General features: G+C 62.0%; 100 protein-coding genes, 1 pseudogene and 2 riboswitches (1 of these 103 running past the window's edge). Of the genes and pseudogenes, 44 read left to right on the top strand and 57 right to left on the bottom strand.

Features of this window, described 5'->3' with window-relative positions:
- From EX00_RS01780 to EX00_RS01765, 4 genes are all read right to left on the bottom strand, one after another.
- Positions 1 to 242, bottom strand: partial view of a thiamine ABC transporter ATP-binding protein gene (locus tag EX00_RS01780; RefSeq protein ID WP_047453535.1) — the 5' end (the start) only. 487 nt of this gene lie to the left of the window's left edge; only the first 242 of its 729 coding nucleotides appear in the window; it begins with the start codon at positions 240 to 242; its stop codon lies off the left edge, out of view.
- A complete protein-coding gene (thiP, locus tag EX00_RS01775) occupies positions 235 to 1,875 on the bottom strand; it encodes a thiamine/thiamine pyrophosphate ABC transporter permease ThiP (RefSeq protein WP_047453533.1) in 1,641 nt (546 codons plus the stop codon). Before thiP ends, EX00_RS01780 begins: the two co-directional genes overlap by 8 nt.
- A 7-nt stretch (positions 1,876 to 1,882) precedes the next feature.
- Positions 1,883 to 2,911 carry a thiamine ABC transporter substrate binding subunit gene (gene thiB / locus EX00_RS01770; RefSeq protein ID WP_047453532.1) on the bottom strand — a complete coding sequence of 343 codons (1,029 nt, stop codon included), beginning with the start codon at positions 2,909 to 2,911 and terminating at the stop codon, positions 1,883 to 1,885.
- 49 nt (positions 2,912 to 2,960) lie between these two features.
- Positions 2,961 to 3,078: riboswitch (TPP riboswitch) on the bottom strand.
- Positions 3,079 to 3,148: 70 nt separating this feature from the next.
- Entirely contained in the window at positions 3,149 to 4,684 is a 1,536-nt protein-coding gene (locus EX00_RS01765) for an MDR family MFS transporter (RefSeq protein ID WP_047453530.1), read from the bottom strand.
- 217 nt (positions 4,685 to 4,901) lie between these two features.
- Here EX00_RS01765 and EX00_RS01760 point away from each other — a divergent pair, with 217 nt between their 5' ends.
- The 5 genes from EX00_RS01760 to EX00_RS01740 all read left to right on the top strand — a co-directional run bounded on the left by EX00_RS01760 (position 4,902) and on the right by EX00_RS01740 (position 12,707).
- Positions 4,902 to 5,429 carry a MarR family winged helix-turn-helix transcriptional regulator gene (locus EX00_RS01760; RefSeq protein ID WP_052210625.1) on the top strand — a complete coding sequence of 176 codons (528 nt, stop codon included), beginning with the start codon at positions 4,902 to 4,904 and terminating at the stop codon, positions 5,427 to 5,429.
- Between the two features lie 65 nt (positions 5,430 to 5,494).
- Positions 5,495 to 6,148, top strand: a complete 654-nt coding sequence (locus EX00_RS01755; RefSeq protein ID WP_047453527.1) for a thiamine diphosphokinase — start codon at positions 5,495 to 5,497, stop codon at positions 6,146 to 6,148.
- A 2-nt stretch (positions 6,149 to 6,150) separates the two neighbouring features.
- Positions 6,151 to 7,980, top strand: coding sequence for an ABC-F family ATP-binding cassette domain-containing protein (locus EX00_RS01750; protein WP_047453525.1), 1,830 nt, complete (start codon positions 6,151 to 6,153; stop codon positions 7,978 to 7,980).
- Positions 7,981 to 8,340: 360 nt separating this feature from the next.
- The gene (locus EX00_RS01745) at positions 8,341 to 9,531 is read left to right on the top strand and encodes an efflux RND transporter periplasmic adaptor subunit (protein WP_047453523.1); all 1,191 of its coding nucleotides are present in this window, start codon (positions 8,341 to 8,343) and stop codon (positions 9,529 to 9,531) included.
- Entirely contained in the window at positions 9,528 to 12,707 is a 3,180-nt protein-coding gene (locus tag EX00_RS01740) for an efflux RND transporter permease subunit (RefSeq protein ID WP_047453521.1), read from the top strand. The genes EX00_RS01745 and EX00_RS01740 overlap by 4 nt, the downstream gene beginning before the upstream one ends.
- A 6-nt stretch (positions 12,708 to 12,713) precedes the next feature.
- On the opposite strand, the gene EX00_RS01735 is transcribed toward EX00_RS01740, so the two are convergent.
- The 6 genes and pseudogenes from EX00_RS01735 to EX00_RS01710 form a co-directional block, all read right to left on the bottom strand.
- Positions 12,714 to 13,442, bottom strand: a complete 729-nt coding sequence (locus EX00_RS01735) for an SIS domain-containing protein (RefSeq protein ID WP_047453519.1) — start codon at positions 13,440 to 13,442, stop codon at positions 12,714 to 12,716.
- 22 nt (positions 13,443 to 13,464) lie between these two features.
- Complete coding sequence (nagA, locus tag EX00_RS01730) at positions 13,465 to 14,622, bottom strand: N-acetylglucosamine-6-phosphate deacetylase (RefSeq protein ID WP_047453517.1); 1,158 nt, start codon at positions 14,620 to 14,622, stop codon at positions 13,465 to 13,467.
- Positions 14,622 to 15,653, bottom strand: a complete 1,032-nt coding sequence (locus EX00_RS01725) for an SIS domain-containing protein (RefSeq protein WP_047453515.1) — start codon at positions 15,651 to 15,653, stop codon at positions 14,622 to 14,624. The genes nagA and EX00_RS01725 overlap by 1 nt, the downstream gene beginning before the upstream one ends.
- Positions 15,650 to 16,423, bottom strand: coding sequence for a GntR family transcriptional regulator (locus tag EX00_RS01720; protein ID WP_047453513.1), 774 nt, complete (start codon positions 16,421 to 16,423; stop codon positions 15,650 to 15,652). The genes EX00_RS01725 and EX00_RS01720 overlap by 4 nt, the downstream gene beginning before the upstream one ends.
- 122 nt (positions 16,424 to 16,545) lie before the next feature.
- Complete coding sequence (locus EX00_RS01715; protein ID WP_047453511.1) at positions 16,546 to 17,571, bottom strand: aldose epimerase family protein; 1,026 nt, start codon at positions 17,569 to 17,571, stop codon at positions 16,546 to 16,548.
- A gap of 137 nt (positions 17,572 to 17,708) precedes the next feature.
- A pseudogene (locus EX00_RS01710) lies at positions 17,709 to 18,261 on the bottom strand (TetR/AcrR family transcriptional regulator).
- Positions 18,262 to 18,513: 252 nt separating this feature from the next.
- Here EX00_RS01710 and EX00_RS01705 point away from each other — a divergent pair.
- On the top strand, positions 18,514 to 19,071 hold the full coding sequence (locus tag EX00_RS01705; RefSeq protein WP_047453510.1) for a DUF308 domain-containing protein: 558 nt from the start codon (positions 18,514 to 18,516) through the stop codon (positions 19,069 to 19,071).
- Positions 19,072 to 19,314: 243 nt separating this feature from the next.
- On the opposite strand, the gene EX00_RS01700 is transcribed toward EX00_RS01705, so the two are convergent.
- The 3 genes from EX00_RS01700 to EX00_RS01690 form a co-directional block, all read right to left on the bottom strand.
- Entirely contained in the window at positions 19,315 to 20,502 is a 1,188-nt protein-coding gene (locus EX00_RS01700; protein WP_047453508.1) for a vWA domain-containing protein, read from the bottom strand.
- Positions 20,503 to 20,505: 3 nt separating this feature from the next.
- Positions 20,506 to 21,432: a homoserine O-acetyltransferase MetA gene (gene metA / locus EX00_RS01695; protein ID WP_047453506.1), complete on the bottom strand. Its 927-nt coding sequence runs from the start codon at positions 21,430 to 21,432 to the stop codon at positions 20,506 to 20,508.
- Between the two features lie 49 nt (positions 21,433 to 21,481).
- A riboswitch (SAM riboswitch) is annotated at positions 21,482 to 21,559 on the bottom strand.
- A 322-nt stretch (positions 21,560 to 21,881) separates the two neighbouring features.
- Positions 21,882 to 22,724, bottom strand: coding sequence for an AAA family ATPase (locus EX00_RS01690; protein WP_037219148.1), 843 nt, complete (start codon positions 22,722 to 22,724; stop codon positions 21,882 to 21,884).
- 167 nt (positions 22,725 to 22,891) lie between these two features.
- On the opposite strand from EX00_RS01690, the gene EX00_RS01685 reads away from it, so the two are divergent.
- Entirely contained in the window at positions 22,892 to 24,751 is a 1,860-nt protein-coding gene (locus EX00_RS01685; RefSeq protein ID WP_047453502.1) for an ABC transporter ATP-binding protein/permease, read from the top strand.
- Positions 24,752 to 24,761: 10 nt separating this feature from the next.
- On the opposite strand, the gene EX00_RS01680 is transcribed toward EX00_RS01685, so the two are convergent.
- The 3 genes from EX00_RS01680 to efp form a co-directional block, all read right to left on the bottom strand.
- A complete protein-coding gene (locus tag EX00_RS01680; RefSeq protein WP_047453500.1) occupies positions 24,762 to 25,175 on the bottom strand; it encodes a DUF2442 domain-containing protein in 414 nt (137 codons plus the stop codon).
- On the bottom strand, positions 25,168 to 25,395 hold the full coding sequence (locus EX00_RS01675; RefSeq protein WP_047453497.1) for a DUF4160 domain-containing protein: 228 nt from the start codon (positions 25,393 to 25,395) through the stop codon (positions 25,168 to 25,170). The genes EX00_RS01680 and EX00_RS01675 overlap by 8 nt, the downstream gene beginning before the upstream one ends.
- A 128-nt stretch (positions 25,396 to 25,523) precedes the next feature.
- Positions 25,524 to 26,093 carry an elongation factor P gene (efp, locus tag EX00_RS01670; protein ID WP_012652845.1) on the bottom strand — a complete coding sequence of 190 codons (570 nt, stop codon included), beginning with the start codon at positions 26,091 to 26,093 and terminating at the stop codon, positions 25,524 to 25,526.
- A gap of 150 nt (positions 26,094 to 26,243) precedes the next feature.
- Here efp and epmA point away from each other — a divergent pair, with 150 nt between their 5' ends.
- From epmA to EX00_RS01635, 7 genes are all read left to right on the top strand, one after another.
- Positions 26,244 to 27,308, top strand: coding sequence for an EF-P lysine aminoacylase EpmA (gene epmA / locus EX00_RS01665; protein WP_047453492.1), 1,065 nt, complete (start codon positions 26,244 to 26,246; stop codon positions 27,306 to 27,308).
- Positions 27,305 to 28,357, top strand: coding sequence for a lysine-2,3-aminomutase-like protein (locus tag EX00_RS01660; RefSeq protein ID WP_047453490.1), 1,053 nt, complete (start codon positions 27,305 to 27,307; stop codon positions 28,355 to 28,357). The genes epmA and EX00_RS01660 overlap by 4 nt, the downstream gene beginning before the upstream one ends.
- A gap of 355 nt (positions 28,358 to 28,712) precedes the next feature.
- Positions 28,713 to 28,964 carry an acyl carrier protein gene (locus EX00_RS01655; RefSeq protein ID WP_047453488.1) on the top strand — a complete coding sequence of 84 codons (252 nt, stop codon included), beginning with the start codon at positions 28,713 to 28,715 and terminating at the stop codon, positions 28,962 to 28,964.
- Positions 28,964 to 30,151 (top strand): acyl-CoA dehydrogenase family protein, encoded by a 1,188-nt coding sequence (locus tag EX00_RS01650; protein WP_047453486.1) that lies wholly within the window; start codon positions 28,964 to 28,966, stop codon positions 30,149 to 30,151. Before EX00_RS01655 ends, EX00_RS01650 begins: the two co-directional genes overlap by 1 nt.
- Before the next feature lie 5 nt (positions 30,152 to 30,156).
- Positions 30,157 to 31,065 carry an amino acid--[acyl-carrier-protein] ligase gene (locus tag EX00_RS01645; RefSeq protein WP_047453484.1) on the top strand — a complete coding sequence of 303 codons (909 nt, stop codon included), beginning with the start codon at positions 30,157 to 30,159 and terminating at the stop codon, positions 31,063 to 31,065.
- A 2-nt stretch (positions 31,066 to 31,067) separates the two neighbouring features.
- A complete protein-coding gene (locus EX00_RS01640) occupies positions 31,068 to 32,027 on the top strand; it encodes a DUF1839 family protein (protein WP_047453702.1) in 960 nt (319 codons plus the stop codon).
- A gap of 7 nt (positions 32,028 to 32,034) precedes the next feature.
- Positions 32,035 to 34,506, top strand: coding sequence for a glycoside hydrolase family 2 protein (locus EX00_RS01635; RefSeq protein ID WP_047453482.1), 2,472 nt, complete (start codon positions 32,035 to 32,037; stop codon positions 34,504 to 34,506).
- 206 nt (positions 34,507 to 34,712) lie between these two features.
- Here EX00_RS01635 and EX00_RS01630 read toward each other — a convergent pair whose 3' ends face one another.
- The 6 genes from EX00_RS01630 to EX00_RS01605 all read right to left on the bottom strand — a co-directional run bounded on the left by EX00_RS01630 (position 34,713) and on the right by EX00_RS01605 (position 41,147).
- On the bottom strand, positions 34,713 to 35,792 hold the full coding sequence (locus tag EX00_RS01630) for an ABC transporter ATP-binding protein (RefSeq protein ID WP_047453700.1): 1,080 nt from the start codon (positions 35,790 to 35,792) through the stop codon (positions 34,713 to 34,715).
- A gap of 44 nt (positions 35,793 to 35,836) precedes the next feature.
- A complete protein-coding gene (locus EX00_RS01625; protein ID WP_047453480.1) occupies positions 35,837 to 36,907 on the bottom strand; it encodes a Gfo/Idh/MocA family protein in 1,071 nt (356 codons plus the stop codon).
- Positions 36,908 to 36,914: 7 nt separating this feature from the next.
- Positions 36,915 to 37,940, bottom strand: coding sequence for a Gfo/Idh/MocA family protein (locus EX00_RS01620; RefSeq protein WP_047453478.1), 1,026 nt, complete (start codon positions 37,938 to 37,940; stop codon positions 36,915 to 36,917).
- Positions 37,941 to 38,013: 73 nt separating this feature from the next.
- Positions 38,014 to 38,898, bottom strand: a complete 885-nt coding sequence (locus EX00_RS01615; RefSeq protein WP_047453476.1) for a carbohydrate ABC transporter permease — start codon at positions 38,896 to 38,898, stop codon at positions 38,014 to 38,016.
- Positions 38,891 to 39,826, bottom strand: coding sequence for a carbohydrate ABC transporter permease (locus EX00_RS01610; protein WP_404944002.1), 936 nt, complete (start codon positions 39,824 to 39,826; stop codon positions 38,891 to 38,893). Before EX00_RS01610 ends, EX00_RS01615 begins: the two co-directional genes overlap by 8 nt.
- A 37-nt stretch (positions 39,827 to 39,863) precedes the next feature.
- Positions 39,864 to 41,147 (bottom strand): ABC transporter substrate-binding protein, encoded by a 1,284-nt coding sequence (locus EX00_RS01605; RefSeq protein WP_047453472.1) that lies wholly within the window; start codon positions 41,145 to 41,147, stop codon positions 39,864 to 39,866.
- A gap of 182 nt (positions 41,148 to 41,329) precedes the next feature.
- Between EX00_RS01605 and EX00_RS01600 the strand changes: the two genes are divergently transcribed.
- The 4 genes from EX00_RS01600 (at position 41,330) to EX00_RS01585 (ending at position 46,370) form a co-directional block, all read left to right on the top strand.
- Entirely contained in the window at positions 41,330 to 42,025 is a 696-nt protein-coding gene (locus EX00_RS01600) for a TetR/AcrR family transcriptional regulator (protein ID WP_047453470.1), read from the top strand.
- A gap of 136 nt (positions 42,026 to 42,161) precedes the next feature.
- Positions 42,162 to 43,307: a Gfo/Idh/MocA family protein gene (locus EX00_RS01595; protein WP_047453468.1), complete on the top strand. Its 1,146-nt coding sequence runs from the start codon at positions 42,162 to 42,164 to the stop codon at positions 43,305 to 43,307.
- Positions 43,308 to 43,423: 116 nt separating this feature from the next.
- A complete protein-coding gene (locus tag EX00_RS01590) occupies positions 43,424 to 44,845 on the top strand; it encodes an enolase-like domain-containing protein (protein ID WP_047453466.1) in 1,422 nt (473 codons plus the stop codon).
- A 259-nt stretch (positions 44,846 to 45,104) separates the two neighbouring features.
- Complete coding sequence (locus tag EX00_RS01585) at positions 45,105 to 46,370, top strand: Gfo/Idh/MocA family protein (protein ID WP_047453463.1); 1,266 nt, start codon at positions 45,105 to 45,107, stop codon at positions 46,368 to 46,370.
- Between the two features lie 128 nt (positions 46,371 to 46,498).
- Here the strand turns inward: EX00_RS01585 and EX00_RS01580 are convergent, their stop codons facing one another.
- The 4 genes from EX00_RS01580 to EX00_RS01565 form a co-directional block, all read right to left on the bottom strand.
- Complete coding sequence (locus EX00_RS01580) at positions 46,499 to 47,086, bottom strand: transglycosylase SLT domain-containing protein (protein ID WP_047453461.1); 588 nt, start codon at positions 47,084 to 47,086, stop codon at positions 46,499 to 46,501.
- Positions 47,087 to 47,200: 114 nt separating this feature from the next.
- Complete coding sequence (locus EX00_RS01575) at positions 47,201 to 48,223, bottom strand: hydroxyacid dehydrogenase (protein WP_047453459.1); 1,023 nt, start codon at positions 48,221 to 48,223, stop codon at positions 47,201 to 47,203.
- Positions 48,220 to 50,076, bottom strand: a complete 1,857-nt coding sequence (locus EX00_RS01570; RefSeq protein WP_047453457.1) for a DUF2264 domain-containing protein — start codon at positions 50,074 to 50,076, stop codon at positions 48,220 to 48,222. Before EX00_RS01570 ends, EX00_RS01575 begins: the two co-directional genes overlap by 4 nt.
- Before the next feature lie 41 nt (positions 50,077 to 50,117).
- Complete coding sequence (locus EX00_RS01565; RefSeq protein WP_047453455.1) at positions 50,118 to 51,140, bottom strand: LacI family DNA-binding transcriptional regulator; 1,023 nt, start codon at positions 51,138 to 51,140, stop codon at positions 50,118 to 50,120.
- Between the two features lie 150 nt (positions 51,141 to 51,290).
- On the opposite strand from EX00_RS01565, the gene EX00_RS01560 reads away from it, so the two are divergent.
- Positions 51,291 to 52,580 (top strand): ABC transporter substrate-binding protein, encoded by a 1,290-nt coding sequence (locus EX00_RS01560; protein WP_047453452.1) that lies wholly within the window; start codon positions 51,291 to 51,293, stop codon positions 52,578 to 52,580.
- Between the two features lie 263 nt (positions 52,581 to 52,843).
- Here EX00_RS01560 and EX00_RS01555 read toward each other — a convergent pair whose 3' ends face one another.
- From EX00_RS01555 to EX00_RS01500, 12 genes are all read right to left on the bottom strand, one after another.
- Positions 52,844 to 53,704: a 5'-nucleotidase, lipoprotein e(P4) family gene (locus EX00_RS01555; protein ID WP_047453450.1), complete on the bottom strand. Its 861-nt coding sequence runs from the start codon at positions 53,702 to 53,704 to the stop codon at positions 52,844 to 52,846.
- A 231-nt stretch (positions 53,705 to 53,935) separates the two neighbouring features.
- The gene (locus EX00_RS01550) at positions 53,936 to 55,666 is read right to left on the bottom strand and encodes an ABC transporter substrate-binding protein (protein ID WP_047453449.1); all 1,731 of its coding nucleotides are present in this window, start codon (positions 55,664 to 55,666) and stop codon (positions 53,936 to 53,938) included.
- A 128-nt stretch (positions 55,667 to 55,794) separates the two neighbouring features.
- Entirely contained in the window at positions 55,795 to 56,082 is a 288-nt protein-coding gene (locus EX00_RS01545) for a DUF2160 domain-containing protein (protein ID WP_047453447.1), read from the bottom strand.
- A 12-nt stretch (positions 56,083 to 56,094) separates the two neighbouring features.
- A complete protein-coding gene (locus EX00_RS01540; protein ID WP_080761182.1) occupies positions 56,095 to 57,018 on the bottom strand; it encodes a carbohydrate ABC transporter permease in 924 nt (307 codons plus the stop codon).
- Positions 57,015 to 57,887: a carbohydrate ABC transporter permease gene (locus EX00_RS01535; protein ID WP_047453445.1), complete on the bottom strand. Its 873-nt coding sequence runs from the start codon at positions 57,885 to 57,887 to the stop codon at positions 57,015 to 57,017. Before EX00_RS01535 ends, EX00_RS01540 begins: the two co-directional genes overlap by 4 nt.
- A 2-nt stretch (positions 57,888 to 57,889) precedes the next feature.
- Complete coding sequence (locus tag EX00_RS01530; RefSeq protein WP_047453443.1) at positions 57,890 to 58,960, bottom strand: ABC transporter ATP-binding protein; 1,071 nt, start codon at positions 58,958 to 58,960, stop codon at positions 57,890 to 57,892.
- A 15-nt stretch (positions 58,961 to 58,975) separates the two neighbouring features.
- Positions 58,976 to 60,058, bottom strand: a complete 1,083-nt coding sequence (locus EX00_RS01525) for an ABC transporter ATP-binding protein (RefSeq protein WP_047453441.1) — start codon at positions 60,056 to 60,058, stop codon at positions 58,976 to 58,978.
- 117 nt (positions 60,059 to 60,175) lie between these two features.
- The gene (locus EX00_RS31385) at positions 60,176 to 60,445 is read right to left on the bottom strand and encodes a hypothetical protein (RefSeq protein ID WP_155294000.1); all 270 of its coding nucleotides are present in this window, start codon (positions 60,443 to 60,445) and stop codon (positions 60,176 to 60,178) included.
- Between the two features lie 295 nt (positions 60,446 to 60,740).
- Positions 60,741 to 61,769, bottom strand: a complete 1,029-nt coding sequence (locus EX00_RS01515) for a zinc transporter ZntB (RefSeq protein WP_047453437.1) — start codon at positions 61,767 to 61,769, stop codon at positions 60,741 to 60,743.
- A gap of 316 nt (positions 61,770 to 62,085) precedes the next feature.
- A complete protein-coding gene (locus EX00_RS01510) occupies positions 62,086 to 62,727 on the bottom strand; it encodes a ThuA domain-containing protein (RefSeq protein WP_047453435.1) in 642 nt (213 codons plus the stop codon).
- A gap of 23 nt (positions 62,728 to 62,750) precedes the next feature.
- Positions 62,751 to 63,851 carry a Gfo/Idh/MocA family protein gene (locus EX00_RS01505; RefSeq protein WP_047453433.1) on the bottom strand — a complete coding sequence of 367 codons (1,101 nt, stop codon included), beginning with the start codon at positions 63,849 to 63,851 and terminating at the stop codon, positions 62,751 to 62,753.
- A 40-nt stretch (positions 63,852 to 63,891) separates the two neighbouring features.
- Positions 63,892 to 65,094, bottom strand: a complete 1,203-nt coding sequence (locus tag EX00_RS01500) for an ROK family transcriptional regulator (protein ID WP_047453431.1) — start codon at positions 65,092 to 65,094, stop codon at positions 63,892 to 63,894.
- 219 nt (positions 65,095 to 65,313) lie between these two features.
- Here EX00_RS01500 and EX00_RS01495 point away from each other — a divergent pair, with 219 nt between their 5' ends.
- The 4 genes from EX00_RS01495 (at position 65,314) to EX00_RS01480 (ending at position 69,669) form a co-directional block, all read left to right on the top strand.
- Positions 65,314 to 66,624, top strand: coding sequence for an ABC transporter substrate-binding protein (locus EX00_RS01495; protein WP_047453429.1), 1,311 nt, complete (start codon positions 65,314 to 65,316; stop codon positions 66,622 to 66,624).
- A 72-nt stretch (positions 66,625 to 66,696) separates the two neighbouring features.
- Positions 66,697 to 67,635, top strand: a complete 939-nt coding sequence (locus tag EX00_RS01490; protein WP_047453428.1) for a carbohydrate ABC transporter permease — start codon at positions 66,697 to 66,699, stop codon at positions 67,633 to 67,635.
- Positions 67,628 to 68,476: a carbohydrate ABC transporter permease gene (locus EX00_RS01485; protein ID WP_047453426.1), complete on the top strand. Its 849-nt coding sequence runs from the start codon at positions 67,628 to 67,630 to the stop codon at positions 68,474 to 68,476. Before EX00_RS01490 ends, EX00_RS01485 begins: the two co-directional genes overlap by 8 nt.
- Before the next feature lie 122 nt (positions 68,477 to 68,598).
- On the top strand, positions 68,599 to 69,669 hold the full coding sequence (locus EX00_RS01480; protein ID WP_047453425.1) for an ABC transporter ATP-binding protein: 1,071 nt from the start codon (positions 68,599 to 68,601) through the stop codon (positions 69,667 to 69,669).
- On the opposite strand, the gene EX00_RS01475 is transcribed toward EX00_RS01480, so the two are convergent.
- Positions 69,666 to 70,043: a DUF427 domain-containing protein gene (locus EX00_RS01475; protein ID WP_047453697.1), complete on the bottom strand. Its 378-nt coding sequence runs from the start codon at positions 70,041 to 70,043 to the stop codon at positions 69,666 to 69,668. The genes EX00_RS01480 and EX00_RS01475 overlap by 4 nt on opposite strands.
- Before the next feature lie 64 nt (positions 70,044 to 70,107).
- Positions 70,108 to 70,722: a TetR/AcrR family transcriptional regulator gene (locus EX00_RS01470; RefSeq protein WP_047453424.1), complete on the bottom strand. Its 615-nt coding sequence runs from the start codon at positions 70,720 to 70,722 to the stop codon at positions 70,108 to 70,110.
- Positions 70,723 to 71,043: 321 nt separating this feature from the next.
- Between EX00_RS01470 and EX00_RS01465 the strand changes: the two genes are divergently transcribed.
- From EX00_RS01465 to EX00_RS01455, 3 genes are read left to right on the top strand one after another with little or no spacing between them, the layout of a single operon-like run.
- Positions 71,044 to 71,511, top strand: a complete 468-nt coding sequence (locus EX00_RS01465; RefSeq protein ID WP_162184536.1) for a (2Fe-2S)-binding protein — start codon at positions 71,044 to 71,046, stop codon at positions 71,509 to 71,511.
- The gene (locus tag EX00_RS01460) at positions 71,508 to 72,491 is read left to right on the top strand and encodes an FAD binding domain-containing protein (protein WP_047453423.1); all 984 of its coding nucleotides are present in this window, start codon (positions 71,508 to 71,510) and stop codon (positions 72,489 to 72,491) included. Before EX00_RS01465 ends, EX00_RS01460 begins: the two co-directional genes overlap by 4 nt.
- On the top strand, positions 72,488 to 74,776 hold the full coding sequence (locus EX00_RS01455) for a xanthine dehydrogenase family protein molybdopterin-binding subunit (RefSeq protein WP_047453421.1): 2,289 nt from the start codon (positions 72,488 to 72,490) through the stop codon (positions 74,774 to 74,776). Before EX00_RS01460 ends, EX00_RS01455 begins: the two co-directional genes overlap by 4 nt.
- Positions 74,777 to 74,873: 97 nt before the next feature.
- On the opposite strand, the gene EX00_RS01450 is transcribed toward EX00_RS01455, so the two are convergent.
- The 4 genes from EX00_RS01450 to EX00_RS01435 form a co-directional block, all read right to left on the bottom strand.
- On the bottom strand, positions 74,874 to 75,341 hold the full coding sequence (locus tag EX00_RS01450) for a type II toxin-antitoxin system VapC family toxin (protein ID WP_047453420.1): 468 nt from the start codon (positions 75,339 to 75,341) through the stop codon (positions 74,874 to 74,876).
- A complete protein-coding gene (locus EX00_RS01445; RefSeq protein WP_047453418.1) occupies positions 75,338 to 75,640 on the bottom strand; it encodes a type II toxin-antitoxin system Phd/YefM family antitoxin in 303 nt (100 codons plus the stop codon). The genes EX00_RS01450 and EX00_RS01445 overlap by 4 nt, the downstream gene beginning before the upstream one ends.
- A 68-nt stretch (positions 75,641 to 75,708) precedes the next feature.
- The gene (locus EX00_RS01440) at positions 75,709 to 77,535 is read right to left on the bottom strand and encodes a M23 family metallopeptidase (protein ID WP_047453416.1); all 1,827 of its coding nucleotides are present in this window, start codon (positions 77,533 to 77,535) and stop codon (positions 75,709 to 75,711) included.
- A gap of 132 nt (positions 77,536 to 77,667) precedes the next feature.
- Positions 77,668 to 79,023: an Nramp family divalent metal transporter gene (locus EX00_RS01435; protein WP_047453414.1), complete on the bottom strand. Its 1,356-nt coding sequence runs from the start codon at positions 79,021 to 79,023 to the stop codon at positions 77,668 to 77,670.
- Between the two features lie 398 nt (positions 79,024 to 79,421).
- Here EX00_RS01435 and mntR point away from each other — a divergent pair, with 398 nt between their 5' ends.
- The gene (mntR, locus tag EX00_RS01430; RefSeq protein WP_047453413.1) at positions 79,422 to 79,877 is read left to right on the top strand and encodes a manganese-binding transcriptional regulator MntR; all 456 of its coding nucleotides are present in this window, start codon (positions 79,422 to 79,424) and stop codon (positions 79,875 to 79,877) included.
- Positions 79,878 to 79,894: 17 nt separating this feature from the next.
- On the opposite strand, the gene EX00_RS01425 is transcribed toward mntR, so the two are convergent.
- Positions 79,895 to 80,644: a tryptophan 2,3-dioxygenase family protein gene (locus EX00_RS01425; protein ID WP_047453693.1), complete on the bottom strand. Its 750-nt coding sequence runs from the start codon at positions 80,642 to 80,644 to the stop codon at positions 79,895 to 79,897.
- Between the two features lie 149 nt (positions 80,645 to 80,793).
- On the opposite strand from EX00_RS01425, the gene EX00_RS01420 reads away from it, so the two are divergent.
- Positions 80,794 to 81,303, top strand: coding sequence for an Lrp/AsnC family transcriptional regulator (locus EX00_RS01420; RefSeq protein ID WP_052210621.1), 510 nt, complete (start codon positions 80,794 to 80,796; stop codon positions 81,301 to 81,303).
- Positions 81,304 to 81,322: 19 nt separating this feature from the next.
- A complete protein-coding gene (locus EX00_RS01415) occupies positions 81,323 to 81,709 on the top strand; it encodes an ester cyclase (RefSeq protein WP_047453411.1) in 387 nt (128 codons plus the stop codon).
- A gap of 38 nt (positions 81,710 to 81,747) precedes the next feature.
- Here the strand turns inward: EX00_RS01415 and EX00_RS01410 are convergent, their stop codons facing one another.
- Positions 81,748 to 82,368 carry a TetR family transcriptional regulator gene (locus EX00_RS01410; protein ID WP_047453409.1) on the bottom strand — a complete coding sequence of 207 codons (621 nt, stop codon included), beginning with the start codon at positions 82,366 to 82,368 and terminating at the stop codon, positions 81,748 to 81,750.
- A gap of 202 nt (positions 82,369 to 82,570) precedes the next feature.
- Between EX00_RS01410 and EX00_RS01405 the strand changes: the two genes are divergently transcribed.
- Both EX00_RS01405 and EX00_RS01400 read left to right on the top strand, forming a co-directional pair.
- Positions 82,571 to 83,740, top strand: coding sequence for an efflux RND transporter periplasmic adaptor subunit (locus EX00_RS01405; RefSeq protein ID WP_047453407.1), 1,170 nt, complete (start codon positions 82,571 to 82,573; stop codon positions 83,738 to 83,740).
- Complete coding sequence (locus EX00_RS01400) at positions 83,740 to 86,898, top strand: efflux RND transporter permease subunit (RefSeq protein WP_047453406.1); 3,159 nt, start codon at positions 83,740 to 83,742, stop codon at positions 86,896 to 86,898. Before EX00_RS01405 ends, EX00_RS01400 begins: the two co-directional genes overlap by 1 nt.
- A gap of 57 nt (positions 86,899 to 86,955) precedes the next feature.
- Here the strand turns inward: EX00_RS01400 and EX00_RS01395 are convergent, their stop codons facing one another.
- Together EX00_RS01395 and EX00_RS01390 are read right to left on the bottom strand one after the other, a co-directional pair.
- A complete protein-coding gene (locus tag EX00_RS01395) occupies positions 86,956 to 87,579 on the bottom strand; it encodes a hypothetical protein (RefSeq protein WP_047453404.1) in 624 nt (207 codons plus the stop codon).
- Positions 87,580 to 87,765: 186 nt separating this feature from the next.
- On the bottom strand, positions 87,766 to 89,256 hold the full coding sequence (locus EX00_RS01390; RefSeq protein ID WP_047453402.1) for an HAL/PAL/TAL family ammonia-lyase: 1,491 nt from the start codon (positions 89,254 to 89,256) through the stop codon (positions 87,766 to 87,768).
- Between the two features lie 153 nt (positions 89,257 to 89,409).
- Between EX00_RS01390 and EX00_RS01385 the strand changes: the two genes are divergently transcribed.
- Positions 89,410 to 89,613 carry a hypothetical protein gene (locus tag EX00_RS01385; protein WP_047453400.1) on the top strand — a complete coding sequence of 68 codons (204 nt, stop codon included), beginning with the start codon at positions 89,410 to 89,412 and terminating at the stop codon, positions 89,611 to 89,613.
- Here EX00_RS01385 and hutC read toward each other — a convergent pair.
- Positions 89,577 to 90,296: a histidine utilization repressor gene (hutC, locus tag EX00_RS01380; protein ID WP_047453689.1), complete on the bottom strand. Its 720-nt coding sequence runs from the start codon at positions 90,294 to 90,296 to the stop codon at positions 89,577 to 89,579. The genes EX00_RS01385 and hutC overlap by 37 nt on opposite strands.
- A gap of 82 nt (positions 90,297 to 90,378) precedes the next feature.
- Entirely contained in the window at positions 90,379 to 91,722 is a 1,344-nt protein-coding gene (locus EX00_RS01375) for a formimidoylglutamate deiminase (protein WP_047453398.1), read from the bottom strand.
- 101 nt (positions 91,723 to 91,823) lie between these two features.
- Between EX00_RS01375 and hutI the strand changes: the two genes are divergently transcribed.
- Genes hutI through hutU form a run of 3 tightly spaced genes read left to right on the top strand, consistent with a single transcriptional unit; the run spans position 91,824 to position 96,314 of the window.
- Positions 91,824 to 93,095 (top strand): imidazolonepropionase, encoded by a 1,272-nt coding sequence (hutI, locus tag EX00_RS01370; RefSeq protein ID WP_047453397.1) that lies wholly within the window; start codon positions 91,824 to 91,826, stop codon positions 93,093 to 93,095.
- A complete protein-coding gene (gene hutH / locus EX00_RS01365) occupies positions 93,092 to 94,627 on the top strand; it encodes a histidine ammonia-lyase (protein WP_047453394.1) in 1,536 nt (511 codons plus the stop codon). The genes hutI and hutH overlap by 4 nt, the downstream gene beginning before the upstream one ends.
- Position 94,628: 1 nt before the next feature.
- Complete coding sequence (gene hutU / locus EX00_RS01360) at positions 94,629 to 96,314, top strand: urocanate hydratase (protein WP_047453393.1); 1,686 nt, start codon at positions 94,629 to 94,631, stop codon at positions 96,312 to 96,314.
- Between the two features lie 17 nt (positions 96,315 to 96,331).
- Here the strand turns inward: hutU and EX00_RS01355 are convergent, their stop codons facing one another.
- Both EX00_RS01355 and EX00_RS01350 read right to left on the bottom strand, forming a co-directional pair.
- Positions 96,332 to 96,718: a type II toxin-antitoxin system VapC family toxin gene (locus EX00_RS01355; protein ID WP_047453391.1), complete on the bottom strand. Its 387-nt coding sequence runs from the start codon at positions 96,716 to 96,718 to the stop codon at positions 96,332 to 96,334.
- Positions 96,715 to 96,978, bottom strand: coding sequence for a type II toxin-antitoxin system Phd/YefM family antitoxin (locus EX00_RS01350; RefSeq protein WP_047453389.1), 264 nt, complete (start codon positions 96,976 to 96,978; stop codon positions 96,715 to 96,717). Before EX00_RS01350 ends, EX00_RS01355 begins: the two co-directional genes overlap by 4 nt.
- Positions 96,979 to 97,053: 75 nt before the next feature.
- Between EX00_RS01350 and EX00_RS01345 the strand changes: the two genes are divergently transcribed.
- The 4 genes from EX00_RS01345 (at position 97,054) to EX00_RS01330 (ending at position 100,391) form a co-directional block, all read left to right on the top strand.
- Positions 97,054 to 97,632 (top strand): HutD/Ves family protein, encoded by a 579-nt coding sequence (locus tag EX00_RS01345; RefSeq protein ID WP_047453387.1) that lies wholly within the window; start codon positions 97,054 to 97,056, stop codon positions 97,630 to 97,632.
- 81 nt (positions 97,633 to 97,713) lie between these two features.
- The gene (locus tag EX00_RS01340) at positions 97,714 to 98,376 is read left to right on the top strand and encodes a sulfite oxidase-like oxidoreductase (protein WP_047453385.1); all 663 of its coding nucleotides are present in this window, start codon (positions 97,714 to 97,716) and stop codon (positions 98,374 to 98,376) included.
- A gap of 166 nt (positions 98,377 to 98,542) precedes the next feature.
- Positions 98,543 to 99,982: an MFS transporter gene (locus EX00_RS01335; RefSeq protein ID WP_047453383.1), complete on the top strand. Its 1,440-nt coding sequence runs from the start codon at positions 98,543 to 98,545 to the stop codon at positions 99,980 to 99,982.
- Positions 99,983 to 100,085: 103 nt separating this feature from the next.
- Complete coding sequence (locus tag EX00_RS01330) at positions 100,086 to 100,391, top strand: hypothetical protein (RefSeq protein WP_047453382.1); 306 nt, start codon at positions 100,086 to 100,088, stop codon at positions 100,389 to 100,391.
- Positions 100,392 to 100,515: 124 nt separating this feature from the next.
- On the opposite strand, the gene EX00_RS01325 is transcribed toward EX00_RS01330, so the two are convergent.
- Together EX00_RS01325 and EX00_RS01320 are read right to left on the bottom strand one after the other, a co-directional pair.
- Positions 100,516 to 100,911, bottom strand: coding sequence for a type II toxin-antitoxin system VapC family toxin (locus EX00_RS01325; RefSeq protein ID WP_047453380.1), 396 nt, complete (start codon positions 100,909 to 100,911; stop codon positions 100,516 to 100,518).
- The gene (locus EX00_RS01320) at positions 100,911 to 101,138 is read right to left on the bottom strand and encodes a type II toxin-antitoxin system VapB family antitoxin (RefSeq protein WP_047453378.1); all 228 of its coding nucleotides are present in this window, start codon (positions 101,136 to 101,138) and stop codon (positions 100,911 to 100,913) included. Before EX00_RS01320 ends, EX00_RS01325 begins: the two co-directional genes overlap by 1 nt.
- A 197-nt stretch (positions 101,139 to 101,335) precedes the next feature.
- Between EX00_RS01320 and EX00_RS01315 the strand changes: the two genes are divergently transcribed.
- Positions 101,336 to 102,526 carry an acetyl-CoA C-acyltransferase gene (locus EX00_RS01315; protein ID WP_047453376.1) on the top strand — a complete coding sequence of 397 codons (1,191 nt, stop codon included), beginning with the start codon at positions 101,336 to 101,338 and terminating at the stop codon, positions 102,524 to 102,526.
- Between the two features lie 256 nt (positions 102,527 to 102,782).
- Here EX00_RS01315 and cueR read toward each other — a convergent pair whose 3' ends face one another.
- Together cueR and EX00_RS01305 are read right to left on the bottom strand one after the other, a co-directional pair.
- Positions 102,783 to 103,169 carry a Cu(I)-responsive transcriptional regulator gene (gene cueR, locus EX00_RS01310; RefSeq protein WP_047453374.1) on the bottom strand — a complete coding sequence of 129 codons (387 nt, stop codon included), beginning with the start codon at positions 103,167 to 103,169 and terminating at the stop codon, positions 102,783 to 102,785.
- Between the two features lie 10 nt (positions 103,170 to 103,179).
- Positions 103,180 to 105,681, bottom strand: coding sequence for a heavy metal translocating P-type ATPase (locus EX00_RS01305; RefSeq protein ID WP_047453372.1), 2,502 nt, complete (start codon positions 105,679 to 105,681; stop codon positions 103,180 to 103,182).
- 173 nt (positions 105,682 to 105,854) lie between these two features.
- On the opposite strand from EX00_RS01305, the gene EX00_RS01300 reads away from it, so the two are divergent.
- The 4 genes from EX00_RS01300 to EX00_RS01285 all read left to right on the top strand — a co-directional run bounded on the left by EX00_RS01300 (position 105,855) and on the right by EX00_RS01285 (position 114,906).
- Positions 105,855 to 106,964, top strand: coding sequence for an RHE_PE00001 family protein (locus EX00_RS01300; protein ID WP_047453370.1), 1,110 nt, complete (start codon positions 105,855 to 105,857; stop codon positions 106,962 to 106,964).
- A gap of 237 nt (positions 106,965 to 107,201) precedes the next feature.
- Positions 107,202 to 108,686, top strand: coding sequence for an efflux RND transporter periplasmic adaptor subunit (locus EX00_RS01295; protein WP_047453369.1), 1,485 nt, complete (start codon positions 107,202 to 107,204; stop codon positions 108,684 to 108,686).
- Positions 108,683 to 111,802, top strand: coding sequence for an efflux RND transporter permease subunit (locus tag EX00_RS01290; RefSeq protein WP_047453367.1), 3,120 nt, complete (start codon positions 108,683 to 108,685; stop codon positions 111,800 to 111,802). The genes EX00_RS01295 and EX00_RS01290 overlap by 4 nt, the downstream gene beginning before the upstream one ends.
- Positions 111,799 to 114,906 (top strand): efflux RND transporter permease subunit, encoded by a 3,108-nt coding sequence (locus EX00_RS01285; RefSeq protein WP_047453366.1) that lies wholly within the window; start codon positions 111,799 to 111,801, stop codon positions 114,904 to 114,906. The genes EX00_RS01290 and EX00_RS01285 overlap by 4 nt, the downstream gene beginning before the upstream one ends.
- Before the next feature lie 176 nt (positions 114,907 to 115,082).
- On the opposite strand, the gene EX00_RS01280 is transcribed toward EX00_RS01285, so the two are convergent.
- Positions 115,083 to 115,343 (bottom strand): efflux RND transporter permease subunit (locus tag EX00_RS01280; protein WP_047453363.1); only part of this gene is annotated, 261 nt, incomplete at its 5' end.

Genomic DNA, 115,343 nt, shown 5'->3' with positions numbered 1-115,343 from the left:
CGCTCGGAAGGATGCAGACCCGTGGCATCCTGTCCGGCAAGCAGGATGCGGCCACGATCGGGTGTCTCGAAGCCGGCGAGCAGGTTCAGGAAGGTCGATTTGCCCGATCCGGATGGGCCGGTGATGGCGATGATCTTGCCTTGTGGCAGATCGCAGTCGAAGCGGAAATCATGGGTGCCGAGCCGCAGCCCGACATCCGTCATCGCGATGCTCCGTTCCGCCATGTCTTGCTCGTCAGCCATTCCGCCTGCCTTCATCTTCGTGTCTGCCCTGTCCGGCGGTGCCGGCGATGGTCAGCAGAAGACATACCAGCCCCAGGATGAAAGCAAGCCCGTCGGCATCGTTGGTGCGGTAGCTGCCGAGCTTGCTGTAGACCAACCAGGGCAGGGTCATCAGGCTATCGGAGCCGAAAAGAGCGACGGCGCCGAGATCGCCGAGCGACAGCGCCATGGCGAAGGAGAGGGCGGTGAAGAAGGGCTTGCGCAGGCCAGGCCAGTCGACCAGCCGCAGCCGTGCAAGGCCGGCAAGCCCGAGACTGGCGGCGAGGCGCTCGGTGCGGCGGCGGTGAACGATATAGGCCGGTTCGATGACGCGGATGACGAAGGGCAGCGCCATCAGGGCGTTGATGAGGATGATCAAGAGGGCGGCGAAGCGGGCGGGATCGCCGAGAGGCCGCAGTGCCAGGAACCATCCGGTCGCCAGCACGATCGGCGGCACCAGCAGAACCAGCGAGGAGGTGCCACCCAAGCCGATGGCCAGCCCGCGCAGGCCGGGTGCTTTCCGGCGCTCAGCCGATATGGTCGCGCGGGCGCGGACAATGGTGAAGGAGGTGAGCACCGCCAGAAGGCCGGCGGCGAGAGCGATGGTGAGGCTGGTCAGGGTCGCCTGCAGGAAAATCGTCTGGCTGACGAGCTTGAGAAGATCGGCCTTGAGACCGGTGACGACCACCGAGGCGAGCGGCAAGCCGACGAATAGGGTGGCAAGCAGCAGCAATACACCGTCGGTCCATCGCGCGGCACGCAATGTTCCATCGATGCGCCGCGTCGCGCGTCCGCTCGTCAGCCCGTGATCGTCCGGTGCCGGCAGCAGTGCCATCACGCCGAGAATGGCGGCGGTGATGATGATTTGCAGCAGCGACAGCAGGACGGCGCGGCCGGGGTCGAAATCGAAGCGCAGCGCCTGATAGATCGCCACCTCGATCGTGGTCGCGGCCGGGCCGCCGCCGAGGATCAGCACCAGCGTGAAGCTGGTGGCGCAGAGCATGAAGATCAGGCCGGCGATACCGGGAATGAGGCCGCGCAGCACCGGCCATTCGATGAAGCGGAAGACGGAGGCGGGACGCATGCCGAGGCCGCCGGCCATCAGCCAATATTCCGCCGGCACGCGTTCCAGCCCGGCCAGCATCAAACGGGCCGCCAGCGGCAGGTTGAAGAAGACATGAGCAAGCAATATGCCCGTCAGCCCATAGATGCTGACCGGCTGCGACAGGCCGAGCCCGGTCAGTGCCTGGTTGAGAATGCCTTGGCGTCCCCATATTCCGAGCAGGCCGAGCGCGCCGATCAATACCGGCAGACCCATGGGGACAGCCATCAGCCGGATCAGCCAGAGCCGGCCGGGGAAACGCGGCTGTCGGGCCAAGGCGCGGGCAACCGGGATCGCAAGGAGGATGGAGAGCAGGGTGGAGAGCGTCGCCTGCAGCAGGGTGAAGCGTAGGACGCGCAGCAGATAGGGGTCGGCGAGCGGGTCGCCGCCACTGGATCCGATGCCGGCGGCAAGCAGGGTGAGGACAGCGACACCGATGAAGACGGCGATGCCGGCGAGGCTGAATGCCCCGCCGGCAATGGCATGTCGTCTCTCGGGTGCCGTCAGGATCATGTCGGCGTCAGTTGGTGCTGGTGGCCGCCAGCCATTCGTCGATCCAGGCCTTGCGGTTCTTTTCGACGACATCCGGGCTCATCAGGAAGGTCTTGGTGGGAACGACCAGCTTGCCGAAGGCATCCGGCAGCGGCTCGGAGGTTGCCGAGACCGGCATCATCCAGTTGTTGGTCGGGATCGTGTCCTGGAAGCCGGGCGAGACCATGAACTTCAGGAAGTCGCGAGCAAGCTCCTTGTTCGGCGACGACTTGATCAGGCCGGCCACTTCGATCTGGATGTAATGACCCTCGGAGAAGGAGGCGGCCTGATAACGGTCGGTCTTCTCCTCGATCATGTGATAGGCGGGCGAGGTCGTATAGGAGAGCACCATCGGCGCTTCGCCCTTGGTGAAGAGGCCATAGGCTTCCGACCAGCCGGGCGTCACCGTCAGGATGCGACCCTTGAGTTTCGTCCAGGCGTCGGCCGCCTTGTCGCCATAGACCGACTTGACCCAAAGCAGCAGGCCGAGGCCCGGCGTCGAGGTGCGCGGGTCCTCGATGACGATCTTCTGCTGGGGATCACCCTCGACCAGCTCCTTCAGGCTCTTCGGCGGGTTCTTGATCGTCTGGGTGTCGTAGATCACGGCGAAATGGCCGTAATCGTAGGGGACGAAGACGTCATCCTTGAAATCGCCGGGAACTTTCAGGGGCGATGTATCGACACCGCTTGCGTCGAACAGGCCGGTGTCCTTTGCTTCATCGACAAGATTGGTGTCGAGGCCGAGTACGACGTCGGCCTTGGTGCCCGCGCCCTCCAGCTTCAGCCGGGAGAGCAGCGCCACGCCGTCGGTGACGCTGACGTAGTTGACCGTGCAGCCGCAGGTCTTCTCGAAGGCGGCCTTGACCTTGGCGCCCGGTCCCCACTCGGCGGTAAAGCTTTCATAGGTGTAGATAGTGAGCGTCTTGTCGGCGGCCTCTGCGGTCTGCGCGGCAGGAAGCGTGGTGCTGGCGGCAAAGGCCAGCCCGGCAAAGAATGTCATCAGCGATCGGTTGAGCATGGCAGCGCCTCCTCTTGGTTTCGTCTTGAACGGGAAAAGGGCGCTATGATTTCGTCACGCGTCTAATCCCTCCGCCGGTGTTAGCCGGATCAGGTTCCGCGGGTTGGCCAGTGAAGGCCTCTCAGCCAGATGTCTTTGAAAGACATAAGGCACCCCGTTAGAGCGTTGGCAGATTTAGCCCCGTGACGAGGGGATGACAAGGGGGATGATTCCCTTGTCGATTGCGGGATACGCAACTTACTCGGCGGCGTGGGCGGCGGCCTGGCTGTCGAGCTTCTTGGTGGCGCTGGGGAGTTGGACGTTCTTCAGCGTGATCGAGGTCAATAGGCCGACGAAGCAGATGGCGGCGGCCGTCATGAACAGGGGGCTGAAGGCGCTGGCATAGGCGCTGGCGACCGCTTCACGCGTGGCGTCCGGCAGGGCGGCCATCATCTTCGGCGTCAGCTCCTTGATGTTGATGACGCCGGGAATAGAGACGCCGACATTTCCGAGCTTGGCGGCGATGATGGCGCCGTAGATGGAAATGGCGATCGAAGCACCACCCATGCGCGACAGCGTCACGGCGCCGGTGGCGGCTCCGACGTCACGGCTGGCGGCGGTGTTCTGGATGCCGATGACAGGCACCTGCTGGGCAAGGCCGATGCCGATGCCATGCAGCAGCATCAGGGCGCCGATGAAGGCAATGGGCGTGCCGGCATGCACCTGTGCCAGTGTTGCGAAGGCGATGGTGCTGCAGGCGGCGCTGGCAATGGCAAAAGGCTTGTAGCGGCCCGTGGACGAGATCAGCCGGCCGGCGGAAAGCGAGCCGCAGACGATGCCGCCGGTCAAGAGGATGAAGAGCAGGCCGGCCACCGACGGCGACAGGCCAGTCGTCGTTTGCAGGAAGAGCGCGAAATAGTTGACCATGCCGATCGCGACTGCGCCGCTGGTGATCGAGATGATCAAGAGCAGGCCGAAGGTCGGGTTGCGGAATAGCGTCAGCGGCACGATCGGCTCAGGAGCGCGGCGCTCAACAAAGACCCAGGCGACCGCACAGAGTGCGCCGAAGGCGATGATCCCGAGGCATTGCGGCGACAGCAGCGAGCCGAAGAGTTCCGTGCCGTCGGCGGCAAGCACGATGCTGGTGGTGGTGAGCGCCAGCAGGATCGCACCGGCATAGTCGATCTTCGGCTTACGGGCCGGCTTGCGGTAGGGCAGCATGACGGCAAGGCCGGCAAGGACGATGAAGCCGATCGGCACGTTGACGAGGAAGATCGAGCGCCAGCCGAAGAGGTCGCTCATCGTGCCGCCGAGAACCGGGCCGATGGCGCCTGACGCCATCAGGACCAGGCTGGAATAGCTCTGGTAGCGGGCGCGCTCGCGCGGCTCGAAGAGATCGGCATTAACGGCGAAGATCGACACCAGAATGCCGCCGCCGCCAAGGCCCTGCAATACGCGGGCGGCGATCAACGTATCCATGGACACCGCAAGACCGCAGACGGCGGAGCCGACGGTGAAGATCGCGATCGCGGTCATCATCACATATTTGCGGCCGAAGAGGTCGCCGAGCTTGCCGTAGACCGGCATGACGGCGGAAAGCGACAGCAGATAGGCCGAGCCGATCCAGCCGAAGCGTTCCAGATGCCCGAATTCGCCGACAATGGTCGGCAGCGCCGTCGATACGATCTGGTTGTCGAGCGTTGCCATGAACATGGCGGTCATCAGGAAGAAGAAGAGGATGAGCCGGCGGCGGTGATCCGCAACGAGCGGCGCGGGTGTGGTCTGCATGTCCATGGAACGAGAAATCCGAGCTTGCCTGGAGTGCCGCGCGTTCGACCGAACGGGCATGGGTCGCTCCAGTTCCTGAATCCGCAGCATCTTGCTTTCGGGTGGGCTATTCGAGGGCAACATGTTGCAGAGCAATATATGTGCTATTGGCATATAATTGTCAATGGCAGATGAATGCCGTTTGCATATTTTAATATCTGCCTATCTTTGATATGCTGGCGGGATGACATCAGCAACGACCACACGAGAAATTGAAGCGACGCCACTGCCGGAAGACGAGAATCTGCTGCGCATCGGCCAGGTGATGACGCGTATGCGCCTGATGACGGGCCGCCGCATGATCGGGCGGCTGGCGATCCAGAACGTTGCGCCCGGGCTGGAGCTTTCGCATCTCGACGTCATCGATGCCGTCAGGCGGGCGGAAGGGTCCGGCGAGGTCACGGTCGGGACGATCGCTGAGATCCTGCGCATCGATCCCTCGCGGGCAAGCCGCATCGTTGCCGAGATGGTGACACGCGGCGTGCTGCGCCGCAAGGCATCGCAGGCGGATGCGCGGCGCATCGTCGTGGTGCTGACCACGCTCGGCCAAAGGCTGCTTTCCGAAATCCAGGCGCAGAAATTCGCCCTTATCGAAGAGATCCTTGCCGATTGGCCGGCAGAGGATATCGAGGTTTTTTCTCGCCTGTTCGACCGCTTTATCGGCGGCTATGAACATGCTTTTCAGACGCGCCTCAAGGAAGCCAGCGATTGAATGCCGGCTTGGCTTCAAACAGCGCTCTTCCCTAGGGACATGTCTTTGCGCTATGGGCTTGGCACATGAGCCAATCCACGACCTTCACCATCCTCCTCGGCGGCGAGCTTCGCCTGACGGAACGGCTGCGCGCGGCGACGGCCGGCAGCCGCTTCATCGCGGCGGATGGCGGCATGCGCCATGCCGTGGCACTGAATGCGACGCCCGAACTCTGGGTCGGCGATTTCGACTCGACGCCGCCGGAGTTGCGCGGCGCCTTTCTCGACGTGCCGAAGCAACCCTATCCGGCGGCCAAGGCCGCGACGGACGGCGAGATCGCCATCACGGAAGCGATCGATCGCGGCGCCAGACGGCTGATCCTTGCCGGCGCCATGGGCGGAGAGCGGTCGGATCATGCGATCCAGCACCTGCTCTACGGCATCCAGCTTGCGGAAAAAGGCTTCGACGTGCTGCTGACCTCAGGCGATGAAGAGGCCGTGCCACTGCTGCCGGGCGACATGGAGCTGGCGCTGCCTGTGGGCTCGCTGTTTTCCGTTCTCGGCTTCAGCGACCTGACGGGACTGTTCATCCACAATGCCCGCTATCCCTTGCGTGATTTCCATCTGCCCTTCGGGGCGTCGCGCACCATTTCCAATGTCGCGGAAGGCCCCGTGCGCCTTTCGCTCGGCAGTGGCAGGGCTGTTGTCCTTGCCCGCCCTTATGACCTTACCGGAGTCTGATCTTGGCCCCTCCTATTTTGAAACTCGATGACATCTTCCTGAGCTTCGGCGGCGCGCCGCTTCTGGCTGGAGCCGGGCTGCAGGTGGAGCCGGGTGACAAGATCTGCCTGGTCGGCCGCAACGGCTCGGGCAAGTCGACGCTTCTGAAGATCGCCGCCGGCATGGTCGAGGCGCAGTCCGGCGAAGTGTTCCGTCATCCGTCGTCGACCGTGCGCTATCTCGAACAGGCGCCGGATTTCGGCGATTACAAGACGGTGGCCGCCTATGCCGAAGCCGGGCTCGGGCCGGGCGACGATCCCTATCGCGTCACCTATCTGCTCTCGCATCTCGGCCTGACCGGCGAGGAAGATCCGATGACGCTTTCGGGCGGTGAAGCGCGTCGTGCGGCGCTTGCCCGCGTCATGGCACCGGAGCCGGATATCCTCCTGCTCGACGAGCCGACCAACCATCTGGACCTGCCGACCATCGAATGGCTGGAAGGCGAGTTGCAGAAGACCCGCAGTGCGCTGGTATTGATTTCGCACGACCGTCGTTTCCTCGAAAAAGTCTCGACTGCGACGGTCTGGCTCGATCGCGGCACCTCGCGGCGGCTGGACAGGGGCTTTGCCCATTTCGAAGCCTGGCGCGACCAGGTGCTGGAAGCCGAAGAGCTGGAGCAGCACAAGCTCGGCAAGGCGATCGAGCGCGAGGAACATTGGCTGCGCTACGGCGTCACCGCTCGGCGCAAGCGCAACATGCGCCGCCTTGGCGAACTGCACGACATGCGCTCGCGCCATCGCGGCCATAGGGGCGCTTTGGGTTCCGTGCAGGCGGCCGCGGCCGATGCTCAGGAGAGCGGCAAGCTGGTGATCGAAGCGCATAAGATCACCAAGGACTATGATGAGCGCGTCATCGTTGCGCCGTTTTCGATCCGCGTGCATCGCGGCGATTGCATCGGCCTTGTCGGCCCGAACGGCGCCGGCAAGACGACGTTGCTGAAGATGCTGACGGGCCAGTTGAAGCCGGACAGCGGCAAGGTGAAGCTCGGCACCAATCTGGAGATTGCCACGCTCGACCAGAAGCGCGAGGAGCTCAATCCGGAGGACACGCTCGCCAATTATCTGACCGACGGGCGCGGCGAAAATCTGCTGGTCAATGGCGAGCAGCGGCATGTGACCGGCTATATGAAGGAATTCCTGTTCCAGCCGGAACAGGCACGGACGCCGATCAAGAACTTGTCGGGTGGCGAGCGCGCCCGGCTGATGCTGGCACGTATCCTGTCGCGGCCGACCAATCTTCTCATCCTCGACGAGCCGACCAACGATCTCGACATCGAGACGCTGGACCTGCTGCAGGAAATCGTCGCTGGCTTCAACGGCACCGTCATCCTCGTTAGCCATGACCGCGATTTTCTCGACCGCACCGTGACCTCGACCATCGCCCCCGCCAATCCTGATGATCCCGACGGCCGCTGGATCGAATATGCCGGTGGCTATTCCGACATGCTCACACAGCGCAAGGGCGCTCTCGAGGAGCGCAAGCGGGCTGAAAAGGCCGCTGAGAAGCCGAAGGCGGCCGGGACGGCGGCGTCTGCCAGTGAGGCTTCGAAGGGTAAGGGCAAGCTCTCCTTCAAGCAGAAATTCGCCCTGGAAAATCTGCCGAAGGAGATGGCCAAGGCCGAGGCGGAGATCGCCGCCCGCGAAAAGAGGATGGCCGATCCTAACCTCTTCACCAAGGACCCGGCGAGCTTCAATCGGCTGGCAGCCGAGATGGAAAAGCTGCGTGACAGCGTGCTGAAGATGGAAGAGGAATGGCTGGAGCTGGAGATGCTGCGCGAGGAGCTGGAAGGCTGAAGAGCGGCTGAGACAACGCTCACTTTGCATCTGGCGGGCGAAAATTTCTGCCCGCAGACCCCACGTCATCTCGTGTGCGTCCTTCTATATTAGAAAAAACAAATGGTTGCGCAGGGCCGCACACGCTAATCTCTGTTGTCGAATTCGATAAACCGTTTATACATTGTGCTGAAAATACCAGCTCTCGGGCCGGGTTATACGTAGGTCATCGCGACCTGCGACGTGGTGGGGAAGTCCGAAGGACTTGATTGGATTTCGCCGTCGGTGGCGACAGGCCCTTCGTGGAAGATTGCAGTCAGACATGACCAACGCTTGACGCGGCTTGTTGCCGTGGGTGGCTTGTTGTTTTAGGGGGCCTTCATGCCGAAGACGCTGGCGCGTATCGCTATATTCAGCTTCACAATTGCTATTCTTGCGGGAAACCCTGTCACAGGGGCGCTGGCGCAGAGCGCCCCTCCCGCGGCACCGGTCACGGTCGCCAAGCCTGTGGTCCGCGATGTCATCGATAGCGACGAATTCATCGGGCGCTTCCAGGCGGTCGACGAGGTCTCCGTCCGCTCGCGTGTCGGCGGCTATCTCCAGGAGGTGCATTTCGAGGACGGCACCATCGTCAAGCAGGGCGACCTGCTCTTCGTCATCGACCAGCGGCCGTTTATCACGACGCTCAACGAGGCGACGGCATCGCTGGAAGTGGCGAATTCGTCCCTGACGCTCGCCGATGCGCAGTTCAAGCGCGCGCAATCGCTGTCGACGACGGGCAGCCAATCGGCCTCGACGCTGGATGACCGCCGCCGTGATCTTATCTCCGCGCAAGCGAATGTCCGTGGCGCGCAGGCCTCCGTCGACCGCGCCAATCTCGACATGGATTTCACCAAAATCACCGCGCCGCTTAGCGGCCGCATCGATCGCCGCCTGATTTCGGTCGGCAATCTCGTTCAGGCCGACCAGACGGTGCTGACGACCATCGTCTCACTTGACCCGATCGATTTCTATTTCGACGTCGATGAACGCCGGCTGCTGTCCTATGCCGACGAGGCGCGCAAGCATGGCAGCGCCCTGCAGCAGGGCGGCGGCGGCCTCGATGTCACCGTGACGATTGCCGATGCCAGTCAGAAGGCGTTCAAGGGCAAGCTTGATTTCGCGGAAAACCGGGTGGACAATCAAACCGGCACGATACGCGTGCGCGCCCGCTTCCCCAATCCGGATTTCGTATTGCAGCCCGGCCTTTTTGGCCGCGTTCAGGTTGAGGGCTCCAACAGCTACAAGGCGATCCTCGTTCCCGACGAAGCCATCGGTTCCGACCAGAACCAGCGTGTCGTCTATACCGTCGGGGCCGACGGCAACGTGACGCCGAAGGCCGTCCGGCTCGGGCCGAAGCTTTATGGCTACCGCGTCATCCGCGAAGGCATGACCGGCGACGAGACCATCGTCGTCAACGGGCTGATACGCATCCGGCCCGGCGTCAAGGTCGCGCCGCAATTGGTCGAGCTGCCCCAGGAGGCAGCGAATCCCGAAGCGCCAGCCCAGGCAGGCCAGGGGACGGACCAATGAGGTTTTCCCATTTCTTCGTCGACCGGCCGATTTTCGCGTCGGTCCTGTCCATCGTGCTGCTGATCGTCGGCGGTATCGCCTATTTCCAGCTTCCGGTCGCGCAATATCCCGAAGTTGCGCCACCGACCATCGTTATTCGAACATCCTATCCGGGGGCTGATTCCCAGACGATCGCCGATACGGTGGCGACGCCGATCGAGCAGGAGGTCAATGGTGTCGAGGACATGCTCTACATGTCCTCCTATTCCAGTGCCGACGGCTCGATGTCGCTCACCATCACCTTCAAGCTCGGCACGGATCTCGACAAGGCGCAGGTCCTGGTCCAGAACCGTGTCGCCATCGCCGAGCCGCGTCTGCCGGAAGAGGTTCGCCGCATCGGCATCACCACGGTCAAGAGCTCGCCCGACCTAATGATGGTCGTGCACCTGCTGTCGCCGAGCAATCGCTACGACCAGCTCTATATTTCCAATTATGCCCGCTCGCGCATCCGCGACCTTCTTGTCCGGCTCGACGGCGTCGGCGACGTGCAGCTCTTCGGCGAGCGGCAATATTCGCTGCGTATCTGGCTCGACCCGGAAAAGCTCGCTTCCTATGGCATGACCGCCGGCGACATCGTCCAGGCGTTGCGGGACCAGAACGTGCAGGTTTCGGGCGGCTCGATCGGCGGCCCGCCGGTTTCGGGCACCAACGCCTTCCAATATACGGTGACGACCCAGGGGCGGTTTTCCGATGCGCGGCAATTCCGCTATGTCATCGTCAAGGCGACGGATAGCGGCCGGCTGGTGCAGCTGCAGGACGTGGCGCGCATCGAGCTTGGTGCGCAGGATTACGTCACCAACAGCTATCTGAACGGTAGCCCCGCCGTTGCGCTCGGCGTCTTTGCCCGGCCCGGCACCAACGCTCTCGATGCCGCCGCCGACATCGAGAAGACGATGAAGAACCTGGCGCAGGATTTCCCCCAGGGCCTCGAATATCGCATCATCTACAATCCGACGGAATTCATCGCGGAATCGATCTACGAGGTCTACAAGACGATCTTCGAGGCGGCGATCCTGGTTGCCATCGTCGTGCTGGTCTTCCTGCAATCCTGGCGAACGGCGATCATTCCGATCATCGCCATCCCGGTATCGTTGATCGGCACCTTTGCCTTCCTGCTCGCCTTCGGCTTCTCGCTGAACATGCTGACGCTGTTCGGTCTGGTGCTTGCCATCGGCATCGTCGTCGACGACGCGATCGTCGTCGTCGAAAATGTCGAGCGCAATCTGGCGCTTGGGATGACGCCGAAGGAGGCGTCGCATGTGACGATGAACGAGGTCGGCACCGCTGTGCTGGCGATTTCACTCGTCCTGATCGCCGTCTTTCTGCCGACCGCTTTCATTCCCGGCATAACGGGACAGTTCTACCGGCAGTTCGCGGTGACCATCTCCATCGCGACGGCGATTTCCTGTCTGAATTCGCTGACGCTGTCGCCGGCGATCGCCGCAATCGTGCTGCGTCCGCACGACCACAAGAAATCCAACAACATCTTCTCGCGCTTCGGCCGCGCTCTTGGCGACGGCTTCAACCGGGGCTTCGAGGCGATGAGCCGGGGCTATTCCTGGATCATCCGCCATCTCGTCACCACCTGGGTCGCGCTTGGCTGCGCCCTTCTCGTCTTCGTCGGGCTGCTCGGCGCGACGTGGTACATGGGCAGGATCGTGCCGCAGGGCTTCGTGCCCACCATGGATCAGGGCTATGCCATCGTCGTCGTGCAATTGCCCGATGGCGCGTCATTGGCGCGCACCAATGCGGTCATCGAGAAGGCGACCGCGATCATCAACAAGACGCCTGGCGTTGAAAACGCCGTCGCCTTTGCCGGCTTCAACGGCGCGACCTTCACCAATGCCTCGAATTCGGGCGTCATCTTCACGCCCTTCAAGCCGTTCGAGGAGAGATTGAAGAGCGGCGAGACGGCCACAAAGATCATCGGCGAGCTCTACGGCAGCCTGCAGGGCATTCAGGAGGCCTTCATCATCGCTATTCCGCCGCCATCGATCCGCGGCGTCGGCAATTCCGGCGGCTTCAAGATGCAGATCATGGACCGCGAAAATCCCGATATGCGCCGGATCCTGCCGCTTGCCTATCAGCTGATGGGCGCGGCCGCGCAGAACAAGGGTGTCAGCGGCGTCTTCACCACATTTTCGGCCAATAGCCCGCAATATTTCCTGGCGGTCGACCGCGACAAGGCGCGGGCGCTGAACGTGCCGATCCCCAATATCTTCGAGACGCTGTCGATCAACCTCGGCACGTCCTATGTCAACGACTTCAACGCTTTCGGCCGCGTCTACCAGGTGCGGGCGCAGGCCGACCAGCAATATCGCATGGATCGCGAGGATATTCTGGCGCTGAAGGTGCGTTCGGCCACCGGCGCGCTGGTGCCGCTCGGCACCCTCGTCGATATCAGGGACACGACCGGCCCGACGCTCGTGCAGCGCTACAACATGTATGTTTCGGTTCCCCTCCAGGGCAATCCCGGACCGGGCGTATCGACCGGCAGCGCGCTCGATACGATGGAGGGGCTGGCGAAGAACCTCTTGCCGACCGGAACGACCTTCGAATGGACGGAGCTTGCCTATCAGGAAAAGAATACCGGCAATACGGCGGTCTATATCTTCGCCCTGTCGGTCATCTTCGTTTTCCTGGCACTTGCCGCCCAGTATGAAAGCTGGACATTGCCGCTCGCCATCATCCTGATCGTGCCGCTGGCGGTGCTGGCCGCGTTGATCGGCGTGCATTTAAGGGGCATGGACAACAACATCCTGACGCAGATCGGCCTGATCGTGCTGATCGGCCTGGCGGCCAAGAACGCGATCCTGATCGTGGAATTTGCCCGTCAGGCGCAATTGGAGGGCAAGAGCGCCGTGGAGGCGGCGATCGAGGCCAGCCATCTGCGCCTGCGGCCGATCCTGATGACCGCCTTCGCCTTCATCTTCGGCGTCGTGCCGCTGATGATCGCCACCGGCCCCGGCGCGGAAATGCGCCAGTCGCTCGGCACGGCGGTCTTCTCCGGCATGCTTGGCGTCACGCTGTTCGGCCTGTTCCTGACCCCGGTCTTCTATGTCGTGCTGCGCAGAGGGCGCAAGCAGCCGGAGGCTCCGGCGGCGGAGGCAGAAGTTTCGGATGCCGCCGTCCACTGATGCCGGTTAAAGGTGAGGATTGCGCGGCCGGTATTTCTTCACCAGCCGCTGGTTGGTTTCCTTGGCGCCGGGCATGTTGGCGCTGAGGTAGACCGGCGGGTCGCCGTCCTTGGAAAGTTCGGCGGCGACTTCGGCGAAGATGGCGTTGAGCAGGGAGGCGCCGATCGCGGTCGATGCCGGCCCCACCTTCAGTTCGCTCCCCGGCAGGTCGATGATGGCGTCGCCCGGCGGCAAGCCGTTGTCGAGCACGATGTCGGCGATATCGGCGAGCCGGCGGCGGCCATTGGCGATGGCGGCGGAATAGGCAAGCGAGGTGATGGCGATGACGCTCGCGCCGATCTCGCGGCCATAATCGGCGGCCTCGACCGGGGCAGCGTTGACGCCGGAATTGGAGGCGATGATCAGCACATCGCCGGGCTGCATACCATAACGCTCGAAAATCGGCCGGATCAGCCCCTCGGTGCGCTCATAGACAGAGCTGATGACCGCGCCTTCGTGCAGCATGGCCGATCCGACCAGCACGGGGATGGTGAAGGCGAGGCCACCGGCGCGGTAATGCACCTCTTCCGCCAGCATATGCGAATGGCCGGTGCCGAAGACATAGACGCGGCGGTCGGCGCGCGCCGCCGTGCTGATAACGTTGGCCGCTTTCGCCATCGGCTCGGCGAGCGCCTCGCGCAAGGTTTCCAGCCGGCTGATCAAGGCGGAGAAATAGCTGTCCGTGACTGCGGTCATGCCGAGCTTCTTTCGTTGTAGCTTAGGCCGATGGCTGGCCCGAAATCCATGTCTGGGTCACGTCGATGCCGTCGGTAATATGGACGAGATCGGCGCGGGCGCCGGGCGTCAGATAGCCACGATCTTCAAGCCGCAGGAAGCGGGCGGGATAGGAGGTCGCCATGCGCAGCGCTTCCGCCAGCGGCAATTCGAGAACATTGACGCCATAGCGGATCGTCGAGGCCATATCGACGTCGGAGCCGGCAAGCGTGCCGTCGTCCAGGATCAGCTTGGAGCAGTAGCCGCCCCTGACGCGATAGACGGTGCGGCCGTTCAGCGTGAAGCTATCGAGGGCCGTGCCGACCAGCGACATGGCGTCGGTGACGAAGAATAGCCGGCCTTCGCCGCGTTTTGCACGCAAGGCAATTCGCAGCGCGCGCGGATCGACATGGTGGCCGTCGGCGATGATGCCGCACCAGGGAGCGGGGTGGTCGATGGCCGCGCCCACGAGGCCGGGCGCGCGATGGCCCATCTGGCTCATGGCGTTGAAGAGATGGGTGACGCCGCGTGCGCCGGCGTCGAAGCGGGCATCCGCCGCGTCCGCCGTGCAATCGCTATGGCCGATGCTGACGATGACGCCGCCTTCGCTCAGTGCCTGCACCTGGCGTTCGGTTACCTGCTCCGCTGCCATGGTGATCAGCAACGTGCCGATTGCCTCGCGGGCGCGGATGAAGGCCTTGACGTCGCTGTCCTCGACCGGGCGCATCAGTTCGGCCAGATGCGCGCCCTTGCGGGCCGGCGCCAGATGCGGGCCTTCGAGATGCAGGCCGGCGACGCCGCGATTGGCCTTGACGGCCTCGATCGCCGCTTCGATCGCCGCCGTGGTCGCGGCCGCGACATCGGTGATCAGCGTCGGCAGCAGCGCCGTGGTGCCAAAGGGGCGGTGTCCCTCGGCGATCATGTACATGGATTCGGGCGACGGATCGTCGTTCAGCATGCGGCCGCCGCCGCCATTCACCTGTGCGTCGATGAAGCCGGGGGACAGCACGCCGCCGGCAAGGCGGACCACCTCGGCATTGTCGGGCACATCATTGGCGGCGGTGATTGCCTGCACCCGGCCGTTGCCGGTCACCAGCGCGCTATCCTCGTGAAACCGGTCGCCGTCGAAGATGCGCGCGCCGGTAAAGACCTGATACTCCATCACATGGTCTCCGTCACCTTGAGAAGATTGGCCGGCTTATCGGGGTCGAAGCCCTTGCGCCGCGTTACCGCTTCGATGAGGCGATAGTAGCAGAGCAGCGACACCAGCGGGTCGATCAGGCCGTTGCCGGTGGTCGGCATGCGCAGGTTGATGCCGGGAAGCGGCGCTGTGGAGAAGGAGACGGCGGTGGCTCCGAGCTTCTGCAGGCGCTCCAATGCCTGGGCATTGTTGGCGAAGGCCGCGTCGTCGGGCGAGAAGGCGACGATCGGGAAGCCCGGCTGCACCAGCCGCATCGGTCCATGCATCAGTTCGGCAAGCGAGAAGGCTTCGGCATGCAGGCCGGCGGTTTCCTTGGCCTTGAGTGCTGCTTCCAGCGCGATGGCGAAGGCCGGGCCGCGGCCGCCGGTGTAGAGCGAGGTGGCGTTAAAGAGTACGTCCTCGGCAGGTTTGCCGTCGATCCCCGATGTCGCCGCCAGCGTTTCCGGCAGTCGGGCGAGGCCGGTGGCAAGTGCCTGGTCGCCCGAGATGGCTGCCGTGACGCCGGTCAGCGCCGCGACGGCGGCGATGAAGGATTTGGTGGCGGCAACGCTCTTTTCCGGGCCGGCATTGAGGCCGAGCACGATATCGGCTTCCCTGGCGAGCGTGCTGTCGGTGACGTTGACGACGGCGATGGTCGTGGCGCCGCCGAGCTTGGCGGCCGCCTGCAGCGCGATGATATCGGGACTGCCGCCGGATTGCGACACGGTGAAGTGGATGCCGCCTTTCAGGTGCAGGGGCGTGCCATAGACGGAGGCGATCGACGGGCCGATCGAGGCGACGGGCACGCCGCAGGAGATTTCGAAGAGATATTTGAAGAAGGTGGCGGCATGGTCGGAGGAGCCGCGCGCCGCCGTGGTGATCAAGGAGGGGTGAGTGGAGGAGAAGAGCTTTGCAATTTCGGCAAAGACGGGCTTTTCCTTCTCAAGCAGGGTCGCGACCACGTCCGGCGACTGGCCGGCCTCGGTCAGCATCAGGGATTGGGTCTCGCTCATAAGTCTTCTCCGATTCTCAATTCTGCAACGAAATCATAGGCATCGCCACGATAGTGCGAGCGGGTATATTCAACGACGCGCTGGTCTTCCAGCCGCGAAATACGTTCGATCAAAAGCGCGGGCGCGCCGGATTTGACATTCAGGATCGACGCGGAGGACGGATCGAGCGTCACCGCCGTCAGTCGCTGCAACGCGCGGACCGGCTTGAAGCCGTTCCCCGCCAGCGCATCATAGAGCGAACCTTCGGAAACCGCATCCTCGCCCAGAAATTTGATCGGAACGACAGCGCGCTCGATGGCGAGCGGCTGGCCGTCTGCCAGGCGCAATCGGTCGAGCCGCAACACTGGTTCATCGAGGCGAAGGCCGAGCAGGAAGGATTCTTCCGGGGCAGGGGCGCTGACGGTGCGCGACAGGATCCTTGCCGCCGGCTCGCGGCCGCGCGAGCGCATATCGGCGGAGAAGGAGGAAAGGCGCCAGAGCGATTGCTCGATGCGCTCGACATGCTGCGACACGAAGGTGCCGCTGCCATGGCGGGATTCAATCGCACCGGAGGCAAGCAGGTCGCGATAGGCGGTGCGGACCGTGACGCGGCCGACCTGCAAGGCTTCAGCGAGATCGCGCTCGCCCGGCAGCGCCGCTCCGGCTTTCAGCAGGCCTTCCTGAATGAGGCCGGCGAGCGCCTGCGCCAGGCGCTTGTACAGCGGCCCGGTTCCCGCTTCGTCGCGCAGGCCACGGCTATTCAGCTCAGCGATTAGACTGGTTCTATCCATGGGAAATATATAGAACCTATTTAGAACCAGTCTGCAAGATGATTCTGGCGTGCGGGCTGAAAATGAATCGGCCGGGCGTGATGAGCGCCCGGCCGATGCCAACGGGATCAAGCGTTGTCGGCTCAGCTCTTCGTGAAGATATAGTCGGTTTCCTGCCGCAACACCTCGCCGGGGCGAAGGACGGCATTCGGGAAGCCTTCGTGGTTGATGGCATCCGGCCAGACCTGGGTTTCAAGGCAGAAGCCGGCGAAGGGGCCGATCTTCTGGCCGTCATGGCCGGGAACGGGCACGTCGAGCTTGAAGCCGGCATAGAACTGCACGCCAGGCTCGGTCGTGCGCACTTCCAGCGAGACGCCGGAATTGACGCTGCGCGCCAGCACCACGGAGCGCTTGGCGGTACGCTCAGGCGACAGGCAGAAATTATGGTCGTAGAGCGCCTGTTCGGCGCCGTCGAAGCGCTTCATCGACGCCATTTCGCGGAAATCGAAGACGGTGCCTTCGACGGAGCGCACTTCGCCGGTCGGCACCTGCTTCTCATCCGTCGGGGTATAGTGATCGGCGGCGATCATGATGTCGTGGCCGAGCGCGTCGTCGCGGCCGTCGAGGTTGAAATAGGCGTGCTGGCAGACATTGGCGAGCGTCGGCTGGTCGCTGGTCGATTCATAGGTGATCGAGAATTCGCCGTTGCCATGCACCCGATAGGTCGCCTGGATCGTGCAATTGCCGGGATAGCCGGCGCGGCCGTCGGGATCGACGATCTTCAAGACGACCCGGTCGACCGCGTGCTCGACGATCGTCCAGTTGCGCTTGGCGGTGTTGTCCTTGCCGCCGTGCAGATGGGTGACGCCCTTCTCGTTGAGTTCGAGCTGGTATTGCTTGTCATCCAGCGTGAAGCGGCCGGCGCCGATGCGGTTGGCGCAGCGGCCGGGCGTGGCGCCGAAATAGGAGGAGTGGGCCGGATAGTCGGCGAAATTGTCGAAGCCGAGCAGCAGGGCGGGGCTATGGCCTTCGAGCCGCAGGTCCTGGATAACGGCGCCCCAGCTGATGATATGCGCCGTCAGGCCACCGCCGACGATCTTGACGCGATAGACCGTTTCTCCGGTTGGCGTCGTTCCGAAAACTTCCCGTTGCAAACTGTTTTCCGTCATATCGACTTATCCATCCCTATCATAAATTCGAGGCCAGACCCTGCCCCCATTCGCGCCGATCCGCAACCAGTTCGAATGCGAAATTTAGGCGCGATGGAATGCCGATCAAGGCTTGGTTCGGGTTTCTCTCATCTCCCTTAGAGCGGTGTCAGTGGCTGGGCGATCTGGGTGGTAACGATTGTAGTGAACAGTCCGGGATCGCCGAAAGCCCTTGCGGAGAGCATTGCGCCGTGAACCGCTGCCATCAGCATTTGGGCCTCCTGTTCCGGCTGGCTGGCCAATCGGAACAGATTTTGCTCCGCTCCGGCCTGCAGCATGGGCACGGACGTGGGATGCAACCTCTTGCGGCAGCATCTGCATCTCGCTAGCGAGCATCGCACAGACGCAGAAGGGCAGCGAGGCATCGCGAATGCATGTCTGCCAGAAATTCAGGTAGGACTGCAATTGTTCGGCAGGGCTTGCGGACTGGGCACGAAGAGAATCTAAACCTGCTTCCGCCTGCTGCTTGTAGCGATCCACCAGCACCGCGACCAGTTCGGCCTTCGTCGGAAAATGATGGTGGATGCTCGCCTTCCTGATGCCGATTGCAGCCGAGATGTCGGCATAGCTGAACCCGTTGTAGCCTCCCGCGACGATGAGAGATTGCGCGGCGTCGAAAATTTTATCCGAAGTGGAAGTTATTGATTTCAGTCGCCGCCTACCTTCTGGTAGGTAATTTGTCAAGATAGAGCATGATGCCGAAAAGTGTTAAGCGGTTTTCGGACGACATCATGCTCTACTTATTTGATTGTAGAGCGGATTCAGATTTTAGGTCGAGTCGACCTAAAATCATCCGACTCTAATTGCGGCGCTTCCGCTTCTCACGAAGACGTGTTCGAGTGCCGGGTTGACGCAAAAATTGTGTCTCCCTACTAATAGGTAGATTACAACTGGAGTCTACCGATGCAAAGCCAATCTTCAATCCAGTCCGGCTGGCTACGATCCTATTATTTCGTCCGCGCTATATTCTCTATCGCCTGGATAGCTGCCGCCATTCTCTTCGGCGGGCAATCTGGTCCCATTGCCTTTCTGCTTGTGATCTACCCGGCATGGGATGCTCTCGCCAATCTGATTGACGCGCAGGTAAATGGCGGTCTGCAAGCCAACCCGTCCCAGGCATTGAATGTCGTGGTCAGCACGATAACCGCGCTCGCCGTGATCGTGGCGGTCAGCAACAGTACCTATGCCGTTCTGGCCGTGTTTGGGGTTTGGGCAATCCTCTCGGGTCTTCTGCAACTGTACACGGCGGTACGGCGTTGGCGTCTCTATGGCGCACAATGGGTGATGATCCTGAGTGGTGCCCAGTCGGCGCTGGCCGGTGGTTTCATGATCAGTCGATCCCTTGGTGCGGTGGCGCCGACGATTCTGGACATCGCCCCTTATGTCGGGTTCGGCGCATTTTACTTCCTGCTCTCGGCAATCTGGCTGGTCGTCACGGCCTACCGTAAGGCAGCCGCATAGGCCCTGCCCATTTTCGTCGATCAAGCTCTGCGCGCGGCCCCTCACCCCAGCCCTCTCCCCGCTTATGCGGGGAGAGGGGGCTCTACAATGCCCAACGCCGCTTCTGTTCGTGTGGTGAGGCTGATTGTTTTGCGCCGTCGTCCCCTCGTCCCGCTTGCGGGGAGAGGGCTAGGGTGAGGGGCCAGGCACAAGGACGCGGCATCGGCGGAACTGCCTGACCCTCACCAAGCCAGGAAATATCAATCACCGCGACAATTCCCGCGTCGCCTTTTCCAGCCCACCCAGCGTCAGCGGATACATCCGGTCGGAAAACAGGCGGCGGACGATCGAGATCGAGGTGGTGTGGCTCCAATAGTCCTCGGGCACGGGGTTGAGCCAGACGCATTTGCGGAAATGGCCGGTCATGCGGTTGAGCCAGACCTCGCCGGCTTCCTTGTTCCAGTGTTCGACCGAGCCGCCGCCTTGAGTGATTTCGTAGGGGCTCATCGAGGCGTCGCCGACGAAGACGATGCGGTAGTCGGGGCCGAAGGTGCGGATCAGGTCTGATGTCGCGGTGATGTCGACGCGCCGGCGGCGATTGTCCTTCCAAACACCTTCATAGAGGCAATTGTGGAAGTAGAAATATTCCATGTGGCGGAATTCGGCGCGGGCGGCGGAGAAGAGTTCCTCGACCACGCGGATGTGATCGTCCATCGAGCCGCCAATATCGAAGAACATCAGTAGCTTGACGGCGTTGCGCCGCTCCGGCCGTGTCTGGACGTCGAGATAGCCGTGTTCGGCGGTGGAGCGGATCGTGCCGGAGAGGTCGAGTTCGTCGGCGGCGCCTTCGCGCACCCAGCGGCGCAGCCGTTTCAGCGCCAGCTTGATGTTGCGGGTGCCGAGCTCGACGCCGTCGTCGAGATTTTGGAACTCGCGCCGGTCCCAGACCTTCACCGCTTTGCGGTGATTGGAGGTCTCCTGGCCGATGCGGACGCCTTCGGGATTGTAGCCATGCGCGCCAAAGGGCGAGGTGCCCGCCGTGCCGATCCATTTCGAGCCGCCCTGATGCCGGCCCTTCTGTTCGTCGAGGCGCTGGCGTAGCGTCTCCATCAGTTTTTCGAAGCCGCCGAGCGCCTCGACCAGCTTCCTTTCCTCTTCCGTCAGATGTTTCTCAGCGAGCCTGCGCAGCCATTCCTCGGGAATGGTGGCCGCCTCGACTGTCTCCGGGCCGCCGCCGATCGCCTCGACGCCACGGAAATAATCGGCGAAGACCTGGTCGAAACGGTCGATGAAGCGCTCGTCCTTGATCAGCGTCGTGCGGGCCAGATAGTAAAAGGCTTCGACGTCATAGTCGGCGATCCCTTCCTCCATTCCCTCCAGAAGCGACAGGAATTCCCGGAGCGTTACCGGAACCTTCGCTTCCTTCAGTTTCAGGAAGAAGGGAATGAACAAGGGTCAGGACCTCTCGTTGCCGATCTCCTCCAGATCGTAAGACGTGGTCTGGTAGAGTTCGTTGATCCAGTTGCCGAAGAACAGATGCGCATGGCTGCGCCAGCGGTTCTGCGGCGCGATTTCCGGGTCGTTATGCGGGAAATAATTATGCGGCATCTTGATCGGAACGCCGGCATTCACATCCCGGAAATACTCGTCCGCCAGCGACGTGGAATCATACTCCACATGATTGAACATGTAGAGCCGGTTGCAGGCCCGTTCATGCACGAGACAGACGCCCATTTCGCTCGACTCCATCAGGATCTCGAGGTTCGGCACCTTCTCGATGTCGGCGCGGCGCACTTCCGTCCAGCGTGATACCGGCACGGCGAAGTCATCGGAGAAGCCGTTGAGATAGACCGAGGACGGCTTCAGGTTCTGGTGGCGATAGACGCCGAAGGCTTTCTCCTTCAGCGTATACTTCGGCACCTTGTGGAAGTGGTAGGCCGCCGCCATGGCGCCCCAGCAGACGTTCAGCGTCGAATGGACATTGGTCGCCGTCCAGTCGAAGATCTGCTTCATCTCATCCCAGTAGGTGACCTCTTCGTACTCCAGGAGCTCGATCGGCGCGCCGGTAATGATGAAGCCATCGAACTTACGGTGCTTCACCTCTTCCCAGGTCTGGTAGAAGGAGAGCAGATGTTCCTCGGAGGTGTTCTTGGCCTTGTGGCCGCCGACGCGCACCAGCGAGAACTCGACCTGCAGCGGCGAAGCGCCGACCAGGCGCGCCATCTGCACCTCGGTCTTGATCTTGTTCGGCATGAGGTTGAGAAGCCCGATCTGCAGGGGACGGATATCCTGACGGATCGCCATCGTCTCAGTCATCACCCGCACACCCTCGTTTTGAAGGGCTTCGAACGCGGGCAGCGTGTCGGGAATCTTGATGGGCATCGTTACCACTCGACCAAAAAACAAAAACCGGCCGCGATCATGAATCGCTACCGGTCCGCACGCGGCCCTTTAGCGACTTATTTAACGTGGCTGCAAGCCGGCCGGCCAAATCACCACAAGGGAAATTCAATAAACCCGCGGCCTCTGTCGGTCAATGGGGAAGCTCTAGGGTGGTTGGCTGCCATCGTCAGATGTCGGTTGCAGCTTACAGGTGATCAAGAAGTGCTTGTGTGCAATCCTGTCCGGAGGCCACCTCGCCCTTCGAGGCCTTGGTGTTCGCGCTGACGCTTAAACCCCAAGGCACCTCAGGGTGAGGTGGAGAGAGTTTCGCCGCCGGAGATGGGGAGATCAGTCCTCACCCTGAGGTGCGGAGGCTGAAAGCCGGAGCCTCGAAGGGCGGGGACGGGTGGTTGCAATCACTCCATTCGCGGAAAATGCGGTCAGTGGTACTACTTCCCCTGACCCCGCGCCATGAAGGCGAGGCGTTCGAAGAGATGGACATCCTGCTCGTTCTTCAACAGCGCGCCGTGCAACTTCGGCAGGACGGTTTTTGCATCGCTGCGCAAGGTCACTGGGTCGACATCGTCGGCGACAAGGAGGCGGATCCAGTCGAGTGCCTCGGAGGTGGACGGCTTCTTTTTCAGGCCCGGCACATCGCGGATCTCGAAGAATTGCGTGAGTGCCGCCCGCACCAGCGTTTGCTTGATGCCGGGATAATGTACTTCGACGATGCGCGTCAGTGTCTCGACGTCGGGAAAGCGGATGTAATGGAAGAAGCAGCGGCGCAGGAAGGCATCCGGCAGCTCCTTTTCGTTGTTGGAGGTGATGATGACGATCGGCCTGATGGCGGCGCGGATGGTTTCGCCCGTTTCGTAGACGTGGAACTCCATGCGGTCGAGTTCCTGCAGCAGGTCGTTCGGGAATTCGATATCGGCCTTGTCGATCTCGTCGATCAGCAGCACGCATTTCTTCTGCGCCGTAAAGGCCTGCCAGAGCTTGCCTTGCCGAATGTAATTGCGGACGTCATGGACGCGCTCGTCGCCCAGCTGGCTATCGCGCAGGCGCGAGACGGCATCATATTCGTAGAGGCCCTGCTGCGCCTTGGTGGTCGATTTGATGTTCCATTCAATGAGGTCGAGACCGAGGGCGGTTGCCACCTGGCGGGCCAGTTCCGTCTTGCCGGTGCCCGGCTCGCCCTTGACCAGAAGCGGACGCTCCAGCCGGATCGCGGCATTGACGGCCACCATCAAATCCTTGTCGGCAATATAGTCCGCAGTTCCCTGAAATTGCATCGGAAGGCTTTCATCAATATTTGAGGCGCAAGCTAATCCCTGGCCTTATTCGGTTCAAGGCATGAGACGGTGTATATATTGAACGTGATCGCCCTGATGAATTGCATGGATGGACATGTGGGCAGGTGATGGTTAACTGACAATACGTGCGTCGCAGGGAAGTGTTGATGGCAGTTGAAACGCAAGCCGCGCCGAATATTCAGGGAAACGACCGGGTCGGATACGATTTCAGTGTTCTCTATCGGCTGCGGATGATGTTTTCCGCCTTTTGGGGTTCGGCGGTCCGCATCAGGATCATTTCGCTCACGGTCGCGTTGTTCGTGATCATTCTGGTCACGGCCTATGTCCAGGTCCTGCTCAACAGCTGGAATGCGCCTTTCTATGATTCGCTGGCGCGGCGCGATACCGGCGCATTCTTCCACCAGCTCGGCGTTTTCGGCATCATTGCCGGCTCGCTTCTGATCCTTAATGTCATCCAGGCCTGGTTCAACCAGATGACCGCGCTCTATATGCGCGAGGGCCTGGCGCGCGATCTCGTCGATCAATGGCTGAAGGCCAAGCGCGCCCTTCGGCTTGCCTCCTCCGGCCTGATCGGCGTCAATCCCGACCAGCGACTGCACGAGGATGCCCGCAATCTCGCTGAGAGCACGACCGGCCTGGCGATCGGCCTGGTGCAGGCGACCATCCTGCTCCTGAGCTTTATCGGCGTGCTCTGGGAGCTGTCGAGCGGCATGGTCTTCCATTATAACGACATGAGCTTCTCGATCCCCGGCTACATGGTCTGGGCGGCGATCATCTATGCTGGTTCGGCGTCGTTTCTCAGTCAGTTCGTCGGCCGCCGGCTGGTGCGGCTGAATGCCGACCGCTATTCCAAGGAAGCCGAGCTGCGCTTCGCGCTGATGCATGCCAACGAACATATGCCGGCAATCACCATTGCCGGCGGTCAGGAGAATGAGCGCCGGCGGATCAATCTCGATATTTCCGCCGTGCTTGCCGTTATCCGCCAGCTTGCCATCGCCAATACCAATCTCACCTGGGTTTCGGCCGGTTATGGCTGGCTGGTGCTGATCATCCCGATCCTGGTGGCCGCACCTGCCTATTTCTCCGGCGGGCTGACCTTCGGCCAGCTGATGGTCGCGGTCGGCGCCTTCAATCAGGTCAATACGGCCTTGCGCTGGTATGTCGCCAATTTCGGGCCGATCGCCGAATGGCGCGCGACGCTGATGCGCGTCACCGATTTCCGCCAGGCGTTGATGGAAATGGATGATACGACGCCGATGCCGCACACCATCACCTTCGACCAGGCGCCTCCTGGCACGATGGTGTGGACCGACATGGAGATTTCCACCAAGACCAGCGAGGATGCCATGGAAAATGGCTTCCGCATCCGCGAGGGCTCGGTCACGATTGTCACCGGCGAGCATATCATGGTCAATGGCGATCATGGCGTGAACCGCAGGCTGCTGTTCCAGTCGCTGGCGCATCAATGGAATTGCGGATCCGGCACGATCAGCATGCCGCCGATGGAAGACATGCTGTTCATGCCGCACACGCCCTATGTGCCGGGCGGCACGCTCAGGGAAGCGATCTGCTTTCCCGAGGATCGGGATGCCTATGATGATGCGGCCGTCGAAGCCGCGATGGACAAGGTCGGCCTTGGCCGCCTGAAGGCCCGGCTCGACACGCAGGCGCGCTGGGACCGACTGCTGGACAATGACGAGCAAAAGGCCATCGCCTTTGCACATCTGCTGTTGTCGAAGCCGAAATGGATCATCCTCGACGAAGTGATGGAAGGACTGGAGCCGGATATTCAGGCCAAGTTCTCGGCGCTGCTGACAGAATTTGCTGATGCGACCGTGATCTATATCGGCCGCTCCGACGCCTATCTCCAGGCGATGTCGCCGCGCGTCCTGCATCTGCAGGCGCTGGTGCCGCACGAGGAGGAGGTCATTGCCGCAACCGCGCCGCCGGCACCGGACGAGGAACCGGAGGTTGATACCAAGAAGGCGAATGCGCCGTCTCGGTAATAGGCCTCGATCAGGAGCGCTCCGCAGATTTCTTGGGACGGCCGCCTTTGGCGCCGTTTGCGCGACTTGCCGCAATTTTCGCGGGCGAGCGGGATTGGCCGCCGCGGCGCTGGACTTCCATGAATGCCTTTGTGCCGAAGATTCCGCTCATGAGACCGGCAATCGTGTAGTCGGCGTCCAGACTCTCCCAATGCAGCCCCGTCTCGCCCAGGAGCTCGACTTCAGCCAATTGCACGGCACTTGCTTCTTCCAGGCCTTCTAAAGAGCGGGCCGGGAACATGAAAGCTGCCCCGTTTGTAAATTCAACAATGATGCGTTCCGATTGATCATCGAAGCGCACTGAGGCTGGAATGGGCCTCTCGGCGCGTTCGGCCTCCCAGCGTTGCTTTGCCTGGGCCAGTTCCGCATCAGTGATTTCAACCATGATACTTTCTCCAGGTGTCGAGGAACAATTGCTGGTTCGCTTCTATGACTTCCACCGCTCGACGAACGTCTCTGTCAGACATCCCGCCTTGAGTGATGACCGATAGATTGACGATATCGATACGCGCTTCACCTTCACCGACAACATGCGCATGGGGAGGCTCGTGGTCGGCGGTATAGATGACGAAGCGCATCCCATGCTGACGAAGAATCGTGACCATGAGAGAAAATAACCTAACAACTTAGGTATTTCAAGCATTCGTCTCGCCATCGTCATACCAGGACCCCAAAAGCAAAAACGCCCCGTCGTAAGACAGGGCGTTTTTCATAAAACCACAAGGCCGATCGCTCAGTCCTTGGCGCGCTCGACGTAGGAAACGTCTTCCGTGGCGATGACGACGCGGGTGCCGGCGTTGATGTGCGGCGGCACCAGGGTGCGCACGCCGTTCGACAGGATAGCAGGTTTGTAGGAAGACGATGCCGTCTGACCCTTGACGACCGGTTCCGTCTCGGCAATTTCCAGCGTGACGTGGCGCGGCAGCTGAAGCGCCAGCGCAATGCCTTCATGCATCGACAGGACGCAGGTCATGCCTTCCTGCAGGAAGGCCTTCTGGTCGCCCATGGTTTCGACATCGACGACGACCTGATCGTAGGAGACCGGGTTCATGAAGTGGAAGCCTTCGCCGTCTTCATAGAGATACTGGAAGTTCACGTCTTCGACGAAAGCGCGCTCGACCTGCTCGGTGGTGCGCCAGCGTTCGGACACCTTAACGCCGTCGACGATGCGGCGCATGTCGACCTGCGTGACCGGCGTACCCTTGCCCGGATGAAAGTTCGCGGCGGTGAGAACGACGTAGAGCTTGCCGTCGACGTCGAGAACGTTGCCCTTGCGGACCGAAGAGGCGATGACCTTGACCATAAGACTTCCTTGTAACGCTGCGTTTTGCGTCGTAGAGGACTGTCAAAGTGCACCTCGAGACGCAGCTATTGTTTGCTTGGGGGCGCAACTACCCTAAATCAGCGGAAATAGCTACCCCCACCCCCGGTGGTCCGGAGAAGAAAGCGAGTGATGGAGCCAACGAGCAGCAGAGCGTCCCCTTGGTGGACCCGCGGCGTTCATGCGGACCGGCGGCCGTTCCTTCTTGGCCGCAACGCCATCCAGGCGGCGCTGCGCGGTTTCTTCGCGCGTAACGACTTCATCGAGGTCGATACGGCGACGCTGCAGGTGTCACCGGGCAATGAGGCGCATCTACATGCCTTCGTCACCGAGGCGCTGACGACGGACGGCCAGGCGGCGCCCTTCTATCTGCATACCTCGCCGGAGTTCGCCTGCAAGAAGCTGCTTGCCGCCGGCGAGGAACGCATCGCCTGTTTTGCTCATGTCTATCGCAATCGCGAGCGCGGGCCGCTGCACCATCCGGAATTCACCATGCTGGAATGGTATCGGGCCGGCGAAACTTATGAGACGCTGATGAATGATTGCGCCCAGTTGCTGGCGCTGGCGGCGGAGACGGTCGGGGCGCAAAAGCTGACCTATCGCGGTGCCGAAACCGATCCGTTCCTCGCGCCGGAGCGTGTCAGCGTTGCCGCCGCCTTCGAGCGTCATGCCGGGATCGATCTGCTCGGGTCGGTCGGCCGCGACGGGTCGACGGATCGCGAGCATCTGGCGGCCGAGATGCGGCGTGTCGGCATGCGGGTTGCCGATGACGACCATTGGCCCGACCTTTTCAGCCGCGTGCTGGTCGAGAAGGTTGAGCCCTACCTCGGGTTTGGCCGGGCGACGATCCTCGATGAGTATCCGGTTTCGGAGGCGGCGCTTGCCCGGCCTTCGGCTCGGGATCATCGTGTCGCCGAGCGTTTCGAGCTCTATGCCTGCGGCGTCGAGCTTGCCAATGCGTTCGGCGAGCTCACCAATGCTGCGGAGCAGCGGCGGCGGTTCGAGATCGAGATGGCGGAGAAGGCGCGCATCTATGGCGAGACCTATCCGCTGGACGAGGATTTTCTGCAGGCGCTGGCCGTCATGCCGGAGGCGAGCGGCATTGCGCTGGGCTTCGACCGACTGGTAATGTTGGCAACCGGGGCTTCCAGGATCGAGCAGGTGCTCTGGGCGCCAGTATCGGAGTTTGGTTCATGAATGTGATGCGCCCAATCAGAACTGTCGATGACCTTGAGCAGGCCGGACTGATCGATAGCGCCGAGGCGCTTTCGCTCGAGGCGGTGGCGGAGCGTTATGCCATCGCCCTGACGCCGACGATTGCCCGGTTGATCGACAAGGCCGACCCCGCCGACCCGATCGCCCGGCAATTCGTGCCGGATATGGCCGAACTCGTCGTCACGCCGGAGGAGCGAGCCGATCCGATCAGCGATCATGCCTATAGTCCGGTCGAGGGCATCGTCCATCGCTATCCCGACCGCGTTTTGCTGAAGGCCGTGCATGTCTGCCCGGTCTATTGCCGTTTCTGTTTCCGCCGCGAGATGGTCGGGCCGCAAGGGCTCGGGACGCTGGATGGCGCGGCGTTGGATGCCGCCTTTTCCTATATCCGCGATCATCAGGAGATCTGGGAGGTCATCCTCACCGGCGGCGATCCGCTGGTGCTGTCACCACGCCGGCTGGAGGAGATGCTGCGGCAGCTTGCCGATATCGAGCATGTGAAAATCGTCCGCTTCCATACCCGCGTGCCCGTCGTCGATCCGCTGAAGATCGACGCAGCGCTGATTGCGGCACTAAAGGCAAGCGGCAAGACCGTCTATCTGGCGCTGCATGCCAACCATCCGCGCGAACTGACGGCGGAGGCGCGCGCCGCCTGCGCCCAGCTGGTGGATGCAGGCATCGTTCTGGTCAGCCAGTCCGTACTGCTGAAGGGCGTCAATGACGATCCGGACGTGCTGGCTTCATTGATGAAGGCTTTCGTCGAAACTCGGATCAAGCCCTATTATTTGCACCACCCTGATCTTGCCCCCGGCACCAGCCATTTCCGGCTGACGATCGCGGAGGGCCAGGCAATCGTCGCGGCGTTGCGCGGCCGTATCTCCGGCCTTTGCCAGCCAACCTATATTCTCGACATTCCCGGTGGCCACGGCAAGGCGGATATCGGCAAGAGCGCGGTTCGTGACGTCGGCGAAGGCTGCTATTCCATCTCGGACTATCGCGGCGGCGAGCATGTCTATCCGCCGAAGGAGTAGGGCGGCTATATTGTGTTTCTTCTTACGTCACGGCGGTCGCTACATGGCTTTTTCTGAGTGAAAAGCCTTTCACAAATCGGCACATTAACCTTGCCGACAAGTGCCATTTTTTCGCAAGCAATCCCCTGTAAATTTTAGAATTCCAAGATATTGCCTCATAAACGATAGGTTGTATGGCTTAAATATCGTAAACTTCATTTAGGTTTCGCTTAAATATCAGATTTTCTTGCCAAGTATATCCTGGTTATATTTACCACGTCGCTTAGCGGAATGTTCTATTTTACCTGTTACTTCCTGGCTCAAGATTAAGGCGGTGTTGTCGCCGTCATGTTGCGATTGCCTGGAGGGACTACGGATGAATGAGACGATTCGCGATTTGCTGGCCAAGTTCGGCGCGCTTCCCGTGACCATGGATCAGATTGCCGATGATGCCGATCTCTATGTGGCGGGGCTGTCTTCCTTTGCGTCGGTGCAATTGATGCTCGGTATCGAGGATGCCTTCGATATCGAATTTCCCGACAATCTGCTCAACCGCAAGTCCTTTGCCAGCATCGTTGCCATCGAAAAGACGGTCGGCATGATCCTGGACAGCCGAAAGGTCGCCTGATGAACGTGGCGGTCGCTTTGGTCGGGGCAGACGACACGATGACGGCGCGGGCCGCGCGTGTCGCGGCGATTGCCGGCAAGTATGCCGATGCGGTCGACGTCGAAGGCCGCTTCCCACGCGAGGCAGTCGAGGCGATGCGGGCCGAGAAGCTGCTGTCGATCCAGATTCCCGCCGATCTCGGCGGCGAGGGCGCGTCGATCACCGAGATCGCCGAGCTTTGCTCCATCCTCGGGCAGGCTTGTGCCGCCAGTGCCATGGTTTTCGCCATGCATCAGATCAAGCTGTCGAGCCTGGTCGAACACGGCGCCGGCAGCGATTGGCACCGTGATTTCATGCGCCGCATCGCCAAGGAACAGCTTCTGCTGGCCTCGGCGACCACGGAAGGTGGGATCGGCGGCAATCTGCGCAACAGCATTTGCGCCATCAAGGTCGAGGGCGAGACCTGTTTTCTGGAGAAAGACGCGACCGTCATCTCCTATGGCGCCCATGCCGATGCGATCCTGATCACCTCGCGCAGCCATGCCGAAGCGGCTTCGTCCGATCAGGTACTGACCGTTTTTCTGAGAAATCAATATACGCTTGAACGCTCCGTCGAGTGGAACACGCTCGGCATGCGCGGCACCTGTTCCGACGGCTTCCTCTTCAAGGGCGAAGCGCCGGCCGTGCAGATCCTGCCGAAACCCTTTGCCGAGATTGCCGCGCAGTCGATGCTGGCAAGCTCGCATCTGCTCTGGAGTGGTGTCTGGTACGGCATCGCCGCCGATGCCGTTGCCCGCGCCCAGGCTTTCGTACGCGCCGCCGCCCGCAAATCGCCCGGCTCGTCACCGCCCGGCGCGCTGCGGCTGGCGGAAGTCTCCGGCCTGCTGCAGATGGTGAAATCCAATGTCGTCGCCGGGCTGAGAACCTACGAAGAGGCGAAGGCCGATGCCGATCGGTTGTCCTCGATGGCCTTTGCCGTGGCGATGAACAACGTCAAGATTGCGTCGTCGGAGATGATCCTGCCGATTATCAACCACGCCATGCTGATCTGCGGCATCATGGGCTACAAGAACGGCACGCCCTATAGCCTCGGACGCCATCTGCGTGACGCCCATTCCGCTCAATTGATGATCTCGAATGACCGCATTCTCGGCAATACGTCGACCATGCTGCTCGTCCACAAACAAGATACCAGCCTGTTGGGGTAATCGTCATGGATATGCAAACATCGTTTCTCGACCGCCTTTTCGAATCCGGTCTTCTGATCGACACCGGCGTTGACGGTCTTTATGGCCGCAGCGGCCAGTTCGAAGATGTCATCGCCGCCTTCGAGCGGCTGATCGACAAGTTCGGCGGTGCCGATGGCGCCGAAGCCATTCGCTTTCCGCCGGGCATGAACCGCGCCTTCTTCGAGACCAGCGGCTACATGAAGAGTTTTCCGCAGCTCGCCGGTACGGTGCACAGCTTCTGCGGCAGCGAGCTCGACCATATGAGCCTGCTGAAATGTATGGAAGTCGGTGAGGACTGGACCAAGGATCAGCAAGCGACTGATATCGTGCTGACGCCGGCGGCCTGCTATCCGCTTTATCCGACCGTCGCCAAGCGCGGTCCCCTGCCGGAATCCGGTGCGCTGTTCGACCTGCAATCCTATTGCTTCCGCCATGAGCCCTCCAAGGATCCGGCTCGCCAGCAGCTGTTCCGCATGCGCGAATATGTCTGCATGGGCACTGACACGCATGTGACCGACTTCCGCCAGAGCTGGATGGATCGCGGTATCGAGATGATGAAGGCCGTCGGCCTCGACGTCGTCATCGATGTTGCCAACGATCCCTTCTTCGGCCGCGCCGGCAAGATGCTCGCCAACAACCAGCGCGACCAGAACCTGAAGTTCGAGCTGCTGATCCCGATCACATCGTCCGCCAACCCGACCGCCTGCATGAGCTTCAACTATCACCAGGACGCCTTCGGCGCGAAATGGGGCCTGAATTTTGCGGATGGCAGTGTGGCGCATACGGCCTGCGTCGGCTTCGGCCTGGAGCGCATCGCGCTGGCGCTGTTCCATCATCATGGTCTCGATACCAAGGATTGGCCCGAGAGCGTGCGCAAGGCGCTGTGGGGCTGATCGTGGCTTCCATCTTTGCGGGCCTGGATCCTGCCGCCTACAAACCACATGCGCTGCACGACAGCGAGCGCATGTGGCCGGAAACCAATTGCTATATCGATCTCTGGATCGAAGTGCTGGCGAGCCTGAAACTGCCGCCGGAAGCCATGCTCGGTTTTACGATGGGCCAGGATTTCGAGGGCGATCAGTTCACATTCTTCAAGGCGCCGCTCGAGGATCTAGAGGCTCTCTACGGCATCCGCTGCACGGAGCTGGCGATCTACGACAAGGTTGAGCGCCATGTCGCCGAGCAGATCAGCCGCGGCCGGCTCTGCCTCGTCGAGATGGATTCCTTCTACATGCCCGACACGCAGGGCGTCGGTTATCGCCGTGAGCATGGCAAGACGACGGTCGCCATTAACCGGCTGGATCTGGCGGGCCGCAAGCTCGATTATTTCCACAATGGTGGTTTCTTTCACCTCACGGGCGAGGATTTCGACGGACTGTTCCAGCTGCATCTGACGGACGAAGATCTGCCCTTCCTGCCCTATACGGAATTCGCGAAGTTTCCGCAGATCAAGCCCGGCGAGGCGGCTATCCGGCAGACGTCGAGACAGCTCCTGGCTCTCCATTTCCGCCGCCGTCCCGTCGCCAATCCCATCCGCGCTTTCGCGGCGGTTTTCCCGGCGCAGGTGGAGGCCTTGGCCGAGCGGCCCTTCGGTTTCTTCCATAAATATGCCTTCAACACGCTGCGCCAGCTCGGTGCCAATTTCGAGCTGGCGGGCAGCCATCTCGATTGGCTGTCGGCGGATTTTGCCGAGGTTTCCGCGCAGGCACGGCGGATTTCTGAAGTGGCGAAATCCGTGCAGTTTCAGCTCGCCCGCGCCATAACGCGCAAGAAATTTGAGCCGTTGCAGACGGCGCTTGATCCGGCGGCGGATGCATGGGATTCCATGATGGGGCTGCTGGAACAAAAGCTTTAGGGATCCGATGCACGGGCGTTTGGCTGATATCAGCGGCAAGACGCCGCTGAGCGAAGGATGGAATCTGGTTCTGACGGATGCGGGTGCCTGCGCTTCGCCGTCGGACCTGTCGTCTTCAGCCGGTCTCATCCCGGCGCCGGTGCCAGGCACCGTGGCCGAGGCACTGGAAAAGGCCGGGCTTTTCGACCGGGAACATCCGCATCCGCTCAACGACCGGGACGCCTGGTATCTCTGCCGGTTGGTCGATGCCGAGGCCGGCGATGCCGTGCTGCGGCTCGAGGGATTGGCGACGCTCTGCGAAGTCTTCCTGAACGGACGGAAAATCCTCGTCTCCGAGAGCATGTTCGAAGCGCATGATCTTGCCGTCCATCTGCAGGGCGGCGACGAATTGGCGCTGTGTTTCAGAGCGCTGGAGCCGCGCCTTACTGAGCCCGGCCCGCGCGCCCGCTGGCGGCCGCAGATGATCACGCCGCAAGGGTTGCGGCTGGTGCGTACGACCCTGCTTGGCCACATGCCCGGCTGGTGCCCGGAAATCCAGGCCGTCGGGCCATGGCGACCGGTGTCGCTGCTGCGTCCGCAGAAGCCAATCATTCGCGACCTTTCGCTGCGTCCAGACCTGTTGGAGGACGGCGAGGGACGGCTTTATGCCTCGCTGTCGATCGAAGGACATGTGAGCGAGGTCATCCTCCGCTGCGGCGAGGTCGAGCAGGCTTTCGAGCGAGATAGCCATGGCCGCTGCACGGCGATCCTGAAAATTCCTGGCGTGACGCCATGGTGGTTGCATACGCATGGCACACCGCATCTCCATGACGTTACGCTGATGATCGATGGCGTCGAGCATCCGCTCGGACGTACCGGCTTTCGCCGGCTCGCCATCGATCGCGGCACGGATGGCCGGGATTTCGGCCTGATCCTCAATGGCGAGCGCATCTTCTGCCGTGGCGCGGTCTGGACGACGGCGGATATCGTGCGGCTGCCCGGTGGCCGCGACGATTACGAGCCCTGGCTGCGGCTGGCGGCGGAGGCCGGCATGAACATGATCCGCATCGGCGGTACCATGGCCTATGAGACGCCGGAGTTCTTCAAGTTCTGCGACGAGCTGGGTCTGCTGGTCTGGCAGGATTTCATGTTCGCCAATTTCGATTATCCGAAGGGCGACAAGGATTTTAACGCCCATGTCGAGGCGGAAGTCTCGCAGTTTCTCTCCGGCACGAGGTTGTCGCCTTCGCTCGCTGTGCTTTGCGGCGGCAGCGAAATGCATCAGCAGGCCGCGATGCTTGGTTTGCCGGAACGGTTTTGGGCAAGCCCGATCGTCGAGGAGATCATTCCAGCGGTCGTGCAGTCGCTGCGGCCCGATGTGCCCTATGTCGTCAACTCGCCTTCCGGCGGCGCCATGCCGTTTTCCGCGAATGAGGGGGTGACGCATTATTACGGCGTCGGCGCCTATATGCGGCCGCTCGCCGACGCGCGTCGTGCTGATGTCCGTTTCGCGGCGGAAAGCCTGGCTTTCGCGCATGTGCCGCAGGCCAGGACGCTGTCGCGGCATCTGCCGGTCCCTCCGGTGCATAGTCCGCTATGGAAGGAGCGCGTGCCGCGCGATCGCGGCGCCTCCTGGGATTTCGAGGATGTGCGGGATCATTATCTTAGAGAGCTCTACGGTTTCGAGCCGGATCGGCTGCGGCGGGAGGACTCTGACCTCTATCTTGCTCTGTCGCGTGCTGTCACCGGCGAAGTCGCAGAGGCGACCTATACGGAATGGCGCAGGCAGGGTTCTGGCTGCAACGGCGCCCTTGTCTGGACGCTGCAGGATCTGCTGCCCGGCCCCGGCTGGGGCGTGATCGATTCGACCGGCGAACCAAAGCCCGTATGGTATGCGCTGCGCCGCGCCTTCCGGCCGGTGCAGGTGCTGCTGACCGACGAGGGTACGAACGGCCTCGACGTGCATGTGATCAACGAGAGTGATCTGGCGCTTGAGCTCGATCTTGAAGTCTCCTGCCTGCGCGACGGACGGCAGAGGGGCGTGGGTGGAAAACGAGAGCTATCGATCGAGGCTCGTTCCAAGAACAAGATCGCCTGTACCGATCTGTTCGGCGCCTTCTTCGATACCACTTATGCCTTCCGCTTTGGTCCGCCGTCGCATGATGTCACGGTGGCGCAGCTTACGGCACGAGACACGGGCACGCTGATTGCTGAGGCTTTCCATTTTCCTTTAGGCAGGACGAAAGCCTTCCACGCGGCGGAAATCGCGGCATCCGTTTCACAGCAGGATGGCGACTGGTTCCTCGATCTGCGCAGCGATCGGTTGGCGCAGTCGGTCCAGGTCGATTTCGAAGCCTATCGGGTGGAGGATGACTGGTTCCATCTGGCGCCTGGTGTCACGAGGCGGTTAAGATTGCATCCGAGAGCGGGAACGACGACCGAGACGGTTCCTGCGGGTCAGATCAAAGCCATCGGTAGCCGGCGAATAATCGAAGTTTGATGATCGGCGGCAAATTCCAAGCCATTGAAATTGCAAGAGCGGAGGTCCGATTCTTGCGATAGCAGGCCGGAAACTGAATGCGTCCATACCTACCCCGCTCTTGTAAAAACTAGGAATTAGACGAGGGACGAACCCCCGCCTAATCCCCAGCTTCTGCATTCTCGCCCACCAGGGGCGAGCAGGCCCCACCTGCGTCAGCAGCCTTCTTACAACGTTGTCCCATCCGGTCCGAATAAATGACAGCGCTCGGGATCGATGCGGATATTCACCGTTTCGCCGGCGCGGATCGCCTGCTGGTCTTCCAGCGCGATCGTCAGTGACTGGCCTCCGTGCAGGGTGGCATAGAGGATCGTCTGGCCGCCGAGATGTTCGACAAGGTCGACATGGGCACTGCCGAGCGCCAGGCCGCGATCGCCGACATTCAGGTGTTCCGGCCGCGCGCCGAGCGTGACGGTATCTCCGGGCTGGATGCCGCCGAGCCGGCGCGGCAGGCGGATGGTCTGGCCGTGGAGGTCGATCACGGCGGAGCCGTCGTCGGAGGCGACGATCTTTGCGCCAAGGAAGTTCATCTTCGGCGAACCGATGAAGCCGGCGACGAACTTGTTCTTCGGCTTGTTGTAGAGATCGAGCGGCGCGCCGACCTGCTCGATTTTGCCGCCGTTCAGCACCACGATCTTGTCGGCCATGGTCATGGCCTCGGTCTGGTCGTGGGTGACGTAGATCATCGTGTTGCCGAGTCGCTGGTGCAACCGGGCGATCTCGACGCGCATCTGCACGCGCAACTCGGCGTCAAGGTTGGAGAGCGGCTCGTCGAAGAGGAAGATGTTGGGCTCGCGCACGATGGCGCGGCCAATGGCAACGCGCTGGCGCTGGCCGCCGGAAAGCTGCTTCGGCTTGCGCTGCAGGAGCTGGGTGATCTGCAGGACCTCGGCGGCTTTTTCGACGCGCGGGTGGATCTCCTGCTTCTTCATGCCGGCCGTCTCCAGGCCGAAGGCGAGGTTCTTGTAGACCGACATATGCGGATAAAGCGCATAGGACTGGAACACCATGGCGATGCCGCGCTTGGAGGCGGGAACATCGTTCATGCGGGTGCCGTCCAGATAGAGCGCGCCGCCGGAAATCGGCTCCAGCCCGGCGATCATGCGCAGCAGCGTGGACTTGCCGCAGCCGGATGGGCCGACGAAGACGGTAAATTCCCCCGGTTCGATCTCGAGGTCGATGCCGTGGACGACCTGAAGTTCGCCATAGCGCTTGATGATCTTTTGCAGCGAGACGCTGGTCGCCATGGGCCCATCCTCCTTGTTCGTCCTGATGGCTCGCGGAGAAACGTTCATGCCGGCCTCCAGCTCTTGTATTTCGTGCTTTCCGGGCCGACCGGAAAGCGGACTTCGGTGCGCGTTTCCGACGATTCGTAGAAGGCGGTCACCAGTTCCAGCGCCTGGCGGGCGTCGACGGTAGTGACCGGCAGCGGGCCGCCGGAGACCAGGGCCTCATGGAACAACTTCATCTGCGTGTTGAAGCGGATCGGCACCGGCTGCCAGTCGGCCAGCAGCGCATCGATCTTCTCCGCAATCTCGTCATTGGCGGGCACGATTTTCCACGGATCCTGGCCTGGGCTATAAGGTTCGTGGTTGCTCTCGATCATCACGTTTTCGAAGCAGAGGCGCAAGCGGCTGATCTGCTCCTGCGAACCGAGCGTGGCGCTGATCGTCGCAAGCGCGCCGTTCTCCATCAGCAGGCTGGCGCTGGCGCAATCTTCCACCTCAATATCGTTGACGCGGGTGGCGACGCGGCCGAACAGCCCGGCGATAGGTCCCATCAGAAAGGTCAGCATATCGTGCAGGTGGATCGAATGCGTCATCAGCACGCCGCCGAGTTCCGTCGCCCATTTGCCGCGCCAGGGGACGGCATAATAGTCGGCGCCGCGCACCCAATGGGTCTCTGACGTGGCGACATAGGGCTTGCCGGCGATGCCGGCGTCGATGATGCGCTTGGCCTTCTGGATGCCGTCGCCATAACGATACTGGAAGATCGGCATCAGCCGGCCCTTGGCCGTCTTCTCCGCAGCGATCACGGCGTCGATATCCGCGAGTGAGCCGACCAGCGGCTTTTCGCAGACGCCGCTTTTGCCGGCGGCGAGCGCCTGCAGGATCATTTCGAAATGCGAGCCGGGCGGCGTGCAGATATCGATGATGTCGATATCCGGCATGTTCAGCACCTCGACGAAATCCTTGAGGCGTCTGGCGATGCCGAATTCGTCGCCGACGGCGTTGAGCCGCTCCTCGTTGAGATCGCAGAGCACGGCGACCTCGAAGCGGTCGGAATGCGGCAGATAGCCCTCGACAATATGGGAGCGGCCGATGCCGAGACCGATGACCGCGACTTTCTTGATGTCGGACATGTCCAGATTACCTCTGCAAACTGTTGAGCGATGTCGCTTCGGCCAGAGCCTGCGCCTTCAGCGCCAGCTCCATGGCTTTGAAGCAATGGTCCTGCCCCATCGCGGTTTCGGTGCGGTCGCGGATATCGGCGGCCAATTGCCGGCCGAAGGGCAGCTCGACCTCGCTACAATCGATATGCTGCATGCCTTTGCGGTCGGTAAGGAAGAGATGGTCCGCGCCGGGACGGCCGGCGACGTCGATATATTTTCTAAGCTCGATCGTGCCTTCGGTGCCGACGATGAACAGGCGGCCGTCGCCCCAGGTGGAGAGCCCGTCGGGCGTGAACCAGTCGACGCGGACATAGCCGGTGACGTCAGGCGTTCTCACATGGAAATCGCCATAGTCCTGCAGGCCGGGCGTCTCGGGATTGGCGCGGTTGGAAACGGTGGCCGACAGGATTTCGGCTTCGAGCGAACCTGCGAAGAACAGGAACTGTTCGCATTGATGCGAGGCGATGTCGGCGATGATGCCGCCATAGCGCTTGCGGTCGAAGAACCACTCCGGCCGGGTCGGCTTACGCAGTCGGTGGGGCCCAAGGCCCGTCGTGTGGATGACCTTGCCGATGGCGCCGGCCTGCACCAGCTCGCCGGCCTTGACTGTGGAGGCTGTCTCGAAATGCTCGGAATAGAGGATGGAGACGATGCGCTTGGTCTCGGCCTGCACCCGGCGGACCTCGGCGAGCTGATCCAGCGTCACCATGCCCGGCTTGTCGAGCATCGCGTCCTTGCCGTGGCGCATGGCCTCGATCGCAAGGCCGGCCCGTTCGCTGGAGATTGCGGCGCTGACGATCAGCGCGATGGAGCGGTCCTCGAGGATCTCGCTTTTGTCGGAAACGCGCTTTGCCTGCGGAAAGCGCTCCGCAAAGACGGCGGCAAGGTCGTCCTCGATGGCGTGGAAGGCAACCAGTTCCGCGCCTGCCCGGAGCATGACGTTGACCTGGCCGTAGATGTGATCGTGGTTGATACCGATGGCGGCGAAGCGCAGGGCGCTCATGCGATAGTCCTTTCCGTGGATTTTGCGGTGCGATCCCAATCGCTCTCAGGCTCTTGGGATCGCATTTTTGGTTTCAGCGTTTGAGACCGGCCGTGGCGATGCCATCGATCAGCAGCCTCTGGAAGAACAGGAAGATCAGGAAGACGGGGATCAGCGAGAGGCTCGACATGGCGAACAGGCTGCTCCAGTCGGAGCTTCCGGTCGAGTCCACGAAGGAGCGCAGGCCGAGCTGCACCGTGTAGGTGTTGATGTCGGAGAGATAGATCAGCGGACCGAAGAAGTCGTCCCAGGTCCAGATGAAGGAGAAGATGGCAGCGGTGGCAAGCACCGGCAGCGACAGCGGCAGCATGATGCGCCAATAGATGCGCCAGGGGCTGCACCCGTCCATCATCGCTGCTTCGTCCAGTTCGCGCGGGATGCCGCGGAAGAACTGCACCATCAGGAAGATGAAGAAGGCGTCGACCGCGAGGAATTTCGGCACGACCAGCGGCAACATGGTCTTCACCCAGCCGAGCTTCAGGAAGAGGATATATTGCGGGATCAGGGTCACATGATAGGGCAGCATCAGCGTGCCGAGCATCAGCGCGAACCAGAAATTCTTGCCCCAGAAATTCAGCCGCGCGAAGGCATAGGCCGCCAGCGAGCAGGAGATGACATTGCCGATGACCGAGAGCACGGCGATGACGACGGAGTTCCAGACGAAGGAGCCGAAGTTCACCTGTCCGCCGAACCAGCCGCGCGGAAACGAGCTGAAGTCGAAATGCGACGGGATCAGCGATGCCGTGCCGAAGATCTCGTTCTGGTCCTTGACCGAACCGGAGAGCATCCACAGCAGCGGGTAGAGCATCACGATCGACGCACCGATCAGCGCGATGTGGATGAGGATGGAGAAGAACCAGGGGCGCTCGCGCGGCGGGCTCAGGTCTTCGGGAAAATGAGTGAGCTTCGCGTCAGTCATCGTAATGAACCCAATAACGAGCGGAGAGGAAGGAGAAGGCGGTGAAGATCGCGATGATGATCACCAGGATCCAGGCGAGCGCCGAGGCGTAGCCCATGCGGAAATAGCCAAAGGCTTCCTGGTAGAGGTAGAGGGTATAGAACAGCGTCGAGTCGATCGGGCCGCCGGTGCCGGAGGAAATCACATAGGCCGGCGTGAAGGCCTTGAAGGCGTCGATGGTCTGCACGACGGCGTTGAAGAAGATCACCGGTGTCAAAAGCGGCAGGGTGATCTTGAAGAAGATCCGCACCTTGGACGCGCCGTCGAGGCTGGCGGCCTCATAGAGATCGGTGGGGATCTGCCGAAGACCGGCCAGAAAGATGATCATCGGCGAGCCGAACTGCCAGACGGCGAGGATGACGAGTGTGTAGAGCGAATAGTCCGGATTGGAGATCCAGCTCGGGCCGTTGATGCCGAACAAGTACCAGAGCAGCGTGTTGACGACGCCGTCGGCATCGAAGATCTGCCGCCAGAGCACGGCGATGGCGACGCTGGAGCCGAGCAGCGACGGCAGGTAGAAGATGGCGCGATAGACCGGCAGGCCGCGAATGCCGCGGTTGAGCAGGAGCGCCACCAGCAGCGCGAAGGTAAGTTTCAGCGGCACGGAACAGACCACGTAGAACAGCGTCACCTTCATCGACGAGATGAACTTGTCGTCGGCGGTGGCGATACGCACGTAGTTGTCCAGCCCGACCCAATCCGGCGCCTGCAGCAGGTTATAGTCGGTCAAGGACAGATAGAGCGAGGCGATCGCCGGCCCCAGCGTCAGGCCGAAGAAGCCGATTAGCCAGGGCAGGAGAAAGAGGTAGCCCGGTGCATTGCGCGAGAACGCGCTCGGGGCCTTGTAAATGGTCGTAACGCGCGCTGGCGCGTTCGCGCCGATGGCCAGGCCACCGGCAACGCTGTTGCTGTTTGTACCCACGGTATCAGCCTCGTGTTACGTTTGCTGCTGCCTGTTCGACGAATTTCGTTGCGCCGTCCTGCGCGCTGCTTTTGCCGAAGGCGACTTCCTCGGCGATCTTCTTCAGGAGGAACGCGTTTTCGCCGGCGCCGTTCGGCGGAGACGGCGGCAATGCTCCGACATGCGGTGTCAGGCGGCCGATATAGTCGACGACCTGTTTGCTCGTCGCATCGAGATCCTGTGTCAGCAGATCGCGGATCTTCGGCGAGGCGGGAACGCCGCGCTCGACGCCGAGCGTCTTGGCACCGTCTGGACTTTCGACCAGGTAGTTGATGAAGGCGACGGCGGCATCCTTGTTGGCGGAACTCGCCGAAACCGACATCAGCATCGACGGCTTCAGATATTGGCCGGGCTTGCTGTCCGGGTTGCTGGGATAAGCGATCAGATCCAGCTTTTCCTTGACGAGGCCCTGGATGGCAACGAACTGGTTGGAATGGGCGTAGCTGACAGCCGCCTTTTTGGTCACGAGCATGTCGGTTTCAATGGTCTGCTGGTCGAGTGCCTGCACGTCGGCCGGCACGCAGGCGCCGCTTTTGCGCAATTCGGCCCAGAAGGCGAACCAGTCCGCCGCGTCCTTGGCCTCGAAACCCAGCTTACCGTCATTGGTGTAGAGCGCCTTGCCGTGCTGGCGCAGCCAGCATTCGAGAGCAGGTTCTCCGCCGCTTTGATCGCCGGTGCCGTAGAAACCACGGCGCTTCTTGGCGGCGGTAACCTTGGCGCAGGCATCGCCGAGCTGTTCCCAGGTGATGCCATCATGCGGCTGTTCGACGCCAGCTTCCTGCCAGGCGGCGGCATTGACGACGACCATCGAGGAATTGACCCCGAGGTTGACGCCATAAATCTTGCCGTCGACCTTGCCGGAATTGATGTTGGGGGTGCCGAAATCCTCGATCGCCAGGCTCTTGCCGAGATAGGGCGTCATGTCGAGCAACGTGCCTCGGCGCGCATATTCGAAGATGTAGCGATAATCCATCTGGATGAGGTCGGGCGCATTGCCGCCGGCGGTCTGCGTGGCGAGACGCGTCCAGTAGCTGTCCCAGCCGAAGGTTTCGCCGGCGATGGCCACGTCTGGATTTTTGGCCTGATAGGCCTTCACGGCCGCGAATGTGCGGTCGGCTCGCTCCTTGGACCCCCACCAAAGAAGCCGCATCGCGGTTGCCGCATTGGCGCGGCCAAGTCCGATACTGCCGAAAGCAAGCGTTGCTGCCATGCCGGCAAGCATCTGCCGGCGGTCGATCGTTAAAGTCATCCTGGTCTCCTCCCCAGTTAACCGATGATTTACGAACTGCTTTTCAAGATATAACTATTTGGTTACAAGTTGGATAGAAACGCGACCGCTGTCAAGCGCCAATCGTATCACAATCAAAACGACGCGCGCTGACGCTTGAAGTGCTCGTCGCGAGAGATATGGATCGGGGAGGAGAAATGCCAATGGCGACAAAGGCAGGGCAAGGATCTGAAAAATCCGCGAAGGCCGGCATTGATGACAATGCGATCGCCAAGCCGAAGAAGGTGCCGCGCAATCCGCAGCGCACCCATGCGATGATCCTGGATGCGGCGACGGCGGAATTCTCCGCCCATGGTTTCGGCGGCGCCAGGGTGGATGCGATCGCGGCGCGGGCGCAGACCAACAAGCGCATGCTCTACCATTATTTCGGCGACAAGGAGGGTCTCTATGTCGCTGTACTGGAAGCAACTTATGCGCAGATCCGAAGCGCCGAGAAACATCTGGACCTGGCCAATCGCAATCCCGAGGAGGGAATACGGGAACTGGCGCTGTTCACCTGGCATCATTTTCTCGATCATCCGGAGTTCTTGAGCCTGCTCGTTACCGAAAACCTGCACGAGGCGCGTTATCTCAAGCGTTCCGAGAAGATCCTGGCGATGCATTCGCATTTCATCGCCGAGCTCGCCGGTGTGCTGCGACGTGGTGAAGCAGCTAGCGTCTTCCGGCCGGCGGTCGATCCGGTCTCGGTTTACCTGACCATCGCCGCACTCGGTTTCTTCTATCTGTCCAATCGCCATACCCTGTCGACGATTTTCGCCCGCAAGCTGACGGCGCCCGATGCACTGAAGGCCTGGGGTGAACACATCGTCTCGGTGACGCTGGCCTCGATCAAGGTCTAGAGAAATTTTCGAAAGACGATTGACAAGCCCGGATGGATCGCGCCATCGTGTAACTATATAGTTACATTGGCTGCGCGGCCAAACCTTTGCTTTTCCTGACTCGGGAGGGAGTCGGGTCAAACGATCGGGAGGGATCATGAAACGCATCGGGATCATCATGCACGGCGTCACGGGACGCATGGGGCTCAATCAGCATCTCATTCGCTCGATCGTGGCGCTGCGCACCGAAGGCGGCGTGCTGCTGTCGAACGGCGAGCGCGTCATGCCCGATCCGGTCCTTGTCGGCCGCAATGCGGGGCGGCTGGAGGAGCTGGCCCGCACATACGGTATCGAGCGCTGGACCACCGATCTCGACGGCGCGCTCGCCGATCCCAACGATGCGATCTTCTTCGATGCCGCGACAACGCAGATGCGTGCCGAACTGGTCTCCAAGGCGCTGGACGCCGGCAAGCATATTTATTGCGAAAAGCCGATTTCCGACGATCTCGATGCGGCCGTGGCGCTCGCCCGCAAGGCCAAGGCCTCCGGCCTGAAGAACGGCGTGGTGCAGGACAAACTGTTCCTGCCGGGCCTTCGCAAGATCGCCATGCTGCGCGACAGCGGCTTCTTCGGCAAGATCCTCTCGGTGCGCGGTGAGTTCGGCTACTGGGTCTTCGAGGGCGACTGGCAGACGGCGCAGCGGCCGTCGTGGAATTACCGCAAGGCGGACGGCGGCGGCATTATCCTCGATATGCTCTGCCACTGGCGCTATGTGCTCGACAACCTCTTCGGACCGGTGAAGGCGATCAGCTGCCTCGGCGCCACCCATATCCCCGAACGCGTCGATGAGGCCGGACGGCGCTATGTGGCCGACGCCGACGATGCGGCCTATGCCACCTTCGAGCTCGAGGGCGGCATCGTCGCCCATATCAATTCCTCCTGGGCCGTGCGCGTCCGCCGCGACGATCTCGTGACCTTCCAGGTTGACGGCACCCATGGTTCGGCGGTGGCCGGCTTGACCCGTTGCTTTACCCAGCATCGTGTCAACACGCCGAAGCCGGTGTGGAACCCGGACCAGCCGCAGACGATCGATTTCTTCGACACCTGGGACGAGGTGCCGGACAATCAGGTCTATGACAACGGCTTCAAGATCCAGTGGGAAATGTTCTTGCGCCATGTGCTCGAGGATGCGCCCTGGCGCTACACGCTGACGGAAGGCGCCAAGGGCGTGCAGCTTGCCTCACTCGGCCTGCAAAGCTGGGCCGAGCGCCGCTGGCTGGATGTCGAGCCGCTGGAGATTTGACCGGCAGGATAAAGCTCCCTCGCCCCGCTTGCGGGGAGAGGGCTGGGGTGAGGGGCCAGGCACGCGGATGCGGCATAGGCAGACCTGCCTGACAATCACGGGAGCCGCCTAAAACCATGACCGAGCCATTGAAAATCAGACTTGTCGAGGCGGAGGCTTTCGAGCGGCCGGTCAAGTTGCGGCTTCCCTTCCGCTTTGGAGCCGCGACGCTCCGGGAGGCACGGCAGATTTTTCTGCGTGTTCGCATCGAGGATACCCACGGCCGTTCGGCAAGCGGGATGGCGGCGGAGTTGATGGTGCCGAAATGGTTCGACAAATCGCCCGAGCTGTCCAACGCCGACAATGAAAACCAGCTGCGCCGTTCGCTGGTGCTGGCGCTCGACGCCTTGCAAGGCGCGGGGCTGGAGACAGCCTTCACGCTGCATGCGGTCGTCGAAGCGGCCCATCATGCGCGCGCCGCGACGGAGACGCTGAACGGCCTGGTCGCCTCCTTCGGCCTGGCGCTCGCCAACAGGGCGGTGCTTGATGCCCTCTGCCGGCTGGAAGGATTGACGATCGCGCAGGCGATCAAGGCCAATCGCCCCGGTATCGATGCGTCGACCACGCTGGATCTCGAAGGCTTCGATCTCTCAGGCTTCCTGTCAACATTGACGCCGGCTCGAAGCCTTGCCGCCCGCCACACCGTCGGCCTCGTCGACGCCATCGAGACGCGCGATATTGCGGCTTGCGAGCGTTTGAGCGATGGGCTACCGGAAAGCTTCGAAGAGGCGATCGATGCCTATGGCCTGACCTTCTTCAAGGTGAAGGTGTCGGGCATTCCCGGTGCCGATATCGATCGCCTTTGCCGGATTGCCGCAGTGATCGACGCCAAGGTGCCGGCCTATTCGGTGACGCTGGATGGCAATGAGCAATTCGCGTCCGCCGAGGCGGTGGCCGATCTGCTGGCCCGCATCCGGGCCGAGCCGAGACTGGCGCGGTTCGCGGCATCGATCCTGTTCGTCGAACAGCCGATCGCTCGCGCCCATGCTTTCGAGAAACCGGTGACGGCGCTTGCCGCCTTCAAGCCGGTCGAAATCGATGAATCCGATGCCGACATCAATGCTTTCATCACGGCGAGGCGGCTTGGCTATACCGGCATCTCCTCCAAATCCTGCAAGGGTTTCTATCGCTCGCTATTGAACCGGGCGCGGGTCGCCAAGTGGAGCGCTGACGACGGCATTGCCTATTTCATGTCGGCCGAAGACCTGACGACGCAGGGCGGCCTTGCCGTGCAGCAGGATCTGGCGCTCGCCTCGCTGATCGGCATGACGCATATCGAGCGCAACGGTCATCATTATGTCGACGGCATGGCCGGCGCGCCCGAGGCCGAGCAGGCGGCTTTCGCGCGGGCGCACGACGATCTCTATGCCGTTCGCGACGGGCGGACGCGGCTGAGGATCGAAGGCGGCAGGATCGCCATCGGCTCGGTCGTCGGCGCCATCGGTCTCGGTTCGTCCATCGCGCCCGACTGGAGCGTGATGGAGAGATCGCCGAAGTAGGATTGTTATGGTCAGGCGCGTCGTGTCTTCGGCGTGCTGTCGTGGGTGGCCCCTCACCCTAGCCCTCTCCCCGCACATGCGGGGAGAGGGGACGACAGTGCAAGCCAATCGGCCTAACCACTCGGACCGGGGCGACATTGGGCATGATAACCCCCTCGCCCCGCCTTGCGGGGAGAGGGTTGGGGTGAGGGGCCAGGCAGGAAGGTGAGGCAAATCCGGACTAACCTGACCATCGTTATTGCGGACACTGGAGGAAAACATGCCGTCGTCATCGAAGAAGCGCTATGCTCTGGTCGGAACCGGAAATCGTGGCGTTACCATGTGGGGCAAGGATCTGGTCGAGCGTTGGGGCAATGAGGTCGAGCTTGTCGCCGTTTGCGATCTCAACGCGATGCGCGCCAGGCGGGCGCTGGAGTATATCGGTGCCAAGGTGCCGGTCTATACCGATTTCGACGAGTTGCTGCGGGTCGAAAAGCCGGATCTCGTTATCGTCTGTACCCGCGATTCCGCCCATGACGACCTGATCGTCAAGGCGATGGAGGCCGGCGCCAATGTCATCAGCGAGAAGCCGATGACGACGACGGTCGACAAGATCAAACGCATCCTCGACGCCGAGGCGCGAACCGGCAAACGGCTCGATGTCTCCTTCAATTACCGCTTCGCCCCGACGGCTGCAAAGATCAAGGAGCTGATCAATTCCGGCGTCATCGGCGATGTCACTTCCGTCGATTTTCATTGGTATCTCGACACTAGCCACGGCGCCGATTATTTCCGCCGCTGGCATGCCTTCGTCGAAAATTCCGGCAGCCTTTTCGTCCATAAGGCGACGCATCATTTCGATCTTCTGAACTGGTATCTGGATTCCGATCCGGAAACGGTCTCGGCCTTCGCCGATCTCAAGCATTACGGCCGCAAGGGTCCCTTTCGCGGCGAGCGCTGTCGTGGCTGTCGGTATAAGGACGAGTGCGATTATTATCTCGATATCAGCGAGACGCCGCTGCTCGAAAGCCTCTATGAGGACCCGTCGACGGTTGACGGCTATGTTCGCGATGCCTGCGTCTTCCGCGAGGATATCGATATCCCCGATACGATGGTTTCTTCGATCCGCTATCGCAACGGCGTCAATGTCTCCTACTCGCTGAACACCTACATGCCGATCGAAGGCCACCACATCGCCTTCAACGGCCACAAGGGTCGTATCGAGATGCGGCAATATGAGAAGCAGAAATGGACGACACCGCCGGCGGACGAAATCGTCGTCATGAAGAATTCCGGCGATGTCGAGCGCATCTGGGTGCCACATTCGTCTGGTGGCCACTATGGCGGCGACGACCGGCTGCGCAACATGCTGCTGCGATCCGGGCCGAACGACGAGCTGAGACAGCGTGCCGGTTCACGCGCGGGCGCAATGTCGGTTCTCTGTGGCATCGCGGCGCTGGAAAGCAGCCACACCGGTCAGCAGGTCTCGATCGCCGATATCTGGGGCGAAGACGGTGGCTTGAACCTGCGGGAGGCGCGGCCGTAACTGAACGCGCCGCCTTTAGAGCATGATGCCGAAAAGTGTAAGCGGTTTTCGGACGACATCATGCTCTACTTATTTGATTGTAGAGCGGATTCAGATTTTAGGTCGAGTCGACCTAAAATCATCCGACTCTAATTGCAGCTCGGCAACTGCTGCGCGTAAAGCGCCGTCATGCCGTTGAAGCGCTTGGCACCCGCCAATGCGGTCGCGTTGCCGCGCCATGACCCCTGCAGATAGCCCTTCGTGCCGGAATAATAGGCGAGATAGAGATCGTAGGAATCGTTGAGCGCGATGCCGGTCTCGAGGTGCGTCCGGTAGTGATACCAGCCGACGAAATCGATGGCGTCGGAGAAGCTTGTGCGGCTTGCGCCCCAGTTGCCTGTCTCGCGCTTATACTTGTCCCAGGTGCCGTCAAGCGCCTGCGAGAAGCCATAGGCGCTCGATGGGCGCTTCCAGGGAATGAAGCCGAGCAGATATCGTCTGGGCGGACGGGCACGCGGCTGGAAGCCGGATTCGGTGTAGATCGTCGCCATCAGGATCGGTACGGGAACGCCGTATTTGCGCTCGGTGCGCTCGGCCGCCCGCTGCCAGTTGTTGAACCAGCCGTCGCGCTGATCGAAGATCGCGCAGACATTGCGGGTACGGCTGGGCGCGGTGGCGCAGCTTGCCAGCACGCCGAGCAGCAAGACAGCCAGAATGGAAAGAACGCGAGTACGCATGACTAGAACCTCTTCGCTAAAGAGATTGCTAGCCGGGAATGATTAAAAACGAGTTCTCCATCTGTGCCGAAATAGGGCGGTTTCAGGGTGTTTTCGTGAATTTGCTGCGTTGCGTCATGCCATGCGCGCCAGATCCTCACGACGGATTTCGTAGAGCAGCGGTTTGCCCTCGATGAAGCGGATCGCCTCGTCCACTGCCATCTCGCCGAGGCGGGTGCGCTCCAGGCCGACGGCGCCGGCGATATGCGGCGTCAGGAAGACATTCGGCAGGTCGTAAAAGGCCGAGCCTGCCTCCGGGATTTCCGGATCGGTGACGTCGATGATCGCGTCGATCCGGCCGGTTTTCAGGGTGGCGAGCAGGGCGGCTTCGTCGACCAGCGCGCCGCGCGCCGTGTTGATGAAGGTGGCACCTGGTTTCATCAGTGACAGGCGGTGCGCGTCGATCATATGCCGCGTCGCCGGCAGCGAAGGGGCATGCAGCGAAACGATATCGGCGTTGGCCATCAGGACGTCGAGTTCGGTCTTCTTCACGCCGAGACGCGCCGCCTCTGCCTCGTCGACCATCGGATCGTAGAGCAGGATCCGGTAGTCGAAGGGCGCGAGCAGTTCGATCACCCGCCGGCCGATACGCGATGCGCCGATAATGCCGACCGTGCGGCCATAATTGCCGATGGCCTCGGCCTGCATCGGCTGCGTGCGATGGCGGTTGCGGTCGGTGACGTAGAGGTCGCGAAAGCGGAAGACCTGCTTGCCAGCGAAGATGATAGCGGCAAGGGTGAATTCGGCGACCGGCAGGGCATTGGCCTGCGCCGCATGGCTCACCACGATGTTCCTGTCGAACAGGCCGTCCTCGATCAGGCCCTTCACCGTGCCGGCCGCATGCGCCACCAGCTTGAGATGCGGTGCCTGCGCCAGTGCGGCCTCGTCAATGGGCGGCGAACCCCAGCCGGTGATCAAGATTTCCGTTTCGCCGAGCAGTTTGCGCGCCCTTTCATCATCGAAGCGCACCATCGGCGTGGCGTCGAGTACATGAGCGACCGTGTTGAGACGCTGGATCAGAGCTGCTGGTAGCACATGCTGCGTGCGGGATGGCTGCATAGCGAAGGCAATGGTCGGGCGGGAGGCGGATGGTGTCATGGCAGGCGTCCCGGCGCTTCGATGGCGCTGACGGTGACGCCTTTCTCGGCGATCAGGGCGCGCAGGGCGTCGATATCGGGCTTTGCGGGTGGCTTCGTCCAGGCGCCGGAAACGGCCGAGGGATCGCGCTCGGCGAGGATAGCGGAGACGAGAATGGTTTCGCCCGCCGGGATCGTGCCGCGCAATTGCGGCACCAGCGTCTTTGAGGCGATCAGATTGGTGTTCGGCGGCGCCTTCTGTGCCACGCCGTCGCGGGCGATGGTCGAGCCGAGATCGAGAATACCGCTGAAATCCTCTTCGCCGATGGCATAGGCAGCACCTTTTCCGGCTGAGAGCGTGTCGGCCTCGAAATCGCGCCGCGCGATGGCAAAGCCACCTTCTGCGGTTTGCAACGGCCGCGGCGTGACGATCTTGTGCAGTCGGACATGCCAGGGGGCTGCTGGGATCAGCCAGGTCTCGACGGTCACGTCCGGCAAGGGCGACCATTTGGCGTAAAGCGTATCTCCGGCAAGCTTCGCCTCCTGATTGGTCTCGCGGACACGGTAGTGCAGGCCGTCATCGCTGAAGGCGAGCATGCTGTCGAAGGCAGCGCCGGTGAAGGCGCGTTCGTCGCTTTCGATGCTGAAGCCATAGCGGGCGGAATAGGCGAACTTGGCGTATTTTTCCGCCCCGAATCGCATCTGCTGATTTTCCTGGCCGGAGGACAGTGCCACGACATCGGCCTTGCTGTGCATCATCACCATGCCGGGATGCTTGAGAGGAACGATCGAAGGCTCGGCGGCCTGCGGCTTTTCCTCGGCGGTCCAGAAAGGGTGCGTCTCGGGAAGCGCCAGCGGCAGGAATGCCTTGAAGGCCCAATAGGGCGAGCCGGCGGAATTGTAGTTTTCCGACATCAGCAGGTTGGGATAGCCGTAGCCGATTGGCAGCGTGCCGTCGCGATTGGCGATCGGCTTGTCGGCCCACCAGCGCAGATGCCGGAGGCAAAGCCCCTTGATCTCGCCCCAGGGCAGCGCCTCGACATCGGCAAAGGCGAGTGCCGACCAGAAGCCGGCGCAGGCGAAACGGTAAGTCAGGCTGCGGCCGAAGGGAACGGTGGCGCCATCCGATGCGAACCAGTGACGAAAGTCCTTGGCGAAGAGCACGGCGCGCTCGCGGTAGCGCTCGGCGCGGTCGTCATCGACGAGCTTGGAATAGATCAGCCCGTAGAAATGCATGGCGAAGGGAACGTAGTGGTCGATGCGCCGGATATTGCCGTCGCGATACCAGCCGTCGGCGATATAGAAGCCGTCCAATTCCCGAAGATAATCCTCCGTCAGGCTGCGGTCGAAGGTGGCGCCGAGCCGGTCCAGCGCGATGTCCACCAGCACGCGGAAGAAGCGCCAGTTGTTGTCGGCATAGTCGAAGGTGCGGGCATGCTTGAGATAGGTGATGAGATTGTTGCGGGCGCGGGCGTCCAGCGGCTCCCAGATCTTCTCCGGCACCAGTGCCAGCGCGAAGCCGAGGGCGGCAAGCTCGACCATGCGCTGGTCGCGGCCGTTGACCGCGCCCCAATATTCCGGATGAGCAGGGTCGACGCCGTTGGCGATCCCCTCGGCGAAGCGGCCCCAATGGGCGAAATCGCCGCCGCCGGCGCCGAGCGGCGCGAGGCCCCAGAGCGGGCGGGCAAAGCCTTCGAGATCGGCGGCGGCGCGGTCGAAATGCGCGCCGGCGGCGTCGATGCGGACGCGGGCATTGCCCTTGGAAAAATAGGGCAGCAGTGGATCGAACAGGTCGGTCAGCGCGCAACGCATGTCGGCGCGGTTCTTGAGTGGATTGCCGGCGAGCGGATTGGTGCTGACGGGGTCGTAGATCATCGGTCTGGCTCTTGCTTGGTCGCCTCGGCAGGAGACGCGGTTCAGGTTTCGGGCGGAAGGGTGCCGCCGGCGACAGGTGTGACGGCGTGGCAGACTTGGCGGGCAGGCGCGTCGCGGTCGCGGAAGCGGGCGATCATCAGGTTGATAGCCTCGCGCCCCAGGGCGGCGCGGTCGACGCGCATGGTGGCGAGGCGCGGATTGGTCATCAGGGCGCAGGGCAGGTCGTCGAAGCCGATGATGGCGAAGTCGTCCGGCACGCGCAGGCCGGTTTCCACCACGGCATCGAGCACGCCAACGGCGATGAAATCGTTCATGCAGAAGGCGGCGGTGAAGCTGCGGTCCCCGGCAAGGATAGCGGCGGTAGTGTCATGGGCCTCCTGGCTGGAGCTGCCGCGGAATGTCATCGGCACCAGCCGGCCCTTAGCGCCCTCCACCGAGGCGATCGCCGCTTCGAAGCCGCGGACGCGTTCGCGGATCGTCTGGCGGTGAGAGCCGGTGAAATGCAGGATACGGCGATGTCCGGCATCGAGCAGCCGGCGGGTCGCGGCGTAAGCGCCGAAGAAATTCGAGGGCGAAACGCCGTCGAAGCGCAGCTTCGGGTCGGTCCCGTTGACGAGCACGGTCGGTGTGCCGCTCTCCTCCAGCCAGGGGCGGAGGTCGTCGGGCGGATCGATGCCGACGAGGAACAGGCCCTCGGCGCCAGCTGTTTGCAGTTGCTCCTGGATGTGCTCGGGCGAGGTCCTTGCCTCGCGGACAAGGCGGATGTCGAAGGGCATGCCGCGCTCAGCGGCTCCGGCGCGCAAGCCCTCGAGAATGCCTTCGTAAAAGACGCTGAGGCCGCCCGTGGCGCTATCACTGGCGATCAACGCCAGCCCGCCAGGCATGGCATCGGCCGCCGCCTTCAGGGGGTAGCCGAGATCGGTCGCCACCTTGAAGATCTGTTGGCGGATCGTGTCGCTGATGCCGGGCTCGTTGGTGAGCACCCGCGACACGGTGGAGACGGAGACGCCGGCCCTGCTGGCAATATCGGCTTGGGTGATGCGTTTGGATCGAAGCTCGTTCATAGCGCAACAATCGTGCAAATCATGCAAATTTGCAAGAAAAAGATTGTTTCTTGCGTTTCGCAATGAAGTTGCATATCCTCCCGTGGAATTATCCGCAGTAGGCGTCGGGGAGATCGTCGCGGATAGCAACGCAAGAGAAGGAGGAATCTCATGCGCCTGAATCGTCGTTCATTCATGATCGGAACTGCCGGTGCCGCAGCCGGTCTCGCTTTCGGTGGAGGGGCCGCCTTTGCCGATGCGACGCAATTGCGGGCGATGTGGTGGGGCTCGCCCGATCGCGGCAAGCGCACGATCGGTGTCGCCGAGCTGTTTCATAGCAAGAACCCGGATATTTCCGTCGTCGGCGAAAGCATCAGCGGCGACGGCTACTGGGCAAAGCTTGCCACCGGCATGGCCAGCCAGAACATTGCGGATGTCTTCCAGCTCGAGCCGAGCACGATTTCGGATTATTCCAAGCGCGGCGCCTGCATGCCGCTCGACCAATTCGTGCCCTCAACGCTGAATGTGGATAGTTTCGGCAAGGATGTGCTGAAGCTGACCACCGTCGACAACAAGCTCTATGGCGTCGGCCTCGGGCTCAACTCTTTTGCGATGTTCTATGACGAGGAGATGTTCAAGAAGACCGGCCTGACGCCGCCCGGCCCGACCACGACATGGGCAGACTATGCCGATCTTGTCGTTGAGATGACCAAGGCGGCCGGCAAGCGCGGCTATTGGGGCGGTCCCTATGGTGCACGCTACAACTATGTGCTGGATGCCTGGCTGCGTCAGCGCGGCAAGAGCCTTTACACGGATGAGGGCGGTCTCGGCTTCAGTGTCGACGACGCCAAGGAATGGTACTCCTATTGGGAAGACCTGCGCCAGCGTGGCGGCACTGTCTCGGCCGATGTCCAGACGCTCGACCAGAATGTTATCGAGAGCAACTGCCTGGCACTCGGCAAATCCGCCATCGGCATGGCCTATTCCAACCAGCTCGTCGGCTATCAGCTCGTGGTCAAGAGCAAGCTCGCCGTTACGATGCTGCCGCGCGAAAAGAAGGACGGCCCCTCAGGCCACTACTATCGCCCGGCCCTGATCTGGAGCGTCGGCGCCACAAGCAAGAATGGTGAGGCGGCCGCGAAGTTCATCAACTTCTTCGTCAACGATCCCGATGCCGGCAAGATCCTCGGCGTCGAGCGCGGCGTGCCGATGTCGCCGGCCGTGCGCGCCGCCATCCTGCCGACCCTCAATCCGGTCGAGCAGCAGACGGTGAAATATATCGAGCTGTTGAAGGATCAGGTCGGAACCTATCCGGTGCCGGCACCGCTCGGCTCGCAAGAGTTCGATCAGAACGTCATGCGCCCCGTCGCCGACCAGCTCGCCTTCGGCAAGATCACGGTCGCGGAAGCGGCAAAGAGACTGGTGGAGGAAGGTGCGACGAAGCTGAAGAGGAAGAGTTGATTGATAGCTGGCTATATGGGTGACGGTCAGGCGAGTTCGGTTTTGCCGAAGCTTTGTGCGTGGCCCCTCATCCTAGCCTTCTCCCCGCAAGCGGGGAGAAGGGACGGCAGCGCGAAACGATCAGCCTCTCCACTCGAGCGGAAGCTCTGTTTGGCATTGTAGAGCCCCCTCGCCCCGCAATGCGGGGAGAGGGTTGGGGTGAGGGGCCAGGCAAAGAGTTACGGCAAGCGCGAACTCACCCGACAAACCTCTGTCGAGGATCGTTACTTCCCATCCCAGGGCTTCAGCGCATCCTGCTTCAGCTGGCGCTGTTTTTCGGGCGGCAGCTTGTAGTCGCCCTTGTAGGGCGCGCTTTCGAATGAGCCGTAGGTCGGGTTGGCGATGGCGATCCAGTCGTGGCCGAAACGGGCGGCGTTGGCTTCGAAGACCTTCTGGCGTTCCTCGACCGTGCCCTTGTAGTCATCGGTGAAGTCGCCGAAATTGTCACCGAACAGCAGCAGGATGCGGTAGTTCTTGGCGATGAAGGCGCGGCGCGTGCCCTTAGCGGAACCCCAGTCCGGCTGTTCCTTGGCGCTGAGGAAAGTGTCGACATTGTCGCCCATCGGGAAGCCGAAGCGCTTCATCTCCTCGACGGTCGGGCCTTCCTCGCCGGCGGTGCGGTTGGTGACGTAGAAGACTTTCACACCCTTGGAGGCCGCATATTGCGTGAACTCGACGGAGCCCGGAATGGGGCTGTCCTGCTGGGCGTTGACGTATTTTGTCCAGCTGTCCGGCGTGAAACTGGTGCCGGCAATGATGTTCTGGGCCTGATACGGCGATGTGTTGAGCACGGTATCATCGACATCGAGGACGATCGCCGGCGGGAAATCCTGGAAATTGCCTGATTGTTCGGCTGGGGCCGCAGTCCAGTTCTTGTCCGCTAACGCTTCGTCGAGCCGAATGCGGCCGAGCGCATAGGCGCCGAGCGCATTGGCCTTGGCCTCGACGGAGGTCTGGTCCCAGAGAACCGCGTTGAGATTGTCGTCGGGCTGGGCGGCCGGCAAGTCGGCGGCCAAAGCCGGCAGGGCGGCGGTAAGGCTGATGGCGGTGACGAGCGCCCGGCGCCCAAAATAGCTGTTTCTCACGCTGTTCTCCTTATGATTATTGGCTGCTGAAAATCCGCAAGGTATATCAACGACTTCTGATGTATGCCGATGCCATGATCCGGATAAGGATAGTTCGCGCTCGCAGGAAATGTGTCAAGTATGTGACAGATGCTATGCGGCTAGTTTTTGCTGTTTCTCCGTCTTTCGCGGTGACGGAAAAATGCCGGGGCCCTTTCAGGCCCCGGCATCCTATTGCGTTAAAGGCTCTGCTTACTTCTGCGCGTCGGCCCAGCTCTTGACCAGTTCGTCGTAGTTGACGGTGACCGGCTTTTCTTTCTCGTTGGCGATCTTCAGCTGCGGAGCGAGATGGCCGTTCTTGACGGCATCGGCGTTCCAGTAGGCGAGATCATGCTCCTCGGCGAGCTTCGGACCGATATCGCCCTGAACACCGGCGCGCTCGATACGCTGCATCACCTTTTCCTGGTCGGCGCAGAGCGCGTCCATGGCGCCTTGCGCGTCCTTGGCACCTGATGCGGCATCGCCGATCGCCTGCCACCAGAGCTGTGCCAGCTTCGGATAGTCCGGAACGTTGGTGCCGGTTGGCGACCACTGGACACGAGCCGGCGAACGATAGAACTCGATCAGACCGCCGAGTTCAGGCGCACGCTTGGTGAAGCTCTTGTCGCGGATGGTGGATTCGCGGATGAAGGTGAGGCCGACATGGCTCTTCTTCACGTCCACCGTCTTCGATGTCACGAACTGCGCATAGAGCCATGCGGCCTTGGCGCGGTCGACCGGGGTCGACTTCATCAGCGTCCAGGAACCGACGTCCTGATAGCCAAGCTTCATGCCGTCCTTCCAGTAGACGCCATGCGGCGACGGTGCCATGCGCCATTTCGGCGTGCCGTCGGCGTTCATGACCGGCAGGCCGGGCTTGACCATGTCGGCGGTGAAGGCCGTGTACCAGAAGATCTGCTGCGCGACATTGCCCTGCGACGGAACCGGACCGGATTCCGAGAAGGTCATGCCCTGGGCTTCCGGCGGTGCGTAGGCCTTCAACCAATCGAGATATTTCTGGATGGAGTAGACGGCGGCCGGGCCGTTGGTGTCGCCGCCGCGCGCGACGCAGGAGCCGACCGGACGCGAGTTGGCGTCGACCTTGATGCCCCATTCGTCAACCGGCAAGCCGTTCGGCAGGCCCTTGTCGCCGTTGCCGGCCATGGAGAGCCAGGCATCGGTGAAGCGCCAGCCGAGCGACGGGTCCTTCTTGCCATAGTCCATATGGCCGAAGACCTTCTTGCCGTTGACGTCACGGCCGGTGAAGAACTGGGCGATGTCCTCATAGGCCGACCAGTTGACCGGCACGCCGAGATCGTAGCCGTACTTCGCCTTGAAGTCGGCCTTGTTCTTCTCGTCGTTGAACCAGTCGTAGCGGAACCAATAGAGGTTGGCGAACTGCTGGTCGGGAAGCTGGTAGAGCTTCTTGTCCGGAGCGGTGGTGAAGCTGGTGCCGATGAAGTCGGGGATATCGAGACCGGGATTGGTAACATCCTTGCCTTCGCCGGCCATCCAGTCCGTCAGGTTGCGCACCTGCTTGTAGCGCCAATGAGTGCCGATCAGGTCGGAATCGTTGACCCAGCCGTCATAGAGGTTCTGGCCGGTCTGCATCTGCGTCTGGATCTTCTCGACGACGTCGCCTTCCTGGATGACGTCGTGGGTGACCTTGATGCCGGTGATGGCGGTGAAGGCCGGTGCCAGAACCTGCGATTCATACTGGTGGGTGGTCAGGGTTTCCGAGACAACCTTGATCTCCATGCCCTGGAAGGGCTTGGCCGCGTCGACGAACCATTGCATTTCCTTTTCCTGGTCGGCGCGCGAGAGCGTCGAGACATCGCCGATCTCCTTGTCCAGGAATGTCTTGGCTTCGTTCATGCCGGCCTGAGCCGAGCCGGCCAGAGCCAGCAGCACGACTGCCGTCGTTGTTAAGAGATGCCGTCGCATATATTCCTCCCTACAGGTTGCGAACGCATTGTCAGGCGACCGGATCTCCGGCCGTCTGTATCGACTTGCCTTACCGCGTCTCATGCCCGTCTTTGGACATGCGACGCGGTAACTCCTTGAAACCGTGCCTAGACCAGGCGGAAGACGCCGATCGCATAGACCACGGAAATGGCGACCGCCCACCACAGGTTAGGCCCGATCAGACCCAACCATGCAATATGGATGAAGGCGGCGCCGAGCAGCGAGACGAACAGCCGGTCGCCGCGCGTCGTTTCGAAATGCAGGATGCCGACGCGCGGATTGCCGCCGGGCGAAACATATTCCCAGACGGCCATGCCGATCAGCAGCGCCAGGATCGTCGCGAAGAACAGCGCGGTCGGCAGCGTCCAGGCCATCCAGGAAAAATCGGTATTCATGATGGTCTCCCTTCAGACGCGGCCGAGCGCGAAGCCCTTGGCGATGTAGTTGCGGACGAAATAGATGACGAGTGCGCCGGGGACCAAGGTCAGCACGCCGGCGGCGGCAAGCAGGCCCCAGTCCATGCCCGAGGCCGAGACCGTGCGCGTCATGATGGCGGCGATCGGCTTGGCGTCGGTCACCGTCAGCGTGCGGGCGATCAAAAGCTCGACCCAGGAGAACATGAAGCAGAAGAAGGCGGCGACGCCGATGCCGCTGGCAATCAGCGGAATGAAGATCTTGATGAAGAAACGCGGGAACGAATAGCCGTCGATATAGGCCGTCTCGTCGATCTCCTTCGGCACGCCGGACATGAAGCCCTCAAGGATCCAGACCGCGAGCGGCACGTTGAACAGGCAGTGCGCCAGCGCCACGGCGATATGGGTGTCGATCAGGCCGAAGGCCGAATAGAGCTGGAAGAAGGGCAGTGCGAAGACCGCCGGCGGCGCCATGCGGTTGGTCAGCAGCCAGAAGAAAACGTGCTTGTCGCCGAGGAAGCGGTAGCGCGAGAAGGCGTAGGCGGCCGGAAGCGCACAGCCAACCGAGATCACCATGTTCATGACGACATAGGTGATCGAGTTGATATAGCCCTTGTACCAGGACGGATCGGTGAAGATGATCGTGTAGTTGCGCAGTGTCGGCGCATGCGGATAGAGCGTCAATCCGCCGACGATCTCCTCATTGGTCTTGAAGCTCATGTTGACGAGCCAGTAGATCGGCAGGAGCAGGAAGATAATGTAGAGCGTCGGCACCACCCAGGACCAGCGTCCCTCTTCACGATGCCGGCTTACCGACTGTGTGCCGGTGGTGGCCGGAGCGTTCGCCGTGGAGCTTGAGGCGGCCAATTGGTGCATCGTCGCATCGTCGGCCGTGGTGGAAAGAGGTTTGGCGCTCATCGCGTCGCTCCCGCATCATAATTGGTCATGACGGTATAGAAGACCCAGGACAAGAGCAGCACGATCAGGAAGTAGACGAGCGACATTGCCGCCGCCGGACCGAGGTCGAACTGGCCAAGCGCAATCTTCACTAGGTCGATCGACAGGAAGGTCGTGGAATTGCCGGGGCCGCCGCCGGTGACGACGAAGGGTTCGGTATAGATCATGAAGCTGTCCATGAAGCGCAGCAGCACGGCGATCAAAAGCACCCGGTTCATCTTCGGCAGCTGGATGTAGCGGAAGACGGACCAGCGTGAAGCGCCGTCGATCTTGGCCGCCTGGTAGAAGGCGTCGGGAATGGAGGCAAGGCCGGCATAGCAGAGCAGCACGACAAGGCTGGTCCAGTGCCAGACGTCCATGAGGATGATCGTCGCCCAGGCGTCGACCGGATCGGACACATAATTATAGTCGATGCCAAGGCCGACGAGGACATAGCCCATCAGGCCGATATCGCTGCGGCCGAACACCTGCCAGATGGTGCCGACGACATTCCACGGGATCAGCAGCGGCAGGGCCATCAGCACCAGGCAGACCGGCACGCCGACGCCCTTCTTCGGCATGTTGAGGGCGATGAGGATGCCAAGCGGCACCTCGATCGCCAGGATGGTGAAGGAGAAGATCAGGTTGCGGAACATCGCGTCCCAGAAGCGGCCGGAACGGAGGATTTCCTCGAACCATTGCGTACCCGCCCAGAAGAAGACGTTGTTGCCGAAGGTGTCCTGCAGCGAATAGTTCACGACCGTCATCAGCGGAATAACGGCCGAGAAACCGACCAGCACCAGGACGGGAATGAGCATGAACCAGGCTTTGTTGTTCCACGGCTTGTCCATGATCAGGCTCCCATCTCGACGCGCCAGGAGTTGGCATAGATATTGATGCCGGCGGGATCGAACGCGATATGCGGTTCGGCCGGTACGGTCTGGTCCTCGCCGATGACGGCGACGATGTCCTGTCCGTCCAGTTTGGCGCGCACCACCTTGCGGCGGCCGAGATCCTCGACCTGTGTGACCGTCGCCGGCATGCCTTCGCGGCCAAGGCGGACGAATTCCGGGCGGATGCCGAGTTCGGAGCGGCCCTCGCGCCGCTCAATGGGCGCGCCGGGGAGAGCGATGGTGCGGTTGCCGAGCCGCGCATTGCGGCCGTCAATCTCGATCGGCATGACGTTCATGCCTGGCGAGCCGATGAAATAACCGACGAAGGTGTGGCGCGGGCGCTCGAACAGGTCGTTCGGCGTGCCAATCTGCACCACCTCGCCATTGTACATGACCACCACCTTGTCGGCGAAGGTCAGCGCTTCCGTCTGGTCGTGGGTGACATAGACCATGGTGAAGCCGAAGCGGCGGTGGAGCTGCTTCAGCTGCGAGCGCAGCACCCATTTCATATGCGGGTCGATGACCGTCAGCGGCTCGTCGAACAGGATGGCGTTGACGTCGGAGCGCACCAGGCCGCGGCCGAGTGAAATCTTCTGCTTGGCATCGGCCGTCAGGCCGCGCGCCTTGCGATGGGCGCTGTCGGAGAGGCCGATCATTTCGATGATCTCGTCGACCTTGCGCTTCACGTCGGCTTCTGGGACGTGCCGGTTGCGCAGAGGAAAGGCGAGGTTTTCATAGACCGTCATCGTGTCGTAGACGACCGGGAACTGGAAGACCTGGGCGATGTTGCGCTCCTGGGTCGATAGCCGGGTCACGTCCTTGCCGTCGAAGAGGATGCGGCCTTCCGAGGCGCGCACCAGGCCGGAGACGATGTTGAGCAGCGTGGTCTTGCCGCAGCCGGACGGTCCGAGCAGCGCATAGGCGCTGCCGTCCTCCCAGCTGTGATGCACTTCCTTCAGCGCATAGTCCGCGTCGGACTTCGGATGGTCGTTATAGGCGTGTCGGATATGATCCAGGTCGATACGTGCCATTGGCCGTTTGTCTCCTCAGGCCGCCTGTTGCAAGGCGGGTGTAACGGCGGCGCCATCGGTGTCGAACACCATGATGTGGCGCGGGTCGATGTAGACGTCGATCGCATCATCGACATCGATGTCCTGAACGCCCTGGGTCAGCATCACCCAGCGCCGGTCGGCGAAATCGATGTGGATGTAGCTTTCCGAGCCGGTGATCTCGGTCACCATCACCCGCGCCGGGGCGGCGACGGCTTGCGGCGTCTGCGGCTTCAGCGCCAGATGGTGCGGCTGGAAGGCTATCGTGTAGGGACCATCCGGCCGATCCTCGAGGCCTGGCGGTACGGGCAGGCGAATGCTGTCGTTCAGCACGAACTGGTTGCCGCGCTTGTCGAGCGTGATGGTGTTCAGCGGTGGATCGGCGAAGGTGGTGGCGGTCATCAGGTCTTTCGGGCTGCGGAAGACGTCGATCGTCGGCCCGAACTGCGTGATGCGGCCTTGCGACAGGGTTGCGGTATTGCCGCCCAGAAGCAGCGCCTCGGAGGGCTCGGTGGTGGCGTAGACGAAGATGGCGCCGGATTCGGCGAAGATTTTCGGCAGCTCGGCGCGCAATTCCTCGCGCAGTTTGTAGTCGAGATTGGCGAGTGGCTCGTCGAGCAGCACGAGGCCGGCATTCTTGACAATGGCGCGGGCAAGCGCCGTGCGCTGCTGCTGGCCGCCGGAAAGGCTGAGCGGCATGCGGTCGAGGAAGGGGCCGAGCCGCAAGAGGTCGGCGGCCTTCTTCACCTCGCGGTCGATCGTCGCCGCGTCGGTGCCGCCAAGGCGCATGGGCGAGGCGATGTTGTCGTAGACGGTCATCGCCGGATAGTTGATGAATTGCTGGTAGACCATGGCGACGTTGCGGCGCTGCACGGGGACGCCGGTGACGTCGGCGTCATCGACATGGATCGTACCCGTCGTCGGCTTGTCGAGGCCAGCCATCAGCCGCATCAGCGACGTCTTGCCCGACAGCGTCGGTCCAAGGAGGACATTCAGCGTGCCGCGCTCTAGCGTCAGGTTGGTTTCCGCAATATGCGTTTCGCCACTGACCGACTTCGACACGTTTCTGAGTTCAAGCACGATAGGCTCCTTCTATGCGTCGCATGTCGATGCTGCGACGGACTGCTGGCCGCAAGGTCTGTTTGCTGTCCACTGAATAACGTTTAGCAGGGGACATAAGCGCTCCTGAATCCGTCTTCACTGGGCGATGCCTGCTGTCGGAACCGGCGCGGGCAGGGGCGATGAATGCCCGGCCTTCTCAACAGCCACAAGGCATTGAGATCGTTTTGGAAAAATGTTTTGCGTCAATGCGGATATCGGAAATTCGCGACGATACAGGCCGTGGCGCGATGCGTGGAAAACGGAAGCCCGTTTTTTCTTTGAAAAGATGCCGCAAATGCGCTCGGCAGGACTGCGGCTCATGGCGCAATCAATGCCATCTATCTCGTCGATTCTTGCTTTGGACAACTGTACCTCCCCCCGTTTCGATTTCCACTCCTCACGCCAAAACCGAAACTATAATGACGATAAATGAAGCTAAAGGAATGTCAAACGAAAATTGGGCGAGGTTCACTTGCCGCCTGGAACGCACATTTATCAGGCATATTTTCGTATGTGGCGGCGAAATCAGCAAGCGATTGATCGGGATGGGAAATGGCGCGAAACCCATGCCGAAACCGGAAAAGCCGTTCGCAAGATTGACAGTCGCGTATCCGAAAGCATCGACCTTTGCGGGTGGCACGGCTGAAATTCGGGTCGGGGGCTAAAGCCAGTTGATGCGCTTCAGCACCCAGAGGGTGGCGATCGATGTAACCGTGACGAAGAGGACGATGACGACGAAGGCCCATGTATCGTTGACGCCGGGAATGCCGCCGACATTCATGCCGAACAGGCCGGCCACCACGCTCGGTGGCAACAGCAGGGCGGCAAGGGCTGCGAGGCGGTTGGAATTACGGGCGATGCGCTCGCTGATGACCGTCGACAAGTCGTCATGCAGGATGCTGGTGCGGTCGCGGATGGCGTCGAGATATTCGATATAGCGCATCAGCTTGTCGATGACTTCACGCATACGCAGCTTGTCGCGTTCGGCAAGCCAGGGCGCATCGTCATGCTCGATGCGGTTCAGCGCATCGCGCTGCGGCGCCAGGTAACGGCGAAGCTGCACGGCACGCCGGCGCAAAAGCTTCAGCCGCTCGCGCACCTGGCCGGCCTCGCCATGAAAGATCAGTTCGTCAAGCTCATCCACCTCTTCGTCCATGGCATCGAGCACGGGTTCGAGATCGCGTACCAGTTTGTCGCCGATCAAAGCGAGCAGTTCGCCGGAGCGTTGCGGCCCTTTTTTCTTTTCCAGCGACAGGCGGATGTCGCGCAGCGCCGTGATGTAGTGACCGCTGTCGCGCAGGGAAACGATGCGCTCACCATCGACCCAGAGATGCAGGGGCACGAGATCGATATCGGTCGGCTTCTGCGTCGTGCCATCAGGCGATGTCGCGCAGACGCCGCGCAGAATGATCAGCAGCCCATCGCCCACCGGTTCGACACGCGGACGAGATTCTTCCTCCAGAAGGGCTTCGATCACGAAAGGGTCAAGGCCGCTCTTGTGGGTGATCCAGTCGGCGGTGGCGGGATGGTCGCGCTCGAAATGCAGCCAGGTAACGCCCTCTCCGGGCTTGCAGGAGCCGCTCTGTTCCAGGCTGAGCTGCCGGCAGCCGCCCTGTCCGTCGAGCAGGGAGGCGAAACGCAATCCCGGTTCGGTGCCGTAGCTGACCGTCGAGCTGTTCGATGCTTCCATGGCGCCCTGATCCATCCCACCCCCATGGCAGCAAAAAGCGCGAGCATCACCGGAGTTTGCGGTGTGCTGGTGGGTAGCTTACCAGTTCGGGTTAAAGTGGCAAGGTGGAGATGGTTAGTGCGGTGGAGCCCCTCATCCGGCCTGTCGGCCACCTTCTCCCCGTCTGGACGGGGAGAAGGGGATAGGCGCACCCGCAGCCTTCCCTTCAGCCTATCGCGAGAAGAGGCTATTAGGATTGTCCCCTCTCCCCGCTTGCGGGGAGAGGGCTAGGGTGAGGGGCGATCCTTGCTCAGAAATCAGAAAAAGGCGGATGTCCCTAGCGCGCCGCCCAATTAGCGCCGCGGCGGAAGATGGTTTTCATCTGCGGCACACTGAATTCCTTGGCCTGGTGACCGAGCGAGGAATAGAAGACGCGGCCCTTGCCGTATTTGCGCTTCCAGGCAACCGGCATGACGACGCCGTCGATCCAGTAGGCGTGGTCGCCGGTAAAGGTGGTGGTGGCCAGCACTTCGTTCGACGGATCGACATGCATGTAATATTGCTCCGACGTGTAGGGGAAATCGGTGATCCCCTCCATGATCGGGTCGTCCGGCCGGGTGATGTTGACGGTGTAGTCGATGATGTTGCCGGGATGGGCGACCCATTGGCCGCCGATAATGAACTGGTATTCGACGCTTTCGCGGAAACTGTCACCGGCACCACCATGATAGCCGGCAATGCCGACGCCGCTTTCGATGGCCTCGGCGAGGTTCTTCACCTCTTCCTTCTCGATCTTCGACATGGTGACGATCGGCACGATCAGGCTGAGATCGTGGATCGACGGATCGGCGAAGGCCTCGGTGCTGTTTTCGAGATAGACCTTGAAGCCGTCCTCCTCCAGTATATCGCGGATGACATGGGCGCATTCCTGCGGTTCGTGGCCGCTCCAGCCGCCCCAGACGATAAGTGCTTCACGCATGATATTCCTCCTGAATTGCGCGGTTAGCGGCCGATTTTTCCGTCCACGAGGGATTCTGACAGAGGGGCCGGACGTTCCGTTTGTGTTGATATGCCAACCGTGCGGCCGCTGTCCGAGGCCGTCTGGAAAGCTTCCATGACCTCGAGCACATGCAGCGCCAGGCTGCCATTGGCGCGGTGCGGCCGGTTGGAGCGAATGGCGTGCGCCAGGTCAGCGACGCCGAGCGAGCGATAGTTGCCGTCGGCATAGGGGGCCGTGACCTCGCGCCCTTCGAACTGGCCACCCTTCTTAAGATACTCGACCTCACCGCCGAAATGGTTCGGGTCGGGCACGATCAGCGTGCCCTCGGTGCCGTAGACTTCAAGCGGCACATGCTTGTGGCCGGCGACATCGAAGCTCATGCCGATCTGTACGACGGCGCCACTGGCAAAGGCCATGACGCCGGCGACGTGGGTCGGCACATGCACGGGGATATGCTCGCCGTTGCGCGGCTCGCTGGTGATGATGCGTTCCTTGCGCGGCGTCACGGTAAAGCCTGCGACCTGGGAGACCGGACCGAGCAGGTTGACGAGGTCGGTGATGTAATAGGGACCCATGTCGAGCATCGGGCCGCCGCCGACTTCGTAATAGAAAGCCGGATTCGGATGCCAGCGCTCATGGCCGGGGCACATGAAGGTGGCGGTGCCGCCGACCGGAATGCCGATCGCACCTTCGTCAATGATGGCGCGCGCTGTCTGGTGTCCGCCGCCGAGGAATGTATCCGGGGCAGCGCCGATGCGCAGGCCCTTGGCGGCGGCTGCGTCCGCGAGCTTCTTGCCTTCGGCGAAATTGATGCCGAGCGGCTTTTCCGAATAGGTGTGCTTGCCGGCGTCGAGCGCCTGCAGACCGACGGCGACATGCGCCTTCGGAATGGTCAGGTTGACGATGATCTCGATCGAGGGATCGGCGAAGAGGGTGGCGATATCGACAGCCTTTAGGCCGAATTCGGCAGCCTTGGCCTCGGCCAGTTCGCGATTAAGGTCGGCGACGCCTTTGATGTCGAGAATGGGAAACGATTTCATCGCTTTGAGATAGGCGCCGGAAATGTTCCCGCAGCCGATGATGCCAATGCCGACCTTTTCCATAAAACTTCCTCCAAATGAAATGCTTGGTCGTCCTTGCGGGTCAGAGCGCCGATGCCGGCCCCGTCGTTCCCCAAGGCGATTCGTAAAGTTCGCGCAGCGCGACCACCGCCGCACCCTGCGCCCAGGTTTCGTCCGTCGACTGGTCGAAGACGAGTTCCGTCACGCCCTTGATCGAGGGTGGGATTGCCAGGGAATAGGCTTCCCGGAGACTGTCCAGAAAGGGTTGGCCGAGCGCCAGACTCGACCCGACGAGAATGACGCGCGGTGGCGCAAACAGCGTGACGATGTTGGCAAGCGCCATGCCGCAGGCCTCGCCGGCGCGGATGGCCGCGTTGATCAGCGCATTGTCCTCGGCGGCGATCAAGGTCTTTGCATGCGCCATGCCGCGGCCGAGGCGGATGGCTTCGGCGAAGCGGCCGCTCGGCTGGTCGCCGAGGATGGCGCTTTCGCCCGCCAGACTTGCAAGTCGTATGGTGCCCTGCGGCCCTATGCCGAGGACGAGGTCGCCGAGATTGTGGCTCAGGCCGCCGGCGCCGCGAAACAGCTGGCCGGCATGCAAGACGCCGAGGCCGAGCGTCTGTTCCAGCGATACCAGCACCATGTCGTCGAGGTCTCGCGCCTGGCCGAACCAGTGATGCGCCAGCGTGATGGCATGCGCGTCGCTTTCAACGATGGTGGGGACGCCCAGCCGCTCTGACATCTCCCTGGCGAAATCGACGCCGCTCTCGCGGAAGATCGGGCTCGAACGGACATGGCCGGTGCGGTGCTCGATGACGCCGGGAAGGCCGAGGCAAACAGAATCGATCTCATCCAGCGCCAGGTTGGCATCGACGACGCAGCGGCGCACGCCGTCCTCGATCAGGTCGGCGATGACGCTGATCGGCTGCCGGTCGACGCGAAGGGCAAGCGTCAGCGTCGACAGCACCTCGCCACGGAAATCGGCGACGACGAAGACCATGCGGTTGGCGGCGATCTTCGCGCCGACGACGCGGGCGGCGTCCGGATTGAGCTCCAGCATGACACGCGGCCGGCCACGGGCGGCGGCCTCGCGCAGATCGCCCTCGGTGCGGGCCAGGATCAGGCCGTCATCGAGCAGCGAAGCGGTGATGGCCGAAACCGTGGTGGTGGAAAGCTGGGTGCTTTCGCTGATTTCGATACGTGCGATGGAGCCCGCCCGCCGGATCGTATCCAGCACATTGAAGCGGTTTATCGCCCGCATAAGCTCGGGATCTGCTGTTTTCATGAGAATGGTGCCGAATGACGTTTCCGCTCGGTTGCGGCCTGGTATTTTTGACGGGATGCGAATTAAATAGCCTATGCTTGCGGCCTGATGTCAAGCCACTTCCCGCCGCTTCTGCTGAAAATTTAGGAATGGTGGTTGACATTTCAGCAAAGCTCCGTTGAATTAATCCGCATAAGGGAAAAATTATAGAGGCTGTTGTTCCCTTGGGAGGAGACAATCATGTTTTATGAACGTAGGGCGAAGGCCCTTCGCGGTGTGCGTATCGCCGCCATTGCTGCTGCCACGGGACTTGCGATGCTTTCCGGCGCGACGAGTGCCGCGGCCGATACGGCCGTCAAGTGGCTGCATCTGGAGACCGATCCGACCTATGTCGCCGTCTGGCGCAAGATCGCCGATCAATACGAAGCCCAGCATCCGGGCGTGAAGATCCAGATGCAGTTCCTGGCGAACGAGGCTTTCAAGGCAAAGCTGCCGACGCTGCTGCAATCGAGCGACGCGCCGGATTTCTTCTTCAGCTGGGGCGGCGGCGTGCTGAAGCAGCAGGAGCAGACCGGCACGCTGATGGACCTCACCGAGGCGATGAACGCCAAGGACGGCGCCTGGTTGAAGAGCTATAATCCGGCGGCGGTCAAGGGCCTGACCTTCGACGACAAGATCAGCGCCGTACCCTACAAGCTCGGCACGGTTTCCTTTTTCTACAACAAGGCGCTCTTCGCCAAGGCCGGCGTCGACGCGAGCGCCATCAAGACCTGGGACGACTATCTGGCCGCGGTCAAGAAGATCAAGGCGGCCGGTATCGCGCCGATCGCCGGCGGCGGCGGCGAGAAGTGGCCGATCCACTTCTACTGGAGCTATCTGGTGATGCGCGACGGCGGCCAGCAGGTCTTCAACGACGCCAAGAATGGCAAGGGCAACGGCTTCAACGATCCGGCGATCATCAAGGCCGGCGAACAGCTCGCCGAACTCGGCAAGCTCGATCCGTTCCAGCCCGGTTATCTCGGCGCGACATGGCCGCAGACGCTCGGAATTTTCGGTGATGGCAAGGCTGCGATGATCCTCGGCTTCGAAAACACCGTCGCCAACCAGCGCACCAACTCCGGCGACGGCAAGGGCCTGGCCGACGACAATGTCGGCCGCTTCGCCTTTCCGGCCGTCAGCGGCGGCGCCGGTCTCGCGACCGATACGCTCGGCGGCCTGAACGGCTGGGCCGTGACCAAGAAAGCCCCGCCGGAAGCGCTCGATTTCCTCGCCTATCTCACCAATGCGGAGAATGAACGCACGATGGCGCAGGCCGGCATGCTCATTCCGGCGGCGGTTGGCGCGGAAGACGGCGTCAAGGGACCGCTGATGGGCGATGCCGCCGAGCAACTGGCGCATTCAACCTGGCACCAGAACTTCTTCGACCAGGATCTCGGCCCCTCCGTCGGCCGTGTCGTCAACGACGTTGCGGTCGGTATCGTCTCGGGCCAGATCACGCCGAAGGACGGCGCGCAGCAGGTCCAGGACGCCTTTGAGCAGGATCAGCTCTAACTTCGGTGGGCGCCGGCAAACCACCTTCGCCGGCGCCATTCCTATTTCGAATTGCAAATGTCGAGACTGTCCATGACTGATGTCAGCGCAACGACCGCCATGCCGTCCATCGCAAGAGCGAGACCTGCGGGGCGCCGAAAATCGCCGGCCGCACGCGGTCGCATGCCCGTCATCCTGCTGTTCCTGCCGCCGGCGCTGCTGCTTTTCAGCATCTTCGTCATCCTGCCGATGGGAGAGGCCGCCTGGTACAGCCTTTACCGATGGAACGGCTACGGATTGCCGACGGAGTTCGTTGGCCTGCGCAATTTCCAGGTGCTGTTCAAGAACACCGCGTTCCTGACCTCGCTCAAGAACAATGCGCTGATCATCGTGGTGTCGATTGCCGTGCAGGTGCCGCTGGCCATCTGGCTGGCGACGATGCTGGCGCACCGCATTCGCGGCGTGGTGCTCTTTCGGCTGATCTTCTTTTTGCCCTATGTTCTGGCGGAAGTGGCCGCGGGCCTGATCTGGCGCTTCGTCTATGACGGTGACTACGGCCTGTTTGCCGCGATCGCGCATTTCCTCGGAACCGCCACGCCCTATGTGCTCGCCGACAAGGATCTGGCGATGTACGCGGTGCTCGGCGTGATCGTGTGGAAATATTTCGGCTTCCACATGATGCTGTTCATCGCCGGCCTGCAATCCCTCGACAAGAGCGTGCTGGAAGCGGCCGAAATCGACGGCGCCACCGGCTGGCAGAAATTCCGCTACGTGACGCTGCCGCTGCTCGGATCGACGCTGCGCCTGTCGGTGTTCTTTGCCGTCGTCGGCTCGCTGCAGCTCTTCGACATGATCATGCCGCTCACCGGCGGCGGACCGTTCAACTCGACCCAGACGATGGTGACCTTCCTCTACAATTTCGGCGTCACCCGCATGCAGGTCGGCCTCGGCAGCGCCGTCGGCGTCGTGCTGTTCGTCATCTGCGTCACCCTCGCCTTCGGCTACAAACGGATATTTATGCGCAATGACTGATATCGCCTCATCCGTTCGATTGAACATCGGCACGAAGATCTATCTCTACGCGTCGCTGACCATCATCGCCGCCATCGTGCTGATCCCGCTCGCAACGACCATGCTCGGCGGCTTCAAGTCGCTGGGGGATCTCCGGGTCAATCCCTTCGGCCTGCCGGCCGAGTGGCATTTCGAGAATTATACCGGCATCCTGTTCGGCGACCGCTATTGGCGGCAGATGATGAACTCGCTGATCATCGCCGTGCTGACGGTGTTTCTCACCGTGTCGGTTTCGGCGATGGCCGCCTTTGCCTTCGCGCATGTCAAATTCTTCGGCTCGAATTTCCTGCTCAACTATTTCCTGATCGGGCTGATGTTTCCGGCGGCGACGGCGATCCTGCCGCTGTTCATCCGCATCCGTGATCTCGGCCTGCTCAATACCTATTGGGGCGTGGTGTTGCCGCAGGTGGCCTTCGGCCTTGGCATGAGCATTCTTCTGTTCCGAAACTATTTCCGCAATCTTCCGGAAGAATTGTTTCAGGCGGCCTTTGTCGATGGCTGCGGCTATATCCGCTTCTTCTGGTATATCTCGCTGCCGCTCTCCCGGCCGATCATCGCCACCGTCAGCATCATCTCCTTCGTCGGCAGCTGGAACAGCTACATCCTGCCGCTGATCATGCTGAACTCGGATTCGATCTATCCGTGGCCGCTCGGCATGATGGTCTATAGCGGCGAATTCGGCACGGAATGGGAACTGGTGCTGGCCTTCATCACGCTCACCATCCTGCCCACCATCATCGTCTTCTTCCTGGCGCAGAAACACATCATCGCGGGTCTCACCGCCGGTGCCGTGAAGTCCTGAGCCTAGAGCAGTTCAGCGTTTCACGGAAACTCTGAACTGCTCTATCTCTTTGTTTTCTAGCAATTCCGGACGGAAAACCGCTACGCACTTTTCCTGGAATTGCTCTAATCGGAGCAAAAAGCATGGCATCCGTCGAACTGCATAACATCCACAAGGCCTATGGCGCGCTGCCGGTCATTCACGATATCTCGCTGGCCATCGACGACGGCGAGTTCATCGCCCTCGTCGGTCCCTCCGGCTGCGGGAAGTCGACGCTGCTGCGGATGATCGCCGGCCTCGAGGAGATCACCGACGGCGATGTCTCGATCGGCGGTCAGGTGGTCAACGCCATGACGCCGCGCGAGCGCAACATCGCCATGGTCTTTCAGTCCTATGCGCTCTATCCCCACATGACCGTCGCCGAGAACATGGGCTTCAACCTGAAGCTCTCGGGCGAGACGAAGCCGGTGATCGAACAGCGGGTCAACGAGGCCGCGCGCATGCTCGACCTCACCAAGTTGCTCGACCGCAAGCCGGCGCAGCTTTCCGGCGGCCAGCGCCAGCGCGTCGCCATGGGCCGCGCCATCGTGCGCAACCCCGCCGTCTTCCTGTTCGACGAACCCCTGTCGAACCTTGATGCGAAACTGCGCGTGCAGATGCGCTCCGAGATCAAGGCGCTGCATCAGAAGGTGCAGACGACCTCGATCTACGTCACCCACGACCAGATCGAAGCCATGACGCTTGCCGACCGCATCGTGGTACTGAACCAGGGCAGGATCGAGCAGCAGGGCACGCCGATCGAGCTTTATCGCCAGCCAGCCAATCTGTTCGTTGCCGGTTTCATCGGCTCGCCGGCGATGAATTTCCTCGATGGCGTGGTGGAGGGCGTGAATGGCTCGGCTTCCGTGCGGCTGACGGATGGCACGCCGCTGCGCATCGCCAGCGAGCGCAAGGTGCAGCCCGGCCAGAGCGTGAAGATCGGCCTTCGGCCGGAGCATCTCAGCCTGACGGGCAACGGCTCGCCGCTGACCGGCCAGACGCTGCTGGTCGAACCGACCGGCGCGCAGACGCATGTGCTGTTCGATCTTGCCGGCGAGCAGGTAACCGCCGTCGTCGACGGCGAGGCCCCGGTTCGCTACGGCGAGCAATTGAAGGTCACCGTCAATCCCGATCAGGTCTACGTCTTCGACGCGACAAGCGGACTGACGCTTTAAGCCTCCACCGTGATCGCATCGACGCGATCGGGGTAGAAAGCCATGTAGCCTTTGATCCGGCCGACGGAAGGATAGGGATTTTCGTAGGTCCAGATCGCATTCACCGAACGTTCGCCGCCGACGGGAATGCTGTAATAGGAGCAATTGCCCTTATAGGGACAATAGGTCGTATGTTCGGTTCTCCCGAGGGCCGACATGTCGACATCCTTGCGTGGGATGTAAAGGACCACCGGATAGGAGGCTTCCTTCAGCGACAGCGCTTCCCGCGTATCGGCGATGACCTTGCCGGCGACTGTAACGGTAACATGCGCATGCTTGTCCTCGATCGTGATGGGGTGATCGGGGCCGGGGATTTTGACCGGTTTTTCGGACATGATGGGCTCCTTGGTTGCCTGACCATCGGCCTTCAAAAGGATATAGGAACACTTCCGTGGATTTTCAGGCCCTCGGCGCACCCCAGCGCAGACCATCCATCAACAGACCGACGAGGCGGCGGGAGCGGTCGTGCCATTCGGGGGAGTTGGGCATGGAATAGGTGCCCGAGAGCGCATGCAGCACATCCGTGCTGTCGACATCGGCGCGGATCGAGCCGTCGGCCACCGCCCGTGCGATCAGGCTGGCGAGCACGATCGGGATCTTGCCGTAGCTGTCGGCGAAGCGTTCGGAATTGCTGTTGAGCAGGATGCGCAGGCTGTCGCCCATGCCGCGCTTGGTGGCGATGTAGCCGACGAAGCGGTGCATCCATTCCTCCAATACCCGATCGGGTGTAAGCTCGCGCGAAAGCTCCCCGGCCGCGTCGCAGAGTGCTGCGACCTCGTGGCGGTAGACCGCCTCGACCAGATGTTCGCGGGTCGGAAAATGGCGATAGAGCGTGCCGACACCAACGCCCGCGCGCCGCGCGATGTCTTCGAGCGAGGTGGCGGTGCCGTGATGGGCGAAAGCCTCGGCAGCGGTTTCGATGAGCTTGTCACGATTGCGCCGCGCATCCGCGCGCAGGATTTTGCCGGCTGGCGGCGTGTCGTCTTTCAGCTCTGTCGATGGTTTGGACGCCAATTCTCGCTCCATGCGGATTGCGACTTGACGACATCGGACAAGTCTCTAGGATAACAAACGGAGGCGCCTCCGTTTAATCTGGAGTAGCAGAGGATTGTTATCGCATAAAGGGCCAAGACGCCATTGCCGTCCGATGAAAGGATTGGAACGGTGAAAGCGCGGCCTAATCCAAGGCGTTCCACCCAAGCCGCATGCGCCGGCTAAAGCGCTATTGTCTGATGATCTGGAGCCGGCTCGACCGACGTCAAGAGCGGATGTCATGATCGGTCCATTCAGGCGATTGTCAATTGCAACATGATGACCCGAACAGGGAGTGACCTGATGACGATTGTCCATCTCGATATCAATGGGCGCGAGCACGAGCTTTCGCTCGATCCACGCGTGACGCTTCTCGATGCCCTTCGCGAGCATCTCTGTCTCAACGGCACCAAGAAAGGCTGCGACCAGGGCCAATGCGGCGCCTGCACCGTCCATGTCGACGGCGAGCGCGTGCTTTCCTGCCTGACGCTGGCCGCCCAGGCCGAAGGCCGCAAGGTGACGACGATCGAGGGTCTGGTGGCCGAAAACGGCGACCTGCATCCGGTCCAGGCCGCTTTTCTCGAGCATGATGCCTTCCAGTGTGGTTACTGCACACCGGGGCAGATCATGTCGGCGGTTGCCTGCATCCGCGAGGGCCACGCTGGCTCCGACGGTGAAATCCGCGAATATATGGCCGGCAATCTCTGTCGGTGCGGCGCCTATCCGCATATCGTTGCCGCCGTGCGCGAAGCCGCGGAGGCCGCCCGATGAAAGAGTTTTCCTATCTCCGCGCCGGCTCCATCGATGAAGCCCGGCAGGCCAGCGCCTCTTCCGCTGCCGCATTGCTTGCCGGCGGCACCACGCTGCTCGACCTTGCCAAATGCGGCATTGCCGAGCCCGGCACCGTGGTGGATATCACCCATCTTTCCGGCCTCGACACCATTGCCTTTTCCGATCATGGGGTCACCATCGGTGCGCTGGCGAAGATGAGCCGCGTTGCCGACGACGCGAATATCAAGGCGCAGTTCCCGGCGATCTCCGAGGCGCTGTCGCTGGCGGCCTCGGCGCAGATCCGCAACATGGCGACGATCGGCGGCAATCTGATGCAGCGTACGCGCTGTCCTTATTTCCGCGATCCGGCGACCTTCTCGGCCTGCAACAAGCGCGCGCCCGGTTCCGGCTGTTCGGCGATCGGCGGCGTGACGCGCAATCACGCTGTTCTCGGCACCAGCGAGGCCTGCATCGCCACCAATCCCGGCGATCTCGCCGTTGCTTTGGTGGCCTTTGACGCGATCGTGCATCTTGGAGACCGCCAGGTGGCGATCGATGATTTCTTCCTCCTGCCGGGCACGACGCCCGAACGGGAACATGCGATTACACCGGGAGAAATGATCACCGCGATTGCAATCCCGGTATCCGCCGTCGCGCGTCGCTCGACCTATCTGAAGGTCCGCGACCGTCAGTCCTATGAATTCGCGGCGGCGAGCGCAGCCGTCGGGCTGGACCTGGAGGCGGATGGCAGGACGATCCGCGATATCAGGGTGGCGCTTGGTGGTATCGCCACGAAGCCTTGGCGTGCGCGTGCCGTCGAGGATGCGCTGAAGGGGCAGGTGCTCGATCCGGCCACCGTCAAGCGCGTCAGCCAGCTTGCCGTCGAAGGTGCCGTCGATCACGGCGCCAACCGTTACAAGATCGAACTTGCGCCGCGTGTCGTCGAGCGCGCCATCCTGACGATGGGAGAGATAGCATGACCATCATGGAAACCAGAAAACACGGCGCGGCTGATGGCGCCCTCGGCGGACGTCTGTCCCGTCTCGACGGCACCGCAAAGATCAAGGGGGAGGCCGACTATGCGGTCGAGCGCGACCTTGAGGGGCTCACCCATGCGGTGATGGTGCAGAGCACGATCGCCGCCGGCCGTATCGTCGACATCGATATTTCAGCGGCGGAAAAGGCGCCTGGCGTTCAGCTCATTCTGACGCCGGACACCATGCCGGATCTGAACTCGCCGACCACCTGGCTCGATACGCCCGGTCCGGAAGGCCCGTACCGGGCATTGACCCGCGAGATCACTTATAGCGGCCAGCATATCGCCATCGTCGTTGCCGAGACCTTCGAGCAGGCAACGGCGGCGGCGGCACTGGTGAAGGTGACGTATGAGGAAACTCAGGCTGTCTATAGCCTTGAGGATCCGAAGGGTGGCGAGGGCTCCCCGGTCGATCCGATGACGAGGGGATGGGGAGATGCCGCCGCAGCGCTTGCGGCCGCGCCTGTGCGGATCGAAGCGGAATACAAAACGCCGCGTGAATACAACGTGCCGATCGAGCCGCACGGGCTGATCGCCAAGTGGGATGGCGATCAGCTGACCCTGTGGGAGCCGAGCCAATGGGTCGACGGCATGGCGCGCACCTATGCCGAATGGTTCGGCGTGCCCTTCGAGAATGTGCGGATGATCTCGCCCTATATCGGCGGCGGCTTCGGCTCCAAGGCGTTTGCCTTGCCGCACGGCGCGATCGGCGTCATGGCAGCGAAGCTGCTTGGCCGCCCGGTGAAGCTGGTCATCACCCGGCCGCAGACTTTCACCTCTTTCGGTGGACGCCCGGGCACGCGCCAGACGATCGCGCTTGGCGCCACGAAGGACGGCAAGCTCACCTCCATTGTCCAGACCGGTGCCAATGAGACGTCGATGGGTGACGTGGCCGTTGAGCCCTTGGGTGTCGTTACCGCGATCATGTATGCGACGCCCAATCTCTCGTCGCGGCAGAACATCGTGCGGGTGAATACGGTCAAGCCCGGCGCGCTGCGCGCTCCCGGCGAAAACCCGAGCGCCTTCGGCATCGAAAGCGCCATGGATGAGCTTGCCCACGAACTCGGTATGGATCCGCTGGAAATCCGGCTGCTGAACTATGCCGAGCGGGATCAGGAGGCGGACAAGCCCTGGTCGACGCGGCAATTGCGCGAGGCTTTCGAGGCCGGCGCTAAGGCGTTCGGCTGGGCGAAGCGCTCGCATGCGCCGCGCTCGATGCGTGACGGCAAGCAGCTGATCGGCTGGGGCGTCGGGGCCGGTACCTATCCGGTGCGCCGCACGCCGGGCGAGGCACTTGTGCGGATCCTTGCCGACGGATCGGCGGAGGTGGCGAGCAGCGGCATCGACATGGGGCAGGGCACCTACACGATCCTGGCGCAAACGGCGGCGGAAACGCTCGGCATTCCGATCGAGCAGATTCGTGTCAAGCTCGGCGATTCCGCGCTGCCGCGCGCGCCTGTCGCCGGCGGTTCACAGCTCGCCAATCTGCTGACCGGGGCCGTGTACAAGGCGGCGATTGCCGCTCGCGACGAGCTGGTGGGTCTGGCGATCAACGATCCCAATTCGCCTCTGCGTGATCTGCAGGCCAATACGCTGACCGTTTCGGAAGGCCGCATCCTGCCGCCCCGCGATGGCGGCGACGGCATCGCCGTTGCCGACCTGTTGCGGCAGATCGGCCGCGACAAGATCGAGGTGCTGCGCAACACCTTGCCGGACGACAAGCAGAGCAAGGCGGATATCTACCGCAACTTCTCGACCATCGCGACCATGCGATCACCGACGGAGGGCGAGTATTCGCTGCATAGCTGGTGCGCGCATTTCATCGAAGTGCGGGTCGACGAGGATTTCGGCACGGTACGCGTCTCGCGCGTCGTCTCGGCGCTCGATTCAGGCCGGCTCTACAATCCGAAGCTCGCCGAAAGCCAATGGAAGGGCGGCATCATCATGGGCATCGGCCAGGCGCTGCTCGAAGAGGGTATTGTCGATGAGCGTTACGCGCGCGTCATCAACAACAATCTCGGCGATTACCTCGTGCCGACCAATGCTGACATCCCGGATATCGAGGTGATCAATGTCGGCATTCCCGACCCGCACGCCTCAGTACTCGGTGGCAAGGCGGTCGGTGAACTGGCGATTGTCGGCGTCGCGCCGGCCATTGCCAACGCAGTCTTCCACGCGACCGGCAAGCGCATCCGCGAATTGCCGATCACACTGGAGAAGCTTCTGTAGGCTGGAGGGCCAGGGATGGTCGGGCGCGGGCGATGTTCTGCGCCTGATCATCCTTTCGGGGCGCCTCGCGCATGACGATGCGGTGGCCCGCGGCTTTCTACAGCCACTTGCCCTTGGCTATGGGGAAATTCGACGGATCGTCACTCCACGGATTGAAAAGTGCCGCACCTGTGTGGTTCACGTCGGCAATGTTGCGCGTGGTAAAAAACAAGTCGAATTCCATGGCGGTAGCAGCCAGCATCGTGTCGATCACAGAGGGAAAATGCTTCGTCTGGCGCTTGATCGTCCCGGACATCATGCCCCATCGCCGAATAACCGGATTGCTGACCGGTAAAATTCGGTCGGCGAAACGCTCCAGCAAGGCATCGCGGGATGCCAGATGACGGGAACGGTCGGGATGATCGTCCGGCAGGTTGTAGATGCCTTTATCGTATTCGGCGATCGTCAGGATGCTGATGAACAAGCTCTCCTCCGGCTGGGAGCGAGCCCAATCCTTGACGGAGGGCGCGCCATTTCGGTTGAGCAGAGACGAAACGACGTTCGTATCGAGCAACCAGCCGATCAAAGCTCGACATCCCTGCCGGTGTCGCTCTCGCGTTCCGCATCGAGCTCAGAAAGGCTAAGGCTTTCCATGAATTCAACAAGAGGCAATTTGGGCTTGGCTGGCATCAAGCGGTCGTAGTCCTCGACGCTCATGATGACGACAGCTTCACGCCCGCGCACGCTCACCCGCTGCGGACCATCGTCGCGGGCATGCCGGACGACCTCGCTAAACCGCGCCTTCGCGGTCTCAAGGCTCCATCGACCGCCCTGGTGAATTCCGGCCTTCTCGCTTTTCGGCAATTGTCTGTTTTGCTTACTCATGGCTTCTACCTAGTTAGATAGTCAGTAGATAGCCTATTTGCCAACAATGTGCCAGCAAATGATCGCCGTTAAGGGCTGCCGAAGTTGCCGCCAGGACCTGGTCCTGGGCCGCGCCCAAAGCCGAAGAAGGGTGGGGGTGGCGGAGGATCGCGCTCTGTCGGGACGTCGAGATAGCTCATGATGTTGTCGACGTGGCTGACCTGCGAGCGCAGATTGTCGAGCGACTTGCCGGTGAGATTGGTGCCGGCCGGGAGCTGGGCGGTCAGCGGGTTCTCGTAGCGGCCATTGACGCGCAGTTCGTAGTAGAGATGCGGACCGGTGGAATAACCGGTCGAGCCGACATAGGCGATGACCTGGCCCTGGGTGACGCGCTCGCCAACATGCAGATCGGATGGCGTCGCGGAAATATGGGCATAGGTGGTCTCGTAGCCGCCGTCATGGCGAATGCGGACATATTTGCCGTAGCCCGTTTCCCAGGAAATCTTCTCGACGACGCCGTCGCCGCCAGCCATGATCGGGCTGCCCATCGGCGCGCGGAAGTCGACGCCGTTGTGGAATTTCTTGACGCCCAGGATAGGATGGATGCGCCAGGCAAAACCGTCGCCGAGTTTCCCATTGGGTACGGGACGATGGTTCAGTACCTTGGCGACGGAATGGCCGCCCTCGTCGTAGAATTCCGAGGGGCCTTCGCCGCTTCCCTTGTGCAGATAGTAGCGGTGCGTATCGCCATTGGTATGGAATTCGATGAACATCAGCTCGTTCTTGCCGTTGTCCGCCTTACGGGACAAAAGGTCGACGCTGTCGGGTGCGTTGTCGCCGCCGGTCAGGGAAATGCCGTTGGCCTTGGCGAGCTTGATCAGCTGGGCAGCACTTGCCTCGGAAAGCCCGGCCTTCTCCAGCTTGGCGTCGATTGTCGACTCATTGTCATCGTCGACGCCCTTGAGATCGACGGCGGCGACTTCCGAAGAGGACGGCGCGTCGGCCTGGCTCTCGCTGTAGAGCGTCGAGAACAACCGGTCGTCGGTCATCGGCACGAAACCGTCGGCGTCGTCGCGGGCGACGATTCGCTCTGGGTTCTTGCCACCGCTGAGGCGGGCCATGATCAGCTTCGGTCGCGCATCGGCGGTCTTTTTCTCCAAAAGCAGTTCCAGGCTGTCGCCGGGCGAAACCGTGTCGGTTTCCAGCGCCCGTTGCAGCTCGTCGCCGGCATCTCCATCGAGACCCGCGGAGGCGAGGATGTCCTGCAGGTCCTGCCGGTCCTTGGGCATGGAAACCAGTCTCTTGAACTCGCGTCCGGATTCGCCCGCAGTCGCTCTCGACACGCTGACATTCAACGGCACGCCCCGGATCGGGAAGCGCGAGCGCCGGACAGAGTCGTAGTGATTGGTCTGTGGATAGATGCCATGGCGGATTTCGGTGAGCGCTGGCGGCGAGAACAAGGCGGTCTCGGACCGCATATCGCCGTCATAGGCTGCGTTGATCGCCGTGGCAACGCCGCCGGATGGCTCGGTGTCCTCGGCTTTGAAGACCAGCGTGGTGCGATGATAGGTGAAGATGCGGGTTTCGCCGCTTGAGGTCTTTTCCGCCACCTGCGCAAAGCGGGCGCCGTCGAAACGCTGTTTCGTGGCAAGCCGGTTGGCTTTGGGCATTGCCGGCTGCGAGCGGACGAGCTGGGCAGTTTGCATCGGCACAGCCTGCTCGATCGTGTGGCGGGCCAGCAGCGGATAGAGAACGGTGGCGAGAAGGCCGAAGGACGCCGTGCCGGCAATGCCGATGGCGATCAGATGGCGAAGATGGGCAGAGCGCGGCAGAAAGGGAACGTGAAATTCATGATGAGGCTGCGCCTGAATCGCAGCCTCTGCAGGAAAATGGACGCGCAATGGACTTTCGGCCATGAAGTGAGGAACCCTGCAGACTGCGGTGGGCCCAAACTAGGGCAAATCATGGCGAAATCTAGGCAAATATTACGAGTCTGTTAATTGCCGTGATCGTCCACAGGGGGAGATTCGCGCTTTGCGGATGATTCGTCAACCGAAGATGGTGTCGTAAAGCAGCTTGAAGTTCAGCGCGAGGATGATTGCGGCGACCAGCCAGGAGAGGATGGCAATGCTCCTGGGCACGACGAATTTGCCCATTTTCTTGGGATCCGTGACGAATTGGACCAGCGGGATGACCGCGAAGGGCAGCTGCATGGAGAGGACGACCTGGCTCAGCACCAGCAGGTCGGCAGTGCCTTTTTCACCATAAAACGCGGTAACAAAAATAACTGGAATAATTGCGAGGCCGCGGGTCAAAAGCCGTCTTGCCCAGTGCGGAATACGCAGGCGCAGGAAACCTTCCATGACGATCTGGCCGGCAAGCGTCGCCGTCACGGTGGAATTGAGGCCGGAGGCAAGCAGGGCGACGGCGAACAGGGTCGAGGCGATGCCGAGGCCGAGGAGCGGCGACAGCAGCTCGTAGGCCTGGCCGATCTCGGCAACATCGGCATGCCCGCTGGTGTTGAAAGCGGCCGCGGCGACGATCAGGATCGCAGCGTTGACGAAGAGCGCCAGCATCAGGGCGATGGTGCTATCGGTGGTCGCCCATTTGATGGCGTCGCGACGGCCTTCGTCATCGCGCTTATAGGCGCGGGTCTGTACGATTGAGGAGTGCAGATAGAGATTATGCGGCATGACGGTGGCGCCGATGATGCCCATGGCGATGTAGAGCATCTCGTGATTGGTGATGATCTGCGGCGAAGGGATGAAGCCGTGAAGGATGGCGGCGACCGGCGGCGCGGCCGCGATGATCTGGACGGCGAAACAGACGGAGATGACGATCAGCAACGCGATGACGAAGGCTTCGAGGAAGCGGAAGCCCTTGTTCATCAGAAGCAGCAGCAAGAAGGCGTCGAGCGCGGTGATCAGCGCGCCGCCGATCAGCGGAATGCCGAAGAGCAGTTGCAGCGCGATGGCCGTGCCGATGACTTCGGCGAGGTCGCAGGCGATGATGGCAAGTTCGCAGGCAAACCACAGGGCCAGATTGACCGGCCTCGGGTAGTGATCGCGACAGGCCTGCGCCAGATCGCGGCCGGTGGCGATGCCGAGCCGGGCGGAAAGCGCCTGCAGCAGGATCGCCATCAGGTTCGACAGCATGATGACGGAAAGCAGCGTGTAGCCGAATTGGGCACCGCCGGCGAGATCGGTCGCCCAGTTGCCCGGATCCATATAGCCGACGGAGACCATGTAGCCAGGCCCCATGAAGGCGAGCAGCCGCCGGATCCAGGTGCCGGTATGCGGGACATGAACGGTGGCGTTGACTTCGGGAAGGCTTGGACGGGCGTCCTCATCCGGGCTGGCGAATTTCCATGCGCGCGGCGCGGCAGTGTCTTGAATCTGCGTCATACAACGGGGCTCCGGGGGATTGAGCTATGGCCTATCTAAAGAAATATGCTGGATATCAACATTATGCAATAGGCTATATTTCATAGATTCGGCATTATATTGGGCGATGCTGCCTCGTGGTTTTGGGCTGATAAAGCCTGTATGCACGCTGCGGTGACCGTCATCGCGGCATGAGGGGAAGGGAGTTCTCCACCGCCGGATTCGGCAAAATCGGCTCGGCAGTTGCAGCAAACGTGGTGAGCGGGTAACTGGGCGCACGAAATTCTGGCGCAGCGGAGAAACGCCTCGAGCCGCGAAGGCGGGTGGGCAGCATCCGTTTATGCCAAGGCTTTCAAGATTGAAGCCGGTGCTATAAAGATGAAAGCGAGTTTGCCGGGACTCAAGGGGAGCAGAACCTATTGCCGATAAGAAGACCGCCGATCCAACGAGATGAACCATTGCTGGATGCGGAGACGCATTCCGAAGGTTTCCGGCATACGAGGGAGGCCACGCGTGGCGCTCTCGTGGAGGATTATGTCGAGCTGATCGCCGATCTCATCGATGACGGCAACGAGGCGCGGCAGGTGGATATCGCGGCAAGGCTCGGCGTATCGCAGCCGACCGTCGCCAAGATGCTGGCGCGGCTTTGCGAGGACGGGCTCGTATCGCGGCGGCCCTATCGCGGCGTTTTCCTGACGGATGCGGGCAACCGGATAGCCCAGGACATTCGCGCGCGCCATCAGACGGTCGAAGCCTTCCTGCGCTGGCTTGGCGTCAGCGCCGAAACGGCGCGGATCGACGCCGAGGGCATCGAACATCATGTCAGCGCCGAGACGCTGGAAGCCTTCCGCCGCGCGATGCAGCACGGCGGCTGATCGCGGGCGACTGACCCCTATTCGGCGGCGTCGTGCTTGGAAATGGAATCCCGCACCACGCCATACTGGCTGCCCCAACGGTCGGTCATGTCGGCGCGAATATCCCAGAGCTCGGGGAAGAAGCGGTGACGGGCGCCTGCCTGCAGCAGGTCGACCGGCCGGCCCTTCAGGGATTTCGAGCCGAGCCCGATCGAGCGCTGGATCAGATAAATGTGGTTGGCGCGGAATTTCTGGAACAGCTCGTCGAATTCGACCAGCGCTTCCGCCACGACATAGCTGTCGCCGTGATCGTATTTCCCATCATAAATATCCTCGATGGTCAGCCCTGGCGCGTCAAGATAATGGGCCTTGAAAGCCCGCCAGATGTCCGGCGGCATATGCAGCAGGAACTTGAAGCCGGGCGATTCCTGGCCGCTGCCATTGCCGAGCTGCAGGCGGACCTGCTGATATTCCCTGGGCGACATGGTTTCGAGCAGGTCGAGCTGTACCGTCATCATCCGCATCAGGCGATGCACGCGGCCCATCAGCGTTACGACGCGATGGGTATCGTGTTCCTCCATGAAGGCGATGACGTCGACCAGCGTGTAGGCAATGAGCTTCATCCAGAGTTCCTCCACCTGATGGACGATCTGGAACTGCAATTCGTCGCCGTTGACCATGCCGCTCAACGGCTTTTGACAGGCGAGCAGCTTGTCGCATTGCAGGTAGACGCCGTAGTCGCGCATGTCTGGCGCCTCGATGCGCGCGTAATAGTCTTCTTTCCGCATCTTCGTTCCCTTTATCCCGGCCTGCGGCCGCAAAGCATGTTTGCCTTCCAGAAGGATACGAAGTTTTTGCTTGAACATTGTTCCTATTTGTCATCCAAAATTTGTAATTAGGAGTACAAAAGACACTTATTGAGGTCATGGAGAGAACGATGGATCTGGACGCGCTCGACCACAAGATCATCGCCGCCCTGGAGGCCGACGCCCGCCTATCCTTTGCCGCCCTTGCCGATCTGGTCGGCCTCAGCAAGACGCCATGCTGGAAACGGGTAAAGGCACTGGAGGAGGGAGGCGTGATCAGGGGTTACCGGACGCTTCTCGATCCGGCGCAACTCGGCTTTGGCCTCGAAGCTTTCGTGCAGGTGTCGATCGATGTCGAGCGTTTCGATGCTTTCGAAGCGGCCGTGCGCAGCCATCCGCTGATCACGCGCTGTCATGCGACGACGGGCGAGGCCGATTATCTTCTGCATATCCTGGCAACCGACATGGCCGCCCTCGACCGGCTGCTGCGCCAGGAGTTGAACCGGCTACCCGGCGTGCGCCATACAGTAACGTCGATGTCGACGCGGGAGATCAAGTCGGACATTTCGCTGGCGGGCGCGGCGCGGCATGCGGCGAGCACTGTTTCGCCGATCCCACACGCCCGTGTTACCCTATCGTAAAAGCACGGGAGCAATCGCCATGGTCAAAACCGACCTCTCCGAGATCTACCGAGGCTACATTGCCTGTCTGAATGCACAGGACTGGCCAAAGCTGGGCCAGTTCGTTGATGACGACGCCTCACACAATGGTCGACGTATCGGGATCTCGGGCTATCGCGAGATGCTGGAGCGAGACTTTTTTGAAATCCCAGACCTTCAGTTCGTCATCCGACTGCTGATTTCCGATCCGCCCCATATAGCGAGCCGGCTGGAATTCGACTGCAGGCCAAGGGGAAAGTTCCTTGGTCTGCCTGTAAACGGGAAGAGAGTGTTCTTCACCGAGAACGTATTTTATGAGTTTCGCAGCGAGAAGATTTGGCAGGTTTGGTCGGTTATCGACAAGGCCGCTATCGAAGCCCAGCTCTAATGCGGGAATGATTACGAGCTGGGTGGACCTTGCCGGGCTCAGTCGGCTTCTCGCCGCATCGACCCGATCATGCTGTGCACCAGCCTCTCGCCGACGTCTATCACCGGAAACGACTTTCCCGAGCGGAGCCATTCGGCAAAGAGCCCGTTCATGCAGCATTGGAAGGCGCGGGCGGCGGTGTCGACGGTCCAGCCCGACGCGAGCTTGCCCTGCCGGTCGGCCATGTCGATCAGCTTCTGCAGTTTGTCGTACATTTCGGCATTGGCGGTGATGATGCGTTGGGCAGTCTCGGAAGGGGCCTCGGTGAATTCGCAGCCGAGAATCATGATGGCGAAGATACGCTGCTGCTGCTCGTCGTTTGCCAGGATATGCACCACCTCGATGGAGGCCTGTTCGATCAAGCTCAAGGGGTCGTCATGACCATGCTCCAGGGCGTGGTCGACGAGTTCCTCCTGCGGCAGGCGGATTTCGCTGTGCAGCGCCGTCAGCACCTCGGCCTTGTCCTTGAAATGCCAGTAGATCGCGCCGCGCGTCACGCCGGCGCGTTTGGCGATCTTGTCGAGGCTGGAGCCGCTGACGCCGTTTTCGAAGAAAACCTCGGCGGCGGCGGCCAAAACCTCCTCCCTGGTCTTGGCTGCATCTTCTTTGGTCCTGCGCATTCGGTCTTCCCACTTTTGCAGGAGGCGAAATGGATTTATTTCACTCCGCCTCATGCGATTGATTTCACATGATATTGTCCGGGAATTTGAGCGTCGTCCCGGACCTCATGCCATTGGTCACGTCGATTTGATGTTTACAACCATTCATGTATGTTTGTATGCTGCGGCGCAATAAAAATGTCAAAACTCGTGGTGATTTTTTATGACGGCGCATTCCCGCTCCTTTTTGCGCGGCAGCTTTCTCGCAGCCGGTGTCCTCTTCCTTGGCGCATACTCCTCCCTTGCCCAGCAGGCGGGCCAGATGCCGCCGCCACAGGTGACCGTGGTCGACGTCAAGCCCGAGACCGTGCAGCTCACCTATGAATATGCTGCGCGCATCTCCGCTTATAGGCAAGTCGATGTGCGCGCGCGCGTCGGTGGTATCCTGTTGAAAAGGAACTTTGTCGAAGGCGCCGAGGTCAAGGCCGGCGACGTGCTGTTCCTGATCGACCCCGCGTCCTTTGAGGCGGTGCTTGCGCAGGCTCAGGCGCAGTTGCAGCAGGCCGACGCGCAGCTAAATCAGGCGCAGCGCGAGGAAAAGCGCAACATCAACCTGTTCGACCAGAATGCCGTCACGCAGAAGGCGCGCGACGACGCGATTTCGACGCGCCAGTTGGCGGATGCCGCCGTCGCCTCGGCTCGTGCGCAGGTGCAGACCGCGCAGCTCAATCTGGACTATACCAAGGTCACGGCGCCGGTCGGCGGCATTACCACGCTGGAGCAGGTCTCCGAAGGTAGCCTGATCGGCACGACGGGCGACACGGGCCTGCTCACCAGCATCACCCAGCTCGACCCGGTCTATGTCAATTTCTCCTTCTCGGATACGCAGGCCGCCGAAGTGCGCCGGCTGATCGATCTCAAGAAGGCCAAGGGCGAAGCGCCCAACCTCGGCGTGAAGATCTCCTTCGGCGATGGTACGTCCTATGACCATGACGGCGTCGTCGACTTCACCTCCTCCACGATCGACGCTTCGACCGGCACGCTGCAAGCCCGCGCCGTGGTCGACAATCCCGCTCGCCGGCTGCTGCCTGGCCAGTTCGTGCGTGCCACAGTCACCGGTGTCTCGCTCGACAATGCCATCACCGTTCCGGAAGTGGCGCTGATGCAGAGCCCCCAGGGGCAGTTCGTCTACACGATCGACAAGGACGGCAAGGCGCATGTCAATCCGGTGACGCTTGGCCAGAAGATCGGCGGCAACTGGCTCGTCCTGTCTGGCCTTCACGCCGGCGACAGGCTGATCGTCGAAGGCATCATCAAAGTGCGTCCCGGCGCGCCCGTGCAGGCGGCGGCAGCCGCTGCGCCCAGCGACGCGAACAAGGTAGTGCAGAACTGATGTTGGGAAATAGATTCTTCATCGATCGCCCCGTTTTCGCGGCGGTGATCTCGATCGTCATCCTGCTTGCGGGCGCTGTCTGCATCCGCATCCTGCCGATCGCGCAATATCCGGAGCTGACGCCACCGCAGGTGGTCGTCACCGCCACCTATCCCGGCGCCAGCGCCGAGACCGTCGCCCAGACCGTTGCCGCTCCGCTGGAGCAGCAGATCAACGGCGTCGAAAACATGCTCTACATGCAGTCATCGAACTCCAATAGCGGCGCGATGCAGATCACGGTCACCTTCGCGCTCGGCACCGATCCGGACCAGGCGGCGATCAACGTCAACAACCGCGTGCAGCGCGCCGTCACCACCTTGCCACAGGACGTGACCCGCCTCGGCGTCGTCGTCACCAAGCGTTCGACCTCGATCCTCGGCTTCGTGGCGATGTATTCGACCGACAGCCGCTACGACCGCGCCTTCGTCGGCAATTACGCGTTGCTCAACGTCATCGACGATCTCAAGCGCATTCCCGGTGTCGGCGACGTCAACCTGCTCGGCGACATCGATTATTCCATGCGTATCTGGCTCCGACCGGACAAGCTGGCGCAGTACAATCTGACGCCGAGCGATGTTTCGGCTGCCATCCAGGAGCAGAATTCGCAGTTTGCCGCCGGCCGGTTCGGCGACCAGCCGAGCAACACCGCCCAGCCCTTCACCTATACGGTGACGACGCAGGGACGCCTGGCCGATATCGACGCCTTCGGCGACATCATCCTGCGTTCGGATGCCAATGCCGCGACACTGCGGCTGAAGGACGTGGCGCGCATCGAGCTCGGCACCAAGAGCTACTCGGTCCAAAGCAGCCTCAACGGCACGCCGGCCATCCCGATCGCGGTCTATCTCCAGCCGGGCGCCAACGCGCTGAACACGATGGCGGCGCTCAAGGGGCGTCTGGATGAGCTGCAAAAGTCCTTCCCGCAGGGTGTCGCCTACCAGATCCCCTATGACACGACCAAGTTCATCCAGGTGTCGATCGAGGAGGTGCTCCACACCTTCCTCGAAGCGATTCTGCTGGTCATCATCGTCGTCTTCGTCTTCCTGCAGAACTGGCGCGCGACGCTGATCCCGGTCATTGCCGTGCCGATCTCGATCATCGGCACCTTCGCCGGCATGTATGTGCTCGGCTTCTCAATCAATCTTCTGACGCTGTTCGGCCTGGTGCTGGCGATCGGTATCGTGGTGGACGACGCTATCGTCGTGCTCGAAAACGTCGAGCGCCTGATGACGACGGAGAAACTGTCGCCGAAGCAGGCGGCGATCAAGGCGATGGGCGAGGTGACCGGCCCGGTCATCGCGATCGTGCTGGTGCTCTGTGCCGTGTTCATCCCGGTCTCGTTCATGGGCGGGCTCGCCGGCCAGATGTACAAGCAGTTCGCCGTCACCATCGCGATCTCGGTCACCATCTCGGGCATCGTGGCACTGACGCTGACGCCGGCGCTTTGCGCGCTGATCCTGAAGCCCGGCCATCACGAGCCGGTGCTGCCCTTCCGCATCTTCAATCGCGCCTTCGACCGGCTGACGCAGGGCTACACGGCTGGCGTCGCCTTCTTCCTGAAGCGCATGGTGCTCGGCTGCGTGCTGGTCGCCGGCCTGATCGGGGCGACCGGTTATCTCTTCTATACGCTGCCGGGATCGCTGGTGCCGGACGAAGACCAGGGCTCGCTGTTCCAGATCGCCATCCTGCCGCCGGCGGCCTCGCTGACGCGCACGCAGGCTGTCATGGATCAGGCGCTGGTCAATACCGAGAAGCTTCCCGGCGTCGAGAACGTCTTCGCCGTTGCCGGCTTCGACCTGCTCTCAGGCGGTCTGAAGAGCAGCGCCGGCGTCGCCTTCGTGACTCTGAAGGACTGGAGCGAGCGCAAGACGCCCGAGCTCGATGCCCGCAATATGGCTGGCCCCCTGATCGGCGCCAACATGGGCATCAAGGACGCCATGGTGCTCGCCTTCAATCCGCCGCCGATCCAGGGCCTTTCGACGACGGGCGGTTTCGAAGTCTATGTGCAGGACCGTTCCGGCAAGGGTGTTGCGGGACTTTCGGAGGAAGCACAGAAGCTCGTCGCGGCTGCGTCCAAGCGGCCGGAGCTGGCTGGCGTACGCACGACCCTTGACACCAACGTGCCGCAATTCCGCGCCGACCTCGACCGGGAGAAGGCCAAGGCGCTCGGCGTGCCGATCAACTCGGTCTTCGATGCCATGCAGGCGACCTTCGGCAGCCTCTATGTCAACGACTTCACGCTTTATGGGCGCAACTATCAGGTCAACCTGCAATCGGAAGCGCCGTTCCGCGAATCGCCCGACGATCTGCGCCAGGTCTTCGTGCGCTCCGACAGCGGCAAGATGATCCCGCTCGACACGCTGATCAAGGTAACGCGCACCATCGGGCCGGACCAGCTCGAGCGCTACAACGCCTTCAATGCCGCCAAGGTCACCGGCAATCCGGCGCCCGGCTATACCTCCGGCGACGCGATCAAGGCGATGCAGCAGGTGGCGGCGGAAACCCTGCCGGAAGGCTTCCAGATCGCCTGGACGGGCTCTGCCTATCAGGAACTGGAAACCGGCGGCGCGGGCACGCAGGCGATGATCTTCGGCGTCATCATGGTGTTCCTCATCCTCGCCGCGCAGTATGAAAAATGGAGCTTGCCGCTCGCCGTCCTCACCGCGATCCCCTTCGCGCTGTTCGGCGCGCTGCTCGCCACCTATCTGCGCGGGCTCACCAACGACGTCTATTTCCAGATCGGCATGGTGACGCTCATCGGCCTGGCGGCGAAGAACGCCATCCTGATCGTCGAGTTCGCGGTGATGAAACGCAAGGACGGCATGAGTGCCGCCGAGGCTGCACTGGAAGCAGCGCGCCTGCGTTTCCGTCCGATCGTCATGACCTCGCTCGCCTTCATCCTCGGCGTCGTGCCGCTGGCGATCAGCACCGGCGCCGGCTCCGCCAGCCGCCATGCCATCGGCACCGGCGTCATCGGCGGCATGCTGGCGGCAACCTTCCTCGCCACCTTCTTCATCCCGATGTTCTATCGCCTGATCGCCTGGAAACAGCCGAAGCCGGATGAGGACGACAAGGATGAAGGGATCGGCCACCGGCCGCACGCGCAGGCGGCCGAGTAGGAAGCATATTTCCTGATTGGATATTGACTATGAAAATGGCGCCCAGGGCGCCATTTTTTACATCGGCGGAACGGTGCCGTTGAGGCCGACGGCGATGCGGTCGGCGGTAACTTTGCCGTCGTCGGATGCTTCGGCGGTAATGAAGACGGCGGCGCCGGCTTTCAGATCGCCCTTGGTGGCTGACGTCAGCGTTACGACCGGAGTGCCGTCCGGAATGTTGATCTTCTTCTCGCCGCCCTTGTAGGTGAGGGTCAGCGTCGGGCCGTTGACCGATGTGACGGCATTGGCAACCGTGGCGTTGGTCATCGAACTGTTCGGCTTCGAATCCCATGGGCGGTCGCCCTCGCCCGTGCCCTTCATCGCGGCCGGAAAGATCACGACTTCGATGGCGCCGGCGACGCCGCTGGCGGTCGGCTCATTGGCAATACCGACGAAATCGCCGGGCTTGATGTCGGCGGCCGAAGCCTTGACGACGCCGGCGACGTTCCAGCCGGATTTCAGCGTGACAGCGATATCCTTGCCCTCGTGGGACTTGACCTTGAGCGTATCGCCATCGAGGCTCTCGATCGTGCCGCGCACGCGGACGCGTTCGGCGGCGTTGGCCTCCTGCAGTGCTACGAGCGTTGCGATGGCACCGGCGGCGAGCGTCAATGCGCCCTTCGTCAGAAGCTTGCGGTCCATGGATAGTCTCCTTGAGACATTCGCTAATCGGTGGGTTTTCGATACGGCGACCGAAATCGGCCGGCAAAGTTGCTGGCATGTGGCCATGCCCGATTGCAACAATGTGATCCTATCGACCGCCCCGTAGCCCCGCCAATCAAACAAGCGTGAGAGAGGTGTGTTCTGGCGCGAGGGTATCCGTAAGGCTTACGCGGATGGCGGATCGCGCTCGGATAGGAGCCACCGCACCGCCTCGATGTCGCGGTTCAGTGGCCGGTCGTCGTGATAGTGGGCGACATGCGATCGCACCAGCCGATGGATCGCGTCGGTGCCAGGTGCGCGGTTGGCTGTTGCTTCGAGGAAGTCATGGGCCTGCGCCGCCGCCATCAATTCAATGGCGAGGATATGATCGGCATTGTCGAGAATGGCGAGCAGCTTGTTGGCGGCCGCCGTCGGATGCGCGAGGAAATCCTCCTGCAGGCCCGAGGTCAGGCCGCCGTCGAGGCTGGCGGGCGCGGCGAGCCGGCGGTTGTCGTTGACCAGCGCCGCCGCGGTATATTGCGCGATCATGAAGCCGGAATGGCTGCCGGCGTCGCTGGCGAGAAATGGCGGCAGGCCGCTGACGAGCGGATTGACCAGCCGGTCCATGCGGCGTTCGCTGATGGAGGCGATCTGCGCCAGGGCAATTGCCAGACTGTCGGCGGCCTGACCGAGCGCCGGCGCAACGGCATGGGCTTCCGAGGAGACGTCCGGCTCTTCCGGCGTGCCCGAGACGGCGGGATTGTCGGTGACGGAAGCCAGCTCCCGGTCGGCGACGTCGGCAACGAAATCGAAGACGTCGCGCGCCGCGCCATGGGCATGCGGGATGGCGCGCAGGCTCAGCGCATCCTGCGTGCGCCGGCCGACGGCGGCGGCAATCAGTCCGCTGCCCTGAAGCCGCGCCCGCAGGGATGTGCCGACGGTTGCGATGCCGGGCGACTGGCGCAGATCCAGTACGGTCTCGTCAAAGGCCGCTATCTGTCCGCCGGCGGCCTCCAGTGTCATTGCCGCTGTGGCGTCGGCCCAGGCGAGCAGTCGCTGGGTTCGGGCAAGTGCCAGACTGAAGAGGCCGGTGGCGCAGGCCGTGCCGTTGACGAGGCTCAGGCCTTCCTTGGCACCGAGCACCAGCGGCTCGAGGCCGATCGCCGCCAGTGCCTCGCGGCCGGACATGGGCTTGCCGCCGATCCGGGCCGATCCCTCGCCGATCAGCACCAGCGCCGTATGGGCATTGTGCGTCAGATAGCCGGCCGAACCTTTCGACGGAACATCCGGCACGCAATCCCGTTCCAGAAAGGCGAGCAGATGCGCGACGATCTCCCGCCTTACGCCGGAATAGCCATGGGCGAAATTGGCGATCTGGGCGGCGATGATGGCGCGCACCTCGCGCGGCTCCAGCAGACTGCCGACGCCGCAGGCATGGCTGAGGATAATGTTGCGCGACAGCCGGCTTTGCGAGGCCCGGTCGACCACCGTGTCCGAGAGGGCGCCGACGCCGGTATTGATGCCATAGGCGCGCACGCCGCGTTCGACGATGGCTTCGACGATGCGGCTGGCATGCTCGATCCGAGCCCAGGCGGCATCGCCCAAAACAAGCGTTTCGCCGGCTGCGACATCGGCGATGTCTCGCCAGGTGAGGGTGGTTTGGATTGTCACGGTCATTGCCGTATTGCCCTTGAAAAATCCCGGAAATCCGGGGTTATGGTTTAAATTTTAAGATTTCGTAGAGAGTTTAGGTCGCAAAACAGGCCTATTGCCTCAAAATGCCCTTCCCGCCGTGGTACTATTTTAGGCGTGGGAAATTGGAGGACCAAAATGACAGCGATTCGCCCATTTTTGATCGGCCTTACCCTCATTCTGGTGCTGGTTCTGATCGCGCTCAGCATCCTGCTGGTCAATCCCGCGCAACCGCCCCGTCAATCCGGAAGTCTCATTCCGATGCAGACCGAGCCCGGCGGCGTCAATACTCCCGGCGGCAGCGTTCAGCTCGAGGGCGCGAAGCGCGCCACCAGCGAGTGACGATCGCCGGGATAGGTAAGACGAACGTGGGTGATCGGGCCGAGACCGCTCCAGGTGCGCCGCTCGACGACGAGGCAGGCGGTACCCCTGGTGATATCAAGGCTTGCGGCCGCCTCGCTGTCCGCCGCAATGGCGCGGATCTGATGCTCGGCCGTGCTCCACGGCACCTGGTTCAGCAGCCATGGCCCCGGCGGCAATTCATCGAAATCGGCTCGACCGGCCTCGGGAACCGCATCTAGATTGATGACGCGATCCTCCAGGCAGAAGGGCCGGCGGCCGCCATAGTGGACGCAGATGACTTCGAGCGCCGATACTGAGCCGGCAAACTCCAGCCGCCGTGCATCCTCTGGACGACCCTTGCGCCTGGTGTGTTTTACGACCTTGTGAGAATAGGGCAGGTTCAACGACTGGACTTCCGATTTGATGTCGTGAATTTCCAGCACCGCCGATTGTGCACGCGGCTGGGTGACGAAGCTTCCGGAACGCTTGCGCCGCTCGATCAGCCCGGCCCGGGCCAGCTGCGTCAGCGCCTTGTTCACCGTCATGCGCGAACAGTCATAGTGTTCGGCCAGCGCCAGCTCAAAGGGAATGCGATGGCCAGGTGGCCAATCGCCGGAGACGATTCGGCCCTCGATATCGCTGAGGATACGTTGATGCAGGGTCGCCTCTTTGCCTGTGGTCATGCCGCCGATCATTCCCTCGTAGGACCTGGATATTCGCCGCCTGATCTATTTAGGCGTCAATCGCCGTCAGGAAAAGTTCTTTTCAACCGATTAGTTCGGACATGGCAGCACGGAACCGTGCCGAGATTGCCTTCCGCTTGCCGTGACGGCCGCCTTCGACCCGTTTGCGGCCCTGTGTCCAGACGCAGTCGAGGGTGACGCCGCCGGCAAACATCCATTGATCGAGGACTTGGTCGCCGGAGAGATAGGGCACGGCGCTGACGTCGAGCGAGACCAGATCGGCATAGTGACCCACGGCGAGCCCGGCCGGCGCCTTCAATGCCACACCGCCGCCTGCAAGCGCATGGTCGAACAGCGCGCGCGCCGTTGATCCACCCGATGTGGCGACGACATTGCGGGCTCGGAGCGCCAGGCGCTGCGAATATTCGAGCTGGCGCAGCTCTTGCGGAACCGAGATCAGGATATTGGAATCCGAGCCGATGCCATAGCGTCCGCCCTCCTCCAGGAACAGCGGCGCGGAAAAGGCGCCGTCGCCGAGATTGGCTTCCGTGATCGGGCAGAGACCGGCGATCGCGCCGCTTTTCGCCATCCGTCGGGTCTCGTCGTCGGTCATGTGGGTCGCATGGATCAGGCACCAGCGTCCGTCGACCGGGGCGTGATCGAGCAGCCATTCGACCGGCCGCGCACCGGACCAGGCGACACAATCCTCGACCTCCTTCATCTGTTCGGCGACATGGATATGGATCGGCCCGTCGCCGGCGAGCGGCACGAGTTTTTCCAGCTCTTCCGGCGTGGCTGCGCGCAGGCTATGCGGCGCAAGGCCGAGTTCGGCTCCGGGCAATTGGTCGACGATCGTCCGGCAGCCGGCCATCAGCGCTTCGAAGCGGTCGAGCGAATTGATGAAGCGGCGCTGGCCGTCGATGGGGGCAGCACCGCCGAAGCCGGAATGGGCGTAAAAGACGGGGAGCAGCGTCAGCCCGATGCCGGTCTCGGCGCTGGCAGCACCGATGCGCTCCGCCATCTCGGCGATATTGGCATAGGGGCCGCCGTCCTTATCGTGGTGCAGATAATGAAATTCGCCGACGCGGGAAAATCCGGCTTCCAGCATTTCCATATAAAGCTGGGCGGCCACCGCCTCGACATGATCGGGGGTCATCGACAGCGCGAATTTGTACATGACGGTGCGCCAGCTCCAGAAGCTGTCATTCGCCGGGCCGCGGACCTCGGCAAGGCCGGCCATGGCGCGCTGGAAGGCGTGGCTATGCAGGTTCGGCATGGCGGGCACGAGAACCTCATGCCGCTCGTCGCCGGCCTCGGCCGCAACGCCTACTTCGATGCCGGTAACGCGGCCGGCGTCCAGGGTTATCCGGACATTTTGCTGCCAGCCATCATGAAGCAGTGCCGAGCGAGCGTGCAGTTTCGTCATGGTCCAACCCTTTCCTTTTGGATGCCGAGTCCAAAATCCCTCTTGTCAGGCTTTTTATTATGTATATACATTATGAACCCATGAGGAAAGGCGTAAAGCTGATGCGTGGGAACAAATTTTCCGAAGATAGCGTAAAGTCCGACGGCAAGAGCCGCCTTTGGCGCAATGCTCGCCTGGCCACCTTGAAAGAGGATGGGCCGGGGCTCGGCATTGTCGAGAAGGGCGCGATCCTGACCAGGGATGGCCGCATCGTTTTTGCCGGTAGCGAAAGCGATTTTCCTGACACTGGCAATGCCGAAAGCATTGATCTTGAGGGACGCTGGGTCACCCCCGGTCTTGTCGATTGCCATACGCATATCATCCACGGCGGCAACCGCGCCCGCGAGTTCGAAATGCGGCTGCAAGGCGCAAGTTACGAGGAAATCGCGCGAGCCGGCGGCGGCATCGTCTCCTCGGTCAACGCGACCCGGGCTCTTTCTGTCGATGGGCTCATTGAAACCGCCCTGCCACGCCTCGATACGCTGCTGGCCGAGGGCGTCACCACGATCGAGGTGAAGTCCGGCTATGGTCTTAGCATCGAATCCGAACTGAAGATGTTACAGGCCGCTCGCGGGCTGGAAAAGGTTCGTCCGGTCCGCGTCGTCACTTCCTATCTCGCAGCACATGCGACGCCGGCCGACTATAAGGGCCGCAACGGCGACTATATTACCGATGTCGTGCTGCCGGGGCTGGAACTGGCGCATGCCGAAGGTCTCGTCGACGCCGTCGATGGCTTCTGCGAGGGGATCGCCTTCTCCACGGCGGAAATCGCCCGCGTCTTCGATCTTGCCAAGTCACTCGGTATTCCGGTGAAATTGCATGCCGAACAGCTTTCCAATCTCGGCGGCGCCAAACTTGCCGCCTCCTATGGTGCGCTCTCGGCCGATCATGTCGAATATCTCGATGAGGACGGTGTGAAGGCGATGGCTGAGGCCGGCACGGTGGCTGTCCTTTTGCCCGGCGCTTTCTACGCCATTCATGAAAAGCAGAAGCCGCCGGTCAAGGCGTTGCGCGAGGCCGGTGTCAAAATCGCCATCGCCACCGATTGCAATCCCGGTACTTCGCCGCTGACCTCGATGTTGTTGACCATGAACATGGCCGCGACCCTTTTCAGCCTGACGGTCGAGGAATGCATCGCGGGCGCCACCCGCGAAGGTGCCCGTGCGCTTGGCCTTCTGGCCGAAACCGGTACGCTGGAAGCCGGCAAGTCGGCCGATTTCGCCATCTGGGATATCGAAAGCCCCGCCGAGCTTGTCTACCGCATCGGCTTCAATCCATTGCATGCCCATGTTTTCAAGGGCAACGTCTTCAAGGGCGAAAGGTTCGATCGATGACCATCACTCTTCATCCAGGTTCTGTTTCGCTGAAGCAGCTGGCCGAGATCTACTGGACCGGTGAGCCGGCCAAGCTCGATGCTTCCTTCGATGCAGGTATCCTCAAGGCCGCCGCCCGTATTGCCGAAATCGCCGCTGGCAATGCGCCGGTCTATGGCATCAATACCGGCTTCGGCAAACTGGCCTCGATCAAGATCGACAGCGCCGATGTCGCCACGCTTCAGCGCAATCTCATCCTTTCGCATTGCTGCGGCGTCGGCCAGCCGCTGCCGGAGAATGTCGTTCGCCTGTTCATGTCGCTGAAGCTGGTTTCGCTCGGCCGTGGTGCTTCGGGCGTGCGCCTGGAGCTGGTGCGGCTGATCGAGGCGATGCTCGCCAAGGGCGTCGTGCCGGTTATCCCCGAGAAGGGTTCCGTCGGTGCTTCCGGCGATCTCGCGCCGCTTGCGCATATGACGGCCGTGATGATGGGCCATGGCGAGGCCTTCTATGCCGATGAACGGCTTGACGGTGCCGTGGCGCTCGAAAAGGCCGGGCTGACGCCGGTCGTGCTCGCCGCCAAGGAAGGCCTGGCGCTGATCAACGGCACGCAGGTATCGACCGCTCTTGCTCTGGCTGGCCTGTTCCGTGCCCATCGCGCCGCGCAGGCTGCCTTGATCACCGGCGCCATGTCGACGGACGCTGCCATGGGCTCTTCCGCGCCGTTTCATCCCGACATTCATACGCTGCGTGGCCATCAGGGCCAGATCGACACCGCCGCCGCCCTTCGCGGCCTGCTGGCCGGATCGGTCATTCGCGAAAGCCATATCGAAGGTGACGAACGGGTGCAGGACCCCTATTGCATCCGTTGCCAGCCGCAGGTCGACGGCGCCTGCCTCGATCTGCTGCGTTCGGTCAGCCGCACGCTTGAAATCGAGGCGAATGCCGTCACCGACAATCCGCTCGTGCTTTCCGACAATTCGGTCGTGTCCGGCGGCAATTTCCATGCTGAGCCGGTGGCCTTCGCGGCCGACCAGATCGCCATTGCCGTCTGCGAGATCGGCGCGATTTCGCAGCGTCGTATCGCGCTTCTGGTCGATCCGGCACTGAGCTATGGCCTGCCGGCCTTCCTCGCCAAGAAGCCCGGCCTGAATTCCGGCCTGATGATCGCTGAAGTCACCTCGGCGGCGCTGATGTCGGAAAACAAGCAGATGTCGCATCCGGCCTCGGTCGATTCGACGCCGACGTCTGCCAATCAGGAAGACCATGTTTCCATGGCCTGCCATGGGGCGCGTCGCCTCCTGCAGATGACTGACAATCTTTTCAGCATCGTCGGCATCGAGGCGCTGACGGCGGCGCAGGGCGTCGAGTTTCGCGCGCCACTGACCACCAGCCCCGAACTCACCCTTGCCATCGCCACCATCCGCTCCGTCGTGCCGACGCTCGATGAAGACCGCTACATGGCGAATGACCTGAAGGCCGCCAGCGACCTTGTCGCTTCCGGCGCACTCAATGCATCCGTATCCGCCGATATTCTGCCTTCCCTGGAGATATGACATGACCAATCCACGCCATAACATCCGCGAAATCCGCGCGCCTCATGGCCCAGAACTCAACGCCAAGAGCTGGATGACCGAAGCGCCGCTGCGGATGCTGATGAACAATCTCGATCCTGACGTCGCGGAAAATCCGAACGAACTGGTCGTCTATGGCGGCATCGGCCGCGCCGCCCGCACCTGGGAGGACTTCGACCGCATCGTCGCGACGCTGAAGACCTTGACCGAGGAAGAAACGCTGCTGGTGCAATCCGGCAAGCCGGTCGGCGTGTTCCGCACCCATAAGGATGCGCCGCGCGTGCTGATCGCCAATTCCAACCTCGTACCGCATTGGGCGACCTGGGATCACTTCAACGAGCTGGATAAGAAGGGTCTTGCCATGTACGGCCAGATGACCGCCGGCTCGTGGATCTATATCGGCACGCAGGGCATCGTGCAGGGCACTTATGAAACTTTCGTAGAAGCTGGCCGTCAGCATTATAACGGCAGCCTCAAGGGCAAGTGGATACTGACCGGCGGGCTCGGCGGCATGGGCGGCGCGCAGCCGCTGGCGGCCGTCATGGCCGGCGCCTGCTGCCTCGCCGTCGAAAGCGACGAGACCCGCATCGATTTCCGCCTGCGCACCCGCTATGTCGATGAGAAGGCAACGACGCTCGACGAAGCGCTCGAGATGATCGACCGCTGGACCAAGGCCGGCGAGGCGAAGTCGGTCGGCCTGCTCGGCAACGCCGCCGAGATCTTCCCGGAGCTGGTGAAGCGCATGAAGGCCGGCGGCCCGCGCCCCGACATCGTCACCGACCAGACCTCTGCGCATGATCCGCTGAACGGCTATCTGCCGCTCGGCTGGACGGTGGCCGAAGCCAAGGCAAAGCGCGAGAGCGATCCGAAGGCTGTTGAAACCGCCGCCCGCGCCTCGATGAAGGTGCATGTCGAGGCCATGGTCGCCTTCTGGGATGCCGGCGTACCGACGCTCGACTATGGCAATAATATCCGCCAGGTTGCCAAGGACGAGGGTCTGGAAAACGCCTTTGCCTTCCCCGGCTTCGTGCCGGCCTATATCCGCCCGCTGTTCTGCCGCGGTATCGGCCCCTTCCGTTGGGCGGCGCTCTCGGGTGACCCGGAGGATATCTACAAGACCGACGCCAAGGTGAAGGAACTCACCCCCGGCAACACCCATCTGCACAACTGGCTGGACATGGCGCGCGAGCGCATCGCCTTCCAGGGCCTGCCGGCACGCATTTGCTGGGTCGGCCTCGGCGATCGTGAACGTCTCGGCCTTGCCTTCAACGAAATGGTCAGGAACGGCGAGCTGAAGGCTCCTGTCGTCATCGGCCGCGATCACCTCGATTCCGGCTCCGTCGCCTCGCCGAACCGCGAGACGGAAGCGATGAAGGACGGCTCGGACGCCGTTTCCGACTGGCCGCTGCTGAACGCCCTGCTCAACACCGCGTCCGGCGCCACCTGGGTGTCGCTGCATCACGGCGGCGGCGTCGGCATGGGCTTCTCGCAGCACTCCGGCATGGTCATTTGCGCCGATGGCACCGACGACGCGGCACGGCGGATCGAACGCGTGCTATGGAACGACCCAGCCACCGGCGTCATGCGCCACGCCGATGCGGGCTACGATATCGCGATCGATTGCGCCAAGGAGAAGGGCCTGCGCCTGCCGGGCATCCTGGGGAACTGATGAGACGCCCCCCGGCCTTAATATTTCCGATTGAGGCCGGGGTAACGCAAGATGGTTTCGTCGACGGTAATCAATGGAATGCCTTCAACAATAGCCTGAGCTATCAAAATACGATCGAAAGGATCTTTGTGAAGGAGGGGAAGCCCCGCAATTGCGATTGTATGCTCGCTGGTGATTGGCAGTTCTAGGTAGCCGTTTTCCATCAGTTTATGACGCAACCGAAATGGGTCTATATGAAAGTCGCTTCTGCCGGAACCGTGCTTAATCGCGACTTCCCAAATACTCGCCGGGCTGAAGAGGAGCTCGTTTTCGTCGTCGTCGATGAGCGCTCTCACTTCCTGCGAGAGAAGCGCGATATCACCCGCCGCCCAGATGAGGATATGCGTATCGAGGAGAAATCTCATTTGTCGGTAACGTCGTTTGGCTTGCCGTAGAACATCTCCTCGATTTCATCAGCCATCATGGTGTCGAAATCTGCGGGAACCACGATCTCGCCTTTCATGAAGCCGATGCGCCGTTTCTTTGGCGTTTCGGCCTCTTCGATCGGCACGACCTTGACCATCGGTTTGCCCGCCTTGGCAATAATGAACGCTTCGCCTTTGGCGGCCTTCTCGATCAGCCGCGACAAGTGTGTTTTTGCCTCGTGTATGTTGACGGTTTCCAAAATAGCCTCCAAGCAGACTTAGTCCACTAAACTTAGTTTACTTTTGCCAGAATTGCAATGATTGGACTCGAACACATGGCAGCTCAGAAGTTCACAATCCTCCGCCACGACAGCTACAAACGCATGCCCTGGAAAAACGGCGGCGGCGAAACGGTTGAGATCACCGTTTCGCCGGACGGCGCGGGGCTTGCCGATTTCGATTGGCGCGTCAGCATGGCGACGGTCGCCACGGATGGGCCGTTCTCGGTCTTCTCCGGCATTGATCGCACGCTATCGATTCTCGAAGGCGAGGGCATGACGCTCTTCATCGAGGGACGCCAGCCCGTACTCCTGACGCAGGACAGCGATCCACTGCCCTTTGCGGCGGATGCGCCGACCTCGGCGACGCTGGTGGATGGCACCATCACGGATCTGAATGTGATGACGCGGCGGGGGAGCTTCACGCATTCGGTGCGGCGCATAGGTATTGATGGTCCTGGCGAACTTACTCTCGATAGCGAGATGGCGCTGGTTCTCTGCCATCGCGGGCATCTCGATATTGGTGATCGGATGCTTTCGGCGGGCGATTGTTTGCTTGTCGAGGAAGCCACGGGAACGCGGCATTCGATTTCAGGAGTGGCGCAGCTATTTGTGATCGAGCTTCACGAGGTCTAGTTCGCATCCAAGCACCAACCGTCCGCTTGACACCCGCCAGCCTCCATTATCCTATTGCCTCTCAGCAAAAGGGATGCACCCATGAGCGACGATCAGATCCCAGCCGACAGCAAGCTCACCACCTCCAAGCGCCGCTGGGCCGCCGAGGGCAAGTTTTTGACCGGGCGGATCAGCCGGCCGGAAACGGAGCGTTTGCCGCCGGGGCAGCATCTGGTCAAGAACTGGCCGGTGCTCGATCTCGGAGAGCAGCCGAAGGTGTCGCTTTCGAGCTGGCGGCTTGATGTGCGCGGATTGGTGGAAACGCCGCTCAGCCTCGATTGGACGGCCTTCCAGGCGATCGAACAGAGCAGCAAGGTCAGCGACATCCACTGCGTCACGACATGGTCGCGCTATGACAATCGCTGGGAAGGCGTTTCCACTCGCGACCTGCTGGATCTCGCCATGCCGAAGGCAGAGGCGCATTATGTCATGCTGACCAGCTATGACGGTTATACGACCAACCTGCCGCTCGCCGATTTTGCCGCCGAAGATGCGATCCTTGCCACCACCTGGGAGGGCCAGCCTTTGACGCGCGAGCATGGCGGACCGATGCGGCTTGTCGTGCCGCATCTCTATTTCTGGAAGAGCGCCAAATGGCTGACCCGCATCGAGCTGATCGCGGCCGACAAGGCCGGATTCTGGGAGGAGAACGGTTATCACATGTTCGGCGATCCCTGGCGCGAGCAGCGATATTCCGACGACTGAGGTCGCCGGCTCCCCACCGCCTTTCTTATGAGGCCGGACGTCCTTTTAATATCTTTGAGGTTCGATTGCGGCTTTGCAACGGGCGGCAACGGGCGTATGCATTGATCATATGATTGCTGTCGGGCACGCCCGGCTATCCATAACACCATCTCCGAAATCCCATGCCATGACCGCCGTTCAGACCACAGAGCAGCCTTCCGAGGAAAGTTTCGGCCGGCAATCCCGCATTATTGCCTTCGTCGTCGCCGTCGCCTTCTTCATGCAGATACTGGACGGTACCATTGTCACGACGTCATTGCCGCAGATGGCGACGACCTTCGGCGTCGAACCGGTGTCGATGAGCATCGGCATCACGGTCTATCTGCTCACCATGGCGGCCTTCGTGCCGCTGGCAGGCTGGGCGGGGGATCGCTACGGCGCTCGTCGCGTGTTCCTGGCATCCATTACGCTTTTCACCGTTGCCTCGCTGTTCTGCGGTCTCTCCGGCAACCTTACGGAATTCGTCATCGCCCGTGCCGTCCAGGGTATCGGCAGCGCGCTGATGACGCCGGTCGGCCGTATCATCGTGCTGCGCAACGCCCGCAAGTCCGATCTCGTGCACGCCATGTCGATGATCACCTGGCCTGCGCTGACGGCGCCTGTCATCGGTCCAATCCTTGGCAGTTTCATCACCACCTATCTGAGCTGGCACTGGAACTTCCTGATCAACATCCCGATCGGCATCATCGGGCTCGGCCTTGTCCTGCGCTTCGTACCGGACCAGCGCGAGGAGAAGGTCCCAAGGCTAGACCTCGTCGGCTTCTTCCAGTCGGCGGCGGGGCTGACGTTTCTGCTCGCCGGTCTCGAATTCGTCGTGCAGGGCACGACGGGCCTGCCGGTCAGCGTCGGGCTGATTGCCGCCGGCGCGGTGTTTTCCGTCATCGCCACCCGGCATTTCATGCGGGTTGACGCGCCGCTGCTCGATCTCTCCGCCTTCAAGGTCCAGACCTTCGCCATGTCGACGCTTTCGGCCGGCACGGCGAGCCGCCTGGCAATCAACGCCACGCCCTTTCTGCTGCCGTTGCTCTTCCAGGTGGGGTTTGGCCTGAGCGCGATCGACGCCGGCACCTACCTGCTTTTCTATTTCGCCGGCAATCTCGGCATGAAGGCGATCACCACGCAGACGTTGAAAGCCTTTGGTTTCCGCAACGTGCTTGTCATCAATGGCCTGATCTCGTCGATCAGCATCGGCAGCTTTGCGCTGTTGTCGCCAGCGACGCCCGATTGGGCGACTTATATTCTTCTGCTTGCCGCCGGCCTGTCGCGCTCGATGAACTTCACCGCGTTGAACACGCTGGGTTTCGCCGATATCCATGCAGCGCAGCGCAGTTCCGCCTCGACGCTCTCGAGCATGCTGCAGCAGGTCTCGCTGTTGCTCGGTGTTGCCGTTGCCGCAGCCGTGCTCAATCTCTCGCGCACCATTCATGGCGGCGTCGCACTTTCCGCCATTGATTTCCGCTGGGCCTTCCTTGTCGTCGCCCTGATCGGCGCCGTCTCGTCGTTGCGTTTCCTCAGCCTGCCGCGGGATGCCGGCGCGGAGGTGTCGCGGCACAAGATCAAGGCGTGATGGGGTCTTTCAAACCCTTGCGATATTTGGTTTGCCCACCGCTGTAAATCAGTTCGTCTGGCCCCATATAGATGGAGCTTCAACCCCTACAGGAGGCAGTCTCATGCTGCTCAAAACTCTCGCTATTTCGGCTCTCGTCATTGGCATGTCCAGCACTGCCTGGGCGGAACCGGTGCACAAGCATCACCCGAAGAGGCTCAAAGTAGACGCCGTTCAGGCCGATGTCGGCAATATCGACCACTCGAAGGACGCGATTCTGCCCGACGGCACGATCAACACCGATCCCTCGGTGACCGGCCCGATCCGGGCAGGGGATTCAATGTCCCGGCTGCAATGCGCCGCGGCACCGAACTCCGTGGGGGCGCGCTCGAACTCGTTTAGCGCAGGGTCAGCCTCGCTTTGCCCGTAACGGCAATAGGGCATCGGGAGACTTAGAGCAATTTCAGGAAAAGTGTGCTGCGGTTTTCCGCTCGGAATTGCGTACAAACAAAGGCCTAGAGTGTTTCTGCGCTTCAGTGAAGCGTTGAAACGCTCTAGGCCACGTCGATATCGGTCCGGCTGAATTGGTCGCCTTTCGACAATAGCGGCTGACGATAATAGCGGGCGCAGGCATAGGTCATGCAATCGTCAAGGCTGAGCGCCGCCGGATGGCGGCCCTCGCCGAAGTGGTCATATGCCTCAAGCGCCAGAAAAGCGGCGCGCGGAGGGATGGCCAGAAGCTGGATGTTCATCAATTGCAGAAAAGTATGGACAGCGTTACCGGCCTCGACCGCCGTCAGGCCGAGATGGGTTGCGACGTCGATCGCCGCCCGTGCCGCCGCCATCGGCGAGGTCATGCGCGCAGTCGCTGACTGCATGCGGACGGCGAAGCGACGGGCTTCCTCTTCATCTGTCATCATTGCCGTCAATACCGAGGTGTCGATCAGCATCAGGCGCCTCCCGCCGTGCTGCCGTCGGCGGCTCTGGTGGCGGCTTTTTGCTTGAGGTTGCGGCAGAAGGCGACGGCGATGTCGGCAAGGGCCGGCTTGGTCAATTCCTCGTCCAGCGCCTTCTGCAATGCCAGCCGCACCGCTTCGGTTTTGGTCGTACTTTTCGTCAGCGCCTGATAGCGCCGTGCCAGCCGGTCGATGGCATCGTCCTTGATGTAGAGAGGCATGGGATATCCATTTTTTGAGATGAGGATATCCATAGGGCATGTCGGTGTTGAGAACAATCACCTCGACGACGTTTGGATTGTTGTAACGGCACAACCATCTTTCCAGAAGGATATTTCCGTTATATTTACATGACGGACATCATCTAACGTGCTAGCTATAGTTTCGATTCTGAAGTTGCAGACTGGGAGGAGCCATCATGTCCGCAATCGATCCCGTCGTCATCGTCGCCGCCACGCGCACGCCGCTTGGCCGCTTCCAGGGGGAGCTGTCATCCTTGCAGGCGCCGGAGCTTGGCGCTCATGTCATCCGCGCCGCCCTCAAGCGCGCCGGTCTGGCTGCGGAAAGGATAGACGAGGTGCTGTTCGGCTGCGTGTTGCCGGCAGGACAGGGGCAGGCGCCGGCGCGGCAGGCGGCGCGTGGCGCGGGATTGCCGGATGCGGTGGGCGCAACGACCATCAACAAGGTCTGCGGGTCGGGCATGAAGGCGACCATGCTGGCGCATGATTTGATCCTGGCTGGCTCGGCCTCCATCGCGGTCTCCGGTGGTATGGAGTCGATGTCGAATGCTCCCTATCTGCTAGCCAAGGCGCGCGGCGGCTACCGCATGGGCCATGACCGCATCTTCGACCATATGATGCTCGACGGTCTGGAAGACGCCTACGAGAAGGGCCGTTCGATGGGCGATTTCGGCGAGCTGGCGGTCGAAGCCTATCAGTTCAGCCGCGACGATCAGGATGCCTATGCCGTGGAGACGTTGACTCGTGCCCGCAAGGCGATCGAAACCGGGGCTTTCGAGGCCGAGATCACCCCGATTTCCGTCGCGGCCAAGGGTGGCCCGGTGACGATCGGCAAGGACGAGCATCCGCAAAAAGTCTCGCCGGAAAAGATCCCGACGCTGAAGCCGGCGTTCCGCAAGGATGGCACGATCACCGCCGCGAGCGCCTCGGCCAATGCCGATGGCGCGGCCGCCCTGATCCTGACCCGGCGTTCGACTGCCGAGCGCGAAGGTCTGCCGATCCTCGCCGAAATCAAGGCGCACGCCACCCATTCCCAGGAGCCCGCCTGGTACACGACAGCGCCGATCCCGGCGATCCGCAAGGTGCTGGAAAAGACCGGCTGGAAGGTCGGCGATGTCGATCTCTTCGAGATCAACGAGGCCTTCGCCGTCGTCGCCATGGCCGCCGCCAAGGACCTCGGCATCGCCCGCGACCGCCTCAACATCAACGGCGGCGCCTGCGCGCTCGGCCATCCGATCGGTGCCACGGGCGCACGGCTGATCGTGACACTGCTGCATGCATTGGAGCGGCAAGGGGCAAAACGCGGCGTCGCGGCGCTCTGCATCGGCGGCGGCGAGGCGACGGCGATTGCGGTGGAGAGGGTTGGGTGATTGGGGTGTGTAGGAGGTAGGTCAGGCACGCCTGCCGATGCCGCACCTGCGGGCATGGCCCCTCATCCTAGCCTTCTCCCCGCTCATGTGAGGAGAAGGGACGATCGGGCAAAATAATGCACCTGATCATCTGGTTTGAAGGTTGCTAGAGGAGTGAGAAACTCCCTCGCCCCGCTTGCGGGGAGAGGGCTGGGGTGAGGGGCCAGGCACGTCATTCCGGCATCGACGCGTTTGCCTGACCTACCGAAATATATCCTCACCCCTCCGACAACTCCTCCAAGATCGGGCAATCCGGCCGCGCGTTCCCATGGCAGGCATGCACCAGATGCTCCAGCGTGCGCCGCAGTTCGGTGAGCTCGCGGATTTTGCGGTCGATTTCGGTGAGTTTTGACGAGGCGATGTCCTTGACGTCGGCGCTGGCGCGGCTCTTGTCTTCGTAGAGGGCCAGCAATTGCCGGCATTCGTCGACGGAGAAGCCGAGGCTGCGGGAGCGGTGCAGGAAGCGCAGTTTGTGCACGTCGTCGGCGCCGTAATCGCGGTAGCCGTTGACGCTGCGGTCGGGGCGGATGAGGCCGATATCCTCGTAGTAGCGGATGGTCTTGGCCGGCAGGCCGGAGCGGCCGGATGCTTCGCCGATATTCATCTGAACTCTCCTATTTTGCCAGCCGCAGCCGCAGCGCATTGGCGATGACCGAGACCGAGGACAGGCTCATGGCCGCAGCCGCGATCATCGGCGACAGCAGCAGGCCGAAGACCGGATAGAGCACGCCGGCGGCAAGCGGCACGCCAAGCGCATTATAGCCGAAGGCGAAGGCTAGGTTCTGCTTGATGTTGCGGATCGTTGCTTCCGAGAGATGCCGCGCCCGGACGATGCCGTTGAGATCGCCTTTCACTAAGGTGATCCCGGCGCTTTCCATGGCGACATCGGCGCCGGTGCCCATGGCGATGCCGACATCGGCGGCGGCGAGCGCCGGCGCGTCGTTGATGCCGTCGCCGGCCATGGCAACGACGCGGCCCTTGGCCCGCAACTCGTCGATCATCGCCTTCTTGCCTTCGGGCAACAGGTCGGCGCGGATATCGTCGATGCCGAGACTTGCAGCAACAGACTTGGCAGTTTGGGCATTGTCGCCCGTTGCCATGATGATCTTCAACCCGCTGTCGTGCAGCGCCTTGATCGCGGCTGACGTCGTCGGCTTGATGCGGTCGGCGACGGCGATGAGGCCGGCCAATTGACCATCGAAGGCGATAAACATCACGGTCTTGCCTTCGCCGCGCAGACGCTCCGTCTCTGTCTTCAAATCATCGATCGCAACGCCGAGATCGGTCATCATCGCGGCATTGCCGAGCGCGATCGCCGTGTCGCCGGCGTGGCCTTCCACGCCCTTGCCGGTTTTCGCGGCAAAGCTCGTTATGTCGACAAAAGTCGCGCCACGCTCCTCGGCGCCGGCGACGATGGCCTCTGCCAGCGGGTGTTCGGAGCCGCGCTCCAGACTGGCGGCAAACGACAGCAGGCGGGCTTCGTCGATACCGCCTTGGGCGGTGACGATATCGGTGAGGTTGGGCCTGCCTTCCGTCAGCGTACCGGTCTTGTCGACGATCAGGGTATCGACCTTGGCGAAGCGCTCCAGCGCCACGGCGTCACGCACCAGCACGCCTTCTTGCGCCCCCCGACCGGTGGCGATCATGATCGACATCGGCGTTGCAAGCCCGAGCGCGCAGGGGCAGGCGATGATCAGCACGGCGATGGCGGCGAGCAGCGCATGCGCCAGCCGTGGCTCTGGCCCGACAAACGCCCAGACGGCGAAGGCGATGATGGCAACGGCCACGACGGTGGGCACGAAGACGGCAGACACGCGGTCGACCATCGTCTGGATCGGCGCGCGCGATCGCTGCGCCTTGGCGACCAGCTCGACGATGCGCGACAGCGTCGTGTCCGCGCCGACTTTTTCGGCCAGCATGATCAGCGTGCCGTTCCTGTTGATCGTTCCGCCGGTCAGTGCATCGCCCTTGGTCTTTTCGACCGGCAGCGGTTCGCCCGTGATCATCGATTCGTCGATGGTCGATTGGCCGTCGACAACTGAGCCGTCCACCGGCACGCGCTCGCCGGGGCGCACGCGCAGCCGGTCGCCGGACTGGATCTGATCGACGGGCATATCGGTCTCGCTGCCGTCGGCGCCGATGCGCCGCGCGGTCTTGGGGGCGAGGTCGAGCAGGGCGCGGATCGCCGAGCCGGTGCGCTCGCGTGCCTTCAGCTCCAGCACCTGGCCGACGAAGACCAGCGCGACGATGACCGAGGCCGCCTCGAAATAGACGGGTATGGCCTGACCGTGGCCGTGAAAGCCCATCGGGAACAGGCCGGGCGCCAATGTGGCGACCAGGCTGTAGAGATAGGCCGTGCCGACGCCGAGGCCGATCAGCGTCCACATGTTGGGGCTGCGGTTGACCAGCGAATTCCAGGCGCGGCGGAAGAAGGGCAGGGCGGCCCAGAGCACGACCGGTGACGCCAGGGCAAGCTCGATCCATGTGGCGGTGGGCTCTCCGATCCAGTCGCGCAACGGCAGGCCAAGCATCGGTCCCATACTGAGGATCAAAAGGGGCAGCGACAGCGCGGCGCTGATCCAGAGGCGGCGGGTAAAATCGACAAGCTCCGGGTTCGGGCCTTCATCGGTCGCGGGGATGCCCATCGGCTCCAGCGCCATGCCGCATTTCGGGCAATCGCCCGAATGGTCGCTGATGACCTCGGGATGCATCGGGCAGGTATAGAGCGTGCCCTTCGGGATCGGCTTCGGCGCTGGCCTGTTTCCGTCGCGATAGGCGGTGGGATCGGCCTCGAACTTCGCTTTGCAACCGGCGGAGCAGAAATAGAATTTCTCCCCTTCATGCTTCAGGAAATGCCGCGCGCTGGCGCGATCCACATCCATGCCGCAGACGGGATCCTTGGCGGCCAGATAGTTTTCCGGTGCCGCCTCGAATTTCTTCCGGCAACCATCACAGCAGAAATGGAACGTGCGGCCGTTATAGTCGAGCGAGGGCTTGCCGGCCTTTGGGTCGACAATCATGCCGCAGATGGGATCGCGGATCACCGTATCCTGCTGTTCGCCGTGTTGGTGATCATGGCCGTGATGGCTGTGATCATGTTCGTCATGCAATGCCATGGAAAACTCCAGTGCCCGGAAGTGAGCGTCGGATAGGTTTATGAACCTTCCTGTTACTGGAAGGTCAAGGAGAAAAATAGGAAATCCTGTCCACAGTTGAAAGGGGGTGCTTTCTAGCCCGATGCAGCGAGCGGTGATAAGTTCCGCAAGATCGAAGCAATCATGTGATTCCAATGCGATATGATCTTTCCGCCCTACCGTTGACCACACTTCTGCCTGCGATGACCAAAGCGGAGGATATGTTGGCGCGGCTGGATGAGCGGGTCTTGCGGCATGTGGTCGCCGACGGTTTCCGGGAGCGCGGGCATTTTTTCGATGCGGTCGGCGCGCTCTGGGTCGGCGGCGAGCTGGTGCATGTCGAGGATCTGGTGCTGCATGATGCGCGTATGGATGCGCGCACGCCGACGCATGAGCTGACCATTGCCCATGCCGTACTGCGCGTCCGCCGCCGGCTATGGAATGCTGAGCCTTCCTGGGGGTTGGAGGCTGCCGGTCTCTCGACGCTGCGCGGCGATGTCGGCGAGATCGAGGAAACCGCCACGTCGCGTCCCACATCCACCGCAATCTCGGGGGCGGAAACGGAAGAGGTTGACGAGGACGAAGATGATTTCGGCGTGGACTTTGCCGAGATCGATGCGGTGATCGCCCGTTCCGACCAGGTGCTGAACGGAGAGATTCCGGATGCGCGGCCCGAGACCGTGGACGATCCGCTGGGGCTGGTTCATGATGAGGACTGGGATGAAGGCGAGCGCTTGGAGAGCTGGCGTGCCATCATCCGTCAGGCCGATCTTCTGCCGCCCGCCCTGGGTGCCGCCATACTCTTCGATGCCTGGGAGCGGATCGAGCCGCTGCGGCGGCAGCATTGGCTGGGCAGCCTGCTCGTCAGCGCTTATCTGCGCAGCCGCGGCAAGGTCGTATCGCATCTTCTCTGCCTGAATGTCGGCCTGAAATCCGTTCGCCACGAACGCCGTCGCGCGCCGGATCGCACTACGCGTCTGATGGCATTTCTCGAGGCCATGGCGCTTTCGGCCGATGCGGGGCTGAAGGAGCTCGATCGCCTGTCGCTCGCCAAGCTGCAGATGGAGCGGCGGCTGAAGGATCGCAGGTCGAACAGCAGCCTGCCCGATGTCATAGAGATCGTGCTTTCGCGGCCGATCGTTTCCGCCAAGATGATCGCCCGCCATGCCGGGGTCACCTCCCGCGGCGCTCTCAACCTCGTGGCTGAACTTGGCGTGCGCGAAATGACCGGGCGCGGGCGCTATCGCGGCTGGGGGGTGCTTTAGGTCGAAAAGGACCGAATTTCAGAGAGGACAGCGGAGACGTGCGCTGTCGGCCGTCGTTTTGCAACCACAACCCTGGTTTTTGTTCAATGTGACAGTTTGTTAAGCTAAGCCACGCGAAAATGGACAAAATTTAATGGCCTAACCAAATTCCTAAGTGGGGCGATGCAAGCTAAAGTCGCGCTCATATTGCGTCGGCGGATTGTTTGAAAGCCGGGCGCCCTGAAGGAAGGTGTATTGATGGCTCGGACATTTCGGGTCCTGATATCGGTAGCTGTGATTGGCGCCGTGGCTTATGGCGCCTACGCGACGCGGGATCGCTGGCTCGGCGGTGCGGAGCGCCTGCTTGGCATTCAAGGAGCAGCTGCGCCCGGTGAGCAGGCCCAGGGCGAACGCCGGAGTGGTCAGGGGCAGGGCTCCGGTCAACGCCAGGGCGGTGGCGGGCGGCGTGGCGGCCTTTCGCAGTTCAGCGGTCCTGTTCCGGTGCTGGCGGCGGATGCGACGGCCACTGACGTGCCGGTTTATATCGACGGCGTCGGCTCGGTGAAGGCGCTGAACACGGTGACGGTGCGCGCGCAGGTCAACGGGAAGATCGTCGAGATCGATTTCGACGAAGGTCAGGACATCAGAAAAGGCGATGTCATCGCCCGCATCGACGATGCTGTCTACAAGGCACAGCGCGATCAGGCGGTTGCCAAGAAGGCGCAGGACGAAGCCTTGCTCGCCGGCGCCCAGCGTGACCTTGCCCGTTATCAGCTCATGGTGAAGAGCGCTTCTGGCACGCAACAGCAAGTGGATACCCAGCTATCCCTGGTGGCCCAATATACAGCGCAGATCCAGGTCGATCAGGCCGCCATCGAAAGCGCGCAGGCGACGCTCGATTATACGACGATCAAGGCGCCGATCGACGGTCGCACCGGCATCCGCAATGTCGACATCGGCAATCTCGTCAGTTCGTCCGATACGACGGGTATCGTCACGCTGTCGCAGATCAGGCCGATTTCCGTCCTCTTCTCCATTCCGCAACAGCAACTCGCCCGCGTCAACGCGGCAAATGCGGCCGGTGCGCTTTCCGTCCAGGCGATGGCGAGCGACGGCCAGACGGTGGTTGATAAGGGCACGCTGGCGGTGGTGGACAACCAGGTCGATCCCACCACGGGCACGGTGAAGCTGAAAGCCAATTTTCCGAACGACAAGCTCGCGCTTTGGCCGGGCGCCTTCATCAATGCCCGCCTGCTGGTCGAGACCCTGAAGGGCGTCACGGTCATCCCGACCGCCGCCGTCCAACGTGGACCGAACGGCACGTTCGTCTATATCATCAAACAGGATCAGTCGGTCGCGATGAAGCCGGTGAAGGTGCGTCAGCAGGACGATTCTCTGGCCGTCATTGCCGATGGCGTCGCCGCCGGCGACAAGGTGGTGACGACGGGCTTTGCCCGCCTGCAGGATGGTTCGAAGGTCCAGATTTCCGCCGGCACCGCTCCGGATGCGACGACACCTGATACGAATGGGCAGCCCGTCGCCGCAAATCCGACGCAGGCCGACGGCAACGCGGCCAATGACGGCCAGCGGCCGCATCGCCAGCACAATGGTCAGGGCGATGGCAATGGCAGCCATCGCAAACAGAACGCCGACGGCGGCAACGGTGCCAATCCCGCCCCCAATGCGGATGGCGGTGCTGCCGCCTCCACCAATTCAACCGCCACGCCAGCGCCGCAGCAATGAACGTCTCGTCGCTCTTCATCTCCCGGCCGGTCGCCACCTCGCTTCTCGGGGTGGCCGTCCTGCTGGGTGGTATTCTCGGCTTTCTCTTCCTGCCGGTCGCGCCGTTGCCGCAGGTGGATTTTCCGACGATCCAGGTGACGACGCAGCTTCCCGGAGCCGATCCCGATACGATGGCGGCATTGGTGACCGCGCCGCTGGAGCGGCCGCTCGGTCAGATCCCATCGCTGGCGTCGATGACGTCTTCGAGCGCCTTCGGCATCAGCCAGATCACCCTGCAATTCGATCTCGGCCGTGACATCGACGGGGCGGCGCAGGACGTGCAGGCGGCGATCAATGCCGCCGGCTCGACCCTGCCGCGCACATTGCCCTATCCGCCGACCTATTCGAAGGTGAACCCGGCCGATACGCCGATCGTGACGCTCGCGCTGCGCTCCAACAGCTATTCGATCCGTGAACTCAGCGATTTCGCCGACACGATGATGGCGCAGCGGCTGAGCGAGGTCTCCGGTGTCGGCGACGTCAGCATCCAGGGCGGCGTCAAGCCCGCCATTCGCATCCAGGCGGACCTGCCGCGCCTTGCCTCCTATGGTTTGGCGCTGGAGGATCTGCGCACGGCGATCACCAACGCCAGCGTCGCCGGTGCCAAGGGCGCTCTCGACGGCACGAATCAGAGCTTCACGCTCGCCGCCAACGACCAGATCATCGATCCCAATATCTACAAATCCGTCATCGTCGCCTATCGCAACAATGCACCGGTGCAATTGAAGGACGTCGCGACCGTCGTCGAGGGGCTGGAGAATACGCGCGTCGGCGCCTGGTATCAGGGCCAGCCCGCCGTCATTCTGGATATCATGCGCCAGCCGGGCGCCAACGTCATCCAGACGGTCGAAAGCGTCCTAAAGCAACTCCCGAAGCTCAAGCAGGCGATGCCGGCCGGCATCTCGCTCGACATCGTCAACGACCGCACGGAGACCATCCGCGCCTCGATCCATGATGTGCAATGGACGCTCGTCGTCAGCATCGGTCTCGTTATCCTCGTCGTTCTCCTGTTCCTGCGGACGGCGACGGCGACCTTCATTGCCGGCGTCGCCCTGCCGCTATCGCTGATTGCGACCTTCGGCGTCATGTGGTTCGCCGGCTTCAGCCTCGACAATCTCTCGCTGATGGCGCTGACCATTGGCACCGGCTTCGTCGTCGACGACGCCATCGTGATGATCGAGAACATCGCCCGCCATATCGAGGAGGGCGAAAGCCCGATGCAGGCGGCGCTGAAGGGTGCCGGCGAAATCGGCTTCACCATCATCTCGCTGACCGTCTCGCTGGTCGCCGTCTTCATTCCGCTGCTGTTCATGACCGGCATCGTCGGGCGCATGTTCCGCGAATTCGCGTTGACGCTGACCATCGCCGTGGTGGTGTCGGCGGTGATTTCGCTGACGTTGACGCCGATGATGTGTGCTCGCATCCTGCGCAAACCCAGAGAGCATCGCCGCGGTATCCTGGCCGGCGCCGACCGCTTCATGGAGTGGTTGATCGAAGGCTATCGCCGCAGTCTCGTCTGGGCGGTCGACCGTAGCGCCATGATGCTGCTCATCACGATGGTGACGCTCGTCGCCACCATCGCGCTTTACGTCGTCATTCCCAAGGGCTTCCTGCCGGCGCAGGATACCGGTCTGATCACCGCTGTCGTCGAGACGGAGCCGACAACCTCCTTCGAAGCCATGAAGCAGGTCCAGGCGACGGTGTCCGACCGGCTGCGCAAGGACCCGGACGTGACGGGCGTCGTCTCCGTCATCGGCGCCGGCGCCAGCAACCTGACCCTCAACACCGGCAATATCAGCCTTGTGCTGAAGCCGAGGAGCCAGCGAAACTCCTCGGCTGCTGACATCATCGACCGGATGCGCGACGAGGTGGCCGATCTGCCCGGCATCCACGTCACCTTCCAGAGCGTGCGGGATATTTCGATCAGCACGCGCGCCAGCCGCGCGCCCTATCAATATACGCTGACCGCCACGGATACGGCGACCGTGGTCGACTGGGCCGGAAAATTGGCGCAGCGGCTGCAACAAAGCCCGAAGCTGATCGACGTCGCCTCGGAAGTCGAGATGGGCGGCGGTCGTATCTTCGTCGATGTCGATCGCGAGACAGCCTCGCGCCTCGGCGTCTCGATGCAGGCCGTCAGCGATACGCTGAACGACGCTTTTGGCCAGAGGCAGATCGCCACGATCTATGGCCAGGCCAACCAGTATCGCGTCATCCTGGAGGCAGCGCCGCAATATCAATCGGACCCGAAATCGCTCGACAAGCTCTATGTCGCCGGGACCAGCGACACACAGGTGCCGCTCAATGCCTTCACCACGGCGACATTCACGACGGCGCCGCTGGTCATCAGCCATGACGAACAGTTTCCGGCCGTAACCATCAGCTTTGATCTTGCCAAGGGCGCCTCGCTCAGCGACGCCGTGGCCGAAGTTCAGACGGCCGAACAGGATATCGGCATGCCTGATACCATCCAGCGCAGCTATTCCGGCGATGCCGAGGAGTTCGCTTCGTCGCTGGCCGGCGAGCCCTGGCTGATTCTCGCGGCTGTCGTGACCATCTATATTGTCCTCGGCCTTCTCTATGAAAGTGCCGTGCATCCGATAACGATCCTGTCGACCCTGCCGTCGGCGGGCGTCGGCGCGCTGCTGGCACTGATGCTCTTCGGTCAGGACCTGTCGATCATCGCGCTGATCGGCATCGTGCTCCTGATGGGCATCGTCAAGAAGAACGCGATCATGATGATCGATTTCGCGCTGGAGGCCGAGCGCAAGGAGGGGCTGCCGCCGCGCGAGGCGATCCTGAAAGCTTCGATCCTGCGTTTCCGCCCGATCATGATGACGACGCTGGCCGCGCTCTTCGGCGCACTGCCGCTGGCGCTGGCGCAAGGCACGGGTGCGGAGCTGCGCATCCCCCTCGGCATCACCATCATCGGCGGCCTGGTGCTCTCCCAGCTCCTGACGCTCTATACGACGCCGGTGATCTATCTCGCCTTCGAGAACCTGCGTGCCCGCATCGTCGGCCGACCGACGGGCACGCCGGCTCCGGAGCTGGACGAAGTCGTGGGTGGCGAGACATGAACCTCTCCGAGCCGTTCATCAAACGTCCTGTCGGCACGACGCTTCTGGCGATCGGGCTGGTGATCCTCGGCATCGTTTCCTATCGCTTCCTGCCGGTGGCAAGCCTGCCGACCGTCGATCTGCCGACGATCGTCATTTCGGCTAGCCGTCCTGGCGCCGACCCCGCCAGCATGGCGGCGAGCGTCGCGGCACCGCTCGAGCGGCATCTCGGCACCATCGCCGGCATCACGCAGCTGACCTCGGTCAGTTCGCTCGGCTCGAGCAGCATCGTCGCGCAATTCGATCTGTCGCGCAGCGTCGATGGCGCGGCGCAGGATGTGCAGGCGGCACTGAATGCGGCGGCGACTGATCTGCCCGGCGATCTGCCGACGTTGCCCTCTTTCCGCAAGATCAATCCGGCCGCGGCTCCTGTCCTGATCCTGGCGCTGACATCGGACAATGTGCCGGCCAGCGCGATCTATGACGCGGCCGACACGATCGCCGTACAGCGCATATCGCAAGTCGACGGTGTCGGGCAGGTGTCGGTCAGCGGCGCCGATCAGCCGGCGGTTCGCGTCAGGCTCGATCCCGACCGTCTCTCGGCCATGGGTCTGTCGCTTGATGCCGTCCGCACGGCGATCGTCAATGCCAGCGTGCTCGGCCCAGCCGGCTCGATCGACGGCAGCAACGCTGCCTTCTCCATCGACCTGAACAGCCAGTTGCGGACGCCGGAGGCCTATGGCCGCCTCGTCGTGAGCAGCGCCAACGGTACCGCCGTGCGCCTCTCCGATATCGCAACGGTCGAGCCGGGCGTGCGCAACAGCCGCTCCGATGCCTGGTTTAACGGCAAGCCCGCGGTGCTGCTCAACATCACCAAGGAAGCGGACGCCAACGTCATCGCCACGGTCGATGGCGTCAAGGCGCTGATCCCGGAGCTGCAGCGCCTGATCCCGGCCGGTGTCCATATCGCCGTTCTCTCCGATCGCACCACAACGATCCATGCCAGCGTCACCGACATGCAATGGACGCTGCTTGCCACCGTCTGCCTGGTGATGAGTGTGGTCTTCATCTTCCTGCGGCGTGCCACGCCGACGTTCGCGGCCGGGGTCACCGTACCATTGTCGCTGTGCGGCACCTTTGCCGCCATGTGGCTGTTCGGATTGTCGATCGACAATCTGTCGCTGATGGCGCTGGCGGTCTCCGTCGGTTTCGTCGTCGACGATGCCATCGTGATGATCGAAAACATCTACGCCAATCTCGAAGCCGGCATGAAGCCGATGCGGGCGGCGCTGGAAGGAGCCAAGCAGATCGGCTTTACCGTCGTCTCGATCAGCCTGTCGCTACTCGCCGCCTTCATTCCGCTGTTCTTCATGGGTGGCATCGTCGGGCGATTTTTCCAGACCTTTTCGCTGACGCTCGGTTTCACCATCGTCGTCTCCACACTGGTGTCGCTGACGCTGACGCCGATGATCTGCGGCCATCGCCTGCGTGCGCATGACATCGAGGCTGAGCGCGGCCTGTTTGCCCGGATCGTCGAGGGAACGCTCGGCGCGATCACCAATTTCTATGGCCGGACGCTGAAGGCGGTGCTGCATCATCGCGTCCTCTCCGTCCTCATTATCCTCGCCTGCGTCGTCATGTCGGCCTATCTCTACGTCAAGGTGCCGAAGGGTTTCATTCCGCAGGACGATACCGGCTTCATTCAGGGCGGTACACAGGCGGCGACCGATATCTCCTATCCGGCCATGGTCAAGCTGCAGCTGCAGGCCGCCGATATCGTCGGCAAGGATCCGGCCGTCTCCGGCGTCGGCTCATCCGTCGGCGGCGGCGGATTTTCCAGTTCGATCAATCGCGGACAGCTGTTCATTTCGCTGAAGCCGGAATCGGAGCGCGTGTCGACCGCCGAGGTGATCGACCGACTGCGCAAGCAGCTGATGACCATTCCCGGTCTCAGCACCTTTCTGTTTTCACCGGGCGATATCCGCGCCGGTGGGCGCCAGTCGCAGTCGCAATATCAGTTCACCATCTGGGGGGCGAATTACGATGAGCTGGTGGAATGGGCGCCGAAAGTGCTCACGCGCATGCAGGCCCTGCCGCAGCTGACCGATGTCGCCACCGACCGGCAGCCAAACGGTCTGCAGGCGACGGTCAACATCAACCGCAGCGAGGCCTCGCGGCTTGGCGTCAGCATCCAGTCGATCGACGCGGCGCTCAACAATGCCTTCGCACAGCGGCAGGTTTCGACGATCTACACCCAGCGCAACCAGTATCGTGTCGTGCTGGAGGCCAATCCGGACTATGCCCGCGATCCCAACGATATCTCCAAGCTCTATGTGCCCGCCTCGGATGGCACACAGGTCCCGCTGAGCGCCGTAGCGTCGATCGACCGGACGCTGGCGCCGCTGGTGGTCAATCATCAGGGGCAATATCCCTCCGTGACGATTTCTTACAATCTGGCGCTCAACAGCGTGCTGCAAGTGGCGAACGATGCCATTCAGACGGCGGTGCTCGAGATGCATCTGCCCGACGAGCTGCACGCGGATTTCGCCGGCGATGCCGCCAGCGTCACGCAGTCCTCGGGCAGTCAGCCGCTGCTGCTTCTGGCGGCGCTGCTGACGGTCTACATCGTCCTTGGCATTCTCTACGAGAGCCTGGCGCATCCACTGACGATCATCTCGACGTTGCCGTCGGCCGGTCTCGGCGCGCTGCTGGCGCTGATCATCAGCGGCACGGAGCTGACGATTATCGCCTTCATCGGCATCATTCTGTTGATCGGCCTCGTCAAGAAGAACGGCATCATGATGGTGGATTTCGCGTTGCAGGGTGAGCGCAAGCTTGGCCTACCCTCTGAGGAAGCGATTTATCAGGCTTGCATGCAACGCTTCCGCCCGATCCTGATGACGACGCTCGCAGCCCTCATGGGCGCCATCCCGCTGATCATCGCCACCGGCCCCGGCGCGGAGCTGCGCCGTCCCTTGGGGATCACCATCGTCGGCGGCCTGGTCGTTTCACAGATCCTGACGCTTTATACGACGCCGATCATCTATCTGATGCTGGCGAAACTGCATGCGAGATGGTCTGCGAAGCAGGAGCCGGTGTCTTCGGCCGTTTCCTCATCGACCTGAGCCGGCTATGGCTACGGCTTGATCTGCCAGCTTTGGCCCTCGAGCGCGCATATGCTGCTGCCTTGTGATCGTTCATATCCAGACCAAAACACCAGGGGCTCCGGCGATATGGTCGGAGCCCCTGGTGTTTATGACGGTATGTGGGCCGGGCGGATAGTCCGTCGGTTTGCCGCGCGTCAGGATTGGGCGGTCTCTGGCGTCGCGGTGCCAGTCGTTCCCACCTTGCCCTTGAAGACGCGCCTTACGGAGACGAAGAGCAGCGGGATGAAGAAGACGCCGAGGACGGTGGCCGAGATCATGCCGCCCATGACGCCGATGCCGATCGAGTTCTGGCTGCCGGAGCCGGCGCCATTGGCGATCGCCAGCGGCATGACGCCGAGGATGAAGGCAAGCGAGGTCATCAGGATCGGCCGCAGACGCTGGCGGGATGCCTCCAG

It is taken from the genome of Martinezella rhizogenes (assembly GCF_000799715.1).
Lineage (GTDB): Bacteria > Pseudomonadota > Alphaproteobacteria > Rhizobiales > Rhizobiaceae > Rhizobium > Rhizobium rhizogenes_C.
This window is presented reverse-complemented; position numbering and strand designations above follow the sequence as displayed.

Coding starts and splice junctions, on each gene's coding strand:
- EX00_RS01490 (WP_047453428.1), top strand. CDS start 66,697: ATGACTGATGTCAGCGCAACGACCGCCATGCCGTCCATCGCAAGAGCG.
- thiP (WP_047453533.1), bottom strand. CDS start 1,875: ATGATCCTGACGGCACCCGAGAGACGACATGCCATTGCCGGCGGGGCA.
- EX00_RS01585 (WP_047453463.1), top strand. CDS start 45,105: ATGCCGTCGTCATCGAAGAAGCGCTATGCTCTGGTCGGAACCGGAAAT.
- EX00_RS01335 (WP_047453383.1), top strand. CDS start 98,543: ATGACCGCCGTTCAGACCACAGAGCAGCCTTCCGAGGAAAGTTTCGGC.
- EX00_RS01445 (WP_047453418.1), bottom strand. CDS start 75,640: ATGAGTAAGCAAAACAGACAATTGCCGAAAAGCGAGAAGGCCGGAATT.
- EX00_RS01600 (WP_047453470.1), top strand. CDS start 41,330: ATGGCGACAAAGGCAGGGCAAGGATCTGAAAAATCCGCGAAGGCCGGC.
- EX00_RS01425 (WP_047453693.1), bottom strand. CDS start 80,644: ATGCGGAAAGAAGACTATTACGCGCGCATCGAGGCGCCAGACATGCGC.
- EX00_RS01400 (WP_047453406.1), top strand. CDS start 83,740: ATGTTGGGAAATAGATTCTTCATCGATCGCCCCGTTTTCGCGGCGGTG.
- EX00_RS01545 (WP_047453447.1), bottom strand. CDS start 56,082: ATGAATACCGATTTTTCCTGGATGGCCTGGACGCTGCCGACCGCGCTG.
- EX00_RS01615 (WP_047453476.1), bottom strand. CDS start 38,898: ATGACTGACGCGAAGCTCACTCATTTTCCCGAAGACCTGAGCCCGCCG.
- EX00_RS01440 (WP_047453416.1), bottom strand. CDS start 77,535: ATGGCCGAAAGTCCATTGCGCGTCCATTTTCCTGCAGAGGCTGCGATT.
- EX00_RS01295 (WP_047453369.1), top strand. CDS start 107,202: ATGGCTCGGACATTTCGGGTCCTGATATCGGTAGCTGTGATTGGCGCC.
- EX00_RS01535 (WP_047453445.1), bottom strand. CDS start 57,887: ATGGACAAGCCGTGGAACAACAAAGCCTGGTTCATGCTCATTCCCGTC.
- efp (WP_012652845.1), bottom strand. CDS start 26,093: ATGGTCAAGGTCATCGCCTCTTCGGTCCGCAAGGGCAACGTTCTCGAC.
- EX00_RS01675 (WP_047453497.1), bottom strand. CDS start 25,395: ATGGTCACGATTCTTCGTCAGCATGGGATGCGCTTCGTCATCTATACC.
- EX00_RS01645 (WP_047453484.1), top strand. CDS start 30,157: ATGGATATGCAAACATCGTTTCTCGACCGCCTTTTCGAATCCGGTCTT.
- EX00_RS01475 (WP_047453697.1), bottom strand. CDS start 70,043: ATGTCCGAAAAACCGGTCAAAATCCCCGGCCCCGATCACCCCATCACG.
- EX00_RS01390 (WP_047453402.1), bottom strand. CDS start 89,256: ATGACCGTGACAATCCAAACCACCCTCACCTGGCGAGACATCGCCGAT.
- EX00_RS01575 (WP_047453459.1), bottom strand. CDS start 48,223: ATGACACCATCCGCCTCCCGCCCGACCATTGCCTTCGCTATGCAGCCA.
- EX00_RS01690 (WP_037219148.1), bottom strand. CDS start 22,724: ATGCAATTTCAGGGAACTGCGGACTATATTGCCGACAAGGATTTGATG.
- cueR (WP_047453374.1), bottom strand. CDS start 103,169: ATGAATATCGGCGAAGCATCCGGCCGCTCCGGCCTGCCGGCCAAGACC.
- EX00_RS01455 (WP_047453421.1), top strand. CDS start 72,488: ATGACCATCATGGAAACCAGAAAACACGGCGCGGCTGATGGCGCCCTC.
- EX00_RS01765 (WP_047453530.1), bottom strand. CDS start 4,684: ATGGACATGCAGACCACACCCGCGCCGCTCGTTGCGGATCACCGCCGC.
- nagA (WP_047453517.1), bottom strand. CDS start 14,622: ATGGAGTATCAGGTCTTTACCGGCGCGCGCATCTTCGACGGCGACCGG.
- EX00_RS01685 (WP_047453502.1), top strand. CDS start 22,892: ATGGCAGTTGAAACGCAAGCCGCGCCGAATATTCAGGGAAACGACCGG.
- EX00_RS01630 (WP_047453700.1), bottom strand. CDS start 35,792: ATGGCGACCAGCGTCTCGCTGCAAAAGATCATCAAGCGCTATGGCGAA.
- EX00_RS01485 (WP_047453426.1), top strand. CDS start 67,628: ATGACTGATATCGCCTCATCCGTTCGATTGAACATCGGCACGAAGATC.
- EX00_RS01330 (WP_047453382.1), top strand. CDS start 100,086: ATGCTGCTCAAAACTCTCGCTATTTCGGCTCTCGTCATTGGCATGTCC.
- EX00_RS01410 (WP_047453409.1), bottom strand. CDS start 82,368: ATGCGCAGGACCAAAGAAGATGCAGCCAAGACCAGGGAGGAGGTTTTG.
- EX00_RS01510 (WP_047453435.1), bottom strand. CDS start 62,727: ATGCGTGAAGCACTTATCGTCTGGGGCGGCTGGAGCGGCCACGAACCG.
- thiB (WP_047453532.1), bottom strand. CDS start 2,911: ATGCTCAACCGATCGCTGATGACATTCTTTGCCGGGCTGGCCTTTGCC.
- EX00_RS01760 (WP_052210625.1), top strand. CDS start 4,902: ATGACATCAGCAACGACCACACGAGAAATTGAAGCGACGCCACTGCCG.
- EX00_RS01285 (WP_047453366.1), top strand. CDS start 111,799: ATGAACCTCTCCGAGCCGTTCATCAAACGTCCTGTCGGCACGACGCTT.
- EX00_RS01605 (WP_047453472.1), bottom strand. CDS start 41,147: ATGACTTTAACGATCGACCGCCGGCAGATGCTTGCCGGCATGGCAGCA.
- EX00_RS01530 (WP_047453443.1), bottom strand. CDS start 58,960: ATGGCACGTATCGACCTGGATCATATCCGACACGCCTATAACGACCAT.
- hutI (WP_047453397.1), top strand. CDS start 91,824: ATGCGTGGGAACAAATTTTCCGAAGATAGCGTAAAGTCCGACGGCAAG.
- EX00_RS01680 (WP_047453500.1), bottom strand. CDS start 25,175: ATGGTTGAAATCACTGATGCGGAACTGGCCCAGGCAAAGCAACGCTGG.
- EX00_RS01735 (WP_047453519.1), bottom strand. CDS start 13,442: ATGACCGCAGTCACGGACAGCTATTTCTCCGCCTTGATCAGCCGGCTG.
- EX00_RS01540 (WP_080761182.1), bottom strand. CDS start 57,018: ATGAGCGCCAAACCTCTTTCCACCACGGCCGACGATGCGACGATGCAC.
- EX00_RS01660 (WP_047453490.1), top strand. CDS start 27,305: ATGAATGTGATGCGCCCAATCAGAACTGTCGATGACCTTGAGCAGGCC.
- EX00_RS01325 (WP_047453380.1), bottom strand. CDS start 100,911: ATGCTGATCGACACCTCGGTATTGACGGCAATGATGACAGATGAAGAG.
- EX00_RS01580 (WP_047453461.1), bottom strand. CDS start 47,086: ATGCGTACTCGCGTTCTTTCCATTCTGGCTGTCTTGCTGCTCGGCGTG.
- EX00_RS01745 (WP_047453523.1), top strand. CDS start 8,341: ATGCCGAAGACGCTGGCGCGTATCGCTATATTCAGCTTCACAATTGCT.
- hutC (WP_047453689.1), bottom strand. CDS start 90,296: ATGACCACAGGCAAAGAGGCGACCCTGCATCAACGTATCCTCAGCGAT.
- EX00_RS01590 (WP_047453466.1), top strand. CDS start 43,424: ATGACCGAGCCATTGAAAATCAGACTTGTCGAGGCGGAGGCTTTCGAG.
- EX00_RS01385 (WP_047453400.1), top strand. CDS start 89,410: ATGACAGCGATTCGCCCATTTTTGATCGGCCTTACCCTCATTCTGGTG.
- EX00_RS01625 (WP_047453480.1), bottom strand. CDS start 36,907: ATGTCCGACATCAAGAAAGTCGCGGTCATCGGTCTCGGCATCGGCCGC.
- epmA (WP_047453492.1), top strand. CDS start 26,244: ATGGAGCCAACGAGCAGCAGAGCGTCCCCTTGGTGGACCCGCGGCGTT.
- EX00_RS01650 (WP_047453486.1), top strand. CDS start 28,964: ATGAACGTGGCGGTCGCTTTGGTCGGGGCAGACGACACGATGACGGCG.
- EX00_RS01595 (WP_047453468.1), top strand. CDS start 42,162: ATGAAACGCATCGGGATCATCATGCACGGCGTCACGGGACGCATGGGG.
- EX00_RS01395 (WP_047453404.1), bottom strand. CDS start 87,579: ATGGACCGCAAGCTTCTGACGAAGGGCGCATTGACGCTCGCCGCCGGT.
- EX00_RS01375 (WP_047453398.1), bottom strand. CDS start 91,722: ATGACGAAACTGCACGCTCGCTCGGCACTGCTTCATGATGGCTGGCAG.
- EX00_RS01300 (WP_047453370.1), top strand. CDS start 105,855: ATGCGATATGATCTTTCCGCCCTACCGTTGACCACACTTCTGCCTGCG.
- EX00_RS01435 (WP_047453414.1), bottom strand. CDS start 79,023: ATGACGCAGATTCAAGACACTGCCGCGCCGCGCGCATGGAAATTCGCC.
- EX00_RS01465 (WP_162184536.1), top strand. CDS start 71,044: ATGACGATTGTCCATCTCGATATCAATGGGCGCGAGCACGAGCTTTCG.
- EX00_RS01570 (WP_047453457.1), bottom strand. CDS start 50,076: ATGATCTACGACCCCGTCAGCACCAATCCGCTCGCCGGCAATCCACTC.
- EX00_RS01515 (WP_047453437.1), bottom strand. CDS start 61,769: ATGGAAGCATCGAACAGCTCGACGGTCAGCTACGGCACCGAACCGGGA.
- hutU (WP_047453393.1), top strand. CDS start 94,629: ATGACCAATCCACGCCATAACATCCGCGAAATCCGCGCGCCTCATGGC.
- EX00_RS01290 (WP_047453367.1), top strand. CDS start 108,683: ATGAACGTCTCGTCGCTCTTCATCTCCCGGCCGGTCGCCACCTCGCTT.
- EX00_RS01550 (WP_047453449.1), bottom strand. CDS start 55,666: ATGCGACGGCATCTCTTAACAACGACGGCAGTCGTGCTGCTGGCTCTG.
- EX00_RS01460 (WP_047453423.1), top strand. CDS start 71,508: ATGAAAGAGTTTTCCTATCTCCGCGCCGGCTCCATCGATGAAGCCCGG.
- EX00_RS01505 (WP_047453433.1), bottom strand. CDS start 63,851: ATGGAAAAGGTCGGCATTGGCATCATCGGCTGCGGGAACATTTCCGGC.
- EX00_RS01305 (WP_047453372.1), bottom strand. CDS start 105,681: ATGGCATTGCATGACGAACATGATCACAGCCATCACGGCCATGATCAC.
- EX00_RS01715 (WP_047453511.1), bottom strand. CDS start 17,571: ATGACGGAAAACAGTTTGCAACGGGAAGTTTTCGGAACGACGCCAACC.
- EX00_RS01355 (WP_047453391.1), bottom strand. CDS start 96,718: ATGAGATTTCTCCTCGATACGCATATCCTCATCTGGGCGGCGGGTGAT.
- EX00_RS01620 (WP_047453478.1), bottom strand. CDS start 37,940: ATGAGCGCCCTGCGCTTCGCCGCCATCGGTATCAACCACGATCACATC.
- EX00_RS01725 (WP_047453515.1), bottom strand. CDS start 15,653: ATGAGCGAGACCCAATCCCTGATGCTGACCGAGGCCGGCCAGTCGCCG.
- hutH (WP_047453394.1), top strand. CDS start 93,092: ATGACCATCACTCTTCATCCAGGTTCTGTTTCGCTGAAGCAGCTGGCC.
- metA (WP_047453506.1), bottom strand. CDS start 21,432: ATGCCCATCAAGATTCCCGACACGCTGCCCGCGTTCGAAGCCCTTCAA.
- EX00_RS01560 (WP_047453452.1), top strand. CDS start 51,291: ATGCGCCTGAATCGTCGTTCATTCATGATCGGAACTGCCGGTGCCGCA.
- EX00_RS01315 (WP_047453376.1), top strand. CDS start 101,336: ATGTCCGCAATCGATCCCGTCGTCATCGTCGCCGCCACGCGCACGCCG.
- EX00_RS01480 (WP_047453425.1), top strand. CDS start 68,599: ATGGCATCCGTCGAACTGCATAACATCCACAAGGCCTATGGCGCGCTG.
- EX00_RS01755 (WP_047453527.1), top strand. CDS start 5,495: ATGAGCCAATCCACGACCTTCACCATCCTCCTCGGCGGCGAGCTTCGC.
- EX00_RS01565 (WP_047453455.1), bottom strand. CDS start 51,140: ATGAACGAGCTTCGATCCAAACGCATCACCCAAGCCGATATTGCCAGC.
- EX00_RS01420 (WP_052210621.1), top strand. CDS start 80,794: ATGGATCTGGACGCGCTCGACCACAAGATCATCGCCGCCCTGGAGGCC.
- EX00_RS01320 (WP_047453378.1), bottom strand. CDS start 101,138: ATGCCTCTCTACATCAAGGACGATGCCATCGACCGGCTGGCACGGCGC.
- EX00_RS01345 (WP_047453387.1), top strand. CDS start 97,054: ATGGCAGCTCAGAAGTTCACAATCCTCCGCCACGACAGCTACAAACGC.
- EX00_RS01705 (WP_047453510.1), top strand. CDS start 18,514: ATGCAAAGCCAATCTTCAATCCAGTCCGGCTGGCTACGATCCTATTAT.
- EX00_RS01740 (WP_047453521.1), top strand. CDS start 9,528: ATGAGGTTTTCCCATTTCTTCGTCGACCGGCCGATTTTCGCGTCGGTC.
- EX00_RS01415 (WP_047453411.1), top strand. CDS start 81,323: ATGGTCAAAACCGACCTCTCCGAGATCTACCGAGGCTACATTGCCTGT.
- EX00_RS01405 (WP_047453407.1), top strand. CDS start 82,571: ATGACGGCGCATTCCCGCTCCTTTTTGCGCGGCAGCTTTCTCGCAGCC.
- EX00_RS01635 (WP_047453482.1), top strand. CDS start 32,035: ATGCACGGGCGTTTGGCTGATATCAGCGGCAAGACGCCGCTGAGCGAA.
- EX00_RS01340 (WP_047453385.1), top strand. CDS start 97,714: ATGAGCGACGATCAGATCCCAGCCGACAGCAAGCTCACCACCTCCAAG.
- EX00_RS01500 (WP_047453431.1), bottom strand. CDS start 65,094: ATGAAAACAGCAGATCCCGAGCTTATGCGGGCGATAAACCGCTTCAAT.
- EX00_RS01655 (WP_047453488.1), top strand. CDS start 28,713: ATGAATGAGACGATTCGCGATTTGCTGGCCAAGTTCGGCGCGCTTCCC.
- EX00_RS01720 (WP_047453513.1), bottom strand. CDS start 16,423: ATGGATAGAACCAGTCTAATCGCTGAGCTGAATAGCCGTGGCCTGCGC.
- EX00_RS01495 (WP_047453429.1), top strand. CDS start 65,314: ATGTTTTATGAACGTAGGGCGAAGGCCCTTCGCGGTGTGCGTATCGCC.